Raw genomic sequence first — 111,259 nt, forward strand, 5'->3', positions numbered from 1 at the left:
GACACCGGCGGTGCTGGTCGAGTCGCCGATGATCGGCGACACCGTGCGCGGCCCGGTCAGGGTGTGGGGCACCGCCAACACCTTCGAGGCGTCCTTCGGCCTGCGGATCACCGACGCGGACGGGCACACGGCGGCGCACACCCCCGTCATGGCGACCTCGGGGAACGGCGTGCGCGGGACCTTCGACCTGACGGTCCGCCTCCAGGGCTTCCGCGAGGGCCCGGGCACCCTGACGGCCCTGTGGGACGACCCCGAGCAGGAGCGCCTCGTCTCCGAGGCCACGGTCCCGCTGACCCTGCGGCGCTGACGCACCGTCCGGGGGCGGCGGGCGTACCGACGCCGTCGCGTCCGGCCGGGAGGGCCTACCGGATGTCGTGGCCGGGGTGGGCCAGGTCGTACGCGTGCCGGGCCTCGGCGATGGCGGCGCGGTGGGCGAGGGACCAGTCGGCGAGCGCCTTGACCAGGTGGGTGATGCCCGCCCCGGTGTCGGTCAGGCGGTAGTCGACCTGGGCCGGGACGGTCGGGTACACGGTGCGCAGGACCAGCCCGTCGCGTTCCAGCCTGCGCACGGTGAGGGTGAGCATGCGCTGGGAGATGCCGTCGACGGCGCGCTGCAGCTCCCGGAAGCGGCGCGGCCCGCGGGCGAGTTCGACGATCACAAGGACCGACCACTTGTCCCCGATGCGGTCCAGGACGTCGCGGATCCCGCAGTCGGGGTGCTCCTCGCGCCCGCACGGGTCGAGGTCCGCGGGCGGGGTGGTTACCCGGGTGTGCGTGGGTGACATCGAACTGCCTCCTTGTGGCCGGTGCGCGGTCGGATCAGGATCAACCGTAGTTACCGAAGAGAACCACTACGGAGGACGTACGACATGATCCTGGTGACCGGAGCCAACGGGAACCTCGCCTCGGCCGCTCTCGCCGCGCTGCGCGCCCGCGGTGCGGCGGCGACCGGCGGCAGCCGCACCCCGGGCGCGGGGACGCGGCGCCTCGACTTCGACGACCCGGCCGGCATTGACTTCGCCGGGGTGTCGACCCTGCTGCTGGTCTCCGCCGGATACGCCGAGGACGACCAGGTCGTACGGAGGCACGCGGCCGCCCTGGACGCCGCCGTCCGCGACGGCGTCCGGCACGTCGTCTACACGAGCCTGACCGCCGCCGGCGACCACCTCGGTTTCGCACTGGCGCACCGGGCGACCGAGCGGCTCCTGCGCGCCTGCGGCCTGCCGTGGACGATCCTGCGCAACGGCCTGTACGCCGAACTCTTCGGCGGTCTGCTGATGTGGGCCGGCGAGGGGGTGGAGTCCCCGTTCGGCGACGGCGCGCTGGCCGCGGTCGTCCGCGCGGACCTCGCCGAGGCCGCCGCGGTCGTCGCGGCGGAGGCGGAGCGGCACACCGGGCGCACCTACGAGCTGACCGGCACGCCGGTCACGGCGGCGTCCGTGGCCGACCGGCTCGGCGTCCCGCACCGGACCATCGGCCTGGCCGAGTACCGGCGCAGGCTCGCCGGGATGCCGGAGCTGCTGCCGTTCCAGCCGCCCATGCTCGCCTCGATCGCGACCGGCGTCCGGCACGGCTTCCTGGACGGGATCGGCGCGGACCTCGCCGGCCTCCTCGGACGACCCGCGCGCGACCCCCTGGCCGCGGCCGTCGCGTCCGCGTCCGCCGCGAGGCCGGTCGCGGCCCGGTGACGGCGAGCGGCACGCGCCCCGCCCCGGCGGCCCTCCCGCGCCCCGCCCCGGCCCGCCTCCCGTGTGGTGTGCCCGGCCGGCCGGCCGCCCCGGCCTGAGCCGTGCCCGCCCTCCCGCGGCGGCGCCCTTCCCGCGCGGCGGGCCCGCGCCCTTCGGATGACCCGTACGACGTCCCGGTGGCACCCGCATGACGGCCTCTCACGTGCCGGGTGCGCCCCCCTGTGCCAGGGTCGTGCCCGGTGGGAAGGAGGGCGCGCGGGATGACCGAGACGCCCCACGGCGGCCACGGCAGGCCGCCCACACGCGGCGAGCGCTGGGCCCGGCTGCGCGGATCGCCCCTGTTCCCGGCCGCCGTCCTGGTGCTGATCATCGCGGCGGCGGCCGGGCTGTTCGCGGGCTCGTACACGTACTCCATGGCCGACCCGACCCCGCGCGCCATCCCGGCGGCGGTGGTCGGCGCGTACGAGGGGGAGCGCGGCCAGGCGTTCCTGGACGGCATGGACGAGGCCCTCAACGCGTCGGTGCGGGTCCGTGCCTACGACAGCCTCGCGGAGGCCCGGCTGGCCGTCGAGGAGCAGGAGGTCTTCGCCGTCTTCGAGGTGCGCGACGGCGGGCGCGCCGTGGTCGTGGACGTCTCGGGCGCGTCGGGCGCCTCGGTGGCCCAGGTGCTCGCCGAGGCCGCGCCCGCCGCAGGCCGGGAGGCGGGCGTCGCGGTGACCGTACGGGACGTCAAGCCCCTGCAGCCCGGCGACCCGCGGGGGCTCGCCGTCTTCTACGTCTCCCTGGCCGCCGTGATCATCGGTTTCGTCGGGGCGATCCAGCTGAGCGTGCACGCGCGGGAGCTCGACCCGCTGGAGCGCATCGCCGTCACCGTCGCGTACGCGCTGCTCGGCGGCTTCGCCATCGCCGCCGCCGTGGACTGGCTGCTGGGCGCGCTCGCTCTGCCGTTCGTCGAGTCCTGGCTGATCCTGGCGCTGACGATGTTCGCCAGCGGCATGGTGTTCACCATGTTCAACACCCTGATCGGGCGCTGGGCGATGCTGCCGACCTGGGGCCTGATGGTGCTGCTCGGCAACCCCTCGTCCGGCGGCGCGGTCTCCTGGCCGCTGCTGCCGTCCCCGCTGGGCACGATCGGCAAGTGGCTGCCGCCCGGCGCCTCGGTCAGCGCCCAGCACACGGCCGTGTACTTCCCCGGGCACCAGCACGCCTTCCCGTTCCTGGTCCTGGGGGGATGGGCGCTGGTGTCCTGCGCGGTGTTCTGGACCTGGCGCCACCGGCACCCCGGCGGACGCGGCCACCACGCCGCACACGCCGCCGACTGACCTGCGGGGCGGCGGGCGCGGGCCCCGGTGGGCGTGCGAGCCCGTCGACGCGCACGCCCACCGGACCCCGGACCGCCGGACCCCGGACCGCCGGACCCCGGACCGCCGGTGGTCCGGGACCGGCGGCGGTCCGGACCCGAGGGGCGGGCTCCGGCTGGGGCCGTTCAGTGGCCCCGCTTGACCCACTCGTCGAGCGCGGGCGCCTCTGCCCCGATCGTGGTGCTCTCGCCGTGCCCCGTGCGGACCACCGTCTCCGGCGGCAGGGAGAGCAGCCGGTCGCGGATCGAGTCGATGATGGTGGGGAAGTGGGAGAAGGACCGCCCGGTGGCCCCGGGCCCGCCGGCGAAGAGCGTGTCGCCGGTGAAGACCGTCCCCAGGGCGGGGGCGTACAGGCTCACCGCGCCGGGGGCGTGACCCGGCGTGTGCAGGACGGTCAGCTCGGTCCCGGCGACCGACAGGGTCTGACCGTCGGCGAGTTCGCCGTCCGGCAGCCGGTCGGGGTGGGTCAGCTTCCACAGCGGCAGGTCGTCGGGGTGGAGCAGCACCGGGGCGCCGGTCGCCGCGGCCAGCGCGGGCGCGGCGTTGACGTGGTCGTCGTGCGCGTGGGTGCAGACGACGGCCCGCAGCGCCCGCCCGCCGAGGGCGGCCACGATGGCGTCGGCGTCGTGAGCGGCGTCGACGACGATCGCCTCCGAGTCGTCGCCGACGATCCACACGTTGTTGTCGACGTCCCAGGTGCCGCCGTCCAGCGAGAACGTGCCGGAGGTGACCAGTTGCTCGACGCGGGCGGCCATCAGAGGACCACCACCGAGCGCAGCACGTCGCCCTCGTGCATCCGGGCGAACGCCTTCTCGACGTCGTCGAGGCCGATCGTCTCGGTGACGAACGCCCCGAGGTCGATGCGGCCCTGCTGGTGCAGGTCGACGAGCATCGGGAAGTCACGGGACGGCAGGCAGTCGCCGTACCAGGACGACTTGAGCGCGCCGCCGCGGCCGAAGACGTCGAGGAGCGGCAGCTCCAGCTTCATCTCCGGGGTGGGGACACCGACGAGGACGACGGTGCCGGCGAGGTCGCGGGCGTAGAACGCCTGGTGGTACGTCTCCGGCCGGCCGACCGCCTCGATGACGACGTCGGCGCCGAACCCGCCGGTCAGCTCGCGGACGGCCGCCACGGGGTCGGTGTCGCGGCTGTTGACGGTGTGGGTGGCGCCCATGGCCCGGGCGGTCTCCAGCTTCCGGTCGTCGATGTCGACGGCGATGATCCGGGCCGCGCCGGCGAGGCGGGAGCCGACGACCGCCGCGTCCCCGACGCCGCCGCAGCCGATGACGGCGACCGTGTCGCCCCGGCCGACCTCCCCGGTGTTGAGGGCCGCGCCGATGCCGGCCATCACCCCGCAGCCGAGCAGCCCCGCGACGGCCGGGGACACGGACGGGTCCACCTTGGTGCACTGGCCGGCGGCGACGAGGGTCTTCTCGGCGAACGCGCCGATCCCGAGCGCGGCGGACAGTTCGGTGCCGTCCGCCAGCGTCATCTTCTGCGTGGCGTTGTGGGTGTCGAAGCAGTACCAGGGCCGGCCGCGCCGGCAGGCCCGGCACTTCCCGCACACGGCACGCCAGTTGAGGATCACGAAGTCGCCGGGTGCGACGTCGGTGACGTCCGGGCCGACCGACTCCACCACGCCCGCGGCCTCGTGGCCGAGGAGGAAGGGGAAGTCGTCGTTGATGCCGCCCTGCTTGTAGTGCAGGTCGGTGTGGCAGACCCCGCACGCCTGCACCTTGACCACCGCCTCGCCGGGGCCGGGGTCCGGGACGACGATCGTCTCCACCCGCACGGGCTCGTTCTTCCCCGGGGCCACGACCCCTCGGACCTGCTGTGCCATCGCGGCATGTCCTTTCCTCGGTACCGGTGTGCCGGTACAGGTGTACGGCACCACTATCGCGGTCGGGCCGGTGCGGGCGCGAGCGCGTCGGCGCGCGCCCGCACGACCGGCGGTCCGGGCCCCACATGCCCCTCGGCCGGGCCGTACGGGCCCCGGGCCGGGGCCGTACACGCCCCGCGTGCACGGCCGGGTGGGCGCCGCGTACGGCCCCGGGCTCCGGGATCAGCCCAGCGCGTCCTCGACGAGGTCGGCGGCGCGCGAGGTACCGCCCTCGGCCCGCGCCGCGGCCCGCAGGCGCGCCGAGCGGCGGGCGACCTCCGGGTCGCCGACCAGGTCGTGCAGCGCCGCCCGCAGCGCCCCGGCGGAGGCGTCCGGGGTGTCGATGCGGCGGGCCACGCCCAGCTCCACGAGCCGGTCGGCGTTCATGAACTGGTCGGCGGCCTGCGGCACGGCGATCATCGGCACGCCCGCCAGCAGTCCTTCGCCGCAGCCGCCCATCCCGGCGTGGGTGACGAAGGCGTCCGCCTGCGCCAGGATCTCCCGCTGCGGCACCCAGTCGTGCACCTCGACGTTGGACGGCACGGTGCCGAGCTCCCGCGGGTCGGTGTACTTGCCGATCTGGAGGACGACATGCCATCCGGGCAGGTCGCCGTAGGCCGCCAGGCACCGGCGGTAGAACTCCGGACGGCGGGTGAACGCCGAGCCGAGGGAGATCAGCAGGACGTTCTCCGCGTGCGCCGGCCGGGTCCAGCCGCCGGCGCCCGCCCCCGCGGCCCCGCCGGTGTCCGCGCCGATGTCGAAGCAGGGGCCGACGAAGGTGACCGTACCGGTGTCGACCCGGTCGGCGTACGGCTGCATCGCCCGGGTGATCAGGGCGAGGGTCCGCGCGGGCCGGCCGGCGAAGAGGTCCATGTCGGTGGTGGTCGCGCCGCACTCCGCGAGCCACCGCGCGAACCTCGCCCGGTAGGCGTCGGCCCCCGGCAGCCGCCACAGTCCGGCCGCCACCTCGTCCCCGTAGCCCTCCCAGGCCACGAACGTCGGGGACAGCTGCACCACCGGCCGGCCCTGCGCCTCGGCGAGGGCGCGCGCCGCGTACGCGCCGATGTCGTACAGGTACACGTCCGCAGGATCGCGGTCGTAGACGGCGCGCAGCCGGGGGAGTGCCTGCACGGCGTCGTCGAGGAAGAGGCCCATCGCGGCGACGGGGTCCTCGGGCCAGTCGTTGTCGGCGACCGGCAGCACGGAGCGGCAGGCAACCGGTTCGGCGCCGGTCGGCGCGATCAGGTCGGCCACCGCCGGGTCGTTGGCGTACGTCACGCGGTGGCCGCGGGCCACCAGTTCCCGGATGACCTCCAGGCTGGGCAGGACGTGGCTGACGGCCGGGATGCCGACCATCGCGATGTGGGCGCGGCGACGGGACGGGCGGGACGGGCGAGGGGACATGGGGGATCACTCGATTCCAGGTCTACGGCGGAGGCGGACACGGCGGTCCGGCGCGGCGGCCTCCGACGGGCGACCCGGGATCGCCCCGGTCGGCCGGGGGAGCCCTGGCCGAGGAGCCCTGGGGGCGAGCGGACACCCTGGTCGGGGTCGGCCCGGGTGGCGGAGGGAGCGCGCACGCGGATGTGCCGGACGGGACGCGGGGCGGTGCCCCGGCCGTGTCAGCCGTAGATCTGGAAGAGGTGCATGCCGGCGACTCTACCGTCGGTCGGGCGTTCGGTCACCGGATTTCCGGTCGGCCTCTCCGCCCGCCCGGCCCCCGCGGGCAACGGCCCGCGAACGGAGCGGTTTCACCGGCTCGCCGGCGGATATCCGGGTGTCGGCCGAACCACCCACCGCGCCGCTCCCGCAGCGGCGGCGGTCCGCAGCAGGAAGGACCACCCCATGGCGAATCCCGGCATCCCCGTGCTCAAGAAGATCAGCGAGTCCGGCCAGTCGGTCGGCAGCCCCGAGGAGGACGTGCGGGGCCGCACCGTCGTCAACGCGGCCGGCGAGAAGCTGGGCACCGTCGAGGACCTGCTCATCGACGAGGCGGAGGGCAAGGTCCGCTTCCTGCTCGTCGAACACGGGGGCTTCCTCGGCATCGGCCAGAAGAAGACGTTCATCCCGGTCGACGCGGTCTCGGCCGTCGCTGACGACGAGGTCCGGGTCGACCGGTCGCGGGAGCAGGTCTCCGGCGCGCCCGCGTACGATCCCGACCTGGTGGAGCAGGACCGGTACGCGCACGACGTCTACCAGCACTTCGACGTGGCCCCCTTCTGGGGGCCCGGGTACGTCTATCCGACCTTCCCCCGGACCCACTGAGCCGGCGCCGGGCGGTGGCGGGCCCCGCGCGGCACCGCTCCGCGGGGCCGTTTGGGGCAGCGGCGCCCCGGACCGCGCCCTCCGCTCGCGGGAGGCGCCGGCCGGGGCGCCGCTGCCGTACCGGAACTCAGGCGACCGCCCGCGCCAGGAGTTCCGTGAGGAACCGCTCCTCGGTTTCGGTCAGCTCCCTCAGGGCGTAGGCGACCGGCCACACGGCGCCGTCGTCGAGCGCCGCCTGGTCGCTGAAGCCGAGTGTGGCGTACCGCGTCCTGAACTTCCCGGCACCCTGGAAGTGGCAGACGACCTTGCCGTCCCTGGCGTAGGCGGGCATTCCGTACCAGAGCCTGGGCGCGAGCTCCGGGGCCGCCCGCCGGACCAGGGCGTGGACCCGCTCGGCGAGCACCCGGTCGGCCTCCGGCATCTCGGCGATCTTCGCCAGGACCTCCTGCTCCGCCGCGGCCGCCTTCTCCGCCCGCGTGGCCCGCGAACCGCGCCGCGCCGCAGCCCGCCTGACCTCCTGGGCGTGCTCCTTCATGGCGGCGCGCTCCTCGGCGGTGAACCCGCCGTGTCCCTCCCCGGCCGTGTCGGGGCTTCCGGCGGACGGCTTCCGGTGCTGCATGGCGGCTTCCTCTCGCAGGGCTTGCGCTGGTGTGCCCCTCACGCTACGGACCCGGCGGCCCGCGGGGCTTCTCGATTCCTGACCGGTATCGCCGCCCGCCTCGCCACGGCCGCCGGCCCACCGCCCGGCGCGTGCCCCGGGTCCGCCGCCGTGCCCGCCGTCCCGCCCTCCGCCGTGTCCGCCGCGTTGAGCCGGAAGAGTGCGGGGGACACCCCCACGAGTCCGGTGAAGCGGGCGGTGAACGCGGGGAGCGACGTGCAGCCCACCGCGAGGGCCACCTCGGCGACGCCGAGGTCGCCACGCCGGAGCAGCGCGGTCGCCCGCTCGATCCGGCGCGTCAGCAGGTACCCGTGGGGCGAACGGCCGTACGCGGCCCGGAACAGCCGGCCGAGGTGCCCGGCGGGCACGCCCGCGTCACGGGCGAGCGCCACCACGTCCAGCGGCCTCGCGTACTCCCTGTCGATCCGGTCGCGGACGCGGCGCAACCGCGCCAGCTCCGCCAGGTACTGCGCCTGGACGCGCGCCCTGCGCCACCCGGGCCTGCACATGCGCGTACTCCTCTCTCACGAACGGCGGTCACGTCGGCGGGCGTCCGCCGAGCTGCCGGGAGGACCGCCCGCCGGACACCGGCCCGACCGCGAGCCGGGGACGGGCCGACCGGTCAGCGCAGCTCCTGAATGCGGATCATGTTGCCCGCAGGGTCGCGGAACGCGCAGTCCCGGACGCCGTACGGCTGCTCGGTGGGCTCCTGGACCACCTCGGCGTCGCCCGCCTCGACCCGCGCGAACGTGGCGTCGAGGTCCGGGGTGGCCAGCAGGATCCAGCCGTAGGTGCCCTTGGCCATCATCTCCGCGATGGTGCGGCGCTCGTCCTCGGTGACGCCCGGATCGGCCGCGGGGGGTGCCAGGAGGAGGGACGTGCCCGGCTGACCGGGCGGGCCGACGGTGATCCAGCGCATCCTGCCCTGGCCGACGTCGCCGCGGACCTCGAAGCCGAGGACGTCGCGGTAGAAGGCGAGCGAGGCGTCCGGATCGTCGTGCGGCAGGGCGGCGGTGTGAATGGTGAGGTTCATGAGGGCCACGCTAGGGCCGGTACGGCGCTCCGCGCTTCTCCGATCGTGACCGTCTCGGTGGGGGCCGTGGGCGATCCCGCCACCGGGGCCTTACCTCCCGGGTAATCGACCCCTCCACCCGGCCGCGGCAGGATCGGCCGTGTCACCGGGACCCGCCGGAACCCGCCGCAGCCCAGCGAGGAGAGCACCATGTCCGCAGCCCCCACCGCCCCCACCGCCCCCACCGCCCCCACCGCCCCCACGGCGACCCCGGCGCCCCCGATGACCGGCGCGGAGGCCGCCGCGGAGGCCACCCGCGCCGTCGTCCGGGAGTTCCTCGCGGCCCGGCTCGCCGGGGACACCGAGCGGCTCGTCGCGCTCTTCGCCGACGAGGTCGACTGGCAGCTCGCCGAGAACCCCGCCGTACCGTGGATCCGGCCGCGCAGGACCGGCGCGGAGTGCGCCGCGCAGGGGGCGGAGCTGATGGAGCACACCGTGCCCGAGGAGGCGCGCGCCACGGTCGACGCCGTCCTGGTGGACGGCGCCGACGCCGTTCTGACGGGGCGCCTGTCGGGGACCGTACGGGCGACGGGGAAGTCCTTCGAGGGCCCGTTCGCCCTGCGCCTCACCGTCGAGGACGGCCGGATCACCCGGCACCACCTGTACGAGGACGGCCTGTCCATCGCCGAGGCGTGCACCCCCTGAGGCGGCGCCGCCCCCATGTCCGCGCGGGGACGAGGGGGGAGGGAGCGGCGCGTTCCGGCGCCCGTCGTACGAGGTCGCGGATCGGGTCCGCGCACGGCAGAGCCGGGGCTCGGCCGCGACCCGCGCCGCGGACGGCGGCGGGCGCACCGGCCCGGGACCGGACCCGCGAGCCCGCCGGGCGGCCGGCCGGAACCCGGCATGGGACCGCGCGAGCCCGCGGATCGGACCGCGCGAGCCCGCGGACCGGCACGAGCCGTCGGCGGCGCCGGCCGGGCCCGCACGGCGCGCGGGGCTCAGGGCGCGACGCGCGCCAGCGCGCCCAGGACCGCTGCGGCCACCTCGCCGGGGGAGCGGCCGTCGGTGGGCACGACGGCGGTCGCGACCTCCTCGTACAGGTCCCGGCGTGCCTCCATCAGTTCGCTCCACCGCCGGAGCGGGTCGGCCGCCAGCAGCGGGCGCGCGGCGCCGCCCCCGACCCGGCCGGCCGCCTCGCCGGCGCCCATCGTCAGGTACACGACCCGGTGCGCGGCCAGCAGCGCGCGCGTGCCGGCGTCCACGACCGCGCCGCCGCCGAGGGCGAGGACACCGCCGTGCCCGGCGAGCGCACGGCGCACGGCCCGCCGCTCCAGGTCCCGGAACACCGCCTCGCCCTCCTCGGCGAAGATCTCCGGGATGCTCCGGCCCCGTCCGGCGGCGACGTCGTCGTCCGTGTCGCGGTAGCCGGCCCCCAGCCGCTCGGCCAGGAGCCGCCCGACCGTGGACTTGCCGACGCCCGCCGGCCCGACGAGGACGACCAGCGGCGGCCCGGTCACCGGACCGGCAGGTGGTCGAGGTACGAGCGGACGTTGCGGCGGGTCTCCGGCACGCTGTCGCCGCCGAACTTCTCCGCCACCGCGTCCGCGAGGACCAGCGCGACCATGGCCTCCGCCACGATCCCCGCCGCGGGCACCGCGCACACGTCCGAGCGCTGGTGGTGGGCGGCCGCCGCCTCACCGGTGGCCACGTCCACCGTCCGAAGGGCCCTCGGCACCGTCGCGATCGGCTTCATCGCCGCCCGCACCCGCAGCGGTTCACCGGTGGAGAGCCCGCCCTCCGTGCCGCCCGCACGGCCCGAGGCGCGCCCGATCCGCCCGTCGGCGGCGACGATCTCGTCGTGCGCCCGGGAGCCCGGCACCCGCGCCAGGTCGAAGCCGTCGCCGACCTCGACCCCCTTGATCGCCTGAATGCCCATCAGGGCCGCGGCCAGCCGGGCGTCCAGCCGCCGGTCCCAGTGCACGTGCGACCCCAGACCCGGGGGCACGCCGTGGGCCAGCACCTCCACGACCCCGCCGAGCGTGTCGCCGTCCCGGTGCGCCCGGTCGATCTGCGCGACCATCGCCTTCGACGCCTCCGGGTCCAGGCAGCGGACCGGGTCGGCGTCGAGCGCGGCCACGTCCGCGGGCCGCGGGATCAGCCCGCTCGGCGCCTTCGCCGACGCCAGCTCCACCACATGGCTGACGACCTCGATCCCGGCCGTCTCCCGCAGGTAGGAGCGCGCCACCGCGCCCAGTGCCACCCGGGCCGCCGTCTCCCGGGCGGAGGCCCGCTCCAGGACCGGACGCGCCTCCGGGAACCCGTACTTCTGCATCCCGGCCAGATCCGCGTGACCGGGCCGGGGCCGGGTCAGCGGCGCGTTGCGCGCGAGGCCCGCCAGGACCTCCGGGTCGACCGGGTCGGCCGCCATCACCTGCTCCCACTTGGGCCATTCGGTGTTGCCCACCGTGATCGCCACCGGGGAGCCGAGGGTGAGCCCGTGCCGGACCCCGCCCAGGAAGGCGACCTCGTCCTGCTCGAACGCCATCCGCGCGCCCCGGCCGTGGCCGAGCCGCCGCCTCGCCAGATGCTCCGCCACCGCCTCCGTGGTGACGGGAACACCCGCCGGCAGCCCCTCCAGGACCGCCACCAGGGCCGGGCCGTGGGACTCCCCCGCGGTCAGCCAGCGCAGCCTGCTCACTCGCCCTCCTCCACACTCGTCCGGACACCGGGGGCACCGAGGACGCCGGGGCCACCGGGCGCACCGGGACCACCAGGGCCTCCGGGCAGCAGATCGGGGAACAACCGGCCCAGCTCCGCGTGGAACCCGGGGAACGTCTTGCCCACGCAGGCGGGGTCGTCCAGCACCAGCGGGACACCGGAGGCGAGCGAGAGCACCGAGAACGACATGGCGATCCGGTGGTCGCGGCGGCAGGCGATCCGCGCCGGGGCCGGGGTGCCGGGGTGCACGGTGATCCGGTCGGGGCCCTCGTCCACCCGCACCCCGCAGGCCCGCAGGTTCGCGGTGACGGCCGCGACGCGGTCCGACTCCTTCAGCCGGGCGTGCGCGATGCCGTGGATCGTCACGGGCGCGTCGGCGAGGGGCGCGATCGCGGCGAACGTCATGAAGGTGTCCGAGATGTCGCCCATGTCGACGTCGAACCCGCCGCGCAGCCGCCCGGTACCGGCGACGGTGGTGCCCTCGGCGGTCACCGACACCCGGGCGCCGGCCTTGGCGAGCACGTCCACGAACCGCAGGTCGCCCTGGAGGCTGCCCGTGCCCAGGCCCGGCACGCTCACGGCGCGTCCGCAGGCCGCGGCGGCGGCGAGGAAGTAGGAGGCCGTGGACGCGTCGGGCTCGATGTCCAGGGCGTGGGGACGGTAGCCGCCCGGCCGGATGGTGACGCGGTCGGCGTACGCGTCGACGCCGGCGCCGAAGCGGCGCATCAGCGCCAGGGTCATGTCCACGTACGGGCGGCTCACCAGTCCCTCGGGACGCAGGGTGAGCGGGGTGCGCAGCAGGGGCGCCGCCATCAGCAGACCGCTCAGGTACTGGCTGCTGAGGCTGGAGTCGAGGTCCAGTTCGCCGCCGTCCAGGCCGGTCGCGGTGATCTCCAGCGGCAGCCCGCCGCCGTCGGCCCGGACCCTCGCCCCGAGCCGGTCGAGGGCGTCCACCAGGGGCCGCAGGGGCCGGGCGCGCAGTTGCGCGGAGCCGTCGAACCGGTAGGTGCCGCGGCCGGCGGCCGTGAACGGGGGCAGGAAGCGGGCGGCGGTCCCGGCGTCGGCGCACCAGACCGGGCCGCCGCCGCGCGGGGCGCCGCCCAGCCCGGTGACGGTCCACCGGGACTCGTCGGACGCGGCGCGCACGGTGGCGCCGAGGTCGGTGAGGGCCTTGCGGAAGGCCAGGGTGTCCTCGCTGACCAGGGGCGCCCGCAGGGTGGAGGTGCCGTCTGCGGCCGCCGCGAGGAGCAGCGCGCGGTTGGTGATGCTCTTCGAGCCGGGGATCCGGGCGGTGCGGGGAAGCGGGTCGGCATGCATGGAAGTGGGTCGTCCTCTTCAGGCGGAGGGGTGCGCGGGGCGGCCGGCGGGTGTCCGGCCGCCCCGCGCGCGGTTCACAGCCGGGCGCCCAGGACGTCCGTCATGAGGGTGCCGACGAGGCGTACGCCGTCCTCGGTGAGCACCGACTCGGCGTGGAACTGCATGGAGGCGAAGTGCGGGCCGCGCAGCGCGTGCACCTCGCCGGTGTGCGGGTCGCGGCTGACCTCGACCGGGCCGACGCCCTGGCAGTCGGCCTTGTCCTCGGCGCTGCGCGCGGCGAAGGTGTTGTAGAAGCCCACGCGGGTGCGCACGCCGAAGAGGTCGATCTCCTGCTGCACGCCCTGGTTGGGCACCTCCCGGCGCACCAGCGGGAAGCCCAGCCGCATGCTGAGCACCTGGTGGCTCAGGCAGACCGCGAGGAACGGCCGCCGCTCGGCGAGCAGGGTGCCGATCGCCGTCCGCAGATGGGCGATCTTGGGATGGGCGGCGTCGCGCGGGTCGCCGGGGCCGGGGCCCATGACGACGAGGTCGTGCCCGTCGAAGGAGTACGGCTCGTCGAAACGCCGCACCGTCACCTCCAGCCCCAGGGAGCGCAGCTGGTGGTCGATCATCGAGGTGAAGGTGTCCTCCGCGTCCACGACCAGCACGCGGCTGCCCGCGAGGTGCGGCACGGGCCTCGCGCGCCCCGGGTCCTCGGCCAGCCAGAACCCGGCGAGCGTGGTGTTGCGCCGCTCCAGCGAGGCCCGCACGGACGGGTGCTCGCCGAGGCGCACGGCGCGGGCCGCTGAGGTCTCCGGGTCCGCCGGGCCGTCCGGCCGGAGCGCCGCGAGCAGCCCCGCCGCCTTGGCGCGGGTCTCGGCGACCTCGGAATCCGGGTCGGAGTGGCGGACGAGCGTGGCGCCGACGCCGATCCGGACGCGGCCGGTGCGGTCGATGTCGGCGGTGCGGATGAGGATCGAGGAGTCCATCGCCCGCCCGCCCTGCGCGTCGCGGCCGATGAGCGCGACGACGCCGCTGTAGTAGCCGCGGCCCCGCGGCTCGTACCGGCCGATCACCCGGCAGGCGCTCTCCAGGGGGGAGCCGGTGACGGTCGGCGCGAACATCGACTCGCGCAGGATCTCGCGCGGGTCCCGGTCGGTCTCGCCCTCGATGAAGTACTCGGTGTGCGCGAGGCGGGTCATCTGCTTCAGGTACGGGCCCACGACCCGGCCGCCGGTGTCGCAGATCCGGGCCATCATCTTCAGCTCTTCGTCGACGACCATGTACAGCTCGTCGGCCTCCTTGCGGTCCGCGAGGAAGTCCAGGACCTCGGGGAGGGTGGGGCCGGTCGGCGGATAGCGGTAGGTGCCGCTGATCGGGTTCATCACGGCGGTGCCGCCGGCGAGGCTGAGGTGGCGTTCGGGGGTCGCCCCGACGAAGGTGCGGTCGCCGGTGTGCACGACGAACGTCCAGTAGGCCCCGGACTCGCCGCGCAGCAGCCGGCGGAAGAACGACAGGGCGCTGCGCGGGGTGTAGCCGGTGATGTCGGCGACGAAGGAGCGCTTGATGACGAAGTTGGCGCCCTCGCCGGTGCCGATCTCGTCGGCGACGACCCTGCGGACCGTGTCGGCGTACTCCTCGTCGGGCACGTCGAAGTGGCCGCCGGCCAGCTCGGTCGGCACGTCCGGGAGCCGGTCCAGGACCTCGTCGAGCGGGAGCGCCGCCTGGTCGGAGACGGCCATCGCGATCAGCGGTGCACCGTCGTCCGGCGCGGTGAACCCCCGCTCGGCGATCTGCCGGTAGGGGATGAGCGTCAGCAGCTCGTGGCGGGGGCCGCCGGACGGCGCGGAGGGCTCGGGCAGCGGCAGCTCGGCGAGCGTCCGCGGGGTGGAGACCGTGCCGAGCAGCACGTCCACGCGGTCCGCGGCGCCCGACTCGGGGCGGTGCAGCAGGGCGAACGCCGGGGGGTTCGGCGCCAGCACCCGCTCCAGGAGCTCGGCGGGCGGGGTCATGCGGCGGCTCCGGCCGGTGCGGCGCCCAGCTGGGCGAGGACGGTGCCGGTGGTGGTGACGACGGCGCAGCGCTGGGCGGCGTACTCGACGGCCAGGCGGTGGTACGCCGCGGAGAAGTCCCCGACCGCGTCGGCCACCAGGAACGGCCGGATGTCGTGGGTGAAGGCGTCCACGGCCGTCATCAGCACGCCGACGTGCGCGTACACCCCGCACACCACGAGCTGGTCGCGGCCGAGTCCACGCATCCACTCCAGCAGCCCGGAGCGGAAGAAGGCGCTGTAGCGCCACTTGGTGAACACCCGGTCGTCCGGGCCGGGCGTCAGCGGTTCGACCACCTCCCGGTCGGCCGGGTCGACGCGCATGCCCGGCCCCCAGAAGTCCTTGAGCAGGCCGCGCTGCTCGTCGGTCATGCCGCCGGGCTGCGCCGTGTACGCCACCGGCATGCCCGTGGCGACGGCGCGCTCGCGCAGCAGCGCCGCGTTGCCCACCAGCTCCTCGCGCAGGGGCGCGGGGAAGGGGCGCAGGAAGTAGCGCTGCATGTCGTGGACGAGCAGCACCGCGCGGTCCGGGTCGGCGGTCCACTGGGCGGTGCCGCCGGGCAGGTCGTCCGCGGACGGCAGGGGGTAGGGCTCGATGGGGGGTATGCCCGCCATGACTGTGCTCTCCTCTGGCGAAGGTCGGGGGTGCGGCCGCGCGGGGGCGGCCTCGCGGTCCCGGCGCGCGGCCGGGCCGGGGCGCCGGCCGTGCTCCGGGCACGGCTCCGGGAGGCCGGGGCGCGGCCGCGCTCCGGGCTGGGTGTCCGCCTCGCTTCCGGCCGTGCTCCGGGCCGTGTTCCCGGCCGTGCTGCGTGCCGGTCACCGGCCGTGGTCCCGGGCGGTGGGCTGGACGGCGGCCGGCTCGGACGGCCGGGCCGGGCGGTGGGCTGGACGGCGGCCGGCTCGGACGGCCGGGCCGGGCGGTGGGCTGGACGGCGGCCGGCTCGGACGGCCGGGCCGGGCGGTGGGCTAGACGGCGGCCGGTTCGGCCGAACGGGCGGACACCCACCAGGCGGAGACCGCGGCGAGGGCCTGCACGGGGTTGAGCCGCGGATCGCAGAAGCTGGTGTAGCGGGTGCCGACCAGGTGCGCCTCGGAGCCGTCGCGGACGCACTCGGTGACATCGTCCGGGGTGGTCTCCAGGTGGAGGCCGCCGGCGACGCCGCCCGCCTCGGTGACCGCGTGCTGGAACTCGTCGATCTCGCGGGTGACCGCTTCCAGGAAGCGGGACTTCAGACCGTCCGGGGTGCTCACGGTGTTGCCGTGCATCGGGTCGGTCAGCCAGATCACCGGGTGCCCGGCGGCGCGGACGGCCGCCACCAGCGACGGCAGCCGCTCGGCGGCCGTGCCGGCGCCCATCCGGGCGATGAGGGTGAGCCGGCCGGCCTCCCGGCCCGGGTCGAGCCGCTCGCACAGGGCGAGCAGGTCACCGGCGGTCATACCGGGGCCGACCTTGCAGGCGACCGGGTTCACGACCTCGGACAGCAGGGCGACGTGGGCGCCGTCGAGCTGCCGGGTCCGCTCGCCGATCCACGGCCAGTGGGTGGAGGCCAGCAGCAGCCCGCCGTCCGCCTGCCGGCGCAGCATCGGCACCTCGTAGTCGAGCAGCAGGGCCTCGTGGCTGGTCCAGACGGGGGTGCCCATCCGGTCGGCCCCGCCGGGCGCCCCCAGCCAGCCCAGGTGGCCCATGATGTCGCGGGCGGCCTCGTAGCCGCCGAGCAGCCGGTCCGGGTCCGGGCGGCGCGCCTCGGGGCTGGGCTCCGGGCTGTTGACCATGTGGCCCCGGTAGACGGGCAGTTCGAGGTCGCCGACCCGCTCGGTGGGACGGGAGCGGGGCTTGGTGAACTGGCCGGCCATCCGGCCTACCCGCACCACCGGCCGGCAGGTGTCCATCTCCAGCGAGCCGGCGAGCATGCTCAGCAGCCCCGCCTTGCGGGCGACGTGGTCCCGGGTGCGCTCGGCGGGGTCCTCGGCGCAGTCGCCGGCCTGGACGACGTGCGCCTCTCCGGCGGCGACCCGGGCCAGCGCGGACCGCAGGGCGCGCACGTCCTCGGCGGTCACGAGGGGGGCGCGGGCGGCCAGTTCCTTGCGTACCCGCAGCACATGGGCCTCGTCCTCCCACGGAGGCTGCTGCAACGCCTGTTCACAGCGGATGTCGAGCAGGGCGTCGTCCACCGGATTCTCCAATCGGCACGCCATACGAGGCGGTACGGGACGCGAAACGGGGAAAGTGGGGGAGGGCTGATCCGCCGGGAACCGGCGGCCCTCCGTACCCGCTGATCGTCCGCCGAATTCCCCGGCGCCACCAACAAGGCGGGGCGCAGTCCGTCAGGTGCCGCGAGATCCGTCAAGTGGCCGGGAATGTGTCAAGTCGACGGAGAAAGGGCTGCGTTGCTTTCAGGCCGGACCCCCGGCGAATTCGCTCCGCGGCGCGGCGCATGTGTACGGGGTCCCGGCCGGCGGTCCGCCCGGTGCCCGGGGCCCCGTCCGCCGCCTGCCCGGCGCGCTGCCCGGCGGCGCCTCCCCGCCCGGTGCCCCGCGGGAGTTCCCGTACGCCGCCCACCCGGCGCCCCGGCCGGGCGCCACCGCACGAAGAAGGGACCGGCGGGCGGCGGTCGCGTACGACCGTCCGCCCGCCGGTCCCGGCGGAGCGCGTATCCCGGGCTCAGCGGCGGATCACCGCGAGCTCCTGGCCCGGGCGACCACCGCGTGGGCGGCCGAGGCCAGCGTCACATGGCGGTGCCAGCCGCCGAAGGAGCGCCCGGAGAAGTCCCGGATGCCCACCCGGTCGGCGATGTCGACGAAGTCCCGGTCGACCCGGTCGGCCAGTCCGCTCAGCCGCACCAGCGAGGCCGGCGGCGTGTGGGCGAGGTTGGTCAGCCACAGCTTCGCCGGCCAGCGCCCGCCCTCCTCGCCCACCCCCAGCAGCAGCGCCTCGCTCCGCTCCCCGGCCGGAGCGGGGCCGGGGGCGGCAGGGGGAGCCACGACCCGCACGGCGGCGACCCAGCGGGTGGACGGCGCCGCACCGGCCTCGTGGGGCGGGGCGGCCACGGGGCGGCGCAGGCCCCTGGCCATGATCATGATCTGTTCGGCGGTCAGCCGCCCCCGGCCGGGGACGGGCAGGGCCGGGTCGGCGACGGTGAGCGGCTGCTCCTCGCACACGCTCACCAGCAGCGGCATGCCGGCGGCGTGCAGCTTCTCGTAGATGGGTACGGCGTGCACCTCGCAGGAGTCGAGCACCATCGGGCGCACCGGCAGCCGCCACCGTCGCGTGGTCTCCAGGCACGCGTCGACCACGCACTCGCTCAGCGTCTGCGTCGCCACCCCGTCCGGGATGCCGACCTGGCTGCGCCGCAGGTCGTCCTGGAGCCAGGTCCGCGGCAGGTGCAGGCGCCAGTTGACCGGGACGCTGACACCGTCCGACGCGGCCCACACGCCGATGGCCCGCTGGGCGTTGAGCACCTGGCCCAGGGTGGGGAAGAAGTGCCTGTCCACGCCGACGGAGTGCCGGCCGGTCTTCGGGATGATGACCGGCTGCACCACCCACGCCAGGGGCGGGACGGAGCTGGTCCAGTGGGCGACGAGCGCCCGGCGGACGGGCACCCAGTCCCAGGTGGACGCGGAGATGAAGTGGTGCAGGTTCTGCTCCGACACCTGCTCGCCGAGGAGGGCCGCGATGTTCCGGACCGACTTGCGCCCCGGCGCCTCCAGCAGTCCGCGCAGGTACTGCATGGCCTTGCGGCTCTGGTCGCTGCGGGGCAGCGAGGTGAAGAGTATCGAGGAGATCTCGGACAGGGCGGCGTCGTGGGCGCCGGACGGGAACGACGTGGGGAGCGTCGCCCGCGCGGCGGTCGTGGGACGCGGATCGAGGCTGAGCATGGATCTCCTAACTGCAGGTCAACCCGTCGTGGTGGGGACGTCCGCTGTGATCGAGCCAGAACACCGGGCGAGTGCGCGGTCGAGGGTAGGGCGCACGGGGTGGGGTGAGTCACCACCCGGTGACCGAAAGTGTCAAATTACCGGACGGTAGTCCCGTTCTTGCGCGGGCGACCGGTCGCGCGCCACCGCTCCCCGGTGCCCGCGGGCCGAGACCGCCATCAGATGGGCCACGGAGGCCAGCGTGATGTGCCGGTGCCAGCCGGGGAACGAGCGCCCTCCGAAGTCCCGCACGCCGACCCGGTCGGAGACCTCCACGAGGTCGCGCTCCACCACGGCGGTCAGCCGGGTGAGCCGCAGCGCGGCGGCGACGCCGGAGGGGTCCCGTCCGGTCAGCCACAGCCGGGGGAAGGCGCGCCGCTCGGGGCACCACTCGCCGAGCAGCGTCATCGGCTCCCGGCGCCTCGGGGACGCCACCACGGGGACCGCCGCCACCGTCGTCGAGCCGTCGCCGGGGTTCACCTGCTGCCGCAGGTGCGGCAGCGACTCGGCCAGGTCGCCGGCGGTGCGCAGCAGGTCCCCGTAGGCGGGGAGCTCCCAGCGGTCGATCCGGACCGGGAGGGACGGGCTCACCCGCACCGCGAACGGCCGCCCCGCCGCCGCCAGGATCCGTACGAGCGGCATGCCGCCCGCCTCCGGGACGTCCACGACCACGGGCAGTCGCGGCACCCCCCGGATCTCCGCGAGGCCGGCCACGGCCCGCCGTACACAGGTCTCGACCGTGTCGGCCGCGGCGTCCTCCGGGACGCTCGCCCGGCTTCGCAGCGGGTCGGCCGTCCAGCGGGCCGACAGCCGCAGCTGCCAGTCCACCGGGACCGCCGCCCGCTCCGACGCCAGCCAGGCCCCCACCGTGCACTGGCCGTTCACGGTGCCGAGCGGGGTCTGCTGGGGGTCCGCGCCGACCGAGTGCGGGCCCGTCTTGGGGATCAGGGTGGTGCCGATCACCCACGCCTGCGCGGCCAGCGCGCGCTGCGCGTGCCGGGCCAGGTCGTGCCGGACGGGCGTCCAGTCCCAGGGCGAGGCGCTGATGAAGTGGTGCACGCTCTGCTGCGCCGAGGCCCCGTCGAACTGCGCCGCGACGCTCCGCAGCGTCTTGCGCCCGCGTACGGACAGCAGCCCGCGCACATAGCGCTCCGCCTTCAGCCGCTGCCCGTTGAGGGGGAGGGATGCGAGCAGTCCGCGCAGGACCGCGGCCTCCGCCGCCGTCAGCGGCCCCCCGTCGCCGGTGCCGCTCTCGTGTCTTCGGTCGTCGCCCAGATCCCGCATCGCCGCCCCCTGCCGCAAAAAAGGACTCCCGTCCTGTTTTTATACGCGGCAGGGGCGCTGTGACCGCGCATTCGCGCCAACGCCCGGCCGGAGAGGGGGTCGTGGACGCCCTGGGTGATCCGTGTCCTCGCCGGTCCGTGCGCGCGCGGGCCACCGCGATCCCTCTCGCGCCGCGGCACGGACGTCCGGTGGGGCGGGGCGGAGCGCAGGGCGGGGCGCGGGGAGTGGGCGGCGGGCTGCCGGGAGGGCGGCGAGACCGGACGAGCGGCCCGGAAGCGGCCCGGAGCGCCCGGGAGCCAGGGGCCCCGCCCCCGGACGGCCTGGAGGTGCCTCCTCCGGCGCAGGGGCCTGTGGCCCAGGCGTCCTGACGCCGTCTCACATAGCGCTCGTTGCCGTGCCCTTCAGACGGCTGTTCCCTACTCTTACCTGGGCCCACACATACGTTTGGCTGAAACCGAACGGCTATCCGGTATTTTGGCATCGCACTGAGCCCGGCCCAACCGACGACTCAGGGGGGAATGTTGTACGACACCACGCTCGACCCGCGCCCATCCGCTCCACCGGGCCTCGGGGCCTACGCCCACATCCGGCGCGAGGAGCACCTGCTCGTCACGGGCTGGGAGCGCGCGGCCCGCCACGAGTTCGACCTGGACCTCGTGTGGCCCGCCGTCCAGGGCGACTTACCGTACGACCCGCGCGTCCTCGCGCAGACGATCCGGCAGACGGGTCTGGTCGTCGCGCACGGCGCCTACGACGTGCCGCTGACCCACCAGACCGTGCTCAGCGCCCTGAGCTTCGCCCTGCCCGCCTGCCCGCCGCTGCCCCGCGGCCGGACGACGTCCGCGCGCGTGCGGGTCGCGGTGGACGAGGGCGAGGCCGGCCGGCGCACCCGGCGCACGCTCCGCATGACCTTCCACGTCCAGGTGGACGGCGCCACGCTGGCCCGAGCCGAGAGCGAGTTCGGCTGGATCCCCGAGCGGGTGTACGAGCGCCTGCGCGGCGTCCGCCGGCACGTCGAGTGGGGCGCCTGGCCGGTCCCCGACCCCGTCGACGCGCGGACGGTGGGGCGCACCCGGCCCGCGGAGGTGGTCCTGGCGGCCGCCGACCGCCCCGGCCGCTGGCTGCTGCGCAACGACGTCGGCGACCACCAGCTCTTCGACCACCCGGTCGACCACGTGCCGGGGCTCGCCCTGCTGGAGGCCGCCGACCAGGCGGCGCGCGCCCTGTGCTTCCCGCGGTCGCCGGCGGCGGGGCGCGTCGACGCCCTCTACCGGCGCTACGTCGAGTTCGACCTGCCGTGCCTGATCGAGGCCGAGCCGCTCGCCGACCCGGGCGCCGTGCGCGTGACCGGTACGCAGGACGGGGAGGAGGCGTTCCGGGTCGACTTCCGCCCCTGAGAGCGGGGCGGGGCCCCGGACGGTGAGCCGTCCGGGGCACACGGCGGCCCCGCCGTACGGTCCGTCCCGGGTGAGGGGGCGGTCCGTGCGCCGGGGCTGCCGTGGGCGCCGGGTCAGTGGGCGACGGCCTCGGCCTCCTCCTGCGGGGCGCCCGTCTCCTTCGGCACCCAGCGCAGGGCGAGGACGCCCAGGGCCAGGCAGAGCAGGCTCGCCACCCCGATCGCCAGGTGCATCCCGCCGAGGAAGGCGTCCTTGGCCTCGGCGACGGCGCCCGCGGAGATGCCCGGGCTGTCGAGCGTCTCGTCGAGCGTGCCCGCCACACCGGGGCCGGTGAGCCGGAAGAACACCGCCGCCAGCGAGCCGAGCAGGGAGATGCCGAGCGCGTTGCCCAGCTCGTTGCTCATCTCCGCGAGCGACGCGGCCGACCCGGCCCGCTCGGGCGGCACCGCGGCGACCGCCGTGTCCGCCACGAGGCTGAAGGAGAAGCCGTAGCCGACACCGGTGATGACGGAGGACGCGATGAACGCGGCCACGCCGTACTCGGTGGTCGTCAGCAGCAGGAGCAGCAGCCCGAGGCCCATGAAGAAGTGCGAGGCGATCAGCGCGGACCGCATGCCGATCCGCTCCACCACCCCGCTGGCGCCGACGCAGGAGACGGTGAGCACGGCCGCCCCCGGGAGCACCAGCACGGCCGCCATGAGGACGCTGTAGCCGAGGACGGACTGGAGGTAGACGCCGGTGAGGTAGCCGGCGGCCGCCCACGCGACCAGCGACAGCAGGCCGGTGAGGATCGCGACGGTGAAGACGTGGTCCTTGAACAGGCGCAGGTCCAGGAGCGGGTACTCCAGTGTCAGCTGCCGGCGCACGAACCACACCAGGATCGCGACGCCGGCGAGCCCGGTGACGACCGGCGTGGGGGAGAAGCCCTCCGCCGCCAGCGTCTTGACCGCGTAGACCGCCAGCAGGATGCCGACGGCGGACAGGACGACGCTGAGGGCGTCCACACGACCGGGGTTGCTCGTGCGCACCTCCTTCAGCAGCACCGGCGCGAAGGCCAGGAACAGCACGACGACCGGGATGTTGATCAGGAAGACCGAGCCCCAGTCGAACCTGCTGAGCAGCAGGCCGCCGATGACCGGGCCGACGGCGAACCCGGCGGCGAAGGTGGCCGCGAAGATGCCGATGGCCTGGGAGCGCTGCCTCGGGTTGTGGAAGAGGCTGCTGATGATGGCCAGGCTGGCCGGCAGCAGCGTCGCGCCGCCGAGTCCCATGAGCGCGCGGCAGGCGATGAGGATCTCGGGGTTGGGCGAGAAGGCGGCGCCCACCGAGCCGATGCCGAAGACGACCGCGCCGGACAGCAGGAACTTCAGCCGGCCGTACCGGTCACCGAGGTTGCCGAAGGCGATGAGCAGGGACGAGACCACGAAGCCGTAGATGTCGAGGATCCACAGGGCCTGGTCGGTGGTGGGGGTGATGGCGGAGGTGATGCTCGGCATCGCGAGGTAGAGGACGGAGCCGTCCATCGCGACGAGTGCGACCGGGCCGAGGACGAGGACGAGGCCGAGCCAGGCCCGTCGGTCGGCCCGCTCCGCGACTAATTCCTGGGAAGTCACGGGGGCAACCTTTCAGGAGAGGGTGCGAGAGGGTTCGGGTACGAGTGGATGCCGCATACGGTGTACGCGAAACGCGTGCGTACGCCGTATGCGATCTCGATGCGTACAAAGTACGCGAAATCGATGCGTACGTCGTACGCAAGCTGCTGGGTATAGTACTCCATGGCCATCAACACGCAAGGACGGCAAATGAGTTCACCAACCTTGTCGCGCAGGGTGATCGTGGCGGCCGCCGTTCGCATCGCCGACGCGGAGGGCGTGGCGGCCCTCTCGATGCGTCGCCTCGCGGCCGAGCTGGGGTCGGGCGTCATGTCGCTCTACCGCCACGTGGCGAACAAGGACGCCCTGCTCACCGAGATCACCCGGGCGGCGTGCGAGGAGCACCCCTACCCGGAGCCGGCGCCCCCGGACTGGCGGGACGCGATGCGGCTCGCCGCGCGGCTCGACTGGGAGGTGTACTGCACCCACCCGTGGGCGCTGGTCACCTCCAGCTCCGCCCGGCACTTCTCGGACACCTCGTGCCTGGACTGGATGGTCGACGCGCTCGCCGACCTCACCGACGACCCCGACCTGGCACGGTCCTTCTCGATCGCCGTGTGGTCGTACGTGCAGGGCGTGTGCATCCAGCACGTGGCCCAGCAGCTCCTCTCCGCCGGGGAGTCACCCGAGCAGTCGCCGCTCCGGGCCACCGAGGAGGACTTCGAGACGGGCCTCGAGACCCTGCTGGACGGCATGGAGCTGCGGGCGGCGCGCGCCGCGTCGGAGGGCGGCCCGGAGAAGCTCTCCCCCCGCGCCTTCCCGCCCCTCGCCGTACGCTGACCGAAACCCCGGTCCCCGGACGGCGCGTGCGGTGTCCGTCCGGGAGCCGGGTCGTTGGGCACGGCATGACGACTCCCCTGACGCCCTCCTCCGCACCTGGCTCGGCGCCTGCCCCGACGTCCTCCCCGACATCCGCCCCGCCCTCTTCACCGGCCCCTCCGCCGGCCCTCCTCCCGGCCGTCGCCCGGCTCGACGGCCGCGAGGCCACCGCCGCCGACCTGGCCCCGCTCGCCTTCGCCGGCTACGCCCACTTCACCGCCATGCAGGTCCGCGGCGGCCGCGTGCGCGGACTCGACCTCCACCTCGACCGGCTGCGGCACGGGTCGATGGAACTGTTCGGCCGCGCCCTGCCGGACGAGCGGGTACGGGACCTCCTGCGCGACGCCCTGCGGGACGCCCCGGCCGACCTCTCGCTGACGGCGACGGCCTACTCGCCGGCCGGCGAGTTCAGCGCGGCGGGGCCCGGCGACGAACCGGGGCTCCTCGTCCGCACCGCCCCGCCCGCCTCCGGCCCCCGGGGTCCGCTGGCGCTGACGGTGGTGGAGCACGAGCGGTTCCTGCCGGAGGTCAAGCACGTGGGCGAACCCGCCAAGACCTACTTCCTGCGCCGCGCCGCCGACCTGGGCGCCGACGAGGTCGCCTTCACCGACCGCCGCGGGCGGCTGAGCGAGGCGTCCATCTGGAACCTCGCCTTCTGGGACGGGTCCGCCGTGGTGTGGCCACGGGCCGGCATGCTGACCGGGGTCACCATGGGCGTCGTGCGGCGGCGGCTCGACGGGCTCGGCATCGCCCAGCGGGAGCGGGAGATCACCCCCGGCGACCTGCCGGAGCTTGCGGGGGCGGCCGTGCTGAACTCCTGGACGCCGGGCGTCGCGGTGCACCGGATCGGAGCGGTTGCGCTGCCCGAGGCCCCGGACTTCGTGGCGCTGCTCCATCGCGCCTACGAGGCCGAACCGCCCGTTCGGCCGTAGGGGCGGGGCCAGGGGCGGCCCGCCGCACAGGCCCGGCCTCCGGTCGGATACCGCCTCGGACCGCGCAGTGGCTCGGACGCGTTCTGCGTCAGGGGCGTTCCGCCTCGGGGCGCGCCCCGTCCACCGCCGTCCTGTCGGGCGCGGTCGCCGCGCACCGTATCGTCTCGCCGTCCGCGCCGGGCCGCCCTCCCCGCCGGGCCGCCCCTCATCCGGGCCGCCCTCCCCGCCGGGCCGCCCCTCATCCGGGCCGCCCTCCGTGCCGGGCCGCCCTCCGTGCCGCGCCGCCCTCCGTGCCGCGCCGCCCGCGCCGGGCCGTCGTGCCGAAGCCGCCCCGCCGTCAGCCCACGCCGCAGCCTCGCCTCGGACGGCGCGGCGCGCCCTCCGAGGCTCCCGGCGCGTCCGAGCCCCGCTCGTCCCGCGACCGCCTCTCGTCGCCGGAGGGCGGGCCGCCCTCCGGGGCCAGCCGGTCCCGTATCCCCTCGGCGGCCAGCTGGGGCAGTACCAGACGCCAGAAGGGCGTCACCGTCTGCTCCGAGGGCCGGACCGGGCGCCGCCGCAGCTCCTCCAGTCCCGCCATCACCGCGGTGATCGCCAGGGCCGCGTCGTCCAGGTCCACGCCGGGAGCCAGCTGGTCCTCCCGCCCGGCCAGGTCGAGCAGCCCGCGCACCCACTCCCGCCAGTGCTGCCACAGGCACTCCCCGTTCGACCACGCCGGATCGCGCGCGAGGCCGAAGCCGGCCCGCAGCACCGGATCGTCGGAGAGCCGCCGGGCCAGCGCGTGCGAGACGTCCACCAGCAGCTGCAGCGGCGCGGGGTGCCGGTCGGGCACGGGTCCGGTGACTCCCCGCAGGATCTCGGCGGCGCACGACTCGACCGCCTCGCCGAGCGCCTGCTTGCTCCGGAAGTGGAAGTGCATCGCGCCATGGCTGACCTGGGCCACGGCGCAGATCCGCCCGACGGAGGAGCCCGTGAACCCGTTCCGGTCGAAGACCTCGGCGGCGGATCGGATCAGGCGTCGACAGGTCTTCGCGGCACGGTCCTGCATGGCGATGCGCACTCCAGGCTGGGGAGGGGAAACCGTGAGGGGAAGGCGACCGGCACGTGACGTGCCGGGGCGATCCCGGGTTCACGGAGACGGCGGGGTCGCGGGTGAGAGTCCCCGCGCGGCGCTCCACTCTTACCACGCGGACAACACCCCACGTATCGCCCGCCGTTGCGAGTGGCGGGATATCGTGCCTGGCCACCGGCCACGTCGGGGCGGCGGCGCCGCGCAGTACGGCCTCCGCCCCGCATCCCGTCGCGGCCCGTGGACGCGGGGGGCCGCCCACGGCCCGCGCGCCCGACCGGCCCCGGCCCGCGCGGTCGGCGGGCGCACGGAGCCGCGCCCCGGCAGGGCACCCGCGAGGCGCACCGCGCGACGCACGGAGGCCGCACCGCGGAACACGCCGCGGACCACACCGTGGGAGGGGCCGCGACGGGCGGCGAGGGTATGGCGCAGAGTACGCGGCGCCGCGCGGCCACGGCGAGACGCCCCCACCCGTGCTCAGCCCGGCATCCCGGCCGCCGGCGTCCCGGCATCCCAGCCGCCGGCGCCCCAGCCGCCGGCGTCCCGGCCCCCGGCGACTCGGCGTCCCGGCGGTACGGCGTCCGGCGCCACGGTGCCGGGCAGTCCGGCGGCGCCCGGCCCGCCTCCGCACCCGACTTGACAGATCGTCCGCCCGACCTGACGGATCGTCGCCCTTCCGCTCAAGGCGAGCCGTGGCCTGTGCCTAGCATCGGGTGACGAGCGGGAAGCGGCACCGGGCCGATCCGTACGTGCGGCCCGGCGCACCCGCCGAACAGCCCACCCGGCACCGGCGCGGCCCCCGGCCGCCCGGCCCCCTTCCCTGAAGTCGGCCAATCCTGCGACGCGGAGACCCAGAATGCGACTTGCGCACGTGGTGGCATCTGTCATGGAGCGCCACGCCGACCGGCCCGTGATCGGCGAGCGCGTGAAGGAGTTCGCGCGTGACGACGAGACGGGCCGGACCGTGATCCGGCTGCTGCCCCGCTACGAGACGACCAGCTACCAGGAGCTGTGGGCGCGGGTGAGGAGCGTGGCGAGCGACTGGCACCACCACCCCTCCCACGCGCTGACCGCCGGTGAGCGCGTCGCCCTGCTCGGCTTCACCAGCCGCGACTACACGACCGTCGACCTCGCCTGCATCCATCTCGGCGCGGTCGCCGTCCCGTTGCAGACCAGCGCCGCGCCCGCACAGCTGCGCTCCATCGTCGCGGAGACCGAGCCGGCCGTCGTCGCGGCGAGCCTGGAGCGGATGGACGCCGCGGTCGACCTGGTACGCGACAGCCCGTCGGTGCGGCGGCTCGTCGTCTTCGACCACCACCCCGAGGCGGACGACCACCGCGAGGCGTACGACGCCGCACGCGCGCGCCTGGCCGAGGCCCGGCCCGACGTGCTCGTGGAACCGCTCACGGAGATCGTGCGGCGGGGCGCCGGCCTGCCCGAGGCCCCGCTGTTCGCCGCGCCCGAGGGCGAGGACCCGCTCGCCATGCTCATCTACACCTCCGGGAGCACCGGCACCCCCAAGGGCGCCATGTACACCGAGCGGCTGGCCGCCGCGATGTGGGGCGGCGCCTGGGCGAAGCTGTTCGACGAGACGTACGCCGTCACCTTCCACTACATGCCCATGAGTCACGTGGCCGGGCACTCCTCGCTGAAGGCCACCATGGTCCGCGGCGGCGCCAGCTACTTCACCGCGAGCAGCGACCTGTCGACCTTCTTCGAGGACATCGCCCTGGCCCGGCCCACCGAGCTGTCCCTGGTGCCCCGCGTCTGCGAGATGATCCACCAGCGCTTCCGCAGCGAGGTGGACCGGCGCACCGCGGCCGGCGCCGACCCGGCGGCCGCCGAGGCGGAGGTCCGCGCCGACATCCGGGACAACGTCCTCGGCGGGCGCGTCACCTGGGCCAGCTGCGCCTCCGCCCCGCTGTCCGCCGAACTGACCGCGTTCACCGAGTCGCTGCTCGGCCTCGAACTGCACAACGTCTACGGCTCCACGGAGGCGGCCGGCGTCTCGGTCGACGGCGTGCTGCTGCGCCCTCCGGTGACCGACTACAAGCTCGCCGACGTCCCCGAGCTGGGCTACTTCCGCACCGACTCGCCCCACCCGCGCGGCGAACTGCTCCTGAAGACCGACGTCATCATCCCCGGCTACTACAAGCAGCCCGAGCTGACGGCGGAACTGTTCGACGAGGACGGCTACTACCGCACCGGCGACATCGTCGCCGAGCTGGAACCCGACCGGATCGCCATCGTGGACCGCCGCAAGAACGTCCTGAAGCTGTCGCAGGGCGAGTTCGTCGCCACCTCCCGGCTGGAGGCCGTCTTCGCCGCGAGCCCCCTGGTCCGGCAGATCTTCGTCTACGGCAACAGCGAGCGCTCCTACCTCCTCGCCGTGGTCGTCCCCACCCCCGACGCGCTGCGCGCGGCGGACGGCGACGAGCGGGCGCTGCGGCGCGCCCTGGGCACCTCGCTCCAGGAGCTGGCGCGGGAGAGCGGCCTCAACTCGTACGAGATACCGCGCGACCTCCTCGTCGAGACCGAACCGTTCAGCCAGGCCAACGGCCTGCTCTCGGACCATCGCAAGCTGCTGTGGCCGCGCCTGGTGGAGCGCTACGGCGAGCGGCTGGAGCAGCTGTACGCCGACACCGCCGCCCGCGAGGACGAGGAGCTGCGGGAGATCCGCCGCACCGGCGCGGACCGGCCGGTGCTGGAGACCGTCCAGCGGGCCGCGAGAGCCCTGCTCGGCGGCTCCGCGGCCGCCATCGGGCCCGACGCCCGCTTCCGCGACCTGGGCGGCGACTCGCTGTCCGCGGTGTCCTTCTCCGCCCTGCTCCAGGAGACCTTCGGCGTCCGCGTCCCGGTCGACGTGGTCATCAGCCCCGCCTCCGACCTGCGGCACCTCGCCGAGTACATCGAGGGCCGGCGCGGCGCCGCCGACCGGCCGACCTTCGCCTCGGTGCACGGCGAGGGCGCGACCGAGGTCCACGCCAAGGACCTCACCCTGGACGCGTTCGTCGACGCGTCCACCCTCGCCGCCGCACGGACGCTGCCCCGCGCGCACGACGAGCCGCGGACCGTGCTGCTGACCGGCGCGAGCGGCTGGCTGGGCCGCTTCCTCGTCCTCCAGTGGCTGGAGCGGCTGGCCCCGTCCGGCGGGCGCGTGGTCGCCCTGGTGCGCGGCAGGGACGCCGAGGCGGCCCGGCGGCGGCTGGACGCCGCCTTCGACAGCGGCGACCCCGAGCTGCGGCGGGCCTACGAGACGCTGGCCGAGGGCCGGCTGGAGGTCGTCGCCGGCGACATGGCCGCGCCGGGCCTGGGCCTGGACGAGGCCGTCTGGGAGCGGCTCGCCGACGAGGTGGACCTCGTCGTCCACGCCGGCGCGCTCGTCAACCACGTCCTGCCCTACCCGGAGCTGTTCGAGGCGAACGTCGTCGGCACCGCCGAGCTGATCCGGCTCGCGCTCACCCGCCGCCTGAAGCCCTTCACCTACATCTCCAGCGTGGCGGTCGCCACCTCCCTGCCCGGAGGGGCCGCGCTCGACGAGGACAGCGACGTCCGCGACGCCCTGCCGGTCCAGCCGGTCGACGGCGGCTACGCCGGCGGGTACGCGGCCAGCAAGTGGGCCGGCGAGGTGCTGCTGCGGGAGGCGCACGACCTGTGCGGGCTGCCGGTGACCACCTTCCGCTCCAACATGATCCTCGCGCACAGCAGGTACGGCGGACAGCTCAACGTCCCCGACATGTTCAGCCGCCTGCTGTTCAGCGTGCTCGCCACCGGCATCGCGCCGCGCACCTTCTACCGGGGCGACGCGGCGCGGGCCCACTACGACGGACTGCCCGTCGACTTCACCGCGGCGGCCGTCGTCGCCCTGGGCGGCGAGACCGGGCGGGCCGACACGTACCGCACCTTCAGCCTGGTCAACCCCAACGACGACGGCGTGGGCCTCGACACCTTCGTCGACTGGCTGACCGAAGCCGGCCACCGCGTCGAGCGGTTGGACGACTACGCGGACTGGTACGCGCGGTTCGAGGCGGCGATGCGCGCCCTGCCCGAGGCGCAGCGGCGGCACTCGGCCCTGCCGATCCTGCACGGCTTCCGCGAGCCCGAGGAGCCGGTGCCCGGATCGGTCATCCCCTCCGACCGGTTCCGCGCCGCCGTGCGGGCGGGCGGGGTCGGAGGGTACCGGGACATCCCCGGTCTCGACCGTCCCCTCCTCGCCAAGTACGCGCAGGACCTGACGAGTCTGGCGTCCTCCGCGGGGGTAGTCACCCGGGCATGAACAGTGATCTTCTCAACGGCAAGGTCGTCCTGGTCACCGGAGCGAGCAGCGGCATAGGCGCCGCCGCCGCCAGGGTGTTCGCCCGGGAGGGTGCCGCGGTCGTCCTCGCCGCCCGCCGCGAGGAGCGGCTGGCCGCCCTGGTGGAGGAGCTGACGGCGAAGGGCGCCGAGGCCCGTTACGCCGTCTGCGACGTGACCGATCCCGGGGACGCCGCCCGCGCGGTCCGGACGGCCGTCACCGCGTACGGCCGGCTCGACGGGGCGTTCAACAACGCCGGAGTCGGGGGCGACCGCACCCCGCTGCACCTGATGTCCGACGACGTCTACGACACCGTCATGGACGTCAACGTCCGGGGCGTCTGGAACTGCCTGCGCCACGAGATCGCCGCCATGCTCCCGCATGGCGGCGGAGCGATCGTCAACAACAGCAGTGTGGCCGGGCTCGTGGCGATCCCCGCCGCCGCCCCGTACGTCGCCGCCAAGCACGCGGTGATCGGCCTGACCCGGGCGGCGGCCGACGAGTACGCCCGCCAGGGCGTCCGGGTCAACGCCGTCGCCCCCGGCACCACCCGCAGCGAGATCACCGAGGGCTGGTTCCGGCGCAACCCGGGCCTGGAGCGGACCGTGAACGCGATGACGCCCCAGAACCGCACGGCCGAACCGGAGGAGATCGCCGCGGCGGCCGCCTGGCTGCTGAGCGACCGCTGCCCGTTCCTGACCGGGACGGTGCTGCCCGTGGACGGCGGTTTCGTCAACCAGTGACGGACACCGCCCGAGGCGCGGAGCCGGGGAGATCCCCCGTTCCCGGCTCCGCGCCCGCCCCTTGGTAGCATTCCGCACCTGGCGATAGGCGACGGACGGCGGACCGGCGTCCGCGCGGTGCGGCGCCGGGGCGCGGGGGAAGGGCGGGGGCGGCCGAGTGGCGTGTCAACAGCGTGCGATCCGCACGCGCGATTCCATCCTGGAGACCGTGGCGGGCCTCTTCAACGAAGTCGGCTACGAGGCCGCCACCATCGCCTCGCTCGTCGAGCGCACCGGACTGACCAGGGGCGCCCTCTACTTCCACTTCCCGACCAAGGAGGCCATGGCGCGCGGGGTCCTCGCCCACGCCGTGACCCGAGAGGGCATCAGCCCGCAGGAGTACAAGCTCCAGGAGTGGGTCGACCTCGGACTCGTCCTCGCCTACCGGCTGCCGCGGGAGCCGCTGCTGCGCGCCGCCGTCCAGCTCTCCGTCGACCCGAAGGCGCGCAGCCTCTTCGGCACCCGCTGGCCCGACTGGATCGACGTCGGCCAGGACCTGCTCGGCGAGGCCAAGAAGCGCGGCGAGCTGCTGCCGCACGCCGTGCCCGAGGAGATAGCGCGGCTGGTCGTCGGCGCCTGGACCGGGGTGCAGCTGGTGACCGAGACGCTGCCGGACAGCCCCGGACTGGCCGAGGAGATCGCCCGGCTCTACCAGCTGATCCTGCCGAACGTCGCCAGCCCCGGCGTCCTCGCCAAGCTCGACACCTCCCCGCACCGGCCCGAACGCCTCCTGCGCCCCTCGGAAGGGCCCGACGCCCCCGGCGCGTGAGCGCGCCCCTCGCGGCACCCCGGCCCGGCCCCCGTCCCGCCCCTCCGCGAGGCCGCGGGCGCCGCCCCGTGCGTCCACCGGGCGTCTCGCGCCTCGGCACGCCGCCTCACGCACCGGCCCTCCGGCGTTAAGCTCCACGAGACCCTCTCACTGGCGCGAGCGGTCCAGGCCCGCGCGCCTCCGCCCCCGCCCGTCCCGGCGCCCGGCGCCGCGAGCCGCACGGGGCGTCCGGACGGCCGTCGGACCCCCGTCACCAGCAGTGGCGCAGGGTCGGGAAAGTGAGGCACAGCATGAACGTGAGCGCACAGATCGAGGCCGTCTACGCGGAGGTCCGCCGGCGGAACCCGGGAGAGGCGGAGTTCCACCAGGCGGCGGCCGAGGTGCTGGACTCCCTCGCGCCCGCGCTCGACCGGCACCCCGAGTACGCCGGGAGCGGGATACTGGAGCGGCTGTGCGAGCCCGAGCGCCAGCTGATCTTCCGGGTGCCGTGGGTGGACGACCAGGGTGCCGTGCGCGTCAACCGGGGCTTCCGGGTCGAGTTCAACAGCGCCCTCGGCCCGTACAAGGGCGGGCTGCGCTTCCACCCGAGCGTCGACCTCGGCATCGTGAAGTTCCTCGGCTTCGAGCAGATCTTCAAGAACGCGCTCACCGGCATGGCGATCGGCGGCGGCAAGGGCGGAGCGGACTTCGACCCCAAGGGCCGCTCGGACGGCGAGGTCATGCGCTTCTGCCAGTCCTTCATGACCGAGCTCTACCGCCACCTCGGCGAGCACACGGACGTCCCCGCCGGGGACATCGGTGTGGGCGCGCGGGAGATCGGCTACCTCTTCGGCCAGTACAAGCGGATCACCAACCGCTACGAGTCCGGCGTCCTCACCGGCAAGCCCGTCGGCTGGGGCGGCTCCCACGTCCGCACCGAGGCGACCGGCTACGGCGCCGTGTTCTTCGCCGAGGAGATGCTCGCCACACGCGGCACCGGCTTCGACGGGCGCCGGGTGGTGGTCTCCGGGTCGGGGAACGTCGCCGTGTACGCCGCCGAGAAGGCGCAGGCCCTGGGCGGCCGGGTCATCGCGTGCAGCGACTCCTCCGGGTACCTCGTCGACGAGGACGGCCTCGACCTCGACCTGCTCAAGGACGTCAAGGAGGTGCGCCGCGCCCGCCTCTCCGCCTACGCGGAGGCGAAGCCGGCCGCGCGCTTCTCGGCCCGGGGCACGGTCTACGACGTCCCGTGCGACATCGCCCTGCCCTGCGCGACCCAGAACGAGCTGGGCCGCGACGACGCCGTGGCACTGGTCAAGCACGGTGTGGTCGCGGTCGCCGAGGGCGCCAACATGCCCTGCACCCCCGAGGCCGTGAAGGTCTTCCGGGAGGCGGGCGTCCTCTTCGGCCCCGGCAAGGCCGCCAACGCGGGCGGCGTGGCCACCTCGGGGCTGGAGATGCAGCAGAACGCGGCCCGCGACAGCTGGTCCTTCGAGACGGCCGAGACACGGCTCGCCGCCGTCATGCGGGACGTCCACCGCCAGTGCCGCGAGACCGCGGAGGCGTACGGCGGAGACGCCGAGGACTACGTCACCGGCGCCAACGTGGCCGGCTTCCTGCGGGTGGCGCGGGCGATGGCGGACCAGGGCGTCATCTAGTCCGCACCCCCGCGCGCGGCCCGGCGGCCGGGCCCGGGCGCTGCGGGAAGCCGGCGCCACGGCCGGCGGCCCGCAGCGCCGGGCCGACGGCCACGGCACGCCTCCGTGCTAGCGTTGGCCCTTTGCGCGTCCCCGTCCCGGCACTCCGCTCGGAGTGCGGTCGGGGCCGTCTCCCCGCCGCGCCTTCCTCGGTACGGTCCCCTCGGAGGAAGGCTTGTCTGTGAGCGAACCGGTACGCGACGACGCCCCGGCGCCCGGCCGTGCGCCCGAGGCGCCGGGGGACGCCCCGGCGCCGACCGCGGTCGCGTCCTTCGCGCGGCTGGGGCTCCCGGCCGAGCTCGTGCGGGTGCTCGGGGAGCACGGTGTGACCGTGCCCTTCCCCGTCCAGGCGGCGACCCTGCCGGACGCGCTCGCGGGACGCGACGTGCTGGGCCGGGGCCGTACCGGGTCCGGCAAGACCCTCGCCTTCGGCCTGGCGGTGCTCACGCGCACGGCCGGGCTGCGCGCCCGGCCCAAGGAGCCCCTGGCGCTCGTCCTGGTGCCCACCAGGGAGCTGGCGCAGCAGGTCGCCGACGTGCTCACCCCGTACGCCGAGGCGCTGCGCCTGCGCGTCGCGACCGTGGTGGGCGGGGTGTCCATCGGACGCCAGGCCGCCGCGCTGCGGGACGGCGCCGAGGTCGTCGTCGCCACGCCGGGCCGGCTGCACGACCTCGTCGAGCGGGGCGGCTGCCGGCTCGCGCGGGTGCGCGTCGCGGTCCTCGACGAAGCCGACCAGATGTGCGACATGGGGTTCCTGCCGCAGGTCACCGGACTCCTGGACCAGGTGCGGCCCGACGGGCAGCGGCTGCTGTTCTCCGCCACCCTCGACCGCGGTGCCGACGAGCTGGTACGGCGCTACCTGCGCGACCCCGCCGTCCACTCCGTGGACCCCGTGGCCGGCGCGGTTCACACGATCGGGCACCACGTCCTCGTGGTGCACGGCCCGGACCGGTACGCCGTGACCACCGAGATCGCCGCCAGGGACGGCCGCGTCCTGCTGTTCCTGGACACCAGGCACGGAGTCGACCAGCTCACCCGCCACCTGCGGGCCAACGGCGTCGCGGCCGCCGCCCTGCACAGCGGCAAGTCCCAGCCGCAGCGCACCCGGACCCTGGCCCAGTTCAGAGACGGCCAGGTCACCGCGCTGGTGGCGACGAACGTCGCCGCCCGCGGCCTGCACGTCGACGACCTCGACCTCGTGGTCAACGTCGACCCGGCCACCGACCCCAAGGACTACCTGCACCGCGCGGGCCGCACGGCCCGGGCCGGCCGCTCCGGGACCGTCGTGACACTCGCCCTGCCGGCACAGCGCCGCGAGACGGGCCAGGTCATGGCGGACGCGGGCGTCGCCCCGCGGGTCGCCAAGGTGCGCTCCGGGGAGGCGGAGCTGAGCCGGATCACCGGTGCCAGGACCCCCTCAGGAAAGCCCCTCGACGGCGTGCCGGCCGCGGCGCGCCCCAAGAACCACAACACCCCGTTCCGCGGTCTGGGCAGCGCCAAGGACACCAAGGGCGGCTCCGGCGGCAGACCGTCCCGCAGGAGCGGCGAGGCCCGCCGGCTCGCCGAGGCCCGCAAGGCGGCCCGCGTCCGCCGCACCGGCTGATCAGAAGAAGCCGAGCTTCTTCGGCGAGTAGGACACCAGCAGGTTCTTCGTCTGCTGGTAGTGCTCCAGCATCATCTTGTGCGTCTCCCGGCCGATGCCCGACTGCTTGTAGCCGCCGAAGGCCGCGTGGGCGGGGTAGGTGTGGTACGAGTTCGTCCAGACGCGGCCCGCCTGGAGGGCTCGGCCCGCGCGGTAGGCCGTGGCCATGTCCCTGGTCCAGACACCCGCGCCCAGGCCGTACGGGGTGTCGTTGGCCGTGGCCATCGCGTCGTCGAAGTCCGTGAACGACGTGACGGCCAGGACCGGGCCGAAGATCTCCTCCTGGAAGATCCGCATCCGGTTGTCGCCCTCGAAGACCGTCGGCCGCATGTAGTACCCGCCCGCCATCTCCCCGGTGTACTCGGCGCGCTCCCCGCCCGTGACGAGCCTCGCGCCCTCCTTCCGGCCGATCTCCACGTACGAGAGGACCCTCTCCAGCTGTTCGCGGGAGACCTGCGCGCCGATCATGGTGGCCGTGTCCAGCGGATGGCCCTGCACGATGGCCTCCGTGCGGACCACCGCCGCGTCCAGGAGGTCCGCGTAGCAGCCGCGCTGGACGAGCGCCCGGGAGGGGGCCGTGCACACCTCGCCCTGGTTGAGCGCGAACATCGCGAACCCCTCCAGCGCCTTGTCGCGGAAGTCGTCGTCCGCCGCCCAGACGTCGTCGAAGAAGATGTTCGGCGACTTCCCGCCCAGCTCCAGCGTCACCGGCTTGATCGTCTCAGCGGCGTACTCCAGGATCAGCCGCCCGGTCGCCGTCTCGCCCGTGAACGCCACCTTCGCCACCCGCGCGCTCGACGCCAGCGGCTTGCCGGCCTCCTCGCCGAACCCGTTCACGATGTTCACCACGCCGGGCGGCAGCAGGTCCGCGACCGTGCTCATCCACAGGTGGATCGACGCGGGCGTCTGCTCCGCGGGCTTCAGCACCACCGCGTTGCCCGCGGCCAGCGCGGGCGCCAGCTTCCACGCCGCCATCAGCAGCGGGAAGTTCCACGGGATGATCTGCGCGACCACCCCCAGCGGTTCGCGGAAGTGGTACGTGACGGTGTCCTCGTCCAGCTCGGCCAGGGAACCCTCCTGCGCCCGCAGCGCTCCCGCGAAGTAGCGGAAGTGGTCGACGGCGAGCGGCAGGTCGGCCGCCAGGGTCTCCCGGACCGGTTTGCCGTTCTCCCAGCTCTCCGCGACGGCCAGTTCCTCCAGCCGCGCCTCCATCCGGTCGGCGATCCGCAGCAGCACACCCGCCCGCTCCGCCGCCGGTGTCCGGCCCCAGGCGGGGGCCGCCGCGTGCGCCGCGTCGAGCGCCCGCTCCACGTCCTCGGCCGTGCCCCGCGCGACCTCCGTGAAGGGGCGCCCGTCGACGGGGCTCGGGTTCTCGAAGTACCGCCCCCGGGCGGGCGGCACGAAGGCGCCGCCGATCCAGTGGTCGTAGCGGGACTCGTACGAGACGATCGCGCCCTGTGTGCCGGGCGCCGCGTACCGGGTCATCTCCGTGGCCTCCTCGCCGCCTGCGCGGTCCGCGGGGGAGCGCCGGCCGCCGACCGGCCGGCCCCGCCCGGTGAGGCTACGGGCCGGGACGTTGCGCCCACGTTGCGGCGCCGCGGCCGGACTGACGGGCCGTCCGCGCCGGGGCCCGCCCGGTCCCGCGCGGCGCCCTACCCCTGCGGCGCCAGCTCCGCGTCCAGCGCCCGCAGGCGGGCCCGCACCGAAGCCCGCCGCCCCTCCGGCACGGCGGCCGCCAGCGCCCGCCACACCTCCACGTCGTCCTCGCCCCAGGGGCTGCCCGCCCAGTCCGCCAGCAGCCGCGCGTCCCCGTGCGCGAGGAGCGCCGCCCGCAGCTCGTCCGCCAGCCGCCGGCGCGCCCGCACCACCCACGGCGCCGTCGAACGCGGCAGCAGCGGACCCGCGTACCCGCCCACCGCCGCCGTCACCGCCCCCGACGCCAGCCGCCGCGCCACCGCCTCGAAGTCCGCGTCCACCGCGACCCCCAGGCGGTACGGGCGCGACCGCAGCAGCTCGGGCCCGAGCACGGCCCGCAGCCGCGACAACTCGGCGCGCAGGGTCACCGGCGTGACCGACCCCTCCTCGTACAGCGCCGCCAGCAGCCCGTCGCCCGACAGGCCCCGCGGATGCCCCGCCAGCACCACCACCAGCTCGCTGTGGCGCGGCCCGAGCCGCACCGTGCGTCCGCCCACCGACAGCAGCGCCTCGTCGCGGCCCAGCGCGGTCAGCCGAGCCTGGCCGGCCGACGGCGCCGCCGCGCCCGGCAGCAGGGCCAGGTGGCCCTCCACCGACCGCGCCACGGCCTGCACGAACGCCAGGCTGTGCGGGTGGGCCAGCCGGTCCCCGCCCGTGATGTCCACCGCGCCCAGCAGCCGTCCCGTGCGCGGGTCGTGCACCGGTGCCGCCGCACACGTCCACGCCTGCACCGGCCGCCGGAAGTGCTCCGCCGCGAAGACGTGCACCGGCCGGTCCAGCGCGAGGGCCGTGCCCGGGGCGTTCGTCCCCATCGCCGCCTCCGACCAGCGGGCGCCCGGCACGAAGTTCATATCCCGGGCGCGCCGCAGCGGACGCGGATGCCCCTCCACCCACAGCAGCCGCCCGGCCGCGTCGCACACCGCCACCAGGTGCTCCCCGTCGGCCGCGTAGGCCCCCGTCAGCTCCCGCACCACCCCCATCGCCGCCGCCAGCGGATGCGCCTCCCGGTACGCCGCCACCGCCTCGTCGTCCAGCTCCACGCGGGCGGAGCCCTCGGGGCTCAGCCGCGCCCGCGCGCACCGCTGCCACGAATCGGCCACCACCGGCCGCACCGGCCGGCCGCCGCGCGCGCCTCCCGACGTGATGAACGCCTCGTGGGCCCGGTGCAGTTCCCCGGCCCGCCGCCCCGGATCGGCTCCCGCCTCCACAGCCACCCGTACCTCGTCCACTCGGCCTCCTCACGGTGGCGCCCCCGCGCCACTGCCCACGTCGATGCCCCACCGGGCCCCGGGACAACCGGGTTCGCGCCCCCGTGCGCCCCCGGTTCCCGTACAGTGGGGGCGGGCCGTGACTGGCGCTTGGGTGGAGTACCACCGGGGAGCGGCCCGGCGGTCACCGCCACCTGCCGCGCGCCTGGGCGATCACCATCACCAGCCTGTCGACGCCCAGGAGGACCCGTGTCCACGACCGCGAACGCCCGTCTCATGGACGGCAGCGGCATCGCCCGCCGTCTCGTCGAGGAGACCGCCGCCCGCGCCGCCGACCTCACCCGCCGCACCGGGAAGCAGCCGTGCCTGGCCACCGTCCTCGTCGGCGAGGACCCCGCGTCCGTCACGTACGTGCGGATGAAGCGCGCCCGCTGCGAGAAGGCGGGCATCCGCTCGCACCACGTCGAGCTGCCCGCCGCGACCACCACGGAGGAGCTGGTCGCCACCCTGCGGGGCCTGTCGGACGACCCCGACGTGCACGGCATCCTCCTCCAGCACCCGGTCGGCCGGCACATCGACGAGCGCGCCGCGTTCGAGGCGATCGTCCCCGGGAAGGACGTCGACGGCGTCACGACCAGCTCCTTCGCCGCGATGAGCTTCGGTCTGCCCGGCTTCGTCTCCTGCACGCCCGGGGGCATCATGCGGCTGCTCGACGCGTACGGGGTCGACCCCGCGGGCAAGCGCGCGGTCGTCGTGGGCCGCAGCGCGATCCTCGGCAAGCCCGCCGGGATGCTGCTGCTCGCCCGCAACGCCACGGTGACGTACTGCCACTCGTACACGCCCGCCGCCGACCTGTCGGCCGCCGTGCGCGAGGCGGACATCGTGGTCGCCGCCGTCGGCCGCGCCCGCTTCATCAAGGGCGAGGACATCAAGCCCGGCGCCGTCGTCGTCGACGCCGGCTACAACGAGGGCAACGTCGGCGACGTCGACTTCGAGGCAGCCGCCGAGCGCGCCGGGCTGATCACCCCGGTGCCGGGCGGCGTCGGCCCGATGACGATCGCGACCCTGCTGTCACAGACGGTCGACGCGGCCGAGCGGCAGCTCGGCGCCGCGCCGGCCTGACCGCCACCGCCTGACCGCCACCGCCTGGGCGCCTGCGAACGGCCGCCGTCTGACCGGCGCCCGGGTGGCCACCATGGGGTGATCGCCACCGCCTGACCGGCGCGGGGCGCGGGCCAGGCCGCGGCGGCCCCGGCCTGCCCGGGCCGCCCTGCGCCTGCCGGGGCGGCGCCGGGCGTCTGCCGGGTCGCCCGGCGGAGGAGGCCGGCGTCGGCCCACAGGCGCCGGGGGAGGCCGTCGGGCCCGCCCGGCGGGCCTGCCCCCGCCGCGGGAGCCTCCGTCCGCCGGGCCGCCTCCCTCCGCCGGGGCCGCAGGGGTGGGCCGCCCCGGCCCCGCTCGACGCGGGCCGCCCGCCCGCCGGGCGGCCCGGGGCGGAAGCGGGACCGGCGGGAGCCGCCATCACCAGGCGCCGTCGCCCTCCAGCAGGGCGGCCAGCACCATGCCCGGGTCGCGCCCCGCGGGACCGGCGGGCGCCCAGCGGCCGTCCTCGCGCCGGTACGGCCACCAGCGGCCGTCCGGGCCCAGTCGCACCTGCACGTCGCCTCCCGCCCCGGCCCAGCGCCCGCCGCCGAGCGGCACCAGCGCGGGATGCCCGCCCTCCTCCGCCGCAGCCGCGACGAGGGCCTGCGCGCGGGCCGCCGCCGTCGGCTCCGGCTCCCACTCCTCCTCCAGCACCTCCAGGGCCGCCGCGCCGCCCAGCCGCCAGGCCCGCACGGCGAGGTCCATGCCGACGCCGTCCCGGCCCGTGCCGGCCGCCAGCCGGGCCACCACGGACGGCGGCGGCGCCCCGGCCGCGAGCCGCACGGCGTCCTGCGCCACCGTCAGCTCCCCGTCACCTCCCCGCCCGGCGGGAAGAGAGGGCCCGGCCAGGACCTCGGCGAGCAGCAGCCGCGCCCGCCGCGCCGCGTCGGCGGCCAGCACCTCCAGTGCCGACGCGTCCACGCGAGACCCCGCAGCCGTCTCCACGGCCGGCGACGGCGGCGCACCCGCCTGCTGCGGGACGGGTGGCGGGGACGGCAGCGCGGGCAGGATGTCCCCCATCGCGAACGCCTCGTCAGCTCGTACGCCCTCCGGCTCCCCGGTCGCGTCCCCCGCGCCGGCGTCCGCCGCGCCGAGCGCCGTCAGCCGCTTCAGCAGCCACCGCTCGCCCCGTCCGCGCAGCAGCAGCAGGACCAGCGGGTCCCTGTCGAGCAGCCGCGCCACCTGATAGCAGAGCGCCGACGTGTGCGGGCAGTGGTCCCACGCCCCGCACGCGCACTGCGCCTCCAGATCCCCCACGCCCGGCAGCAGTTCGACCCCGGCCGCGGCGGCGTCCTCCACCAGGTGCGGCGGCACGTCCCGGTCGAGCAGCGCGGCGGCATGCCCGGCCCGCTCCAGCACCGTGCCCACGAAGCGCTCCCACTCCGCGTCCGACAGCCGCTGCACCAGTACGTCCGCCCGGTGCGCGGCACCGTCCCGGTCCGCGACGACGGCGGTGATCCGCCCCGGCCGCACCGTCACGGCGCCCACCGCGCCCGCGCGCGCCCGGGCCCGGCCCCGCTTCAGCTGCTCCCCGTCGAGAGCCGTGTCCTCCAGGGCCTTCAGCCAGGCCCGCCCGCACCACGTCTCCGCGAAGCCCCTACCCCGCGCCGGGGGCAGCGCCCCGAAGGTCGCCTCGTCCTCATGGGCACCGCTCATCGTCCCCGCCCTCCGCTCGTCCCGTTCTCGCCGCCCTCCGGCGCCGCACCGCCGTCGCGGGGCTCCCCGCGGGCGCCGTCCTCGTCGTAGCCGCCGTCCGGCGCGCGCAGCCGTACCAGCTCGGCCAGTTCGGCGTCCGTCAGCTCCGTGAGCGCCGCCTCGCCCGCCCCGCCCAGGACCGCGTCGGCCAGCCGCCGCTTGCGGGCCAGCATCTCCGCGATGCGGTCCTCCACCGTCCCCTCGGCGATCAGCCGGTGCACCTGCACCGGCCGCGTCTGCCCGATCCGGTACGCCCGGTCCGTCGCCTGCGCTTCCACGGCCGGATTCCACCAGCGGTCGTAGTGGACGACGTGCTCGGCGCGCGTCAGGTTCAGCCCCGTCCCCGCCGCCTTCAGCGACAGCAGGAACACCGGCACCTCCCCGTCCTGGAAACGGCGCACCATCGCCTCGCGTTCCCCGACCGGCGTGCCCCCGTGCAGCAGTTGCGCCCGCACGCCACGCGCGGCCAGATGCCCCGCCAGCAGCCGCGCCATGCGCACGTACTGGGTGAAGACCAGCACGCCCGCGCCCTCGGACAGGATCGTCTCGAGGAGTTCGTCCAGCAGCTCCAGCTTCCCCGAGCGGCCGGCGAGCCGGGGCGCGCCCTCCTCCTTCAGGTACTGGGCGGGGTGGTTGCAGATCTGCTTCAGCGCCGTGAGCAGGGTGACGACCAGCCCGCGCCGCTCCATGCCGTCCGCCTCGGCGATGGCGGCGAGCGTCTCGCGCACCACCGCCTCGTACAGTCCCGCCTGCTCCTTCGTCAGCGCCACCGCCCGGTCCGTCTCCGTCTTCGGCGGCAGCTCCGGCGCGATGCCGGGGTCGGACTTGCGTCGGCGCAGCAGGAAGGGGCGGACCAGACGCGACAGCCGTTCGGCGGCGGCCGGGTCGGCGCCGCCCTCGACCGCCTGGGCGTAGCGGCCGCGGAAGGTGCCGAGGCGGCCCAGGAGGCCCGGCGTCGTCCAGTCGAGGATCGCCCACAGCTCGGTGAGGTTGTTCTCCACGGGCGTTCCGGTCAGGGCCACGCGCGCCCGGCCGCCGATGGTGCGCAGCCGGCGGGCCGTCGCCGAGTAGGGGTTCTTCACGTGCTGGGCCTCGTCCGCGACGACCATCCCCCAGTCCACGCGCGCGAGGCGCCCGGCGTCGAGCCGCATCGTCCCGTACGTGGTGAGTACGAACCCGTCGGTGACGCCGTCCAGGGCGCGGTGCGGCCCGTGGAAGCGGCGTACCGGTGTGCCGGGCGCGAACCTCTCGATCTCGCGCTGCCAGTTGCCCATCAGCGAGGTCGGGCAGACGACGAGCGTCGGACCGGCGGACGCCGGGTCGCTCCGCCGGCGCAGATGGAGGGCGATGAGGGTGACGGTCTTGCCGAGCCCCATGTCGTCGGCGAGGCAGGCGCCGAGACCGAGGGAGGTCATGCGGTGCAGCCAGTCCAGGCCCCGCAGCTGGTAGTCGCGCAGGGTCGCGGCGAGCGCGGCGGGCTGACCGGCCTCCCGCGGGCCGCCCTCCGGGTCCGCCAGCACGTCACGCAGCTCCCGCAGCCGCCCCGACGCCTCGACCTCGACCGGCCGGCCGTCCACCTCGGTCGTGCCCGCCAGGACCGCCCCGAGCGCCTCCACGGGCGGGATCAGGCGGTCCCGCCGCTCGCGGGCGCGGCGCACCTCCTCGGGGTCGACCAGCACCCACCGGTCGCGGAGCCTCACCAGCGGGCGGCCCGCCTCGGCGATCCGGTCCAGTTCGGCGCGGTCCACGGGCACGCCGCCCAGGGCGAAGCGCCAGTCGAAGGAGAGCAGCGCGTCCGCGGACAGCAGCGACGGCGCCCGGGAGGCCCGACCGTCCGGGGTGCCCCGGTCCGCGGGGTGCCCGGCGACGGCCCTCGTGGTCAGGGTGCGCGCCAGGCTCCTGGGCCAGTGCACCTCCACGCCGGACTGGGCGAGGGCCCGCCCGGCGTCGCCCAGCAGCTCGGCGATCTCCTCGTCGTCGAGTTCCAGGGCGTCCGGGACGGCGGCCGACAGCAGGGGTGACAGGGCGGGCCACACGCGCGCTGCGCGGCGCAGCGTGAGCAGCGCGTCCCTGCGGGCCCACGCGCCGAACGCCGCGCCGGCGGCGCCGGACCAGACCTGTCCGGCGTCCGCGACGAGCGCGGCGTCGCCCACGTGGTGGAGCTGGGGGACGGCGCGGAAGGAAGCGGCTTCGGCGGCGCCGTCCAGGCCCGCCACCTCGATCCGCAGCGAGAGCCGCACACCCGCGTCGTGCCCGGCCGCCACGTCGGCCGCCCAGTCCCGCAGTTCCGGCACCCGCTGCGGCGCGTCCTGCGCGAACGGCGCGAAGCCGGCCGCGAGGGGGGCGGCCGGGGTGCGGGGCAGCACGTCGGCCACCGCGTCCAGGAACGCCCGCAGCAGGGACTCCGGTTCGGGCAGCAGTGCCGTCCCGTCGGCGGCCGTGCCGACGGGCACGGCGTGGGCGCTGGGCGGCATGGACGCGGCGAGCGTCCGCAACCGGTCGGTGTCCTGCGCGGACAGCGGGCCGGCCCGCCAGGCGTCGTAGCCGCCCGGCGTCACGCCCGGCAGCAGTCGTCCGCGGGCGACGACATGGAGGGCGAGGAGTGCGGCCGCTCCCCAGAAGGCGCAGGACCGCGACGGTCCGGCGACCCTTCCCGCGCCGACGCGCGCGAGCAGCGGGAGGGCGTCCCGTACGGGGAGGCAGAGCGCTGCCGCGCGCCGCGGGAGGGCGTCGTCGGCGACGACGTCCAGCTCCTCGGCGGCGCCCGGTGCCGCGGGCAGCGGTCCGTCGCCGGGCGCCCGGAAGGCGATGCGCCCGGAGCGTGAGGGGTCGGCCGGCAGGAAGACGGCGGAGCAGTGGGCGAGAGCGGAGAGAGCGGGATCCCAGTGCACAGTACGGTCGTATTCCTCAAATTTGACTAGTTGAGCGCGGAAGCGCCGACAGTACAGCAGTCATCGGGCGGAGGGATCCGCTCCGCACGTGAGCCGGCTCACATCCGGCCGTGCGGGGTGGGGCCTGCACCACCGCGCACGGCGGGGCCGCCCCCCGGCCGGGACGGCGGGGCGGCCCCCGGCCCGGTCCGGGTGCTGCCGCCATGGCCGCGGGAGCACCCGGCTCCGTAGGTTCACGACACGACGCCTCCAGGGCGCCGCAGCCACGCCGCCGCCCGTACGACGGCGCGACGGCATTCCCGCCCGACCCCTCGGCCCACAGACGGAGACACCATGCCCCAGGCCACCGCCGCTCCGCCGGAGCGCCTCCAGGCGCCCGCCCGCGCGAGCGGCAGCGAGTTCACCCCCCTTCTGCGCGCGGTCCGGCGGCAGGGGCTCCTGGAGCGGCGCCCCGCCTGGTACGCCGCCGAGATCACCGTCAATCTGCTGGCGCTCGCCGCCGTCGCCACGGCGCTCGTACGGTTCGGCGGCTCCTCGTGGTCCCTGCTGCTCGCCGTTCCGCTGGCGGTCCTCTCCGCGCGCACGGGATTCATCGCCCACGACGCCGGGCACGCCCAGACGGCCACCCGGCGCCGCACCAACCACCTGATCCAGATCCTGCACGCCAACCTGCTGCTCGGCATGAGCCAGGAGTGGTGGAACGCCAAGCACAACCGCCACCACGCCAACCCCAACCACGTCGACAAGGACCCCGACGTGGCCCCCGACGTCCTCGTCTTCGCCCCGCACCAGGCGGACGGCCGCACCGGACCGCGCGGCTGGCTCACCCGCCACCAGGCGTGGCTGTTCTTCCCGCTCACCACCCTGGAGGGGATCGCGCTCAAGGCGTACGGCCTCCGGGCGGTGTTCTCCACGCGGGAGCGGCGCGTCACCCGCCGGGCGCGCGCCGTCGAGGGCGGCCTCCTCGTGACCCATCTCGTCGGGTACGCCGTGCTGCTGCTCACCGCCATGCCCCTGGGCCGGGCCCTGCTCTTCGCGGCGATCCACCAGATGCTCCTCGGGCTCCACCTCGGCCTGGCGTTCGCCCCGAACCACAAGGGCATGGCGATGCCCGGCGGCCACGTCGACGAGACCTGGGGCCACCTGCGCCGGCAGGTCCTCACCTCGCGCAACATCCGGGGCGGGCCCCTCACCGACTGGCTGCTCGGCGGTCTCAACTACCAGATCGAGCACCACCTCTTCCCGAGCATGCCGAGGCCCCACCTGCGCCTTGCCCGGCCACTGGTCCGCGCCCACTGCCGGACGCTGGGTGTCCCGTACACCGAGACCGGTGCGCTCGACTCCTACCGCCAGGTGCTCGACCATCTGCACGCGGTCGGCGAGCCGCTGCGCACCGCCGGCTGAACCGCTCCGAGCGGCGGCGGGAACCCGGGCCCGCGGCCGGACGTTCCACCCGAAGGCGACCGAGAAGGAGGCGTCCGTGCCGACGAGAACCAAGATCATGGTCGGGGGAGTGGCCGTCGGGCTGCTGCTGATGCCCCTGATCGGCTTCTGGATGTCCCTGCTGGTCGTGGTGGGTGTGCCCGCCATCGCTTATCTGGCCCTGGACCCCGGCCAGCGCCGTCGCCTGCGGCGGGCCGCCGCCCGCCGCGAGATCGGCCGCTGAGGCGGGACGCCCGTGCCCGTGCCGGCCGCGGGCACCCCCGGACGCCGGGAGCGCCGGCCCGTGACGACCGCCCCCCGCCGTACCCCCGTCTCAGCCTGGGCGGACCGCCATGGCGTCCAGCCCCTCCAGCAAGGCCGGCAGCCGTGCGCCGCGCCCGACCGGCAGTACCTCGCCGGGCCGCTCGTCGACCAGGACGAACGCGATGTCGTCGGTCCGCGCCACGAGCGACCAGCCCGGCCCGTCCACGCGGAGCGTGCGCGCCCCGCCGGGCGCGAACATCGAGCGCACCCGCCCGGGCGGCGGTGGGTCCTCGAGATAGGTCCCCACCTCACGCAGCACACGCCGTACGGCGGCCTGCGGGCCCAGGGCGGCCCCGGCGCCGCCGCCGGGGCGCTGCCCCGAGCCGCCCGGCGGCGCGGACTCTCCCTCGGTGACGCGCGCGGCGAAGCCCCCGCCCGCCCCGCGGTCCCGGGCTTGAGGGCCGGCCGCCGCGTCCACCGGACCCGATGACCCGGACGGGGCGAAGTCGCCGGCGTCCAGCTGCCCGCGCCACACCTCCCACCGCAGGGCTATCTCGTCGGCGCCCAGCCGCCGCTGGGCGGGCCCCCACCCGGTGGCGTCCGGCGGCGACAGCGCAGGCGGATCGCCCTCCGCGGGCTCCGGATCGTGCGGCGCCGGGACGCCCGGCGCCGCCACCGCCAGCGCGAGCGGCCAGCCGGGCAGCGCGGCGACGACACTGCGCTCGTCCGGGGAGAGGTCGTACTCCATACCGCAGTCCCAGGCGGCGACGGCGACCGCGACCAGCGAGACGTCGTCCACGGCCACCGTCCAGCGCGCACCCTCGCCGTCCTGGCCCAGCACCAGTCCGTACCCCTCGGCGTACGGCTCGAGGCCGAGCGTCCGGCAGGCCTGCGGGTAGTCGTCCCCCAGGACGCTCGGGAACCGCGCGGGGGTGAGCAGCAGGGCGGTCAGCACGTAGAGCCGGTCGTCGTCCTCGCCGCCATCGGCCGACGCCCGCCCGGGGAGCCCGCCAGGGCCCGCGCGCCCCTCGTCCGTCCCGGTCACGGCGGCCTCCCGTCGTCGCAGTCGAGGCGGCCCCGCGCATCTCGGCAGGACGCCGTGCGGGGCCGGTCGGCGCACCTTAACCAGCGGGTAACCCGGCCGTCGAGAGTCCGGACGGCACTGGGGACCGGCGGCGCCCCGGGCAGCCGCGCCACCGCCTCCGGGTGGCTCGCCCCGCCGCCGCGCGAGGTCCGCGACCGCACGGCGGACCGGCACCCGGCCTGCCGCCGTCCCGCGCGGGACGGACGTCCAGAACCGCGGCGCGAGGCGCGCCGCGTGCCGAGCGGGCGGCGGTATCAGGCCACGCGCCCGGCCGAGGCGGGGGAGCGACCGCGTCCGCGTACGGCGCCGGACGCCGGCGCGAACCGGCGTGCGGGGGCCGCGGGGTCCGCTCGGCGCGCGGGTCGTCGCCGGTGAGCGGCCGCCGGTGGCGGGCGGCGAGCGCGGCCCGCCGGGCCGGAGGGAACAGCGTCGGCCACCCGCCGGGGCGCACCCCGCGCGCGAACTCCCCGGCCCTGCAGCGAGAGCCGGGCCGGGGGCGGGACCGGGGCGCGAACCGGTTCGCGGCGTGCGCGCGCACGGTCGACGGCACCCCGCACGCCCCCTTTGCGCCCCCGACCGCTCCCCCCTTCCCGGTGACCGGGAGGGCGCTTGCCGCGTCCTCGCCGGTGGGTAAGGCTTACGCGGACACGGGGAAAACGGGGACACTCGCGAACGGGGAGGACCGAGCATGGCGCTCGACAAGGAACTCGACTGGCTCCTGGACGACCTGACCAAGCGCGTCGCACGCATACGCCACGCCCTGGTGCTGTCGAACGACGGGCTCGTGACCGCCACGAGCAGCGAACTGGGCCGGGGGGAGGCCGAGCACCTCGCCGCCGTCGCGTCGGGCCTCCACAGTCTCGCCCGCGGCGCCGGGCACCATTTCGGCGTGGGTGAGGCACGCCAGACCATGGTGGAGCTGGACGACGCACTGCTCTTCGTGACCGCCGCGGGCGAGGGCAGCTGCCTCTGCGTGCTCACCGCTTCCGAGGCCGACGTCGGGCATGTCGCCTACGAGATGACGCTGCTCGTCAACCGGGTGGGGGAGCACCTGGCCGTGGCCGCTCGCCGGGCGAGCGCCTCCGGCTCCGCCTGACCGGCGGCGCTCACACGGAGTTATCCACAGGGTCGGGCAGAGTCGCGTCGATCGCGCTACCTTCGTCACACAGAGTAGTCGTGATCGATGGACGGGGGAGCCCGGCATGACGGACGAAGAGACGCGTGACACGGTCGCCTACGGCAGGGCGGCGCGGGAACTGGCCCTGCGCCGAAGCGAGTTCGACCTCGCGGTGCATCTGGGGCACGTGCGGATGGTGCCCGGGCCGGCGGGCGGCCGCCCGCGGGTGCCCGGAGAGGAGATCGCCCGGCTCCGCGCCGAGCCGGGCTTCCCGGACGGCCTGCGCGACCGGGTCGGTACCGTGGGCACGGCCCGGGCGGCCGAACTGGCCGGGATCGCGGCCGACCGCTTCACCAGACTGGCGAGAACCGGCCACTTCACCCCGGTCGCCTACCACCTGAACCGCTATCGCGCCGTCGTCTGGCTCTACCTCGCCCGCGAGGTCGAGGCCGCGGCCACGCGCCACCAGGCCCTGCTGACCGGCCGCACCCCGGCCGACCTGCTCCGGCGGCTGCGGGCGGGTGAGGACGACCGGCCGCGCACATGGCGCGCCCGCCGTCGTCGCATGCTGCTGGCCCAGGCAGGGGACGCCTGGGAGGAGGCGGCCGTGATCGCCTCGTTCCTCGATCCGCTCCAGGTGGCGGAGACGGTGCCGGACGGCAGCGAACGGGTCCGTCTGGACCGGCTCCGCCCCGCGCCGCCCTACGGGCACCCCGTGTCCCCGGCGGGCCGCGCGGTCGCGGACCGGCTGCTCGTCGCGGGCGACCCGGCGGAGCGGGCGGAGCTGCGCACGGCCCTGGCCAAGGCCCTGCGCACCGCCCGTTCCCGGTGGCCGGCACCGGGCCCCGCCGACGGCCTCACCACAGGGGGGAGGACCGGCTTCCCGGCGGTCTGCGCACCACCACCCGGCCCCGGCGCACCTTCCGCGTCGCCGGTTGTCCACCATCCCCCGTCTGATCGGGCCTCGGACGTGTCACCGGCGGAGGCCCGGCCACCCGCACCGGCCGCGACGGCACGGCGCCGCACACCGGGCCGGCGGGGCGCGCCCCCCGCGGGGGCGGCGACCGGCGACGCCAGGGCGGCCGAGCTCGTGGCCGCCGGCCCGGGGCCCACCGCCGAGGAGACCGTGCGGGCGGCCATCGCCCGGCGCTCGCACCGCCGGGCAGGGCAGCGGGCCGCGGCAGGGACGCGCCTTCCCGCCCCGCCCGGAGCGGACGCCGGACCGGGTCACCGCACACCGGCCGGCCCCGCCACGGCCGGCCGGGAGGGGGGACGCCGCCCCGACCGGTCGCGGGCAGGTCTGCTGGCACGCCTCGGCCTCCGGCGCCCCCGAGTGGGATGACACGCCGCCCAAGCCACCGCTCGCGTGCGCGGAGCGGACGGACGCCCGCGAGCGCGGCGAAGGCACGGCCGTCCGCGCGGCCCCGAGGACCGCGACCCCCGCCCATCCGCGCTCCGGCCGTGCCGTGCGCTGCCCTGACGGTCTCTTGGTGGGATGCCCCTGGCCGGGCGGCACACCGTCCCTTCGCCCCCGGGTCGTCGCCCTGATCGTGTGCCGATCGCCCTCGGCGGCCAGGCGGTCGTCGGCCGCCCCGCCCACCCCGGAGCCCCCGTAGTGGTCCTCGGCTGCCCGGGAGCCCCGGCCGGGCGTGTCTCGTCCCCCGCTCCGCCCAGCCCGCGGAGCACGTGTTCGCTGCCCCCCCGCCGGCTACCCGCCCGCGCGCGGGACGACCGTCGATAGGACGGACGGCAGCGGGTACCAGTCGGCGGAGACGACGCTGGCGTGCCGGCCCGCGAGGAGGGCCAGGCGGTCGCGGGCCTGCGCCTCGGTCGGATGGGTCCCGTCGATGGCGGGAGCGACGCTGTGGGCGTCCGTCATGACGAGCAGGTAGTCGTGGCGCGCATACCAGGAGGTGTCCACGGAGCCGCCCGCGTACACCGACGCGTCGCCGTCGAACACCACGAACCACGGCCGCAGACCGGCGTCCGCGTACCGCAGTCGGGGGTCGCCGCCCTGCGCCCGGTGCACGGCCGGAAACGCCCCGGCCTCCCGCAGCCGCCCGGCGGCCGCCAGACCCCGCAGATGGGCGGCGTACTCGCGATCGGTCCACAGCGAGTCGGCCGGGTTGCCCTCCTCGACCGTGCCGGGGATCAGCTCGACGACGAACTTCCCCGCCAGCCGGTCACGGGTGGGCCAGCCGTCCGCGCGGACGGCGGTGTCCAGGTCCGGGTGCGCCCCGGCCAGATCCGCCGGGCGGAACAAGGCGTCCCCCAGACGCGCCGTCAACAGCGCGTCCAGATCGGCCGGCCCCCGCCCGTGACGGGCCTGGAAGCCGTCCTTCATCTCGATCTTCAGCAGCACCGGCCGGTGCCCCGGGTGGGCGTCGTGCCAGGCGCGGATGTCGGCGAGGCAGCCGCCGAGGTCCTGGTTGCGGGGCCTGGTGCGCAGCTCGCCCGCGTGCGCGGCGTTCTCGCAGTTGTTGTCGTTGCCGAGGGGATTGCCGTGCGACACCCGCCAGGACCGGCCGAACGCGTTCGTCCACACGTCGAGCTCCAGCATCGCCGCGCCCGAGTCCAAGGCGTCGGCGAAGTAGCGGTACTTGGCCTTCTCGTACGCGTTGTGGACGCCCACCCCCGTCGACGCGCCGTACGGCGACCGGACCGGGTCGGCGGCCACCGCCGCGCCCGGACCGGCACCCAGCACCAGGGCCGCCGCCACCGCGACGGCCCCCGCACCACGTGCCCACACGCTCATGATGTCCCCTGCCTTCCGCTCGACGCAGTCGAAGTCGGCGGCAGAGTAGGGGAGTCGGGTGAAGGAGGGGAGACATGCCGCTTGACCGGCGGCCACGGGCCGACGTCCCGCCGGCGTCGCTCCGGCGCCGCGCCCGCCCAGGTTGGTCCCCCCGGCGCCCTGCCCGGGTTCGTCCCCGACACCGCGTCCCGTCCGCCCCGGCATCCCGCTTGGTCCGTCCCGCCTCGCCCATCCGGTCCGTCCACGACACTGGCCCACTTCGTCGCCCCACCCCGGCCTCCGTCCGCGCCGCCCGGCCGCTCCGGTGTCCGTTGCCGGAGCGCCGTCCCCGCCCCGTCCGCCCCGGCGCGACCCCGGCGCCCCCGTATCGGTCCGTTCGCGGCGTGGCGCCATGGCCTCTCGCTCCCGCCCTCCGCCCCCGCCCCCGGGCACACGACCCCGTCGCTCATCGCCCCGCACCGCCCCCGCCCGGGCATCCGCCGCGCACCGCTCCGGCGCTCGCCCCTGGCCCCGCCCGGACATCCGCCCGGACATCCGCCCGGACATCCGCCCGGGCATCCGTCCGCGCCGCCCGGTGCCCAGCCGCTCGGTACCGTGTCGCGGCCGCTCCGGTGTGCCGCCCCGCGTGCGGGCGGCTCGCGCGGCGGGCACCATGGGCCGCATGCTGCTGGCCCGACTCGCCGACGTCTCCGAGCAGGTCGCCGCCACCTCGGCGCGCTCCCGCAAGATCGCCGTGCTGGCCGACCTGTTCGCCGCGACCCCGCCCGCCGAGGTCCCCCTCGTCATCGCCTACCTCGCGGGCCGTCTTCCGCAAGGGCGCATCGGCATCGGCTGGTCCACCCTCAAGGACCCCGTCGCGCCCGCCGGACACGCGACCCTCACCGTCGCCGGCACGGACGCCGCGCTCACCGCGCTCGCCGGTGTCGCGGGCGCGGGCTCCCGTACGGAGCGCCGCCGGCTCGTCCGCGACCTGATGGCCGCCGCCACCGCCCCCGAGCAGCGGTTCCTGGTCCGGCTGCTCGCGGGGGAGGTGCGGCAGGGCGCCCTCGACGCCATCGCCCTGGAAGGTGTCGCCCAGGCGGCCGGGGCACCGCCCGCCGACGTGCGCCGCGCGGTCATGCTCGACGGATCGCTGCCCAGGGTCGCCACCGCGCTGCTCGCCGAGGGCCCGGCCGTACTGGAGAGGTTCCGCCTCGCCGTCGGCACCCCCGTCCAGCCGATGCTGGCCCACACCGCGAAGAGCGTCGCGGACGCGCTCGCCGCGCTCGGGCCGTGCGCCGTGGAGGAGAAGCTCGACGGCATCCGCATCCAGGTCCACCGCTCGGGCGACGACGTGCGGATCTACACCCGGTCCCTGGACGAGATCACCGACCGGCTCCCCGAGGTCCGCGGCGTCGCGCGGGACGTGGCGGGCGACGCGTTCATCCTCGACGGCGAGGTGATCGCCCTGGACGGGGCCGGCCGCCCCGTACCCTTCCAGGAGACCGCCTCCCGCGTGGGCTCACGCGTCGATGTGGCCACCGCCGCGGCGGCCCGCCCGGTGTCCCCCGTCTTCTTCGACCTCCTCGCCCTGGACGGGAGAGCCCTGCTCGACCTGCCCGGACACGAGCGGCACGCGGAACTCGCGCGCCTCGTGCCCGACCCCCTGCGGGTGAGGCGGACCGTCGTCACCGACCCCGCCGACCCCGGGCAGCGCCGGGCGGCCGAGGCGTTCTTCGCCGGCACTCTCGACCGGGGGCACGAGGGTGTGCTCGTCAAGGCGCTCGACGCGCCCTACAGCGCCGGGCGGCGCGGCCGCTCGTGGCTGAAGGTGAAGCCGGTCCACACCCTCGACCTCGTGGTCCTGGCGGCCGAGTGGGGCCACGGGCGGCGCACCGGACTGCTGTCCAACCTGCACCTGGGCGCCCGCGCCGCCGACGGGACGTTCGTGATGCTGGGCAAGACGTTCAAGGGCCTGACGGACGAGATGCTGCGCTGGCAGACCGACCGGCTGCGCGAGCTCGCCGTCTCGGACGACGGCTCCACCGTCACCGTACGACCCGAACTGCTCGTCGAGATCGCGTACGACGGACTGCAGCGCTCCCCGCGCTACCCGGCCGGGGTGACGCTGCGCTTCGCCCGCGTCGTACGGCACCGCCCGGACAAGCCCGCCGCCCAGGCCGACACCGTCGAGCGGGTCGTGGCCGGCCCTCAGTCACGCGTGGTGTAGCGATGGCGCGCCCACATCGGCAGCACGAACCAGCACAGCAGGTACCAGAGCGCCACCCCGCTCACGAGCCACGGTACGAAGCCGTCGTCCGTCGCCACCCGCAGCACGAGGAAGAGCGCCGACACCATCGTCGCGAGCAGCAGCACCAGTCCGGTGAACGTCAGCCGTGCCGCCCAGACCACCGTCTGCGGCTTGATCCTGCGCCCCGACACGATCCGGTGGAACGACACGGGGCCGATCAGCGCGCCCGTCGCCGCCGCACCGAGCACGACCGTGACGATGTAGATGGTCCGGTTCACGTCCGACAGGTCCGCGAACCTGGGTGCGAAGACCACCGTCAGCAGGAAGCCGAACAGGATCTGCACACCCGTCTGCGCGACCCTGATCTCCTGCACCAGCTCGGTCCACCGCCGGTCCGCCCGCTCCTCCGGCGTCTCCCGCCGCCCCCGCCACAGCCCATGCTCCTGCCGCCCCCCGGCCTCCCGCGAGCCGGTCGCCCCGCCCGCCTCCCTGCCGTCGTCCCGCCGCTGCACAGGCATGGCGTCCTCCCGATGTCGCCAGACCTGTTCCCGGTACCCCCTGCGAAGCGGTACAGCCCCCCGCCCCACGGACCCGCCGCACCGACCCGCTCCACAACCCCGCCCCGCCCCCGCCCCGCATCGCATCCCCGCGCTCCGTCGCCGGCCCCTCCGCGCCCGCCGCCCCGGCCGGGCGCGGCGTACGGCCGGCCCCACCGTCGTGGCCGCCCACCGTCGCGGTGCTCCCGCCCGCACCGGCTACGGCACCGGGAGGAAGGCACCAGGGTGTCGCGGGGCCGTGACGTGACCAGCGGCGCCCGCGCCCCCATGCTCATGAGCCACGCCCCACCGATCACGCGGCGAGGCCGGCCGGTGAAAGGAGACGAGCCCCGTGAGCCCATCCTCCGCGAGCCGGCCCTCTCCCGGCACGCACTCCCCGGGGGCGCCCCCGGCGCACCGGACCCCGCGCGCCCCTTCCCCACGAGCCGCACCACCGCGAGCCGGGTCTCCCCATGCCGTGCCACCCGGAGCCGCGTCCCCGGTCAGCGCTCCCGCGCCCCCGTGCCCGGTCAGCGCCCGCCGCCCCGCCGGGGCCACCGCGGTGGCCCTCGCGGCGGCCGCCGCCGCATGGGCCGGAGGCTGCACCACGCCGGCGGCCGAGCGCGACGCCGTCACCGCGGCGGCCCTCGACTTCGCCCGCCACGCCGAGAGCGCCGCCCAGGCCGAGAGCGCCGCCGCAGCCTGCCGCCTGCTCGCCCCCGCCACCCGCGAGGCGCTCGCGCGGGACCCCGGCCCCTCATGCGAGGCGGGACTCACCGACGCGGCCCTCCCCGCGCCCGGGAGGGTGCGCACCACCGACGTGTACGGCCACCAGGGCCGCGTCGTCCTGGAGCACGACACGTACTTCGCCACCTGGTTCCCCGACGGCTGGAGGATCCGGGCGGCCGGCTGCGTGCCGCGCCCCGAGCGCCCCTACGACTGCCGAGTGACGGGGGACTGACCCGCCGTGCGCACCATGTTCACGCTGTACGCCCTCACCCTGCTCGGCGGCCTCGTGTACTTCAGCGTGCTCGGAGCGGCCCACCGATGAACCGTGCCGCCCGCTTCGCCAGGGACAACGGCCTCTCCCTCGTCTTCGGGGCCGGCTTCCTCGTCACCCTCTTCTGCCAGGCCCTCGCGGGCCGGGCGGAGTACAACGGGGAGATGCGCGCGATCGGCGCCGAGCCGATCACCCTCGGCCGCTATCTGACGTCCGCCGACTTCGCCGTCGCCGTCACGGAGAACTGGCAGTCCGAGTACCTGCAGTTCTTCCTCTACCTCTTCGGCACGGTGTGGCTGCTCCAGCGCGGCTCGCCGGAGTCCAAGGAGCTGCACCGAGCGGGCACGGAGTCCGACGAGGACCAGCGCGTCGGCGCCCACGCCACCCCCGACTCGCCGCGCTGGGCGGCGGCCGGCGGACTGCGGCGGACCCTGTACTCACGCTCCCTCGGCATGTGGATGTGCGCGGTCTTCCTCGGCTCCTGGTACGCGCAGTCCGTGAGCGGCGCCGCCGCGTACGGCGAGGCGAGGCTGCGCGACCTGGAGAGCCCGCTGCCCTGGTCCGCGTACCTGCTGGAACCGGACTTCTGGAGCCGCACCCTGCAGAACTGGCAGTCGGAGCTGCTGGCCATCGGCTCCATGGCGATCTTCTCCGTGTACCTGCGGCAGCGCGGGTCACCCGAGTCGAAACCGGTCGGGGCCTCCCACGAATCCACCGGTGTGGCGGGCTGAGGACCGCCGCGGGGGGAAGCCGGTGCCCTGGTGCCCCGCGCACCGGGGCACCGGGGCACCAGGGCACCGGCCGGAAGGCCCGTGCCACCGGGCCCGCCGGACCACCGGTGGGCCCATGGCCCCAAGACCCGAGCAGGACCCGTAGCGAAGAGAGGACCCGCACATGACCCGCGCCGCCGTGTTCGACGTGGACGGCACCCTCGCCGACACCAACCACCTCCACGTCGTCGCCTGGTGGGAGGCCTTCCGGCAGGCCGGCCACCACGTACCGACGCACGCCGTCCACCGGGCCGTCGGGCTGGGGGCCGAGGACCTCGTCGAGCACCTCCTCGGCCCGGATCGCGACCGGAGCGGCGACGCCGCGCTCAGCGCCGCGCACAAGACGCTCTACGGCACGTACTCCGACCGGCTGCCCGCCCTGCCGGACGCCGGCCGGTTGCTCAGGACGCTCGCCGCGCGCGGCTGGACCGTGGTCCTCGCCACCTCCGCGGGAGGCTCCGAACTCGCCGCGCTGCGCCGGGCCGTCGACGCCGACGAGGTCATCACCGCGATCGCCGGAGCGGAGGACACCGAGGAGGGCAAGCCCGCCCCCGATCCGGTGCGCCACGCGCTCGACCTGGCCGGAGCGCCCGCGGACCGGTCGGTGTTCGTCGGCGACACCGTCTGGGACATGAAGGCGGGCACGCGCGCGGGGGTGACGTGCGTGGGGCTGCTGTGCGGCGGCATCCCCCGCGCCGACCTCACCGGCGCGGGAGCGTCCGCCGTCTACGCCGACCCCGCCGATCTGCTGGCCCGCCTCGACGGCAGTCCGCTCGGCGGGGACGGCACGTGACACCCCGGGGCCCCGTCCGGCCGGGGCACCCCTCATCCGGCGGCCCCGGCCGGGTCAACCGCCGAGCCGGCGCTGCAACTCCGCCTTGTTCATGGAGGACCGGCCGGGGATGTCCCGCTTCCTCGCCTCGGCGTACAGCTCGTCGTACGTCGCCTGCGAGCCGCCGCCCGAGCGCTGCCCGCCCCCCTTCGGCGCCGACGAGGCGCCGCGGGACGACGACCTGCCGGAGCCGCCGCCCGACGACTTCGCCTCGCCGCTGCGCGCCCGCTCCTTGTTGACCGTGCGGGCGGCGATCTCCTTGGCGCGCTTCTCGCCCTCGCCGCGCCCGCGGGCGCTGTCCTTGATGTGCTCGTACTGGCGCTCGCGCTTGGAGCTGGATCCTGCGGGCATGGCCGTTCCTCTCGTGGGTAGCTGCGATGGCCCCCGTTGGTCCCACCCCGGTACCAGGCATGCCTCCCCGCAAACACGTACCGTGCCCGTCCGCCAGCGGAGTGGCACGGAGGTGCCATCCGTGGCGGTGCGGGGAAGGCGGGTACTCGTTCCGCAGGATCCGACGGAAGGACGTGGAGACGCCATGGCAAGCGACCAGGGGACGGGCACGGCGAACCGGCGCACGGGGGAGCACCCGGCCGAATGCGATGTCACGGTCCAGCTCAGCGACTGCGGGCGTGACGACGCGGTGGCGGTCTTCGGGGCCCTGGACCAGGTCTTCGCCGGCTGCGAGGACGTGGCGCCGCACTCCGCCGCCGGGCGCGAGCCGACCGTGTGGATGGCCACCTTCGACAGTTCCGCCCACTCGGGCGAGGCCGACCCGGCACCCCGGCTGAGCAAGGAGGTGGAGGCGCTGCTGACGGGCGACCACCAGGCGGTGGAGAAGGTCGAGAAGGCGCTCGGCCGCCTCTTCGAGCTGCGGTCCGCCCAGCACGTCCCCGGCGAGCACGAGACGGAAAGCCGCCTGCTGCTCGCCTCCCGCTAGGCTCGCCGGCCCCCGGTGGCCGACGGCGGACGGGTTCGGCCATCGCGCGGGCCGCGGTGCGCGGGCGCCCTGCCGCCCGGGCGCCGCCGCGGGCATGCTGGGGGCGGAGGGGGCCGGGTGCGGACCGGACCCCGGAGCGGAGGTGAGGGCCCATGCCCGGCGGGGAGAAGGTCCTCCTGGTCGACGACCACGAGGACAACCTGTTCGCCCTGTACAGCGCGCTCTCGCCGCTCGGCTACCCCCTGGCGACCGCGACGGGCGGTGACGCGGCGCTCAAGGCGGTGCTGCGGGGCGGGGTGGCGGTGGTGGTCCTGGACGTGGTCATGCCGGGGGTGAGCGGCCTCGACGTGCTGCGGTACATGCAGCGGCTGGAGCTGACCCGGCACATCCCGGTCATCCTCGTCACCGGACTGGGCGTCGACGCGCGGCTCTCCCGCGCGGCCATGCGGCTGGGCGCGGCGGACCTGCTGGTCAAGCCCATCGACCCGTGGGCGCTGTGCATCAAGGTCCGGTACCTGTACGACTTCACGCGCCGCTCCCCGCGCCCCGCGCCGGCGGCGGTCCCGCGCGCCGCCCTGCCGGCCCCGGCCGCGCCGCCCGCGCCCACGGCACCGGCGCCCGGCCCGTAGGGCCCGCGGCCCCGAGCCGGTCGCGCCGGTCACGGTGCGCCGCGCGGTCGCGTCCCGGGAGCCGCCGCGCTCCGCTCAGGGGGCGTACGGGATGCTGTACGACGCATCCCGGCGCCCTGCGGGACCCGTCGCGCCGGGGCCGGCAGCGGGATCTCACCGCCCCCGCCGGGCCGCCGGGCGGCCCTCCAGCCGGGTCACGGCCTCACGGGCCCGCCGCGCCGCACCCCTGGCGGCGCGCTGAGCCTCGCGGACCCGCAGCCGGGCCTGCTGTACGGCGAGGCGGGCGGCCTCCCCGCGGGCCTGCGCCTCCCTCAGCCGGGCCGTCAGCTCCGCCACCCGCACGTCCGCCTCGTGGGCCCGCTGCTCGGCGCCCTCCAGCGCGTCGGCGGCGTGACGGACCTCGTCCTCCCGTGCCGCGGCCTCCCTCCGCGCGGCGGCGGCCTCCGTGCGGCGCTCCTCCTCGAGCCGCATGCGCGCGCGCCGCTCCTCCTCCCGCCGGCGCTCGGCGGCGCCCGGCCGCTCCGCTTCCGGCCGCTCTCGCGCGCCCGGGTGGGCCGGCTTCGTCCCCGCCCCGGCCGCACCGTCGCTCCGCCGCCCTCCGTGCTCCGGCCGGTCGCCCTCCTCCGCCCCGCCGGAACCAGGTGCGGTGCGCACCACCGACAGGTGCCGCGCGGCGCTCCCCCCGCCGTCGCCGAGGGCCGCGAAGCCCACCGGGACGTCCAGCGCCCTGCTCAGACGGCCCGCCAGCCACTCCCCGGCCGCTTCCGGGTCGGCGAGCGCCGCGTGCAGGGTCGCCTCCACCTGCCCGCGCGCACTGTCGCGGATTCTCTCCCCGGCCTCGGCGGTCAGCCGCTGGGCCTCCCGCGCCAGCGCGGCCACCAGGACGTGCTGCTGCCGCCCCAGCTCCCGCAGCCGGGCGCCGTCGAGGTCCCGGTGTGCCCGCCTCAGCGCTTCGCCGAGGGCGACCAGGGACCGGGCGTCGTCGGGCCGCGCCCGGACGAGGAGGTTGCTCGCCCACGCGGCCGCCGTCGGTCGGCGCAGCGCCTTGACGCGGTCGGCGAGCGCGCGGTCCCCGGCCGTACGGGCCTCGGCGGCGCGCCGCTCGCGGAGCGCGGTGAACTCGGAGGGCCGCAGCCCGTACAACTCGTCGGCGACGCTCTCGACATCCATGGCCATGGCTCTCGTTCCGCGGTTCGCACCTCACGGCCGCCGGCCGCCCGGCGCCGGGCCGCCGGTCCGAGGCGGCACCGGCGGCCGCTCTCTCTCCAGGTACCCACTTGCCCGCCGCCAGTCCCGGCCGTCCGGGCCGCCGCGCGCACGGCGGCGGCCCGCGCCTTCTCCGGTGGCAGGGGAGGTGCCGTGGAGAGGGCGCGGGCCGCGGGGAGGCCGGGCGGTGTCGCTCAGAAGGAGAAGACGGGGCCGGCTTCGGTCTGGAGGGTGCAGGAGTTGCCGAACGTGCGCTCGTACCGGACGCGCTGCCCCTCCCAGACGCCCTCGGCGGTCACGACGAGCGGGTCGTAGATCTTGATGCAGGCACGGTCCTGGTCCCCGCGCAGGGCGGAGAACCGGCCGTCCACGGCCCGGAGCTCGGCGCAGGCCGCCTCCGGCGCGGGATGCGTTCCGCCCGGCGTGGGGGCGCAGGTCAGCGTCACCGCGCGAAGCGGCGTCGCCGTCCTGGCCGTCTCGCCCTTCGCCACGGTGAGAACCAGCGCGTTCGGCGCGTGGAGCCTCGACTCGCCGGTGCTCGCCCGCTCAGGGGCGGCGACGGCGGTCGGCGCCAGGGCGGTCATCGCCGCGGCGGCGGCCATCGCGAGAATGGCGGTGCGCCGTATGGATGTCCGCAGGTGCGTCATGGTCATCACTTTCCTTCGAGTCCTGTTCGGTCGGTTCGTGAACAGCCTGCCGACCGAGGGCGATTGACGCACGTTCAGTGGAGGTTTTCAGGTTCTGTCACCGTTTGAAGCAATGACCTGAAATCGGCAGACCGTGGGGGCGGGAGTGCCGGTGACCGGGTGTCACCGCAGGTTGACAGCCCGTCCAAGATCCGGTTCAAGTGTGGACGATGCGTGGATCGGATCGGTGTGTGATGTGTAACACGGCCGAAACGTGGTGGTAACAACTCCGTTCGTCCCCTTGCCGGACATTCCGGAGCCGCCCGGGCGTCCTTCTCAGTCCCCCGTTCCGAGGAGGAAGTCCGTCAGGGACCAGGGCGTCACCTCGTCCTTCTTCACCAGGGCCACCCCGTCGCCGGACGAGGCGGGGGTCTGAGGTGAAGGCGGGGCGGTCTGTGCGGCCTGGGCGGGGCCGGCGGCGCCGAGCAGCAGTGCCCCGGCGGCCGTGGCGAGGGCGGTGGTGGCGGTGCGGAGGTTCATGCTCTCCCTCTCCGGTGTGGGTGTGGGTGTGGGTGTGGGTGCGGGTGCGGAGGGGCGGGTGTGGCCGTGTCCGGCCGCCGGGCCCGGCCCGTCGTCGTGGGGCGCCCGTCGCGGATGCCCTCGCTGCTCAACGACGCCGCCCGGCAGAGGTGTCGCCGGCCCCTGCCCCGCCTGCCCTGTCCCGTCCTGCCGCCCGGCCCTGCGCTCCGGGCCCCGGATCCGTACGCCGCTCGACGGGGGAGGGCCCTGCCGTCGCAAGGCCAGGAACACCTGAAAAGTTCCTGTTGCCCGAATGGCCTAAGAGGCGTTAGATGGTGATAAAGGGCAGATAAGGGCTTCTACAGGAGGCGGCCCGACATGACCACCCACCCCACCATCGAGCATCACCCCGACGTAGCCGAGATGCGCGCCAGGTTCGAGCAGGCCACCAGCACCCCCCGGGGGCAGGCGGTCGAGGCGCTGGCGTTCCTCACCGGTGTCTACCTGGCGGCATCACCGTGGATCGCGGGATTCAGCGGACTCACGGCGCTCGCCGTGACCAACCTGATCCTCGGCATCGCGTACGCCCTGTGCATGGGCGGTCTCCTCGGCACCGCGTACGAGCGGACCCACGCGATGGCCTGGTGCGCCGTGGCCATCGGCGCGTTCACCATCGTCTCGCCGTGGCTCGTCGCCGGCAGCGTCGACACCACCCGCAGCATCTGGAACAACGTGATCGTCGGTGCCGTCGCCCTGCTGCTGGGCGTCGCCATGGCCGCCACGGGCGAGCGCCGCGCGAGCGCGGCCCGCGCACGTGGACGCAGGAGGATGCCCACCGCATGACGTACCCGAGGCAGGTCCCGGTGCCCTCGTGCCTGGCCGGCCCGGGCGGCGGTCCGGACGCGGCGGCCCGGTGACGGGCACGGCACGACGCGGAAGGCGCGGCGCGCGACGACGGCGCACGGGGACGACCACCCGACGACAGCGAGAGAAGAAGGAAAGGCCCGGGGCCGCCTTGCGAAGAGGCGGCCCCGGGCCTTTCGACGTACGTCCCGCGCCCCGCGGCGGTCGGTGCCGCTCTCAGCCGGCGCGGCGGCGGAGAAGGCGTGTCAGGGGCCGGGCGGCGGCGACGCGTCGTGCCGCATCGGCGTCAGCTGCTCGATGTCGTACCGGGCCCGCAGCGCGGCGATGGCCGCGTGGTCCGGCGGCCCGCCCCCGTCGAGGATCTCCAGCAGTTCCTCGAAGTAGCGCTCGTGGTCCGGCGGCGGCGACGCCTGGAAGAACATCTTCGCGGGCTCCCCCGAGCGGTTCGCGAACGCGTGCGGACAGCCGGGCGGCACCACGATCACCGTGCCGGGCGTCGCCCGCACCGTGCGCCGCCCACTGCTCGACTCCCAGTTCCGCCAGTCGTCACGCGTCCGGACGCGCGGCTCGAAGGCCAGCACCTCCAGCTCGCCCTCCAGCAGGTAGAACAGCTCCTCGCTGTGCGCGTGCACATGGGCGCCCACGTCGAAACCGGGCGGTACGACCACCTCGAAACTCGACGCGGCCCTCGCGTGCTCACCCGTGACCTTGAAGGTGACCTGATGGGCGGGGACGGCGAGGGTGCGGCCGTGCCCGGTCGGCACCAGCAGCCCGTCCGGCGTCGCGTGCGCGCTCATCCCCAGGTCACCGGCATCGACTCGGGGCCCCGGATCAGCGCGCCGCGCCGGAAGGGCACGTCCTCGGCCGGCATCGCGAGCCGCAGCCCGGGGAAGCGGTCCGCCATCGCGTCGACCAGCAGCTCCGACTCCAGCCGCGCCAGCATCGCGCCGACGCAGAAGTGCGGTCCGTGCCCGAACGCCACATGCGGGTTCGGCGCCCGCCCGAAGTCGATGCGCTCCGGGTCGGGGAACACGTCCGGGTCCCGGTTGGCGGCCAGGTACGACACGTACACCGCCTCACCGGCGCGGATGCGCGTCCCGGCGACCGTCACGTCCTCCAGCGCGATCCGCGAGAGCCCCACCGCGCTGCGGTGCGGGATGTACCGCAGCAGTTCCTCGATCGCCCGGGGCCGCCCGGCGGGGTCGGCGCGCAGCCGGTCCATCAGGTCCGGCCGGGTCAGCAGGATGAACAGCATGTTGCCGGTGTTGTTGGTGACGGCCTCGCCGCCGATCTGGATGAGCAGGGCGAGCCCCACCGACTCCGACTCGGTGATCTCACCGGCCGCCACGGCCGCCGACAGCAGCCCGATGACGTCCTCGCCGCCCGTGCCGCGCCGCCGCCGCATCGTCTCGGCGAAGTAGGCGCACATCTCCTCCTTGGCGCGCTGGCTGCGCTCCGCGCCCTGCGCCGACGACAGGATCAGGTTGGTCCACTCGTGCATGCGCGGCCGGTCCTGCGCCGGCACGCCCATCAGCTCGCACACGACGGCCAGCGGGAACGGCGCGAGCAGCCGCTGCGTGAAGTCGGCCGGCGGCCCGTCGCGCAGCACGCCGTCGACGAGTTCGTCGAGCATCTCGCGGGCCCGGCCGCGCAGCCGCTCGACGCCGCGCGTGGTGAACGCGGGGGCCACCGAGCGGCGCAGCCTCGTGTGATCCGGCGGGTCCTCGAACCCGACCGCCCCGTCGACGGGGATGAAGTGCGGCGCCAGCCGGGTGACGTCGTTCTCCACGACCAGCTTCCGGCTGAACCGGGGGTCGTTGGTCACGCTGCGCACGTCGTCGTACCGGGTCAGCAGCCAGGCCCAGCCCGACCCGTTCGGCAGCTTGATCCGGGTGACCGGACCCTCCTCCATCAGTCCGGCCAGCACCGGGTCGAAGTCGACGCCCGACAGGTCGAGCGCGGGCCACTCCCGCACGGGTGGCGGCGCGGCGCCCGCCGAGCCGGAACCCTCCCGCGCCGCCTCGGCGGTCGTCGTGGTCTCATCCAGCACGATCGGGCTCCTCGCTGTCCGTGTACGCGTCGATGAACGCCTTCGGCGTGATGGTCGTGGTCGCACCGCGCGTCGCGGCACGGGCGGCGGGGCGGGACGACTCCGAGGTCGTCCAGCGGCCCAGCGACATCTCCGCCGTGATGCCCGGCCCGAAGCCGGCGAGCAGGCCGCGCGCCGCGTCGGGCGTGCCGCCCTCGTCGAACAGCCGGCGCAGCGCGTCGAGCACGACGGCGCTGGCGATGTTCCCGTACTCGGTGAGCGTGGCCCGGCTGAAGCGGAACGCCTCCGGGGCCACCCCGAGGAACTTGCTGAGGTCGTCCAGGATGCGCGGACCGCCGGCGTGGATGATGTAGAAGTCCAGGTCGGAGGCGTCCCACCCGTGCTGCCCCGCCAGTTGCTGGAGCGCCGGGGCGAGCGGCTCCATCGTGCCGGGGACCCGCTTGTCCAGCTTGAAGTGGAATCCGGTCGCCCGGATGTCGTAGGCGATCCAGTCGACCGTCTCCGGCACCAGGTACGAGCCGTTGCGCTCCAGCGCGACGCCCGTGCCGCCCTTGCCGCGCATCACGGCCGCGGCGATCCCGTCGCCGAACAGGCCGTTCGACAGCAGGTTCCCGACGCCGAGGTCGGTCGGCTGGTAGCAGAGCGAGCAGAACTCGCACGCCACGATCAGGGCGTTGGCGTCCGGGTAGGCGTTGCAGAAGTCGTGCGCCCGGTTGATGGCGGCACCGCCCGCCGCACAGCCCAGCTGGGCGATGGGCACCTGGCGGGTGTCGCTGCGGAAGTCCATGGTGTTGATCAGCCACGCCGTGAGCGACGGCATCATGAAGCCCGTGCACGACACGTAGATGATCACGTCGATGTCCGAGGCGCGCAGTTCCGCGTCCTCCAGTGCCCGCCGTATGACGGCGGGCACCCGCGCCTTCGCCTCCGCCTCGTACACGGCGTTGCGCTGCTCGAAACCGGGGTGCCGCAGCGTCTCCTCGATGGGCCGCAGGATGTGCCGCTTGCGGACGCCGGTGTTCTCCATCAGACGCAGGGCCAGCGGGAGCTGCGGGTGGTCGGCGTGGATGGTGCGCGCCAGGTCGAGCGTCTCCTCCATGGTGATCACATGCTCGGGGACGGACACCGCGGGTCTGCACAACGTGGCCATGATGTCGAGCCCTTTCGTCGCGTGTTGCTCACGTTCACTCAAAGAATGTGCGAGCACCGGCCACCGCGCGCGGCGAGGCGACCGCACGGGGTGACCGCGCCCCGGCTCCGCGCCCCCCGCACCGGGCGCGGGCAGGGCGGAAGCCCCCGGAGCGGTGCCGGCCGCTCACCCGTCCGGTCGGCACTCCGACGCACGAACGCCGGTCCCGGCGCGAGGTCCGGCCCGGCGAACGGGGCAGCGGATGCGCGACGGCCGCCGCCGTCGCACGATGGACCAATGCGCCATCACCTGCGGATAGTTCACGGTTCACCGACGAGCGTGGAGCTCGCCGCCGTCACCGCCGTCCTGAGCGCCCTCGCGCTGGGCGGCCATGCTCCGGGCCACTCCCACCGCCGCGACCACCGCCCGCGCCGCGCCTACTGGGATCTGCACTGGAACCCGCACCCGGTTCCGCACTCCTGGTGCGCCCGCGGGGCCCGTGCCCCGTTCCCCGGCCGGTAGGTGAGGCGGTCGGGCCGCTCTCGTGCCCGGCCCGGCCGACGGGCCGCGTCGCGTACGGCGCGCGCGGCGCGTGCCGGCCGGCGGCCACGCCCGCGGCGGTACGAGAGCACGGCCCCCGCCGGGTGCGCCCCGACCGGGCGCGCTGCCCGCCCCGGCGGCGCACGGCGGTGCACGGCGGCGCAGGCAGGGCAGCCCGCAGGCCGGGTGGCCGGGTCGGCCCCGGCAGCCCGGGCCCGGCCACCGCCGCCGCACGCCCCACCCCGCGCCGCCGGGCCGCACGGCCGTCGGGCGCTACTCCGACCGGCCCACCCCGTGGTCGGCCAGACGGCCCACCGCCAGCCCCCGCGCCCGGCACTCGGCGACGAGGCCCGGCAGCGCGCCCAGCGCCGCCCGCCAGGAGCCGGGCGCGCACATCGCGTCGGAGTCGTGCAGCAGCACCGTCGCTCCGCCGCACAGGCCGCGCGCCACCTCGGCCCGCACGCTCAGCGGGGACGCGTCCGCCGTCCAGTCGCGCCCCCACGCCGACCACAGCACGGGCCGCAGCCCCGCCGCCCGCGCCGCCGCCCAGCGGCCGCCGGTCAGCACACCGTACGGCGGGCGGTACCAGAGCGGCCGGCGCCCCGCCACGGCCTCCACCAGCGCCGCCGCCCGCGCCACCTCGCGGACGTCCCGGACCGGCCGCGGCAGCCACGGCGGGTCGTGCCGCCAGCCGTGCACGGCCAGTTCGTGGCCCTCCGCCGCGATGCGCCGCCCCAGTCCCGGCGCCCGCTCCAGCCGCTCGCCGAGCACGAAGAAGGTCGCGCGCACCGACAGCCGGTCCAGGGCGCGCAGGAACAGCGGGGTCGTGTCCGGATCGGGTCCGTCGTCGAAGGTCAGCGCCACCCGCCCCGGATCGCCCCGGCCGTCGAGCGCGGGCCACAGCGCCGCACGCACGCCCGGCAGCCACAACCCGGCGGGGACGACGTGCCACCCCACCACCCCCGCCGCCGCGGCCACGCCCGCGACCCGCCCCGCCCGCCCCGCGCCCCGTGCGCCCCGTCCCGCCGCCCGCGAAGCCCCCGCCCGGGCTTCCGCCGGTCTTCCCCCGGCCCCCGCGCCCGAGGCCCGCCGCCCCGCCCCCGCGAGCCCCGCCTCCGCGAGCCCCGCCACCGCGGCCCGTGCACCCCGTGCACCCCGGGCACCCCGCGCACCCCGTGCGCCCCGCCCCGCGCTCCCGCCCCCCGCGCTCACCACGTGCCCTCCCCCTCCTCGCCCCCCGTGACCAGGGGCGACCGCGCCAGCCGCACGCAGGCCACCACCAAGACCGCCAGGGCCACCGCCTCGAAGACGCCCCGCACGCCCACCACCACCCGCTCGTCGAACAGCGTCACCCCCAGCACCACGCTCAGCAGCGCGTCCCCCAGCGTCAGCGCCGGCTGCGACGCGGCCAGCGTCCCCGCCCGGAACGTCACCTGGAGCAGCAGGAAACTCGTCAGCCCCACCGCCACCGCCGCGTAGAGCTGCCACGTCCCGAACACCGCCCCCAGCCCGTCCGGCAGCCTGCCCAGCGCGTCCTTCAGCAGCGCCGCCGTGGCGGAGAAGCCCATCGCCGTCGCCGTCCCGAGCACCGCGGCGCGCGGCGCCGACGGGAGCCGCGACGCCACCACCACGAGCACCGCCGCGACCATCCCGATCGCCAGTCCCGCCCACAGCCAGTCCGCCGCCGGCACCGTCGCCCGCCCGCCCGACGGCTCGGCCAGCGCCAGGAACGCGGCCAGGCCCGCCGCCATCGCCCCGAACGCCCACCAGGTGCGCCGGTCCGGGCTCCGCCGGAACACCACCCCGCCCAGCACCAGCGTGAACAGCAGCTCCGTGCTCATCACCGGCTGCACCACCGCAAGCGGCCCCGTCGCCAGGGCGAGCGCCTGGAACACCCCCGACAAGCCGAGCATCACCGCGCCCCACACCCACACCCGCCGTCGCACGAGCCCCGGCCACCACCCGCGCACCGCCGTACCGGCGGGTCCCGCGTCGGCGGCGGCCCGCCGCTGGAGCACCGAGGCAGCGGCGTTGCCCACCGCCGCCAGCAGGGCGAGGCAGATCGAGAGAGCGAGCATCGTGCCGTGCCGCGCTCAGCCGAACCGCTTGGCCATCGCGCGAAAGGGCCCCGGCGCCCCGCCCCGCAGCCGCGCCGGCCACGCCAGCCACGCCGGCGCGAACACCTCGTCCCGCCGGTACACCACCGACCGCCACACGAGGTCCGCCAGCCGCCCCGCGGGGACCGGCTTCGGCCGGGCACGGTGGTACGGGACGCCCCGGCGGGCGAAGAACGGCGTGTCCACCGCGCCCGGCAGGACCGCCGTCACCCCGACCCGCGTGCCGGCCAGTTCGTACCGCAGGCTCTCCGCGAAGGCCAGCAGCCCGCCCTTCGTCGCCGCGTACGCGGCCTCGTTCGCCACCCCCGCCCAGCCCGCCATCGAACTGACCAGGACCACCCGCCCCACCCCCCGCTCCACCATCCCCGGCAGCACCGCCCGCACCAGGTGCATCACACCGGTCAGATTGACCGCCACCATGCGCTCCACGACCTCGGGCGGCGTCCCGGTGAACGGCCCCGCCCAGCCGATCCCGGCCGCGGCCACCAGCACGTCGACCCGCCCCTCGGCCTCCAGCGCCCGCGCGGCGAGCCGTTCCACGCCCGCCCGGTCGGCGAGGTCGCCCCGCAGCCCCCGCCCGCCCGTGCGCCGTGCCACCTCGCCGAGCCGGACCTCGTCCCGCCCGGCCAGCAGGAGCCGCCACCGGCGCTCCGCGTCCCCGGAGAACCGTTCGGCCACGGCCTCCCCGATCCCCGAGGACGCACCCGTGATGAGCACGACCGGCCGTGCCGTCCCCGCCATGCCAGACCTCCGGATCCGCGCGCCTCGATCCCTCCAGACTCCCGGCTCCTCCCCGGCGCGGCCCACCACGGCCCTGCGCCGGGCCCGCGAACCACCCGAACAGGCCCGCCCGGACCGCCCCGCGCGCCCGCCGCCCCCACGATGGGCACATGACGCGGCGCTGCCTGGTCCTCAGCGCGAGCATGGGCGCCGGCCACGACGCCGTGGCCGGCGAACTCGCCCGCAGGCTCCGCGCGCACGGCCACGAGGCGCACGTCCACGACGTGCTGACGCTGCTGCCGGCCGGCACCGGACCGGCCCTGCGCGTCTTCTACCGCACGGCCGTACGCCGCCTCCCCGCGCTCTACACGGCGATCTACCGCGTCTTCCTCGCCTCGCCCCCACACGGCGCCCAGGCACTCGGCCCGCAAGCACACGGCCCCCAGGCACTCGGCCCGCAAGCACACGGCCCCCAGGCACACGGCCCGCAGGCACGCGACGCCCAGGCACTCGGCCCGCAGGAACCGCGCTCCGAAGCACTCGATCCGGAAGCGCCGCCCCACCCCGACGCGCTCCGTTCCGGAGCCCAGGCCGGGCCCGGTCGCGCGGCGGCCGCGCGCGCGGACACCTCGCCGCTCGCCGCGCTGGCCGAGGGCCCGCTGCGGGCCCTGGCGGCCCGCTATCGCCCCGACGTCGTCGTCTCCACCTTCCACCTGGCCGCGCAGATCACCGGGCGCATGCGCGAGCGCGGCACCCTGGGCGTGCCCAGCGCCGTGTACGTCACCGACTTCGCCGTCCACCGGGGCTGGCTCCATCCGGGCAACGACCTGTACCTGTGCGTCAGCCCCGGCGCGGCCGCGGCGGCCCGCGCGGGCACCGGCCGCCGTACCGCCGCACCCGGCCCCGTCGTGCCCCCCGCCTTCCACGCCGTGGCCGACGCGCCGCCCGCCGAGCCGCCGGACCCGCGCCGGCCCACCGTGCTGCTGTCGGCGGGCGCCTGGGGCGTCGGCTCCGACCTGCCGCGCACGGCCCGCGCCCTGGTACGGCACGGGATGCGCCCCGTCGTGCTGTGCGGGCGCGACGAGGGGCTGCGCCGCCGCACCGCCCGGGTGCCCGGCGCCGTCGCCCTCGGCTGGACCCACGACCTGCCCGCGCTGATGGCCTCCGCCCGGCTCCTGGTCGACAACGCGGCGGGGCAGACCGCCGTCCAGGCCCTGGCGGCCGGCCTCCCCGTCGTCGCCTACCGGCCCATTCCCGGCCACGGCGCGGACGGCGTCCGCCACATGGCGGCGGAGGGCCTGTCGACGACCGCGGCGGACCTGCCGTCCCTGCTGGCGGCCGTCTCCCGCCTCGTGCCCGACGGCCCGGCGCGCGGCGCGGCCGCCGCCCGCGGCCGCGCCCTCTTCCGGGACGACGCCTCGGTCCTCCTCGCCGCCCTGGCCTGAGGCCCGGCGCCGGACCGGTGCGCGCGGCGCGCCGTACGCCCGCCGCCGAACGCCGCCGTCGCGCCGTACGCACCCGCCCCCGCCGCCACCCCACGCGGCGGCGGCGTCCATCATTCGTCCAAGCCGCGGCCAACGGATGGCCAAGAGGCGAGGTCCGGCGGGGGCGCGGTCCTAGCCTGCCGGACGTGACCTCCACACCCGACTCCACGGCGCCCGCCCGCGAGCGCCGCCCCCAGCGCCGGGCACTGCTGCGCGCCGCGCTCGCGGGCGGGGCCGTACTCGGCGCGGGAGCCGCCGTACCGGCTTCCGCCCCGGCCGCCCCGCTTCCCGTCCCGCTCCTCCGCCCGGACGCCCCAGGTCCCCTCCACGCCCCGCCCGCCGTGCCCGGGCGCCCCGGTACACCGGGGGCGGCGCTGCGGGCCCTGCGGCACGGCAACCGGCGCTGGGCCACCCGCCACCAGACGCATCCGCACGAGGCGGCGGGCGACCGGCTCCTCGCCGTCTCGGAGCAGCACCCCTTCGCCCTCGTCCTCGGCTGCGTCGACTCGCGCGTCCCGCCCGAGCTCGTCTTCGACCAGGGCCTCGGCGACCTGATGACCGTCCGCTCGGCGGGCTGCGTCCTCGACGAGGCGGTCCTCGGCAGCGTCGCGTACGGCGTGCTGGAACTCGGCATCCCGCTCGTGATGGTGCTGGGCCACCAGTCGTGCGGCGCGGTCACGGCGGCCGTCCGCGCCGACGGGACCGGAGAGGCCCAGCCCGCCCACATCGCCTACGTCACGGAGCAGATCCGCCCCGCCATCGACCGCACCCGGACGGGGCCGGCCCGTGTCGACGCGACGATCACGGCCCAGACCCGGCTGGTCACCGGCCGTCTCGCCGCGGAACCGGATCTGGCGGCCCGCGTCGGCACGGGACGGCTGGCCGTCGTCGGTGCCCGCTACGAGCTGTCCAGCCAGCGCGTCCGCACCGTCGCCTGACACGGCCCCGCCCCGCCGCGACCGTCCCGCCGACCGCCGACCGCCGACCGCCGACCGCCGACCGAGGGCCGGGCCCGCCGAAGGGCCGGGCCCCACGGCGGCGGGATCACCGCATCAGGGCGTGCGGGGTGGTGTCGGCGACCGGGTCGTGGTGGACGCGGTCGGCGGGGACGCCGATGCCGGTCAGGTGCCAGGCCGTCGCCGTGACCATCGCGGGCGGGCCGCTGACGAAGGCGGTGTGGCCGCTGAAGTCCCCGTACGCGGCCACCGCCTCCACGACCGACCGGTGCTCGCCCGGGCCGTCGTCCAGCACGGGGACCACCCGCAGCCAGGGGCAGCGGTTCTCCAGGCGGGCCAGCGCCTGCGCGTCGTACAGGTCCCCGGAGGTGCGGGCGCCCAGGAACAGATGGGCGGAGCGGCCCGGCGGTCGCCGCGCGGCCAGGTCCTCCAGCAGCGCCTTCGCGGTCGCCCAGCCGGTGCCGCCCGCCACGATCAGCACGTCCCGCCCCAGGTCGTCGCCCAGGACGGTGGTGCCCTGGGCGGGGCCCAGCCGCAGGGTGTCGCCGACCCCGGTGTCGTTGACCAGCGCGTCGCTCACCCCGTCCGGCCCGGTGCGCCGGACGTGGAACTCCAGCTCCCCGTCCGGCCCCGGCGCGCCCGCCATGGAGTAGTGCCGCCAGGTCAGCGGCAGCAGCGGGGTCTGGAGCGTCGCGTACTGGCCGGCGCGGTACGGGTACGTGCCCGAGGGGCGTACGCGCAGCACGGCCAGGTCGGGGCGGCGCCGCTGGTGGTGGGTGACCGCGGCGCTCCAGTACGCCGGTTCGGCGATGGCCTCCTCGGCGCCGCGCACCATGCCCGCGGTCGCGAGCCGGATCATGCGCAGCCACGCGTCCGTGACGTCGTCGCCCAGCCTGCCCCCGGTGAACCGCTGGAGCGCCTCCAGCAGGGCGGCCTCGAAGACCTGGTAGTGGACGGGGAGCACCCCGAGCTTGCGGTGGTCGCGGCCGAGGCGGGTGCAGAAGGAGTCGACCTCGTCCGGGCGGTCCAGGTTCTCGATCAGGAACCAGAACGCCCGGCCCAGGTGGGCCCGCTGGAACTCCATCGACTCGGGGAACAGCTTCCGCAGGTACGGATGGCGCTCGAACATCGCGTCGTAGAGGTGGGCGATGAGCTGCTCGAAGGGGGTGACCTCCGTCAGATGGCGGATGATCAGTTCCCGGTCGGCGGCCCCGTCGTACGCCCCTGGGGCGGGCGCCGCGGTACGGCCGGAGGCGCGGGGCGGCGCCGCGGCCGGGGCGGGGCGCGCGGTGGGGGAGAGGAGCTGGTCGCGCAGGCGCATGGCCTCGCGGCGGGCGAGCAGGGCGTGGTAGTCGTTCACGGCCGCACCTCGTGCGCGCAGCCGCCGCACGTCCCGTGGACCGCGCACGCCGCGGCCCGCGCGGTGGACGCCCACGCCGTGGAGGGGTGTCTCCCGGCCCCGGCCCGCGCCCGGTGGTGCGGGAGCAGGGCCGGGTGGGAGGTGAGGGCGGCCGGCAGGAGCCGGACGGCACCCGTCCAGGGGCGGACCTGGACGAAGGAGGCCGCGGTTGCGGCCGCGGCCAGGGTGCAGACGGCTGGGGCGAGGAGGGCGGTGCGGGGCATCGTTGCTTCCTGTCGGCGGCTCGTGCGGGTCGTGCGTCGCGCCCGGTCCGCCGCGTGGTGCGCGTGCCGGAGGGCCGCTCGTGGCGGCGACGGCGGCCGATCGGACCGGAGGGCGCATCCGCATCACATCACCTCACGTCCCGGGGAAGGCACCGCCGAGCGGCCCCGGCAATGGGCCGAAAGGCCCTTCCCGAGGGCCCTGTCAGACCCTGGCGCGACCGGCGGCGGTGTGCGGCGCCCCCGAACGGGGTCCGCGTTCAGGGGCCTTCGGGCGCGGCGCCCCGCCACCCGGGCCGGTGCGCTGCCCATGGACAGAGCACCGCTACGAGCCCTTCGGCCGCAGCTCCCGCAGCCGCGCGTCCAGTTCGCGGCGGTGGAAGTCGATGAACCCGTCCGGGTCGGGGCCGGCGTTCTGCATGACCAGCCGGTCGAACCCGGCGTCGACGTACCGCTGCGCCATCTCCAGGTACCGCTTCGGGTCGTCGCCGCAGGCGAACGCGTCGAGGATGTCCTCCTCGCGGACGGTCGCCGTGGCGGCGTCGAAGTTCACCGGGTTCGGCAGCTCGCTCATCACCTTCCACCCCGTCACCGCCCACCGGGAGGTCTCCAGGGCCGCCCGCGCCGCCGTCCGCTCGTCGGGTGCCCACGCCATCGGCACCTCCGCGTAGCAGGCGCCGGCCCCGCCCGCCTCGCGGTAGCCCCGCACGATCTCCGGCTTCGGCTCCGTCGCGAACAGCGCGTCGCCCAGCTCGGCCGCCACCTTCGTCGAGGCCGGCCCGCTCGCCGCCACGGCGATCGGCGGCGGCTCCGGGGGCAGGTCGAAGACCCGGGCGTCCTCCAGCCGCAGGTGCTTCCCCTCGTACGAGCGGTACCCGCCGCTCCACAGCAGCCGGATGATCTCCAGGGCCTCGCGGAGCATCCCGTGCCGGGCGCCGACGGCCGGGTACCCCTCGCCCGTCACGTGCTCGTTGAGCCGCTCGCCCGAGCCGACGCCCAGCACGAACCGCCCCTCGGACAGCAGCGCCAGCGTCGCCGCGGCCTGCGCGATGATCGCCGGGTGGTAGCGCATCGTCGGGCATGTGACCCCGGTGGCCAGCCCGATCCGGCTGGTCCTCGCCGCGATCGTGCCGAGCACCGTCCAGGCGAAGGGGGAGTGGCCCTGGTTGTCCAGCCACGGGTGGAAGTGGTCGCTGATCTCGACGAAGTCGAACCCGGCCTCCTCGGCCAGGACCGCCTGCCGCACCAGCTCACCCGGCGCGTACGCCTCCGCCGCGAGTTTGTACCCGATCTCCATGCGTCACCCCTGAGCGTGAGAGCTGCATCCGGTCCGCGCAGAGGTACCCCGCACACCGGGCGCCTAACAGACCGGCCCCGCCGAACGGCGTACCGGGGGGCGCTCCGCCCCGGCGGGCCCTCAGATGGCGTACGGCCACGCCGTCACCATGTACGCGCCGTACCAGCAGCCGAAGAGCACCGCCCCCGCGAGCACGCCCGCGGCCGTACGGGGACGGGCCCCCGCCAGGGCGCGGGCGGCCGGCACCAGGAAGACGACGGCGGGCGCCAGCAGCCGCAGCTTGCAGTGGTAGTAGTTGGACTGCCCCACCGCCAGCACCACCATCGCCGTCCCGTACACGAGCAGCGGCGGCCACGCGCCCCGCCCCCAGGCCGCGGCGGTGGCACCCAGCACGGCGAGGACCAGCACGGCGGTGCTCACCGGCACCCAGCCCTCACCCCGCCGCAGCGTCTCGCCCAGGAACCGCGCGAACGCCGCCCCGTGATCCCACCGGGTGCCCCACCCGGCCTGCTGGATCCGGAACCAGGCGTCCACGCGGCCCAGCCGCGCCCCCACCCATGCCAGGTACGCGGGGGTCCCGGCGCAGGCCAGCACCACGGCGGCCACCGGACGGGCCGTCAGGCGACGGCTCCGCCACAGGTGCTGCGCGGCGGCGACCGCGACCGCCAGCGCCACGGCCAGCGCCGCCGGCCGGGTCAGCCCGCACAGCAGCGCCAGCCACCCGGCGGTCAGCCACGCCCGGCGGTGCAGCGCCAGCAGCGTGCCCGCGGCCAGCGCGAGGAAGAGGGACTCGCTGTACCCCATGAGGAAGGTCAGCGCCATCGGCTGCGCCCCCGCGAGCAGCGCGATCCCCGCCAGGGCCACCCGGTCCCCGTACAGCCGCGCCAGCAGGGCGTGGACGGCGAACAGCGCCGCCGCCAGCGCCAGATGGGCGGTGGCGATGGCCGCCGTCCCCGCGTCGAGCCCGGTCAGGGCGGCCAGGGCGCGGACGAGGAGCGGGTAGAGCGGGAAGAACGCCAGTTCGTTGCCGGTGAGTTCGCCGTCCGGGCCGTGGGTGAACCCCGCCGGGTAACCGTCCCGGGCTATGTCCACGAAGTGGCGCGCGTCCCACGCCAGCAGCCGCTCGCGCACCCCCGCTCCGTCCGGCGGGACCATCAGGGCGAGCACCACCAGGTGCAGCAGCGCGCTTCCCGCGTGGACGGCGCCCACCACCAGCACGGAGCGGGCGCGGCCGGCCGGACCGCGCCCGCCGGCGGCGCGGTGCGCTCCGGAGCCGGGCGCGGGGACCCGCCGCTGCCCCGGCGCCCGGCGGGAGCCCGGCGGGAGGGAGCCCTCCGGAGGGGCACAGGCCCCCGGTTCGGGGCCTTCGCCGGGGCGGGCGTCGCGGGGTGTGGCGAGGGTCGGCGGTGTGGTCGGCACCGGCATCGGCTCCTTCGGCGGGCCCTGCGCGGGCCCGGTGGGGAATGTGGTCGATGCCGGGGATACGCCCGGGCGGACGGCCCGGTTGACCGGTGAGACGCAGGTCACTCAGCCCGGAGCGGGGTACGAGGTGGACGCGGCGGGGGGCGGTCCCCCACCCGGCACGGAACCAGCGCCGTTCCCCCCGCTGCCGCTTCCGCTGCCGCTCCCGGCTCCGCTTACGTCCCCGGTACCGGTGGTCGCCGGGGCGGCGTCCGGCACCGTCCGCGACGGCGACGGCGCGGACACCGTGCCGGGCGGCCGGCTCGACACGAGGCCGGTCCGTGCCGGTTCGGTCCGTACCGGCTCGGTCGGCACGGCCCCCGGACGTGTCGCGGTGGGCGACGCGGCGGGTCCCGGCGACGCGGGCGGGGCGGGGCTCGGCGTACCCGCCCACACGGCGAGCGCCACGGCCGCGCCGCCGCACACCACCCCCGCCCCCGCGGCCAGCGCGCGGCGGCGCCGCAGTGCCCGGCCGCGGGCCCGGACGTCCTCCACCCCGGCGGGCCGGGAGGACTCGGCGGCGTGCCCGGCGGCGAGCCGCAGCGCCGCCGCCAGCCGGTCGTCGTGCTCAGACATCGCGCTCCTCCCCGGCGGGGACGTGGTCGTCCAGGTACCGGGCGAGTTTGGCCCGCGCCCGTGACAGGTGCGTCTTGACCGAGCCCGCCGACAGCCCCGTCTCGGCGGCGATCCGGTCGACGGTCAGGTCGCACACGTAGTACAGCGCCGCGCACTGCCGCTGCCGGGCGGGCATGCGCCGCAGGGCCGCGCCCAGGTCGACGGCGGCGGCATCCGGCGCGCCCGCGGTGGCCGGGTCGCCGCGCCGCCGCCACGCCCGCTGCCCGCGCACCACCCGCCGCCACCGGCTCACGGCCAGCCGCCAGGCCACCGTGCGCACCCACGCCTCCGGCCCGAGGTCCCGGTCGATCCGGTGCCGCCCGGCCCACGCGCGGGCGAACGCCTCCTGCACGACGTCCTGCGCCTCGTGGAAGTCGCCCGTCATCACGTAGAGCTGGCCGGTGAGCCGCCGTACCGCCTGCGCGTAGAACACGGCGAACTCCTCGTCGGTCACAGCGCCTCTCCTGCGGGTCCACGGCCGGGGCGCACGGGTGGGGCCCCCGCGCCAGGCTATCCAGCCCGCGGCGGCCGGCCGCACCGGCCTGCCCACCCGCCTCGACACCGGCCGCGCGCCGGCGCCCGCCCACCCGCCGCCGGGACGCCCCCGCGACACGGCCGCATCCGGGATGCATGACTCGGCGCGGGCGGGTTACCCGCAGTCGCGTGCCGAAGCGCGGCGAAAGCCCGCCGCACCGCCGTCACAGGAACCGAGGAGTGGATGATGAGCAAGGTGAAGGAGACCGTCGAGGTCGAGGTGCCGGTCCGCGCCGCCTACAACCAGTGGACCCAGTTCGAGGAGTTCCCGAACTTCATGGAGGGCGTCGAGGAGGTCCGTCAGGTCGACGACCGGCACAACCACTGGACGACGAAGATCGGCGGGGTCCGGCGCGAGTTCGACACCGAGATCATCGACCAGCTTCCCGACGAGCGCATCGCCTGGCGGACGGTGGGCGGCGAGACCCGGCAGAAGGGCGTGGTCAGCTTCCAGCGCCTGGACGAGACCCACACGCGGGTCGAGCTGGTGATGGACGTGGAGCCGAGCGGTGCCGCCGAGAAGGCCGCCGACATGACCGGCACCATCGACCGCCGCGTCAAGGGCGACATGCGCCGGTTCAAGGAGTACATCGAGTCGCGGGGCGCCGAGTCCGGCGCCTGGCGCGGCCGGATCCGGCCGGGCGACTGACCGGGGCGACCCGCCCCGGCGGCGCACCGCGCGTGAGCGCCGACCCGGGTTCGTGAGAGGGCGGAAGGGACCGCACGCCTGCGGTCCCTTCCGCCTTCGCGTACCCCGGCGCCTTCCCGCACCCCGGCGCCGCCGTTCGGCGTGGTCGGCCGGCTCGCCGGCTCCCGCCGTCCCTGCCGGCGGGAGCCGCACCTCGCCCCTCCCCGCTCCCGGCTCCCGGGCGCCCTCATCTGATGGTCCGTCAGGTGCCCGGCCGCTCGGTGAGAGGATGCGAGCCCGAGCGCCGCCGCGGAGGGGAAGAGGAGCCGCACGTGTACGCGATGCCCCTGGGTGACGACGGAGCGGAGATGTGCCCGCTCGAACCGGGCCACGCCGAGGAGTTCGCCGCCCACATCGACCGGGGCCGCGCCTTCATCGGGCGGTTCAACGCCCTGCCCGACCTGGTCGCCGACACCGAGGCGGCCCGCGCGTTCCTGCGCGCCTACGCGGAGAGGAGCGCGACCGGCACGGGGCGGATCGCCGGCATCCGCCTCGGTGGCACGCTCGTCGGCGCCGTCGTCCTGCGCCGGCTGGACGCCGCGCTGCGCACCGCCGAGGCGGGCTGCTGGCTGGAGCCCGCGGCGGTCGGCAGGGGACTGGTGACCCGAGCCGCGCGCGTACTGATCGACTGGGCGATCGAGGAGCACGGCGTCCACCGCGTCGAGTGGGTCGTCTCGTCGGGCAACGCCCCGAGCATCGCCGTCGCACGGCGCCTCGGCATGACCCGCGAGGCCGTGCTCCGGGGAAGCCACCTGCACCGGGGCGAGCGCCACGACGAGGAGGTCTGGGCCGTCCTCGCCCCCGAGTGGCGCGCCGCCCGCCCGGCCTCCTGAGCGCCCGGCCGCGCCGAGTGGCGCACATCACACGGCATGGTGGGATGGAAGCCGGTGACTTTCCCTCGACGCGGGGGTCTGCCCTCCCGTGGACCGCAATCGTGTGAACGTGAGGAGTGGGACGGCGATGCGCATCGCGATCAGTGAGTTCATCAGCCTCGACGGTGTGGTGCAGGCACCGGGCGGCCCCGAGGAGGACGTGGAAGGGGGCTTCGCCCACGGCGGCTGGACCCACCCGTTCTTCGACCCCGAGGTCGTCGGCGGCGCGTTCGACGAGGCCGTCGGCAAGGCCGACGCGCTGCTGTTCGGGCGCCGCACGTGGCAGACGATGGCCGGGGCGTGGCCGGAGCGGGCGGGCGATCCGTTCGCCGACCGGCTGAACGCACTGCCCAAGTACGTCGTCACCCGCACCCTCGGCGACTCGGACCTGACCTGGGCCAACACCACGCGCATCGCCGGTGACGACGCCGTCGCCCGGATCCGCGAGCTGCGCGCGGCCGAGGGCGGCGACCTCCTCGTCATGGGCAGCGCCGAACTGGCCCGCACCCTGCTGGCCGAGGACCTGGTGGACGAGCTGCGCCTGATGGTCATGCCGGTGATCCTCGGCGGCGGCAAGACCCTCTTCCCCGGCAACGGCCGCAAGCTCACGCTGGAACTGGCGTCCACGGCCACCAGTGGGACCGGTGCGCAGGTGTGCGTGTACCGACGCGCCGCCGAGGCGTAGCCGCCGCGCCGCGCCCGCGCCGCCCCGACCCGGGACCCGTGTCCCCGACCGGGACCCGTGCCGTGCCCGAGCCGGTGCCCGCCCTCGCGAGCGGCCCGGCCCGGGATGCGCCACGCCGGGCCGCCCCCGGCCGGGGAGCCACCCCCCGCCGCGGTGCGGCGCCCCCGGTCAGTCCGTGGCCGCGCCGCCCCCCGGCACGGCCGGCGCCGACCGGGCCACCCGGAACCCCACGTCGTCCACCCGGAAGGCCGGGTGGCTGCGGCGCCGCACCGACGCGCGGCAGCTCCAGTGCTCGTCGAACCAGCCGCCCCCGCGCAGCACCCGGTACGCGCCGTACACCTCGGCGTCGTACACGTCCCAGCACCACTCCCAGACGTTGCCGAGCATGTCGCGCAGCCCCCACGGATTGGCCGCCCGTCCGCCGACCGGGTGCGGCCGCCCGCCGGAGTTGCCCCGGTACCAGGCGACCTCGTCGAGCGGCCCGTACCGGGGCCCGGCCGTCCCGGCACGGCAGGCGTGCTCCCACTCGGCCTCGGTCGGCAGCCGGTACCCGTCGGCGCGCACGTCCCACTCGGCCCCGTCGCCCTCGTGCCGGCGGTACGCGGGCGTCAGCCCCTCGCGGACCGACAGGGCGTCGCAGAACCGCACCGCGTCCCCCCACGACACGCTCGCCACGGGCAGTCGCCCCTCCCCGCCGCCCGCGGGCCGCTCGCCGGTCACCCGCGCGTACCACTCCCGCGTGACGGGGACGCTCCCCAGCAGGTACGGGGCCACCTCGACCTCCCACGCGGTGCGCGTGCGACGGTCGGTCAGCGTCACCCGGCCTCCGGGTACGGCGGTCATCTCCTCGTCCGCGTAGTTCCTCACGATCACGAGCCTACCGTCGTCCCCGGCGTGGCCCGGACCGGCAACCGGCTTGCGGGGAAGGGGCGTTGCACGGCATCGTCACCCCCCGAAGCCGCGGCGGCGACCGCCGGCCGGCCGTCCGGCACCGCACGGCGGCCCGCGGGGGACCGCCGCGCCAACCAGCGCACCCCGAGGAGGGCCCGTGCCCGTCGCCGCCCCACCGCACCGCATCGCCCTGATCGGAGGGGGTTTCTCCCTCGACGACGACCGCGTGCTGGACGACTGGGCCCTCGGCCACGCCCGCTCGCCCCGTCCCGCCGTGTGCTTCCTGCCGACGGCGAGCGGCGACGCCGCCGTGTACGTCGACCGGTTCCTCGCCGCGTTCGGCGACCGCGCCGACTGCGTGCCGTCCGTGCTGCCGCTGTTCCGCAGGGAGCTGGACGACGACGCGCTGCGCGCCCACCTCCTGGCCCAGGACGTCGTCTACGTGGGCGGCGGCAACACCGCGAACCTGCTCGCCGTGTGGCGCGTCCACGGCGTCGACCGCCTGCTGCGCGAGGCGTACGGCCGCGGGACGCTGCTGTGCGGGATCAGCGCGGGAGCCAACTGCTGGGCGGAGGGCTCCCACACCGACTCCTTCGGGCCGCTGACCCACCTCGCGGACGGCCTCGGACTGCTCCCCGGCTCCGTGTGCCCGCACTACGACACCGAGCCGGGCCGCCGCCCCTCGTACCGCGCGGCGGTGGCGGCCGGGCACCTGCCGGGCGGCTGGGCGCTGGAGGACGGCGCGGCGGCCCTCTTCACGGACGGGGAGCTGACGGAGGCGGTGACCCGGGACCCCGGCACGGGCCTGTACCGCGTCGACCCGGACGGGCGGGGCGGCTGCACCGAGCGCCGGCTGCCGTGCCGCCTCCTGGAGGCACCCCCGCGGTGAGCGCCCGGGCGCCGGGCGGGGGCCGCGCGGGCGGTGGCCGCACCGGGCCGGGCGCGCGAGGGCCCATGGGGGCGAGACGGCGCCGGCGGGCCGCGGCGCGGCCGGGGGCGGGTCAGCGCGCCGGGGTGCCGCCCTCGAAGGCGGCGAAGTACGCCGCCGCCATGTCCTCGTGGCCGTGGCCGAGCGCGGAGGCGCGGGCCATGCGCTCCGCGACGGCGACCGCCCCGTCCAGGCGCACCCCCGCCTCCTGCGCGGCCTGCACGACCAGCCGGGCGTCCTTCGCGGCCGTGTCCACCGTGAAACCGGGCGGCAGCAGCCGGTCCTCCAGCAGCAGCGCCGCCTTCGTCCGCAGATAGCCCATGTCCAGCGGGCCGCCCCCGATCGCGTCGAAGAACCCGGCCGGATCCACGCCCAGCCCCTCGGCGAGGGCCAGGGTCTCGCCGGTCGCGTTGGTGACGGCGAGGACCCAGCTGTTCGCCACCAGCTTCAGGCGGGTGGCGCTGCCCTCCGCCCCGTCCTCGCCGGTCCAGATCGTGCGGGCGCCGACCGCGTCGAACACCGGTGCCACCGCGTCCCGGCCCTGAACCGGCCCGGCCGCCAGGACGACCAGCGTCCCCGCCTCGGCGGGCCCGCGCGTCCCCAGCACCGGCGCGTCGTAGAACACCAGTCCGTGCGCGCGGGCGAGCCCGGCCAGTTCGCCCACCGCGGCGAGCCCGGCGGTCGCCGACTGCGCCCACACGGCGCCGGACCGCAGGCCGGGCGCCGCCTGCCGCATCGCCTCCAGCACCGCCGCCCCGTCGTGCAGCACGGTCAGCACCGCGTCGGCGCCCCGCACCGCGTCGGCGGGGGAGTCCGCGACGTACGCGCCGGCCTCGGCGAGGGGCTCCGCCTTGGCGCGGGTGCGGTTCCAGACCCGGACGCGGTGCCCGGCCCGGGCGAGGTTGCGGGCCATCGCGGCCCCCATGATCCCGGTGCCGAGGACGCCCACGGTGACGGTGCCGGTCATGGCATCGGCCTTCCGCTCGTACGGACGGCGACACGGTGTCGCCCCCCGCTCACCGTACGTGAGTCCGCGAGTCCTCCGAGTCGTGGCCGTGCCGCCGTCCGGCGATCGGGGGACGGCGCCCACGCCGGGCCCGGGGGCGGCAGCCGCCGGTCGCGAGAGCGCGAAGGCCGGCGGCGCCCTCCGGACCCGGCGACGCGACGGCCCGGCGGCGCCGTCGGGACAGGCCGGCGCGCGGCCGGCGGAGAGGCCCGCCCCTCTGCCGCGCGGGGAGCCGCACCCATGAGTGTCACCGCCCCGACCTGCGGCGATACACCGAGAGTCATCCCGCGCCAGAGGGGTACGCGCCGCTTTGACCCGGTACGCACAGGAGGGTGATCCATGGACGAGACCGCGGCGGAACCGGCCCGTACGGCGGCGCCCGACGGCGTCACGGAGCTGCCGACCCTCGGCAGCCTCGCGGAGCTGGCCGATCTCGTGGAGCGGCACGGCCGCCTCTTCGTCCGCTGGTCGCGCAGCCCTGCCGAGGACCTGGAGACCGCCCGCAGCGCCGACCACCTGACCGGCATCCCCCTGCCCGGTGTGTCGGCGAACCCGCTGCAGATCGAGGGCTGGTGGGAGGACCGCCCGGTACGCCTCTGGGTGGCGCGCCGTCTGTACGACTACTGCCACCTGCGCCAGGAGCGCGACGGCGACGTCCGGCCCTGGGCGCTGCGCGGCCGCGAGGTGGCCCGCGGCCCGGACAACGAGCCGCTCCTGCGCGACGTGGAGCCGGTCTGCTGGATCGACCTGGCGGTGATCGAGGAGGCCGAGGAGGAGGTGGCGCGCCAGCGCCGCCCCTGGGGGCCCATGCGCCGCCATCCCTGACCGCGCCGGACTCCTGGGCGCCTCCACACCGGAGGGGCGCGGCCGCCTTCGCGCCCGCGCCCCTCCGGGCGTCAGGATGCCCGGCGCGTCCACCGCGCCGCGACCCCGCCGGACGCGCCGGACCTGACCGGCCCCCGGCCGGCGCCGACCGGACGCACCGGGACGGCCCCTCCCGGCCGTGCGCGGCGGTGTGCCTCAGCCGCCGAAGCGCGCCGGGTCCGGGCCGAGCCGCCGCCCCTCGTCGAGCGCCGCGAACGCCGCCATGTCCTCGGCGTCCAGCTCGAAGTCGAAGACGTCGATGTTCTCCCGGATCCGCGACGGCGTCACCGACTTCGGGATGACCACGTTGCCCAGCTGGAGGTGCCAGCGCAGCACCACCTGGGCCGGGGTGCGGCCGTGCTTGCGGGCGACGGCCGCGACGGCCGGCACCTCCAGCAGGCCGCGGCCCTGGCCGAGCGGCGACCACGCCTCGGTCGCGATGCCGTGCCGCGCGTGGAAGGCGCGCGCCTCGCCCTGCGCGAGCTGCGGGTGCAGCTCGATCTGGTTCACCGCCGGCACGGTGGACGTGGCGTCCGTCAGCCGCTCCAGGTGCTCCGGCAGGAAGTTGGACACGCCGATCGCGCGGGCTCGGCCGTCCGCCAGGATCTTCTCGAACGCCTTGTACGTGTCCACGTAGGTGTCCTGCGCCGGAACGGGCCAGTGGATCAGGTACAGGTCGACGTAGTCGAGGCCCAGGCGCTCCAGGGAGGCGTCGAAGGCGCGGAGGGTCGAGTCGTACCCCTGCTCGGTGTTCCACAGCTTGGTGGTGACGAACAGCTCCTCGCGGGGGAGTGCGGACGCCTTGAGGGCCTGCCCGGTGCCGCGCTCGTTCTCGTACACGGCGGCCGTGTCGATGCTGCGGTACCCGGCCTCCAGGGCGGTGCCCACCGCGTCCGCCGCCTCGGAGTCCGGCACCTGCCAGACACCGAAGCCGAGCTGCGGCATGGCGACGCCATTGTTCAGGGTCAGAGTGGGGACCTTGCTCACAGGCGGTCGATCCTTACGTCGTCGATGCGTATGCGTACTCCCGAAGTGAACGATCAAGCCGCCGCCGGCATTCCCGCCCGACCGCCCGATCCTCCGCGCCCGGCTTGCCCGCCCCGGTCCGTCCGCGCCCCGCGCCCCGCGCCGGGTGCCCGCTCGGCGTCTCCGCCCCCACCCCGCCGGGCCGGTACCCCCTGCGGCGCACCGCCCGCCCCGCCCCCACGGGACCCCGCCCCGCCCGGCACCGGCGCCGCCGCCGCTCAGGCGAGGACCACGCACGCGGCGGCGGGCACCTCCACGGCTCCGCGCCGCCGCGGCGCCCCGTCCAGCGGGTCCGCGTCGAACCACGTGACGTCCCCGGACCACTCGTTCGCCACGTACAGCCCGCGGCCCGCCCGGTCCACCACGAGGTCGCGCGGCCAGACGCCCCCGCACCCCGTGCTCCCCGCGACCCGCGGCTTCTCCGGCCCGTCCGCCAGGGACAGCGTCACCAGCGCGTCGGCGCCCCGTACCGCCACCCACAGGAACCGGCCGTCCGGCGAGACCGCGGGCACCGATGGGCACGGCCGCGCCCCCTCGGGCGCCTCGCCGTCGGCCACGGCGACCTCCGACAGCGGCTCCAGCCGGCCACGCCCGGCGTCCCAGCGGCAGACCGTCACCAGCGGCTCCAGCTCGTGCAGCACGTACACCACCGTGCCGTCCGGATGGAACGCCAGGTGCCTCGGCCCCGAACCGGCGCGCAGCCCCGCCTCCCCGTGCACACGCACCGCCCCGCTCCGCGCGTCGAGCGCGCAGACCCGCACCGAGTCGGTGCCCAGGTCCGTGGTGAGCACCCAGCGGCCGCTCGGGTCCGGCAGCACCTGGTGGGCGTGCGGCGCCCCCTGGCGCTCCGGGTCCGGGCCGCGGCCCTCGTGGGGGAGGACGGCGGGCGGCCCGGCGATGCCGCCGTCGTCGCCGAGGGGCAGGCTGCTGACGCTCCCCGAGCCGTAGTTGGCGGTGAGGAGCCGGCGCCCGGCGACGCTCAGGTGCGTCGGGCCCGAGCCTCCCACCGCCACCGGCCGGCCCAGCGGGGTCAGCTCCGGGCCCCGCGCCCGGAACGCCGCGACCTCGCCGAACTCCGCCTCGCCCACCGCGTACAGCACCCCGGCGGCCCGGTCGAGGGCGAGCCACGAGGGATTGACGAGACCGCCGACCGCCGAGACGGGCGCGAGCGCCCCGCTCCCGGGATCGACGGAGGCGACCGTGATGCCCTGCCCGCCGCCCGAGGTGAACGAGCCGATGTACGCCCAGGACCCGCCCTTGCAGACCATGAATGTTCCCTTTCCTCGCATGCGTTCCCGGCTGGTAACGACCACCTCCCGCCCCGGTCACCACGGCCCGCCCCGCCTCGCCCCGGCACCACACGCCGCTCACCGCCCCGGCCACCTCGCCCGCTCACCGCCCCGGCCCCTCGCCGCCCGGCACCACTCACCCCGGCCGCCACCTCCGTCCCGGCCCCCTCGCCCCGCCCCCGTCGCCCCCACCGCCCGCCTCCCGGCGCCCGAGCACTCGCCCCCCCCGTGACGGCCGGGGCGGTGCGCTGTCCGCGAACCGGTCTGGGCGCCGCGGACGCCGGATGCTTGGGTGGCGGGATGGAGATTCTGGTACTGGGGGGAACGGCCTGGCTGGGCCGGGAGCTGTCCCGGCAGGCGCTCGCCCGCGGGCACCGCGTGACGTGCCTCGCGCGCGGCGAGAGCGGGCGCGTGGCGGACGGCGCGGTACTCGTCCCCGCCGACCGGCGCGACCCGCGCGCCTACGACCCGACGGCCGGCCGCGAGTGGGACGCGGTCGTCGAGGTGTCCTGGCAGCCCGGATTCGTCCGGGGGGCGCTCGCCGCGCTCGCCCACCGGGCCCGGCACTGGACGTACGTGTCCTCCATCAGCGCGTACGCCTCGCACGCCCTTCCGGGTGCCGACGAGTCCGCGCCGCTGCTGGACCCGCTCGACGCGGACGAGGCGGACCGCCGGGTGTACGGCGAGGCGAAGGCGGCCTGCGAGCGCGCGTCGGCGGCGGCCGTCGGCGACCGCCTCCTCATCACCCGCGCCGGGCTGATCGGCGGCCCCGGAGACGGCAGCGGACGGTCCGGCTACTGGGCGGCCCGCGCCGCGCGCGACCCCGGGGGCCCGATGCTCGTCCCGGACACCCCGGACCTGCCGACGCAGGTCGTGGACGTACGGGACCTCGCGGCCTGGCTGCTCGACGCGGCCGGGGCCGGCACCACCGGCACGTACGACGCGGTCGGCCCGGTCGTCCCGTTCCGGGAGTGGCTCGCCCTGTCCCGCGCCGCCGCCGGGCACACCGGCCCGCTCGTCGCGGCCGACTCGGCCTGGCTCCTCGGCAACGGCGTCGGCGAGTACATGGGACCCGAGTCGCTTCCCCTGTGGCTGGTCGACCCGGCCTGGCGGGGCTGGTCCGCCCGCGACGGCTCCGCGGCGCGCGCGGCGGGACTGCGCCACCGCCCCCCGGCGCGGCTGCTGGCCGACGTCCTGCGCTGGGAGCGCGAGCAGGGTCTGGACCGGCCGCGCCGCGCCGGCCTCGGGGCGCGGCGCGAGGCCGAGCTGCTCGCCGCCCTCGCCGCCCGGCCCTGACGGGGGGTCCGGCGCCGGGCGGTCAGCCCCGCCACGGGTCCGCGGCGGCACCTCCGGGCCGCCCTCCGCCGACCCAACCGGCCCAGCCGTACCGGCCGTACCGGACGCACGCCGTCGACCGGCCGGGCAGCTCGGCACCGCGCCCGCAGCCGGCCCGCCGGCTCGTCGCGGCCGTACGCGGCGTGCGGCGGCTGCGCCCGGTTCCCGGTGCCCGCCCGGCGCGCCGCGGGGCGGGTGCCGGGACCGTCCCGGCGACGGCGACGGCGTCCGCGCCCCACCCGGCCCGGGTGGGCGCCGAACCGGTTCGGCGAGCCCCGGTCTCGCGTGCGGGGGACCGGTCGGCGGGTCCGGCCCCACGGCGGCGGCGGGCCGCCCGGCGCCCGTGCCGGGCCGGCCGGCGCCCACGTCGAGCCGGCCGCGGCGAACCGCCCCGGGACGCCCGCCGCACACCTCGCGGACGCGCCACCGCAACCCGCCGGCCACACGCGACACGCGGAATCGGCCAACGGTGAGGAGTCTCACAAAATGCCGATTCCGTTCGAAGATCCCTCCCCTCATGGGTCAAGATCCCTGACGACGACAAGCCCTCGCCGCCGTGGCGGGGCGGTCCGGGTGGACGCCGAGTCCTGCCGCCGTCCGGATCTGGTCGACACGAGGTAATCGGCAGGAGTGGAGGACCCAGCAGTACCGGGACGTGCGCACCACGGCCGTCCCTTGGGGTGAAGCCGCGTCAGCGGCCGGGCAACTTCGCCTGCCCGAACCCGACAGGTCATCCTTCGCAGGCGGATGACGAAGGGTTGCGCATGACCGCGCAGAATCACGTCCAGTCCGTGCTGTCCCGGACCGGTGCCGTCTCGGCCCTGACCATCGCCGCCCTCGCGGGCTCCCTGGTCGCGCCGGGCGCCGCCCCCGAGGCACAGGCCGCGGGCCCCGCCCACGCGACGAAGGCCCTCAACGTGGCCGCGTCGAAGAAGGGCTCCCCGTACAAGTACGGGGCGGTGGGCCCCAACCGGTTCGACTGCTCGGGCCTGACGCTGTACGCGTACAAGAAGGCCGGGAAGAACCTGCCGCGCACCGCGCAGCAGCAGTACAACAAGACCCGCCACATCTCGGCGTCCACCGCCCAGAAGGGCGACCTGGTCTTCTTCCACTCCGGCGGCCGCGTCTACCACGTGGGCGTCTACGCGGGGAACAACCGCGTCTGGCACGCCCCGAAGGCCGGGTCGGTGGTGAAGCTGGAGCGGATCTGGACCAAGAAGGTCCTGTACGGCCGGGTGCGCTGACCCGCACCCCCGGTCCCTCCGGGACGCTTCCGCCCCGGACGCGCCGGGCCGTCGGTGCCGGTGCCCGCTGGGCGCCGGCACCCGGACGCACCGGTGCCCCGGACCTCCCAGGTCCGGGGCACCGGCGTACACCGGCTCAGATGCCGGGCACCAGCCCCAGCACGGGTGCCACCGGGGCCACCACCTGCCGCAGCTGGCCGAGCTGCTGCACGCCGCTCAGCCCGCCGAACTGCTCGGTCACCCGGGGCACCTGGGAGCGGTACTCCTCGTCGACGCCGCTCGTGGCGAGGTCGTCCACCTGGCTGAGGAGGGAGGGGCCCTGCGCGCCGGGACCGACCGGCAGGACGGACGCGTTCGCGGCGGGCGCGGCGAGAGCGGAGGCCCCGGCGGCGAAGGCGAGGGCGGCGAGCACACGGTGAGTCTTGGTCATACCGCTACCAACGCCGCACCCGCGCACAGGTCACGCCCCGGCTCCCGCGATCGGCCCCACGGGCCCCGCCGGCTGCGAGGACCAGCGCCTCGGGCCCACACCAGCCCCATAAGCCCACCCCAGCCGCACAGGCTCGCACCAGCCCCACAGGCCACACCAGCCCCGTGGGGCCCGCGGCACGCGCACGGGCCCCGCGGCACGCCCCCGAAGAACCCCACCGGTCACACGGACCGCACCGGTCGGCGGACCCCGCGGGCGGCACGCGCCCCCCCCCCGGCGCCCGGGCAGCGCGGTCCGGGCTCCGACGGCCGGGCCCGGCCGCCGCCCGCCCCGCACGGCGTTAGGCTCGTCGGATGGCGAAGTACTTCGATGTGCACCCCGACGACCCGCAGCGCCGCACCATCGGCACTCTTGCCGAGATGATCCGCAACGGCGCCCTCGTCGCGTACCCCACGGACTCCTGCTACGCGCTGGGCTGCAGACTGGGCAACCGGGAGGGCCTGGAGCGGATCCGGGCCATCCGGCGGCTCGACGACCGCCACCACTTCACGCTCGTCTGCCGGGACTTCGCCCAGCTCGGCCAGTTCGTGCAGATCGACAACGACGTCTTCCGGACGCTGAAGGCCGCGACGCCCGGCCGCTACACCTTCATCCTCCCCGCGACGAAGGAGGTGCCGCGCCAGCTCCAGCACCCGAAGAAGAAGACGGTCGGCGTCCGCATCCCCGACCACACCGTCACCCAGGCCCTCGTCGCCGAACTCGGCGAGCCGCTCGTCTCCAGCACCCTGCTGCTGCCGGACGAGGAGGAGCCGCTGACGCAGGGCTGGGAGATCAAGGACCGGCTCGACCACGTCCTCGACGCGGTCCTCGACTCGGGCGAGTGCGGCACGTCCCCGACGACGGTCGTCGACTTCTCCGGCGGAGCCCCGGAGATCGTCCGCCGCGGCGCGGGAGACCCGTCCCGCTTCGAGTAGCCGCCGCCCGCCGGGTCGGACGCGCGGGGGCGTCAGATCCGCTCGTGCGCGACCTCGTCGTCCCCCGGCCGGCCGCCGCCGCGCCTGCGCCGCGCCCTGACCACCCGCATGCGGTCGAGACGCGAGATGACGGGCGCGGCACTCACCCCGTGCACCAGGACGGACGCGACGACGGTGAACGCCACGACGGCCCACAGCTCTTCGGCCGGCACGTGGAACCCCTCCGAGCCGAGGGCGTACGCCAGGTAGAACAGCGAACCGACGCCGCGGATGCCGAAGAACGCGGTCACCACCCGCTCCCGGGGGCCGGCGACCGTACCGAGCTGCGCCACCCACCCCGTCAGCGGGCGCACGGCCAGAAGCAGCAGCAGCCCGACGGCGGCGCCCCGCCAGGACAACGCGGCCAGACCGCCCCGCGCCACGAACGCGCCCAGCAGGAACAGCAGCCCCGCCGTGAGCAGCCGCTCGACCTGCTCCACGAAGTCGTGCAGCACCGTGTGGTAGCCGTGGTCGCGCTCGGCCGCCCGTATCCGGCACGCGGTGACGAACACGGCGAGGAAGCCGTACCCGTGGGCCAGCTCCGTCACCCCGTATGCCAGGAAGGTGGCGCCCAGGGCGACGAAACCGTCGCGGTGCTCCGACAACCGCACCGCCCGCCGCTCCGCCCGGAAGAACAGCCACCCGAGCAGCCGGCCCACCGCGAGCCCGCCCAGGACGCCGACCGCGCACCTGTAGACCACGTCGACCAGCAGCCACTCGCCGACCCACTCCCCGGACAGCCCCGCCCCCGCGGACCCGGCCAGCGCCACGGCCGCCATGACGACCGGGAAGGCCAGTCCGTCGTTGAGCCCCGCCTCACCGGTCAGGGCGAACCGCACCTCGTCCTCGTCGTGCTCCGACTCGGTGGGCGCGCCGACCCGCACCTCGCTGGCGAGCACCGGATCGGTGGGCGCGAGCGCGGCGGCGAGCAGCAGCGCGGCGGCGGGCGGCCAGTCCAGCAGCCACCAGGCGAGCAGACCGGTGGCGGCGATCGTCAGCGGCATCGCCACCCCGAGCAGCCGCCACGGCGCCTGCCACGTGCGACGGCCCACCGGCCGGTTCAGCGCGAGCCCGGCGCCCATCAGCGACACGATCACGCAGATCTCCGTGAGGTGCTCCACCCACACCCGGTCCGCCACCGGGTCGACCGCGGGCAGCGGCACCGGCAACGCCTGGAAGGCCATCCCGCACAGCAGGAAGACCAGCGGCACGGACAGCGGCCGGCCCGCCACGAGGCGGGGCAGCACCGCGGCGGCCAGCGCACCGGCCCCGAACAACGCGAACAGCACATCACCTGGCATCACCGCGGTCGTGTGCCCCGGGCGCCCCGGGCGTACGCCCCCTCCCGAGAGGCACACCGCACACCGCGCACCGAACGCCCCGCCGCCCCGGCGACGACCACCCGGCGCGGCAGTGTGATCATCGGGTAGGAGCACCCGCCCGGCATGAGTACGGATGCTCAGGCCCCGCCGCCGCCCGGACGCGGACGATGACCACCGACAGCCGCCGCACCCCGGGGAGAACCCGCATGCCCAGCCGCCTCGCCCACGCCCTGCTCCCCGCCTTCGGCCGTCTGACGGTCACCGCAGACCGGGACGCGGACCTCGCGCCTGGCAGCATCGTCGCCGCGAACCACACCTCCCTGGCCGACCCCGCCGTCGTGCTCGCCGCGCTGCACCGCCTCGGCGCTCGCCCCGTGGTCATGGCCGCCGCCGGACTGTGGCGGGTCCCCCTGCTCGGCCGCCTCCTGCGCGCCGGCCACCACATACCGGTGCACCGCGGAGGGCCCCGCGCCGCCGACGCCCTCGACCTGGCCGAGACCGCGCTGAAGCGCGGCCACCTCGTCCTCATCTACGCCGAAGGAGGCATCCCCACCCGCAAGGACGCCGCCGAGGCCCCTCCCGGCCCGTTCCGCAGCGGGCTCGCCCGGCTGGTGGAACGCACCGGCGCGCCGGTCGTCCCCGTCGGCCAGGCGGGCGCCCGCAGGATCACCTCGGGCGGCCCCGTCAAGCAGCTGGCGGGCGCCCTCACCGCGCCGCTGCGGCGCCCCGGCCTCCACGTCCACGTGGGCGCGGCGCTGGACCCGGCGGGCGATCGGGCGGCGACGACCGCCCTGGCGCACGCCGCCGTGACCGAGGCGTGGCGCACCGCGGCCGCCCGCCTCGGCGAGGCGCCGGCCCCGGCCGGAAGGTGACCCCGCGGCGAGCGGCCGGGCCGCCGGCAGGCCCGCCTCACCCGGCCGACGGCGGCCGGACCAGGGTGTAGCGCAGCCCGCCGTCCGTGGCGCCGGCCGGGGTGAACCCGGCCCGCTCGAGCACCGCCCGGGAAGCGGCGTTGCCCGGCTCCACGGTCGCCCGCAGCACGCGCAGGCCCGGACGGGTGAACGCCCGGCCGGCCAGCGCGCGCAGCGCCTCCGACGCGTAGCCCCGGCCGCGCTCCGAGCGCACGATGTCGTAGCCGACCTCCGCCTCGCCCCCGGCGTCCGGGGCGGCGTGGAAGCCGATGCCGCCCACGGCCCGCCCGTCGGAGCGGCGGACCACGGCGTACGTGCCCCACCCCGGCCGGTACGCGCCCGCCTCGGCCGCCTCCACCACCATGCCCGCGGCGAATCGCGTGCCCTCCTCCGGACCGTCCCCCGCCCACGCGAAGCCGCCGCTCCCGGCGTCCCGCAGATCGGCCGCCGTCCCCGGTCCGACCTCGCACAGCGCGAGCCGCTCCGAGCGGACCGGGTCGGCGTGCCAGCGCCACGCGCCCAGGCGCGCCAGACCGGGGAGCTCCCCGCGGCCGGTGGCCCACAGCAGGCTGCGCCACGGGTCGCCGCCGGGCGGCACGTGCGGGAACAGCCGGTCCAGGGCCAGGGCGCACAGCCGCCGGGGCGGCTCCCAGCCGTGCTCGCCGAGGCCGGTGAGGATGTCGTGGGTGTGCACGAGCGCCTCCACGACGCCCATGGCGGCGAAGCCGTCCCCGCCCGCCGCACCGTACGGGTGCCAGGCCCGTACATCGGCCGGGGTCCGGTGCACGGCGGCCGCCAGCAGCCCGCCGGTGGCCTCCAGGACGCGGACGAGGCCGCCGGGCACCGCCACGACGTCGAAGGGGGCGTACCCGTCCGTCGCGCGGCCCGTCAGCTGTGTCGCGTACCCCGTGTAGTCGCTCGCGATGTGGACGGCCGTGTCGTGGCAGCTCCACTCCAGCCCGGCCGCCGGAACGGACCAGTCCCTGTCCGCCACCTCGCGCAGCGCGGAGGCGGTGGCGGTGACCGCCTCGTCGATGTCCGCCTCGTCGATGTCCTGTGGACCTGTGATCGCCATGGAGGGGACCCTAGGCGTGGAGCGACCCGCCGCGCACGCGGGTTTGCGGGACGGAGCCCGGCCGGCGACGTACCGCCGGCCGGCCGGGCCTCCCGGGCGTCCGCGTACCGACCGGCCGCACGGGACCCGCCGTCATCGGCGTACCGCCACCGGCCGGCTCCGGCCGGTCACCGGCGTACCGTCAGCTCCCGCAGCGGATCGCCCCCGTCGACGAAGACCCGCCCTGCGGGGGCGAGCGCCGCGGCGACGCGGGCCAGGGCCAGGCGGCCCGCCTCCGGATGGCGGCCGTCGAGCGCGCCGACCCGGAAGGCGAAGACCAGGTCGAACGGGCCCTCGCCCGGTTCCGGAACGAAGTCCTCGGCGGCGCACCGCCGCACCGTGAGGCGGCCGGACGCGATCTCCTCGGCGCAGGCGGCGCGCGCCCGGGCGACGGCCGCGGCGGACCGGTCGATCGCCAGGACGCGGCCGGTGTCCAGCCGCGCGGCGACCGCCCGCGCGGCGGCGCCCGGCCCGCAGCCGATCTCCAGGACCCGCAGGTGGGGCGCGAGCGGAAGCGCGGCGACGGCTTCGGCGAGCCGCGGCGAGAGCTGTGGCATGGGCCCACCGTACGCGCCGGGGCCCCGGCCGCCGGGATCGGCGCGGAGCCGCCGTCGTCCACGATCAGCCAGGTCACGTGCGAAAGGCCGGACCCGGCCGGTGGTCTCCGGCCGGGCACGGCCTGCGGGCGGTGCCGCGCCGTGCGGCGGGCACCGCCGCCGGGGACGGGCCCCGGCGGTCGCGCGTTCAGCGGGAGCAGCAGCACGCCTCGTCGACCCGCACGTCGTCGACGACCGGGCCGTAGGCGCCCCCGACCGTGCTGGCGAAGCCCAGCGTCGTGGTCGGCCCGTTGGCGACGAAGGTGAACTGACGCGTCACGTACCCCATCGCGGCCCGGGTCCGGCCCGTGGAGTCGAAGGAGAAGTCCTGGAAGTTCTGCCCGTCGACCAGGACGCGGCCCGTCTTCACGGCGGGGCCGCCCTCCGGGTTGGCGGCGAGCGCGTAGGAGACGGTGTACTGCCGGCCCGCCGTCGTGGTGAAGGTCTGCGCCACGGCCCCGGCCTGGCCGGCGTTGAGGTCGACGGACTGCTCCCCCTCCGCGGCCTGCCAGAAGCCGGCCCCGATGAGGTCCACCGCCCCGGCGGTGACCTTCCACGGCCCGATGGACTGGCCGGCGCCGACGGTCGTGAACGCGTTCGCGGGCGCCGCCGGGTATTCGAAGCTGCCGTCGTCGAAGCGGCTGACGGCCGAGGCCGGCGTGGCGAGCGCCACGACCGTGCCCGCGGCGAGCAGCGCGGCGGTGGCGGCTGCGGTGAGGGAGCGTGAGACCACCATGAGCACCTCCTGTGAGTGGGTGACGATCCGGTGGAGCACGCTCCAGGCTGCTGGCCGCGCGCGCGTCCTGAGAAGGGGACCCGCGGGGCGCGCGGGGGTGGCCGCCCCGCCGCGTGGTGCGCGGGCGCCGCCGCGCCCCGCCGTGAGCGGTCAGGCCGCGGCGGGCCCCGGCGCCCGCGCCCGCGCCGGCGGCCCACCGGGCGGCCCCCGTACGCCCGCTCCCGCCCTTCCTGCCCCGCCCCCGTCCGCCCGCCCCCGTCCGCCCCCACGCCGCCCCGCCCCCGTCCGCCCGCCCCTGCGCCGCCCCGGCCGGCGCCGGCCACGGGAGGGCGTGCGCGTGCCGGGGCGAGCCGTCCCCGCGTCGCGACGGGAGGGCGTGCGCGCCGGGTCGCCCCCCACGCGCATGCGCGGTCGACGGTCGAACGGCGTCCCGCAGTCCTCCGGGAGGCCGATAGGCTGCCGGTGCACAGCGGGCGATCGATGGAGGAGTGCCGGTGGGCGTGGAGGATCCCTTGTCGCGGATGCCCCGGATGCGGCTCGACGAGCTGCTGGAGGAGCTGCAGGCGCGCATCAACGCCGCCCGCGGCACCCGCGACCGGGTGCACAGCCTGCTGGAGGCGGTCGTCTCCGTGGGCCGCGAGCTGGACCTCTCCCAGGTGCTCCGCCGCATCGTGGAGGCCGCCGCGCTGCTGGTCGACGCGCAGTACGCGGCGCTCGGCGTGATCGGCCCCGACGGGCGCACCCTCTCGCAGTTCCTGACCGTCGGCCTGGCCGACGAGGAGATCGCCAGGATCGGCCCCCTGCCCGCCGGCCACGGCATCCTGGGCGAGCTCATCCGCAAGCCGGAGCCACTGCGCCTCACCGACCTGAGCGCCCACGAGGCGTCGTACGGCTTCCCCGCCCACCATCCGCCGATGCGGACCTTCCTGGGCGTCCCCATCCGCGTGCGCGACGAGGTGTTCGGCAACCTCTACCTCACCGACAAGCGCGGCGGCCACGACTTCGACGCCGAGGACGAGTCGGTGATCGCCACCCTCTCCGTCGCCGCCGGCGTCGCCATCGACAACGCCCGGCTGTACGAGGCGTCCCAGCGCCAGCAGCGCTGGCTCCAGGCGAACGCCGAGATCACCAGCAACCTGCTCTCCGGCAGCCCCCGGCTGCGGGTCCTGGAGCTGATCGCCCAGCGTGCGCGGGAGATCACCGGGGCGGCCCTCGCCGACGTGGCCGTGCCCGTGCCCGGCACCGGGGACCTCGTCGTCGAACTGGCCCTCGGCGAGGGCGGGGACCACCGCCGCGGCCTGGTCGTCCCCGTCGACGGCACCCTCTCGGGCGCCGCCTACGAGGCCGGGGCGCCGGTCACCACGGCCGGCCTCGCCGACGACGACCGCTACGACACGGGCGGCGGCCGCTTCGAGGGCTTCGGGCCCGCCGTCGCCGTACCCCTGGGCACCGAGGCGCACGACACGCGCGGCGTCCTGCTGCTCGCCCGCCCCCAGGGAGAACCCCTCTTCACGGAGGGCGAGTTGCAGCCGCTCCTGGCGTTCGCCGGACAGGCCGCGCTCGCCCTGGAGCTGGCCCAGCGCCGTACCGACGCCGAGCAGCTCGCCCTGCTGGAGGACCGCGACCGGATCGCCCGCGACCTGCACGACCTCGCCATCCAGCGGCTGTTCGCCACCGGCATGACCCTGCAGAGCGCCGCGCGGCTGGTCGCGCACGAGGGCGCCGCCGAGCGCGTCACCCGCGCGGTCGCCGACCTGGACGAGACCATCAAGATCATCCGCTCGACCATCTTCGGCCTGCGCGCCCGCGACGAGGACACCGGACCGAGTCTGCGCGCCCGCGTCGCCCGCGCGGTCGGGGAGACGGCGCACACCCTGGGCTTCCCGCCCCGCCTCAGCATGGAGGGCCTGCTCGACACGGACGTGCCGCCCGGCGTGGCCGACCACGTGATGGCGGCCCTGACGGAGACCCTCAGCAACGCCGCCCGCCACGCCCACGCGACGCGCGTCGAGGTCTCCCTGCAGGCCACCGCCGACGAGGTCGTGCTGACGGTGACCGACAACGGCCGGGGCATACCGGAGGGCGGCCGGCGCAGCGGCCTGCGGAACCTGGAGGAGCGCGCCCGCGGGGTGGGCGGCACCCTGGAGGTCGGCAGCCCCGCCGGGGGCGGCAGCCGGCTCGTGTGGCGGGCCCCGCTCGCCCCCGTTGACGCCGCCTGAAGCCCGCCGGGCCCCGTTCCCGTCCCGGCCCCGTTCCCGCCCCGGCCCCGGGCCCTCGCCCGGCCGGAGGGCGCCCGGAGCGTCCCGCTGGGGACCGGGCACGGGCGGAGGCACGGGCGTGCCCGGATACGGGCGGAGGCACGGGCTGCCCGGGTACGGGCGGGGGCGCCGCTACTCCGTGAGCCGCAGCCCCGTCACCAGGTCCGGGCGGATGCGCAGCGCGGCGTCGCCCAGCGGGGCGTCCGCCCACGGGCGCAGCCGGTTCGAGAAGCGGGCCAGCTCCGCGGCGTCGGTGACACGGCGGGCGTAGCCGGTCACCACCACGCTCCAGCCGAGGTGCGTCCGGGCGTCGATCACGTCGGCCTCGTACGCCACCACGACCCCGCGCGTGTCGGCGGGGGCCACGACGGAGGCGAGGGTCGCGCCGTCGTGGAGCCGCACGATGATGTCCTCGCCGTCCATGAGGTGGTTGACGGGGCGGATCGCGGGCAGCGCCTGCTGGGTGAAGACGATCCGGCCCAGCGACACGGAGCCCAGCAGGCGCAGCGCCTCGGCCCGGTCGAGGTGGGCCATGCGCCGGGGTGCCACCGTCTCCCGGTGGCCGGCCACCGGTCGATGCGTGGCTGCGTCGTTCATCGTGCCCACCTTCTGCTCCGCCCTGCGCCGTCGGCCCGCGGGCCGCCTTTTCGGCCAGGGTGCCGCGACGCCCCCCGCCGTACCAGGGCCGAACGGGCCCCTTTCCGCGCCCGTTGCCCCGGCCGGACGCCCGCCAGGTGGCGGGATCGGTGCCGATCAGGGCCGAAAGGCCCTGGCCGGACGTCCCGGCGCCGGGCAGGATACGGAAGGATCCGCCCGCGGCGGAGTACACGGAGACAACGGAGAGTGCGATGACGGACAGCAGCGGCGGCCCCGGCGAGAAGGAGCCGGTGAGGGTCTTCCTCCTCGACGACCACGAGGTGGTACGCCGTGGCGTGCACGACCTGCTGGACGCCGAACCGGACCTGACCGTCGTGGGCGAGGCCGCCACGGCCGAGCAGGCGCTCGTCCGCGTGCCCGCGCTGCGGCCGCAGGTCGCCGTGCTCGACGTGCGCCTCCCCGACGGCGACGGCGTGACCGTCTGCCGCGAACTGCGCTCCCGCATGCCGGAGCTGGCCTGCCTGATGCTCACCTCCTTCGACGACGAGGAGGCCCTGCTGGACGCGATCATGGCGGGGGCCTCCGGGTACGTGCTCAAGCAGATCACCGGTACGGACCTGGTCCAGGCCGTCCGCACGGTCGCCTCGGGCCAGTCGATGCTCGACCCGGGAGCCACCGCGCGCGTGATGGCCCGGCTGCGCGGCGGCGCCGAACCGGCGCAGGAACCGGCCGCGTCGAGCCTGTCCGGGCTGACCGACCGGGAGCGGGAGATCCTCGCCCTGGTGGGGGAGGGGCTGACGAACCGGGAGATCGGCAAGCGGCTGTACCTCGCGGAGAAGACAGTCAAGAACAACATCTCCCGCCTGCTCGCCAAACTGGGCGTGGAGCGCCGGGTGCAGGCCGCCGTCATCGCCACCCAGGCCCTGGCCGCCCAGGAGGACCGGGGCGGCACGGCGCCGGGCCGCGAAGGCCGCCCCCGCCACTGACCCCGTCCGTCCGCGCGCCCGGCCTCGCCCGCGCCCGGACGGGATGCCCCGGTCACGTCCACCCGCGCGTTCGCGGGTCCGGCCCCGCCGATCCCGGCGGGGCCGTTCCCTGCCGCCGCCCCGGCCCTGGCGCGGTGCCGCGGGCGCGGCGGGGCGCACGCCCCGCACCGCGGCGGCACACACGCCGACGCCTGACGCCCGGCTCCTCCTGGGAGCCGGGCGTCAGGCACGGGGCCGGGGCGCCGGGGTGAGGGCCCGGCACCACGGCCGGCCGCGGCGGCCCCTCCCGGCGGCGGAGAGCCGAGGCGGGGGCCGAAGCAGGGGGCCGGGGCCGAGGGGCGTGGATCTCAGGCCGTCGCGTCGGCCAGCCACAGGTCGGGGCCGAACACCTCGTACCGGATGTTGCGCGCCGGGACGCCGTCCCGCAGCAGCCGGCTCCTGACCTCCCGCATGAAGGCCAGCGGGCCGCACAGGTACACGCTCGCGTCGGCCGGCACGTCCAGCCCGTCGACGTCCATCAGGCCCGTCCGGGCCCCCGGCTGCTCGTGGGCGTCGACCTCGTACCAGAACGCGGCGCGTGCGTCGGGCAGTTCGCGCACCAGCCGGTCGGTGTCGGCCCGCAGCGCGTGCGAGCCGGGGGAGCGGTCGGCGTGCAGCACCGTGACGGGGCGGGTGGAGCCGGAGGCCGCCAGGTGCTCCAGCATGCCCACCATGGGGGTGCAGCCGATGCCCGCCGAGACGAGCACCAGCGGCGCGTCCGACTCGTCCAGCACCACGTCGCCGAACGGCGCCGACAGGGTCAGCGTGTCACCGGCCCGGACCGTGCGGTGCAGCAGGTTCGACACCTCCCCGTCGGGCGCCCCGTCGCCCGTCACGCGCTTGACGGTGATGCGGCGCACCTCCTCGCCCGGCGCCGACGACAGGCTGTACTGGCGCAGCTGGTGCACCCCGTCCGGCATCCGCACCCGGACGCTGACGTACTGTCCGGCGCGGGCGAGCGGCGCGGGAGCGCCGTCGGCGGGGCGCACCAGGAACGACACGGTGTCGCCGGTCTCCACCCGGCGCTCCACGACCGTCCACTCCCGCCACGGGTGCCCGGGCTTCACCTGGGCCTCCAGGTAGAGCCGCGCCTCCTGGGCGATCAGCGCACCCGCCATCAGCCAGTACACCTCGTCCCAGGCCGCGGCGACCTCGGGTGTGACGGCGTCGCCGAGCACCTCCGCGATGGCGCGGAACAGGTACTTGTGGACGATCGTGTACTGGTCGTCCGTGACACCGACGGCCACGTGCTTGTGGGCGATGCGGGCGAGCAGCGTGTCCGGACGGGTGCCCGGCTCGGTGATCAGCGCCCCGGCGAAGGCGGCGATGGACCCGGCCAGCGCCCGGCGCTGCGCCCCGCTCGCCTGGTTGCCCCGGTTGAACATCCCGTCCAGCAGCTCGGGGCGTTCCGCGAACATCGTCGTGTAGAACCGGGTGGTTATCTCGTCCAGCGCACCGCCGACGGCAGGCAGGGTGGCCCGGATCATCGCGGCCGACTCGGCAGACAGCATGAACGCTCCTGAGAGGGAAGGGGGAGAGCTGGGGCGCTGCACGGTGGCAGGCACCCACTGGTCTAGCAGCCGCACGGCCGCCTGACCCCCGTTCCGGTGGGATGCGGGACCAACGGCCCGCGGGTCGGGGACGTCCGGTCCGGCACGGGCCCGGCCCGGCCGGGACGCCCGGCCCGTCCGCGACGGCCGGCGCGGGCACCTCGGCCCTCACCCGCGCCCGTGGCGCGAATCGTCGGCACGCGCCCGCGGGCCCGCCCCCCGCCCGGTCGCGCAGGCCGGGTCCGCGGCCGGGCCCATGACGGGTGGTCGTCTGACGCCCGCCGCCCGGCCGGCGCGACCGCCTGGGGGACGACGCCGGGACGCGAGCGCCACGCCGGCCGCGGCTGACGCTGCGTCGGCCCTCGGCGGCGGCTGCCCGGGGGCGGGAGGCCCGCGTGCCGCGGGCGGACGCGCTCCCCCCCCCGCCGGCCCGCGGGACCAACGTCCCCGCCGGGGAGGCCGCCCGGCCCGTCCCGTGCGCGGCCCGGTCACCGCATGCTGGGAGCGACCGGGCCGCCCGTGCGCACGACCGCGCACGGCGTCTCCGGGCCACGGCCCCCGCCCGGCCCGGAGGCGGCACGGTCACCGCCGGGCCGCCCTCCCTCTCCCCCGACAGGAGGGCGGCCCGCCGCGACCCCGCCACCCGCCCGGGCCCCGCGCACCGGCCCGGAGGCTTCGTCCCCCGAGCCGGTGCCGGCCCCGAGCAGCCCGGCACCGGACGCCGCCCACCCCGGGACGCGCGACGGGGTACGCCGCCGCGGGGAGCCGCCGCCCGGTCCCGGCCGCGCCCGCCCGGCCCGCCGCGGCCCCGCTACAGCTGCTCGCCGGCCATGACGGCGGCCATCCGCAGGTGCGGGGCGGCCTCGTCGGGGCGGCCCTGCCGCTCCAGGGTGCGGCCGAGCATGAGCCGGGCGTAGTGCTCGACGGGGTCGCGCTCCAGCAGCGCCCGCAGCTCCGTCTCGGCGCGCGTGAGCTGGGCGGAGTGGTAGTACGCGCGGGCCAGCAGCAGCCGCTGGGCGGTCTGGCCGGGGTACTCCTCGACCAGACCGCGCAGGATGCGCGCGGCCGTCTGGTACTGCTTCGCCTCGAAGAACATCCGGGCGCGCTCCCACCGCTCACCGGCCGTGCCGAACTCGAAGTACGTGTCGCCCACTGCTCTGCCTCTCGGTGCGTCCGACGCCTGTGCACCCGTAAGCGGCGGCGGACCGCTCCCTATTCCGCCGGCCGCCTCACCGGTCCTGTCAGCAGCGGAGCCCTGCCGTCACCCGTCACGGTGGTGCCCGGCGCGTCCCGCCCCGCGACCGCCCGGCGGCCGGGCACCGTGGCCGTATGCGTACGACCCGGCTCGCCCTCACCGCCCTGGCCGCAGCGCTCGCCCTCGCCGGCTGCACCTCCGTACGAGGCGAAGCGCCCGCCCCGCCACCCGCGCTCGGCGGGTCCCCGGGCGGGAGCCGCCCGCCCGCGGCCGCGCCGACCGCGCCACCGGCACCGGCCGCCGCGCGCGAGGAGCCGGCCGGGACGGGCCCCGTCCCGTCGCCGGCCGCGTCGGGCGGCACCGGCGCACCCGCCGGGGCGTCCGTGCCGCACCGCACCGAGGGCCGGCCGGTGCCCCACCGTCCGGAGCCGCCCCGCACCGCCCCGCCGCCCTCACCGGACCGCGACGGCGGGGCTCCGCGACCGGCGCCCGCCGACCGGCCCGGACCGGGGGAGACGGTGCGGATGCGCGAGCTGTGCCAGGCGGCGCGCGGCACGGTGGACCCCCAGATCGCCGACCTCTGCCGGCGCGCCTACGGCTGACGCCGGACTGTGCCCGCGGAGGTACCGCCGTGCTCCGGTCGCCCGGCGGCCCGCCGCGTCCCGGCGGCGTCCCGGCGGGCGCTACGGCTTGGGCAGGGCGCAGCCCGGGCGCCCGAGGTCGATCCTGTTGCCCGCTGCGACGCACGGAGCGATCGTGTGCGTCTGCTGGGCGTAGTTGATGCCCGGACGCACCGTCACCGTGCCGTTCGCGTCGACCTCGCACGGGTTGTTGACGGTGCACCGGCCGCCGTCCTCGTTGCCGGTGTTGTTGACGGCGACGACCTTGCCCGTCGCGGTGTCGATCACGGGGGAGCCGGAGGTGCCGCCGATCGTGTCGCAGGCGGAGGTGTACCGGATGGAGTCCTTCCAGGTCCAGTCGCCCTCCTTCAGCCGGTAGGCGAAGCCGTCGACGGAGCAGCTGTAGATCCGCTTCCAGTACCCGGAGACCACCTTGATGGCGGTGCCCTGTGCGGGTCGGGCCGTGTCCAGCTCGAGCGCCCTGATGCGGTGGCGGTCCTCGATCTGCCGGTAGGTGCTGGTGAGTTCGTACAGCGAGACGTCGGTGTCCGTCATCGTCGCGTAGGCGATCTTCCCGGCCCGCAGGGTGGCGACGCCCCGGCCCGAGGAGTCCAGGAGGGTGAAGCCGCGGGTCGAGGGCCGGTTCACCACGACCACGCCGGGGCCGGGCATGCCGCCCTCCAGGCAGTGGCCGTTGGACAGCACCAGGGCCCGGTCGTCGGGCTGCGACTGCGGCAGGCGCACGACGGAGCCGGAGCAGTTGCTGAGCGCCACCGTTCCGGCGAAGTCGACGGTGGCCGCGGCGGACGCGGCCGGGGCGGCGGAGGGCGGAGCGGATGCCGGTGCCGGTGCCGGTGCCGTGGCGGGGACGGCGGTGGCGGCCGCGGGAGCGGCGCCGAGGCCGAGGAGCGCCAGCGTGAGCAGGGCGCCGGCGAGGGGCTTCTTCATGTGGGGGGTCCTTGTCCGAGGGGGCGGAGGGTCATGCGCATTCTCGATAATGGGCATGTCCCCGACAAGAAGGCGTTTCGGCCGACGACCGCGCGAGGCCGTGCCGTTCCCGCCGCCGAGCATCACCGGGCGTGACGAGCGGCGGCGGGGGCAGGGGACAATGCAGGCCGAACAGAAGGGGAGGGGTGCGTGACCTCGTCAAAGGCGCGGGCCCGGCTGCGGGCCGTGGAGCAGCGGTTGTCCGACCCGGCCCCGGCGCGGCTCGCCGGACAGACCGCGATACCCCTTGTATGGCGGCAGGCCGCGCTGTGGCCCGAAGACGCCCCGCGACAGGAGCCTGCCCCGCGGCAGGCCCCTGTCCCGCGGCAGGCGTCGGCCGCGGGCCCTGCCCCCGGACCGGCGGCACCGGATCCGGCCCGCACCCCCGCGACCTCCGCGCCGGACGCCGCGGCCGAGCCGCCGTGCCGCGCTCCGCTGGGGCCGCGCCCCGCACCGGCCCCTCCCCGGCCCGCCCCCGAGCCGGGGGCCGCACCTGACGCCCCCGGCCCGCGGGGCCGAACCCCCGGCCCCGTACCGGGTCTCGGAGCCGAGCCCGCGCCCGCGCGCAGGCGGGGGCGGGGGCGCCGGTCCGGCCGGTACGCGTTCGACGACCCGGCGCGACCGGCCACCCGGCCCCGCCGCAGCTACGTGCACGGGCGCCGTATCGCCCTCCTGGCCCTGGTCGGCGACTACTTGTGACCGGGACGGCCGCCACGAAGGCCCCTCCGGATCCCGCCGCCGTACGCGAGGACCGGGCGAGCCGCCACCCGGCGGGCCGCCACCGGACGGTGCGGCGCCCCGCCGGGCCCGCTCGCCGCCCGCGCGTCCGTCAGCGGGGCCGTGGCGGCGGCCGGTCGGCGGCGGGGCCGCACGGGCCCGGCGCCAACCGGTGGACCGGCAGGTGCCGGGCCCGCCGGGCCGGCCGGGCGTGAGCGTCCCAGGCCGTGCCCCGCCGGCGTCCCGGCGCCGCACGGCTCGCGCACGCGCCGACCGGCGCGGCACCGCACGCCCCGCTAGTCTGCGAAGCGGTCCGGTGGGACGGCCGGACCCGGCCCCACGAGGAGGTACCGCCATGTCCAAGCCGCCGCTGCCCGACGCGGCCGTCGCCATGCTCCGCAAGCCCAACCCGGCCGTGCTGTCCACGCTCCGCTCCGACGGCCAGCCGGTCTCGACGGCGACCTGGTACCTGTGGGAGGACGACGGCAGGGTGCTGGTCAACATGGACGAGGGCCGCAAGCGCCTCGGCCACATCCGCCGCGACCCGCGTGTCACGCTCACCGTGCTGGACGAGTCGTCCTGGTACACCCATGTGAGCCTGATCGGGCGGGTGGTGGAGCTGCGCGACGACGAGGGCCTCACCGACATCGACCGGCTCTCGCGGCACTACCTCGGCCAGGCGTACGGCAAGCGCGACCGGGGCCGCGTCAGCGGCTGGATCGAGGTGGAGCGCTGGCACGGCTGGGGCGCGCTGAAGGACAACGACCAGAGCTGACCGGCCGCCGGGCGGCCACCGGCCACGGTGGCCCGTCGGGCCAACACCCCGCCAGGACCCCGGCAGGCGAAGCCCCGCCGGGCCGGTCCACGGCGCACATCCGCAGGACGCGCACCGTCCGGCGTCCACCGCCACCGCCTGCCGCCATCGGTGCGGGCGACCGGTGGGGCCCGCGCCCCCGTGGCACGCGCCTACCGGGGCGCCGCCACCGCGGCGGCGCGGACCGCCCCGTGGACGGCCCGCGCCAGACGGGCGCCCCACAGGGAGCGCGGCCCGGCGAACGCGTACGCCTCCTCACCGGGCCGCTGTGCGCGCGCGGCGACGCACACGGCGTCGGTGGGCGTACCGGAGCAGTCGTAGCCGGCGTCGAGCAGCGCCTGCACCTTCGCCTCGGTGGCCGTCGCCACGGCGTTGACCAGTGCGGCGTCGGTCAGCGCCACCGGCAGCGCGGCGACGATGTTGACCGTGCCGGGCCCGGCCGGCACCACCGGCCCCTCGACCGGCGACGCGGCCCACCCGCGCACCCCGAGACCGGCGGTCGCCACGGCCCGGACCCCGGCGTCCTCGCACCGGCCGTGGGCGCGGACGTCGGCGGCCGTCATCAGTCCCACGCCGGGGCCGTGCGCCCCCGCGTCCCGCGCCAGTCGCGCCAGATGGCGGTCCGGGTCGGTGCGGCGGTAGCCGTGCGACACCTGCGCGTTGAGGACCCAGGCGCGCTCCCCGACGCCGCCGCCCAGCACCGCGCTGCTGATCATCCGCCAGCCGGGGCCGGCCCGCCACAGCAGGGCGTGCAGTCTCTCGCCGTCCTCGACGCGGGTGAGCTCGCGCACGGACAGCGGACCGGCGCCGCTGCGGGGCCGGGGGAGGGCGGCGGTCACCGGGCACTCCTCGTCGACGGGGAACCAGCCGTCTCGACGGCGGGGGAACCGCCCGATCCTACGCCCCGCCCCGCCGCCCCCGGCGCCGGACGCCCCGCCCCCCGCCGCCCCCCCCCGTCGACCGTGCCCGCACCGGCCCGGCGTCCGTCACCGTCCGAGCCGGCGCGGGCGCCGGTGCCGTGCCGGCCCGGCGCGGCATGTCAGGGACGCGGCCCGACCGTCCTCTCCCCGTCGCGTACGACGATGGCCAGAGCCGGACAGGAGTCCGCCGCGTCGAGCGCCCGCTCGTCCTCGGCGGTCTCCTGCCGTACCGCCTCCGCGTGGTTCCCCTCCAGCCGGAACAGGTCCGGAGCCAGGGCCGCGCACATCCCGGAGCCCATGCACAGCCCCGGATCGACCGCCACACGCCACGTCACGGCCGTCACCACCCGACCGGCATCTCGCGCGGCCCGCGCACCAGCATCTGGTTCTTCCACACCACGTCACCGGCGAGCCGCAGGGTGGGGAACCGGGTCAGCAGCGCCAGCAGCGCCTCCTGCAGCTCGAGCCGCGCCAGCGGAGCGCCGAGGCAGTGGTGGACCCCGTGCCCGAACCCCAGGTGCTGCACCTGCGTACGCGTGATGTCGAGCCGGCCCGGCTCGGTGAACTTCAGCGCGTCCCGGTTCGCCGCCCCGACCGCCACCAGGACCGGCTCCCCGGCGCGCACGAGGGTGCCGCCGACCTCGATGTCCTCCGTGGCGTAGCGGGGGAAGGCCGCCCCGCTGCCGAGCGGCACGAACCGCAGCAGCTCCTCCACCGCGCCGCCGATCAGCTCCGGCCGCTCCCGCAGGAGCGCGAGCTGGTCGGGGTGGTCCAGCAGCGCGTAGACGAAGTTCGGGATCTGGCTCGCCGTGGTCTCGTGGCCCGCGACCAGCAGGCCCACGCACAGGTCGACCAGCTCCAGCTCGCTGAGCCGGTCGCCGGTGTCGCGGGCGTCGATGAGCGCGGTCATCAGGTCCGGGCGGGGGCTCTCCCGGTGGTCCCGCACCAGGTCCGCCATGTAGGCGCGCAGCTCCTCGCGGTTGCGGTGGAACTCCTCCGCCGTCAGCGAGCTCGTCGACAGGACGGCGTCGCTCCACACCCGGAACCTCGGCCGGTCCTCCTCGGGGACACCGAGCATGCGGCAGATCACCGCCACGGGGATGGGCAGCGCGTAGTGCTCGACCAGGTCGACGGGCGGCCCGGCCGCCTCCATCGCGTCCAGGAAGCCGTGCGTCAGCTCCCGCACCTGCGGGCGCAACTTCTCCACCTGGTGCATGGTGAACGCCTTCGCCACGAGGGTCCGCAGCCGGGTGTGCTCGGGCGGGTCCATCGAGAGGATGCCCGAGTCCTGCCGCGCCTCGGACTGGCGCGGTTCGTCGTGGTGGGCCCCCTCGGCCCGGCTGAAGCGCCGGTCGCCGAGGACGAGCCGGGCGTCGGCGTAGCGCGTGGCGAGCCAGGCGGGCTCGCCGTAGGCCATGCGGACGCGTAACAGACCGGGCCGCTCCAGCGCCCGCGTGTACGCGTCGGCGAGGTCCAGGCCCTCGGGTTCGTTGAAGGGATAGGTCAGCGGTGTCCGCTCGCGTGCGGTCGTCACGGGGCAACCTCCCAGGTGTAAGCAGCTGCTTACCAACCTAGAGTTGGGCCTGTCGGCGGTCAACGGCGCCTCGGGCGAGCCGCCTTCGGTCACACGGCGGCGAAAGAGGGGGCGGTTCGGTGGAGTCCGGCGGTACGGAGACCGGGGCCGCGGCCCCGGCGCACAGCGGAACCGGCAGGACCAGGGGGGCCGGCGGCGCCGACCGGACCGGCGGGGCGGCCGCAGGATCCGGCCGGGCCGCAGGATCCGGCAGGACGGAACCATCCGGCGGGACCGCCGGGTCGCACGGGCCCGGCGAGCCCGACAGGGCGAGGGAACCCGGGGGAGCCGCCGCGGCCCCGCCCCGCCGGGACGGTGGCGGCGCCACGCGGGAGCGGCTGCTCACCGCCGCCCGCGAGCTGTTCGCCGAGCGCGGCTACGAACGGGCGACCGTACGGGACATCGCCGCCCGCGCCGGAGTCAACCAGGCGCTTCTCTTCCGCCACTTCGGCTCCAAGCGGGCCCTCTTCGGGGAGGCCGTCGCCCACAGCGGCCTCGAACAGCTGCGCACGACTCCGCCGGACCGCCTCGTGGAAGCGGTGCTGGCGGGCCTGCTCGCACCCCAGCCGGACCCCGAGGGCCACGGGGACGGCGCGGGCCGGTCCCTGGAGACCCTGCTGCGCTCGGTCGGAGCGCAGGACGAGGTGTCCGCCGCGATCACCGCGCTCGGCGCCGACTACGCCCGCGTACTCGCCACGCTCAGCGACACCGAGGACCGCGCGCTCCGCGCCGACCTCGCGCTGGCGTGGCTGCTGGGCATCGGGCTGATGCGGGTGGTCATCCGCAAGCGGCCGCTGGCCGAGGCGGACCCCGCCGAGGTCGAGCGCCTGGTCACGGCCACCCTCGCCCACCTCCTGGAAGGCCCGCACACCTGACGGGCCGCCACCGGGTATCCCGCTGGACGGGCACCGCGCCGCCACGTATCGTCCTCGGGCGGCCACGCGGCGCGTCCCTGGGGGAGGGGACCGTTCCGCCTTCGGCGGCTTCCACCGATGTCACCCGTGGGGGGTCCCTCGACCATGCTCTGCTCCCGATGCGCCGCGCACGCGGCCACCACCCCGTCCGGTCTCTGCGCGGGGTGCGCGTCCGCGGCCCCCGCGCCCGGACCGCTCCAGCCGATCCGCTCGCTCGCCGGCCTCTCGAACGCCCTGACCGTGCTCCTCGCCCTCGTCGCCGTCCTCGACGCCGTGGCCGTGTACGCCGCGCTCAACAGCCGCGCCGTGATCGGCGCCCTCGCCGACGACACCGGCGACCACGCCGACGCCGTCGAGAAGGCGCAGCGGGCCGACACGCTGATGACCGTCTCGTCCTCGCTGTCGCTGACGGCCCTGCTGGCGACGGCCGTCGTCTTCGTCGTCTGGTTCCACCGCGCCCGCGTCAACGCCGACGTCCTCGGCCCGGCCGAGCAGCGGCGCGGGCGCGGCTGGGCGATCGGCTCCTGGTTCATCCCCATCGCCAACCTGTGGATCCCCCGGCAGGTCGCCGGCGACATCTGGGACGCCAGCGAGCCCGGCGGGCACCGCACCTCCCGGGCGGTGCTCAACACCTGGTGGGCGCTCTGGGTCTCGGCGGCCCTGCTCGGCCGGGTCGCCGCCCGGATGTGGGACCGCGCCGAGGAGATCGAGTCCATCCGCCAGGGCGCCGCGGCCCTGGCCGCGACCGGCGTCGTCGACCTCGCGTCCGCCGTGGCCGCCCTCGTCTTCGTCCGCCGCCTGACCGCCATGCAGCACGCCAAGGCGGCCGCGGGGCCCCCGGCCCAGCCCGTCCCCGCGGCCGGCTGACCGGGGCCGAGGACCTCACGCGAGGGCCGGCACCTCGTACGTGTCGCAGTAGGAGAGCCCGTCGAGCGGCTCGTCGCGCAGGAACCGCAGGACCAGGTCGGCGTACTCGGCGTCGCACTCCAGGTGCGCCATGTGGTCGGCCTCCCTGATCAGGACCAGCCGCGAACCGGCGACCGTGGCGGCGACGGCGCCGTTCTGCTCGGGGGTCGTCGTCAGGTCGTACTCCCCGGTGAACACCAGCGCCGGCACGCCCTCGACGCCGCCCGGCGGGATGAGCCGCGGCGCCAGCACCCGCCGGTGGCACGCCGCGTGCCGCCGCGCCTGCCGCCACGTGGTGCGCAGCGCCTGCCGCCGCAGCAGGCGCTGCACGGCCGCCGACTGCCGCACCCGCTCCTGCGCCCGCGTGTTGACCAGGTACCGCACCAGCCGGTCGGCGTACCTCCCGTCGTCCGCGCACCCGTCCAGGGCCTCCCCGGCCGTGGGCCCGGACCGCTCCAGGTGGTCGGCGGCCTCCCGCAGGAACACCCGCATCGGCCCCGACACCCGGTGCGTCGCACCGGCCAGCAGCAGCCGCGCCACGCGGCCCGGCCGCCGCTGCGCCATCCGGTACGCGATCGGCGCCCCGTAGGAGGCACCGAGGACGTTGACCCGCGGCAGGCCGAGCACGTCCAGCAGGTGCAGCGCCGCGTCCGCCAGGACGTCGAACCCCTCGTGCGCGGGCAGGTCGTCGGCGTCGCCGCTGCCGGGCAGGTCCACCAGCACGAGCGGGGCGTACGGGGCGACGTACCGCTCCAGGCGGGGCCAGGCGTACATGTCCTGCAGCGCACCGCCGAGCAGCAGCAGCGGTTCCGGGCCGCCGCGCCCGGCGCCGGTTCCCCCGTGCCGGGCGCCCGCCCCGCCGCGTACGATCCGGCAGGCGTAGCGCATCCCCCGCCACGTCATCTCGCGCCGCTCCTCGGTCAGTTCCCACGCGGCGGCGGGGAGCAGGCCCGTCGCGCCCTGCGTCATGCGGGGCACTCCGCGTGCCGGCGGATCAGCTCGGCCAGGTCGCCGACGCTCGCGGCGGTGGACAGCTCGTCCTCGCTGATCTCCAGCCCGAGCCGGTCCTCGACCTGCAGGGAGAGCACGACCAGCGCCATGGAGTCGACGCCGGCGCGGGCGAGGGGGGCGTCGGGGGTGATGGGACCGGGCGGCAGCCCCCCGTTGGCCGTCAGGATCGCTTTGACCTCTTCGAACGTCATACACACTCTCTTCGGGATCGGAGCCGGAGCCGGAGCCGGACTCCGGGCGGGAGCCGGAGCCCGGCCGGGGCACGGCGGGGACGGGGGCACGGCGGGGCGCGGGCGCGAAGGCCGCCGGGGGGCCTACAGGCGGGCAGCGAGCCCGGCCGGCCAGGTCAGCGTGGTCGCCGCCCACGCCAGCCCGCTGCCGAACGCCGTGAGGAGCACCTTGTGGCCGGGCTTGAGCTCTCCCCGGTCGGCGGCGTGCGCCAGCAGCAGCGGCAGGGAGGCGGCGGCGGTGTTCCCCACCTCCCGGATGTTGGACGGGCACCTCTCACCGGGGATGCCCAGGGCGTCGGCCACCGCCGCCGTGATGCGCGCGTTCGCCTGGTGGGCGACGAGCCGGTCGACGTCCGCCATCGCCCACCCGGCGGCCTGCGCCGCCTCCCGCGCGGCGGCGGTCATCCTGCGCACGGCGTGCCGGAACACCTCGCCGCCCCGCATGCGGACGAAGAAGGCGCCGGGTTCCGCCCTCTCCCGCAGATGCCGGTCGCGGGCCCCTCCGGCGGGTACGACGATGGCGTCCGCGAGGGAGCCGTCGCTGCCCCAGGAGACCGGACCCAGGGCCCCCTCCTCGGACGGCGACCCCGCCTCGAACACGGCGGCGCCCGCCCCCTCGCCGAAGATCGGGGCGGTGGCCCGGTCACCGGGGTCCACGAGGGACGTCATCGCCTCGGCGCCCACCACCAGCACCCGGCGCGCCGTCCCGGAGGCGATCAGGCCGTCCGCGACGGCGGCGGCGTACAGGAACCCGGAACAGCCGGCCGCGACGTCGAACGCGGCGGTGGACGCCAGCCCCAGCCGGTCCGCGACCCACGGGGCGGTGGCCGGGCAGGGATGGTCGGGGGTGCTGGTCGCCAGCAGCAGCGCGTCGACACGGTCCGCACCCGCGGAGGCCAGCGCGCGGGCCGCCGCCTCCACCGCCATGTCCCCGGTGGAGACCTCCGGCGCGGCGAACCGCCGCTCGGCGATGCCGATGCGCTCGCGGATCCACCGGTCCGACGTGTCGAGCCGGGCGGACAGCTCGCTGTTGGGCACCCGCCGGGGCGGCAGCCAGGCGCCCAGCCCGGTGAGGACGGCGGCGGGACCACGACCGCGACCCGCCGAAGTGGCAGTGCGGCTCACGATCGCTCCCTTGCGCGGGGGGACTTGTCGCTCATCCGGTCATGGAAACAGCCGCCTCACCCCGATCCCGGCAGGCATACCGAAGCCGCCGCCCCCACGCCCCGAACGGGTGGCGCCCCGCCCTCCGTTGACGGACGCCGGCCGGGGCTACGCCGGAGCGCCGGGGTGCAGGACGGCGAGCACCCCGCGGGCACGGGCACCGTCAGCGGTCCGCCAGCAGCCGGTGACCTGGCCGACCGCTCCCCGCGGCAGCGCGGGCCGGGCGTCCGGGACGGGCCGCAGGACCCGGTGCACGCGCAGGGTCGTCCCCCGCGGCGCCGACAGGCGGGTGCCCTCCCGGTCGTCGTGCGCGGTCAGTTCGGCCGCAGGGGGCACCGCGCCGGCGCACACGGCGGCGACCTCCCGGTCGGGCATGTCGCTGACGTCCTGGTCCTGGGCCTGCGCCCGCCCCGCGATCAGCTCCGTCAGCTGCGCGGCCAGCACGGGGTCGTGGCAGCCGTCGTACGCCCAGCGGCGCCCGAGCACGCCGTGCTCCATGGTGCCGACGAGGGCGTGTCCGGCCCCGTCGAGCGGCGCGCCGCGGTAGGTGAGCGGCACCAGGTAGGTGACCGGGGCGGGCCCGGAGGCGTCGGCGACTACCATGAACTCGATCCCGACCTCGCCACGCGGGTCGTCCAGACGGAACCCGCCGGCCTTGGAGAGCTCCGGTCCGCCCGCGCCGCCCCGGTACCACGGGCGGGAGGGCAGCCAGGAGGCGAGCAGTTCGAGCTTGGTCGGCCTGACGGTGGTCCGGTGGATGACGGCCATGCCGCGGTTCCCCTTCCGATGCGTCGGTGCGTACCCCTCACCTTCCCACCGTCCCCGGCGCGCCGGAGCACACGGCGCCCGCCCGCAGGACCGGGCGGCGGGCGGCGCGACCGCCGTCGCGCTTCGTCAGCCGGCGAGGCCCCCGGCGAACGGCGCCGCCAGCCACCGCTCGACGGCCGGGCGGACGTACTCCGCCAGTACCGGCTGCTGCGGCGCGAGCGCGAGGACGCCGACCGCGCGCAGCATCCCCACGGCGTTCACGCAGGCCAGCACGTCACCGCGCAGGGTCCGCAGGCCGTTGCGCTCCGCGCCGCGGTTGTAGGCGGCCTCGTGCTCGGGCCCGAAGAAGGCGAGGTCCCACTCGACCGGCCCCAGCGTGACCAGCTCGAAGTCCGCGTGGAGGTCTCCGTCCACCCCGGCGATCATGTTGGCCGGCGGCGCGTCACCGTGGACGGGCTGCGACTCCGTGCCCGGGAACGCCGCCTCGAACGCCGCGCGCGAGCGCACCAGGGGCTCCAGGAGCCGCCACTCCCGGCGCGCCCGGTCCAGCTCGGCCGGGCCGAGGAGGTCCGGGCGCTCCCCGAGCAGGGCCAGGGCGTCGGTGACGAACCGGGGCTCGGCGGCGGAGAGGAACGGCAGCGGCCCCGGATAGGCGCGGAGCGCGGCGTGCAGGTCGGCGGTGCGCTCGGCGTTCGCCACGTAGTCGGGTTCCCGGTCCCGGTCCTCCTCGACGTACTGCCAGAACGTCATCGAGAACCCGTCGCGCCGCACGGGCTCCGGCGGTACGAGCGGGCTCGGCGGGACCACGGGCGTGCCCCGCCGCGCCAGCCACCCCGTCACGTCCAGCTCCGTCCGCTGGCGGCGCGCGAGCTCGTCGGGGCCCATGTGGGGCGCGAGGACGACGGGGACGCGGACCACGACGGGGGCGGGCGCCAGGTGGACGACAACGGAGAACACGTCGTGGAGCACCGCCGCCTCCGTCACGGTCAGCCCGAGGGAGCGCCCGGCTCCGACCGCCGCGTCGACGGCGGCGGCGGTGCGGCGGGCGATCCGCCGCGGGGACGGGGAATCGGCCATGTACCCGATCGTGTCACGCGGCACCGCCCGTGTCGTCCGCTTCCGCCCGCCCGCCGCGCCGCGTCGCCCGCCGCCCCGGTCGGCACCCGAGCCGTCCGGGTCGGCACCCGAGCCGTCCGGGGCGGCGCGGGCGCCGGCGCCGGGCGTCAGTGGGCGGGGCCGTGGAGGTACGTCGTACGGCGCGAGATCCGTCCTCCCTCCAGCAGGTACGTGTCCGCGAAACGCGCCGCGACGGCCCGCCCGTCCCGGTCCGTCCCCGAGAAGGTGCCCCAGCAGGCGGCGGCCTCCGCGTCGGCGAGGAGCCGTTCGACCGTGTGCCGGCCGGCGGCCACGGGGCGCTCGTGCCGGTAGAACCGCTCGATCCGGGCCAGGCCCACGAGCGGCTCGGCACCCGGGCGTTCGATGACGCACTGCGGCGCCAGGACGGACGGCAGGTCGTCCCAGCGGCCGTCGTCGATGATGTCCAGCAGCGCCGTCACGGGGGAGGTGTCCATCGGCTTCTCCTTGTGCCTCGTCGTCGTCCAGCCGTGTGCCACGCCGGCCTCGGCCGGTCGGCCCGTCATCCGGTCATCCCGCCGGTCTTCCCGTCACCCGGTCACCCGGTCATCGGTCATCTCGGCGTCACGTCATCCCGAGCGTCCGCGTCCCGGCGTCCCGCCGGCGCGTCGTACGGCGGTCGCGCCGCCCCGTCCTGCCACGCGCCGCAGTCCGCGGCCGCCACGGTCCGCGGGCCGTCGGCGAAGCCGAACTCGTAGCTCAGCTCCCCGAGGGCGCCGCGGATGAGCCGCACCATCGCGTCGTGGTCGTCGGCGATCCCCCACACGACGTCCAGCTCACGTGTCATCACCCCGCCGGGCAGCCGCTGCCCGACGCGGGCGAAGACCC

Annotated in this window: 106 protein-coding genes and 2 riboswitches (2 of these 108 only partly in view); of the genes, 43 read left to right on the forward strand and 63 right to left on the reverse strand. The window is 76.5% G+C overall.

Annotated elements, in window-relative coordinates:
- On the forward strand, positions 1-307 hold the 3' portion of the coding sequence (locus CP974_RS28660) for a GerMN domain-containing protein (protein WP_031134199.1). 713 nt of this gene lie to the left of the window's left edge; the window shows 307 of its 1,020 coding nt (coding positions 714-1,020); the start codon falls outside the window, past its left edge; its stop codon occupies positions 305-307.
- Between the two features lie 55 nt (positions 308-362).
- On the opposite strand, the gene CP974_RS28665 is transcribed toward CP974_RS28660, so the two are convergent.
- On the reverse strand, positions 363-785 hold the full coding sequence (locus CP974_RS28665) for a winged helix-turn-helix transcriptional regulator (RefSeq protein ID WP_031134197.1): 423 nt from the start codon (positions 783-785) through the stop codon (positions 363-365).
- Between the two features lie 84 nt (positions 786-869).
- Here CP974_RS28665 and CP974_RS28670 point away from each other — a divergent pair, with 84 nt between their 5' ends.
- Together CP974_RS28670 and CP974_RS28675 are read left to right on the forward strand one after the other, a co-directional pair.
- On the forward strand, positions 870-1,688 hold the full coding sequence (locus CP974_RS28670; RefSeq protein ID WP_031134195.1) for a Rossmann-fold NAD(P)-binding domain-containing protein: 819 nt from the start codon (positions 870-872) through the stop codon (positions 1,686-1,688).
- Positions 1,689-1,948: 260 nt separating this feature from the next.
- Complete coding sequence (locus CP974_RS28675; RefSeq protein ID WP_031134193.1) at positions 1,949-3,010, forward strand: ABC-2 transporter permease; 1,062 nt, start codon at positions 1,949-1,951, stop codon at positions 3,008-3,010.
- 164 nt (positions 3,011-3,174) lie between these two features.
- On the opposite strand, the gene CP974_RS28680 is transcribed toward CP974_RS28675, so the two are convergent.
- The 3 genes from CP974_RS28680 to CP974_RS28690 all read right to left on the reverse strand — a co-directional run bounded on the left by CP974_RS28680 (position 3,175) and on the right by CP974_RS28690 (position 6,332).
- A complete protein-coding gene (locus tag CP974_RS28680; protein ID WP_031134191.1) occupies positions 3,175-3,804 on the reverse strand; it encodes an MBL fold metallo-hydrolase in 630 nt (209 codons plus the stop codon).
- Positions 3,804-4,889, reverse strand: coding sequence for an S-(hydroxymethyl)mycothiol dehydrogenase (locus CP974_RS28685; RefSeq protein WP_031134189.1), 1,086 nt, complete (start codon positions 4,887-4,889; stop codon positions 3,804-3,806). Before CP974_RS28685 ends, CP974_RS28680 begins: the two co-directional genes overlap by 1 nt.
- 222 nt (positions 4,890-5,111) lie before the next feature.
- On the reverse strand, positions 5,112-6,332 hold the full coding sequence (locus CP974_RS28690; RefSeq protein ID WP_223844583.1) for a macrolide family glycosyltransferase: 1,221 nt from the start codon (positions 6,330-6,332) through the stop codon (positions 5,112-5,114).
- 441 nt (positions 6,333-6,773) lie between these two features.
- Between CP974_RS28690 and CP974_RS28695 the strand changes: the two genes are divergently transcribed.
- On the forward strand, positions 6,774-7,193 hold the full coding sequence (locus CP974_RS28695; RefSeq protein ID WP_031134185.1) for a PRC-barrel domain-containing protein: 420 nt from the start codon (positions 6,774-6,776) through the stop codon (positions 7,191-7,193).
- Positions 7,194-7,320: 127 nt separating this feature from the next.
- Here the strand turns inward: CP974_RS28695 and CP974_RS28700 are convergent, their stop codons facing one another.
- The 3 genes from CP974_RS28700 to CP974_RS28710 form a co-directional block, all read right to left on the reverse strand.
- Complete coding sequence (locus tag CP974_RS28700; protein WP_031134183.1) at positions 7,321-7,812, reverse strand: iron chaperone; 492 nt, start codon at positions 7,810-7,812, stop codon at positions 7,321-7,323.
- Between the two features lie 38 nt (positions 7,813-7,850).
- Entirely contained in the window at positions 7,851-8,360 is a 510-nt protein-coding gene (locus CP974_RS28705; protein WP_031134181.1) for a helix-turn-helix transcriptional regulator, read from the reverse strand.
- Positions 8,361-8,473: 113 nt separating this feature from the next.
- Entirely contained in the window at positions 8,474-8,884 is a 411-nt protein-coding gene (locus CP974_RS28710; RefSeq protein WP_031134179.1) for a VOC family protein, read from the reverse strand.
- 261 nt (positions 8,885-9,145) lie between these two features.
- On the opposite strand from CP974_RS28710, the gene CP974_RS28715 reads away from it, so the two are divergent.
- Entirely contained in the window at positions 9,146-9,568 is a 423-nt protein-coding gene (locus CP974_RS28715) for a nuclear transport factor 2 family protein (RefSeq protein ID WP_031128625.1), read from the forward strand.
- A gap of 293 nt (positions 9,569-9,861) precedes the next feature.
- On the opposite strand, the gene CP974_RS28720 is transcribed toward CP974_RS28715, so the two are convergent.
- From CP974_RS28720 to CP974_RS28755, 8 genes are all read right to left on the reverse strand, one after another.
- A complete protein-coding gene (locus tag CP974_RS28720) occupies positions 9,862-10,380 on the reverse strand; it encodes a shikimate kinase (protein ID WP_031128624.1) in 519 nt (172 codons plus the stop codon).
- Positions 10,377-11,561 carry a chorismate synthase gene (gene aroC / locus CP974_RS28725; protein WP_031128622.1) on the reverse strand — a complete coding sequence of 395 codons (1,185 nt, stop codon included), beginning with the start codon at positions 11,559-11,561 and terminating at the stop codon, positions 10,377-10,379. The genes CP974_RS28720 and aroC overlap by 4 nt, the downstream gene beginning before the upstream one ends.
- Positions 11,558-12,898, reverse strand: coding sequence for a 3-phosphoshikimate 1-carboxyvinyltransferase (gene aroA / locus CP974_RS28730; protein ID WP_078915327.1), 1,341 nt, complete (start codon positions 12,896-12,898; stop codon positions 11,558-11,560). The genes aroC and aroA overlap by 4 nt, the downstream gene beginning before the upstream one ends.
- 74 nt (positions 12,899-12,972) lie before the next feature.
- The gene (locus CP974_RS28735) at positions 12,973-14,889 is read right to left on the reverse strand and encodes an anthranilate synthase family protein (protein ID WP_031128620.1); all 1,917 of its coding nucleotides are present in this window, start codon (positions 14,887-14,889) and stop codon (positions 12,973-12,975) included.
- Entirely contained in the window at positions 14,886-15,542 is a 657-nt protein-coding gene (locus CP974_RS28740; protein ID WP_031128619.1) for an isochorismatase family protein, read from the reverse strand. The genes CP974_RS28735 and CP974_RS28740 overlap by 4 nt, the downstream gene beginning before the upstream one ends.
- Before the next feature lie 351 nt (positions 15,543-15,893).
- The gene (locus tag CP974_RS28745) at positions 15,894-17,099 is read right to left on the reverse strand and encodes a 3-deoxy-7-phosphoheptulonate synthase (protein WP_031128618.1); all 1,206 of its coding nucleotides are present in this window, start codon (positions 17,097-17,099) and stop codon (positions 15,894-15,896) included.
- Positions 17,100-17,600: 501 nt separating this feature from the next.
- A complete protein-coding gene (locus CP974_RS28750) occupies positions 17,601-18,803 on the reverse strand; it encodes an IS701 family transposase (protein WP_031128617.1) in 1,203 nt (400 codons plus the stop codon).
- Between the two features lie 132 nt (positions 18,804-18,935).
- A complete protein-coding gene (locus CP974_RS28755; protein WP_078915325.1) occupies positions 18,936-20,126 on the reverse strand; it encodes an IS701 family transposase in 1,191 nt (396 codons plus the stop codon).
- 518 nt (positions 20,127-20,644) lie between these two features.
- Here CP974_RS28755 and CP974_RS28760 point away from each other — a divergent pair.
- The gene (locus CP974_RS28760) at positions 20,645-21,523 is read left to right on the forward strand and encodes a ScbA/BarX family gamma-butyrolactone biosynthesis protein (protein WP_031128615.1); all 879 of its coding nucleotides are present in this window, start codon (positions 20,645-20,647) and stop codon (positions 21,521-21,523) included.
- A 113-nt stretch (positions 21,524-21,636) separates the two neighbouring features.
- On the opposite strand, the gene CP974_RS28765 is transcribed toward CP974_RS28760, so the two are convergent.
- A complete protein-coding gene (locus tag CP974_RS28765) occupies positions 21,637-23,046 on the reverse strand; it encodes an MFS transporter (RefSeq protein ID WP_174887801.1) in 1,410 nt (469 codons plus the stop codon).
- A gap of 279 nt (positions 23,047-23,325) precedes the next feature.
- Between CP974_RS28765 and CP974_RS28770 the strand changes: the two genes are divergently transcribed.
- Both CP974_RS28770 and CP974_RS28775 read left to right on the forward strand, forming a co-directional pair.
- Positions 23,326-23,955 carry a TetR/AcrR family transcriptional regulator gene (locus CP974_RS28770; RefSeq protein ID WP_158935939.1) on the forward strand — a complete coding sequence of 210 codons (630 nt, stop codon included), beginning with the start codon at positions 23,326-23,328 and terminating at the stop codon, positions 23,953-23,955.
- Positions 23,956-24,020: 65 nt separating this feature from the next.
- On the forward strand, positions 24,021-24,926 hold the full coding sequence (locus CP974_RS28775; protein ID WP_078915323.1) for an aminotransferase class IV family protein: 906 nt from the start codon (positions 24,021-24,023) through the stop codon (positions 24,924-24,926).
- 337 nt (positions 24,927-25,263) lie between these two features.
- Here CP974_RS28775 and CP974_RS28780 read toward each other — a convergent pair whose 3' ends face one another.
- Entirely contained in the window at positions 25,264-25,971 is a 708-nt protein-coding gene (locus CP974_RS28780; RefSeq protein WP_174887798.1) for a ScbR family autoregulator-binding transcription factor, read from the reverse strand.
- Between the two features lie 892 nt (positions 25,972-26,863).
- Here CP974_RS28780 and car point away from each other — a divergent pair.
- The 5 genes from car to CP974_RS28805 all read left to right on the forward strand — a co-directional run bounded on the left by car (position 26,864) and on the right by CP974_RS28805 (position 35,116).
- Positions 26,864-30,268: a carboxylic acid reductase gene (gene car, locus CP974_RS28785; protein ID WP_196786106.1), complete on the forward strand. Its 3,405-nt coding sequence runs from the start codon at positions 26,864-26,866 to the stop codon at positions 30,266-30,268.
- Positions 30,265-31,029 carry an SDR family NAD(P)-dependent oxidoreductase gene (locus CP974_RS28790; RefSeq protein ID WP_031128607.1) on the forward strand — a complete coding sequence of 255 codons (765 nt, stop codon included), beginning with the start codon at positions 30,265-30,267 and terminating at the stop codon, positions 31,027-31,029. Before car ends, CP974_RS28790 begins: the two co-directional genes overlap by 4 nt.
- 157 nt (positions 31,030-31,186) lie before the next feature.
- On the forward strand, positions 31,187-31,837 hold the full coding sequence (locus CP974_RS28795) for a ScbR family autoregulator-binding transcription factor (protein WP_051838917.1): 651 nt from the start codon (positions 31,187-31,189) through the stop codon (positions 31,835-31,837).
- A gap of 290 nt (positions 31,838-32,127) precedes the next feature.
- Entirely contained in the window at positions 32,128-33,474 is a 1,347-nt protein-coding gene (gdhA, locus tag CP974_RS28800; RefSeq protein ID WP_031128605.1) for an NADP-specific glutamate dehydrogenase, read from the forward strand.
- 220 nt (positions 33,475-33,694) lie between these two features.
- The gene (locus CP974_RS28805) at positions 33,695-35,116 is read left to right on the forward strand and encodes a DEAD/DEAH box helicase (protein WP_031128604.1); all 1,422 of its coding nucleotides are present in this window, start codon (positions 33,695-33,697) and stop codon (positions 35,114-35,116) included.
- Here CP974_RS28805 and exaC read toward each other — a convergent pair whose 3' ends face one another.
- Both exaC and CP974_RS28815 read right to left on the reverse strand, forming a co-directional pair.
- Positions 35,117-36,640, reverse strand: coding sequence for an acetaldehyde dehydrogenase ExaC (exaC, locus tag CP974_RS28810; protein ID WP_031128603.1), 1,524 nt, complete (start codon positions 36,638-36,640; stop codon positions 35,117-35,119). It abuts the gene before it with no gap.
- Positions 36,641-36,807: 167 nt separating this feature from the next.
- Positions 36,808-38,079 carry a GAF domain-containing protein gene (locus tag CP974_RS28815; protein WP_031128601.1) on the reverse strand — a complete coding sequence of 424 codons (1,272 nt, stop codon included), beginning with the start codon at positions 38,077-38,079 and terminating at the stop codon, positions 36,808-36,810.
- A 108-nt stretch (positions 38,080-38,187) separates the two neighbouring features.
- Positions 38,188-38,276, forward strand: a riboswitch (ZMP/ZTP riboswitch).
- Positions 38,277-38,334: 58 nt separating this feature from the next.
- Between CP974_RS28815 and CP974_RS28820 the strand changes: the two genes are divergently transcribed.
- Positions 38,335-39,180, forward strand: a complete 846-nt coding sequence (locus tag CP974_RS28820) for a bifunctional 5,10-methylenetetrahydrofolate dehydrogenase/5,10-methenyltetrahydrofolate cyclohydrolase (protein WP_031128600.1) — start codon at positions 38,335-38,337, stop codon at positions 39,178-39,180.
- Between the two features lie 396 nt (positions 39,181-39,576).
- On the opposite strand, the gene CP974_RS28825 is transcribed toward CP974_RS28820, so the two are convergent.
- Positions 39,577-40,854, reverse strand: coding sequence for an SWIM zinc finger family protein (locus CP974_RS28825; protein WP_031128599.1), 1,278 nt, complete (start codon positions 40,852-40,854; stop codon positions 39,577-39,579).
- Positions 40,851-43,784: an SCO1167/SCO6262 family helicase gene (locus tag CP974_RS28830; RefSeq protein ID WP_223844582.1), complete on the reverse strand. Its 2,934-nt coding sequence runs from the start codon at positions 43,782-43,784 to the stop codon at positions 40,851-40,853. The genes CP974_RS28825 and CP974_RS28830 overlap by 4 nt, the downstream gene beginning before the upstream one ends.
- 333 nt (positions 43,785-44,117) lie before the next feature.
- Here CP974_RS28830 and CP974_RS28835 point away from each other — a divergent pair, with 333 nt between their 5' ends.
- A complete protein-coding gene (locus CP974_RS28835; protein ID WP_031128597.1) occupies positions 44,118-45,188 on the forward strand; it encodes an acyl-CoA desaturase in 1,071 nt (356 codons plus the stop codon).
- 76 nt (positions 45,189-45,264) lie between these two features.
- Positions 45,265-45,450, forward strand: coding sequence for a tail-anchor membrane protein (locus CP974_RS28840; RefSeq protein WP_078915321.1), 186 nt, complete (start codon positions 45,265-45,267; stop codon positions 45,448-45,450).
- 90 nt (positions 45,451-45,540) lie between these two features.
- Here the strand turns inward: CP974_RS28840 and CP974_RS28845 are convergent, their stop codons facing one another.
- The gene (locus CP974_RS28845) at positions 45,541-46,515 is read right to left on the reverse strand and encodes a hypothetical protein (protein ID WP_373276767.1); all 975 of its coding nucleotides are present in this window, start codon (positions 46,513-46,515) and stop codon (positions 45,541-45,543) included.
- Positions 46,516-47,242: 727 nt separating this feature from the next.
- Here CP974_RS28845 and CP974_RS28855 point away from each other — a divergent pair.
- Positions 47,243-47,650 (forward strand): roadblock/LC7 domain-containing protein, encoded by a 408-nt coding sequence (locus CP974_RS28855; protein WP_031128595.1) that lies wholly within the window; start codon positions 47,243-47,245, stop codon positions 47,648-47,650.
- 106 nt (positions 47,651-47,756) lie between these two features.
- Positions 47,757-49,013, forward strand: coding sequence for a DUF6397 family protein (locus CP974_RS28860; RefSeq protein WP_051838916.1), 1,257 nt, complete (start codon positions 47,757-47,759; stop codon positions 49,011-49,013).
- Positions 49,014-49,379: 366 nt separating this feature from the next.
- Here CP974_RS28860 and CP974_RS28865 read toward each other — a convergent pair whose 3' ends face one another.
- Positions 49,380-50,426, reverse strand: coding sequence for a phosphatidylinositol-specific phospholipase C domain-containing protein (locus tag CP974_RS28865; protein WP_031128593.1), 1,047 nt, complete (start codon positions 50,424-50,426; stop codon positions 49,380-49,382).
- Positions 50,427-51,087: 661 nt separating this feature from the next.
- Here CP974_RS28865 and CP974_RS28870 point away from each other — a divergent pair.
- On the forward strand, positions 51,088-52,635 hold the full coding sequence (locus tag CP974_RS28870) for an ATP-dependent DNA ligase (protein ID WP_085921179.1): 1,548 nt from the start codon (positions 51,088-51,090) through the stop codon (positions 52,633-52,635).
- Here the strand turns inward: CP974_RS28870 and CP974_RS28875 are convergent.
- The gene (locus tag CP974_RS28875; RefSeq protein ID WP_078915867.1) at positions 52,617-53,174 is read right to left on the reverse strand and encodes a DUF6328 family protein; all 558 of its coding nucleotides are present in this window, start codon (positions 53,172-53,174) and stop codon (positions 52,617-52,619) included. The two genes, CP974_RS28870 and CP974_RS28875, sit on opposite strands and share 19 nt — an antisense overlap.
- Positions 53,175-53,670: 496 nt before the next feature.
- Here CP974_RS28875 and CP974_RS28880 point away from each other — a divergent pair, with 496 nt between their 5' ends.
- The 3 genes from CP974_RS28880 to CP974_RS28890 all read left to right on the forward strand — a co-directional run bounded on the left by CP974_RS28880 (position 53,671) and on the right by CP974_RS28890 (position 55,755).
- The gene (locus CP974_RS28880) at positions 53,671-54,153 is read left to right on the forward strand and encodes a hypothetical protein (RefSeq protein ID WP_223844581.1); all 483 of its coding nucleotides are present in this window, start codon (positions 53,671-53,673) and stop codon (positions 54,151-54,153) included.
- 86 nt (positions 54,154-54,239) lie between these two features.
- Positions 54,240-54,923: a DUF6766 family protein gene (locus CP974_RS28885; protein ID WP_031135931.1), complete on the forward strand. Its 684-nt coding sequence runs from the start codon at positions 54,240-54,242 to the stop codon at positions 54,921-54,923.
- Positions 54,924-55,086: 163 nt separating this feature from the next.
- Entirely contained in the window at positions 55,087-55,755 is a 669-nt protein-coding gene (locus CP974_RS28890) for an HAD family hydrolase (RefSeq protein ID WP_031135933.1), read from the forward strand.
- A gap of 54 nt (positions 55,756-55,809) precedes the next feature.
- On the opposite strand, the gene CP974_RS28895 is transcribed toward CP974_RS28890, so the two are convergent.
- The gene (locus tag CP974_RS28895) at positions 55,810-56,145 is read right to left on the reverse strand and encodes a hypothetical protein (protein WP_031135935.1); all 336 of its coding nucleotides are present in this window, start codon (positions 56,143-56,145) and stop codon (positions 55,810-55,812) included.
- 184 nt (positions 56,146-56,329) lie between these two features.
- Between CP974_RS28895 and CP974_RS28900 the strand changes: the two genes are divergently transcribed.
- Together CP974_RS28900 and CP974_RS28905 are read left to right on the forward strand one after the other, a co-directional pair.
- Positions 56,330-56,731: a hypothetical protein gene (locus tag CP974_RS28900; protein ID WP_037939442.1), complete on the forward strand. Its 402-nt coding sequence runs from the start codon at positions 56,330-56,332 to the stop codon at positions 56,729-56,731.
- Positions 56,732-56,883: 152 nt separating this feature from the next.
- The gene (locus CP974_RS28905; RefSeq protein ID WP_085921186.1) at positions 56,884-57,360 is read left to right on the forward strand and encodes a response regulator; all 477 of its coding nucleotides are present in this window, start codon (positions 56,884-56,886) and stop codon (positions 57,358-57,360) included.
- Between the two features lie 153 nt (positions 57,361-57,513).
- On the opposite strand, the gene CP974_RS28910 is transcribed toward CP974_RS28905, so the two are convergent.
- From CP974_RS28910 to CP974_RS28920, 3 genes are all read right to left on the reverse strand, one after another.
- Positions 57,514-58,536, reverse strand: a complete 1,023-nt coding sequence (locus tag CP974_RS28910; RefSeq protein ID WP_051839894.1) for a hypothetical protein — start codon at positions 58,534-58,536, stop codon at positions 57,514-57,516.
- A gap of 224 nt (positions 58,537-58,760) precedes the next feature.
- Entirely contained in the window at positions 58,761-59,213 is a 453-nt protein-coding gene (locus CP974_RS28915; protein WP_174887800.1) for a subtilase-type protease inhibitor, read from the reverse strand.
- A gap of 315 nt (positions 59,214-59,528) precedes the next feature.
- Complete coding sequence (locus CP974_RS28920) at positions 59,529-59,732, reverse strand: hypothetical protein (RefSeq protein ID WP_031135314.1); 204 nt, start codon at positions 59,730-59,732, stop codon at positions 59,529-59,531.
- A 357-nt stretch (positions 59,733-60,089) separates the two neighbouring features.
- Between CP974_RS28920 and CP974_RS28925 the strand changes: the two genes are divergently transcribed.
- Entirely contained in the window at positions 60,090-60,554 is a 465-nt protein-coding gene (locus CP974_RS28925) for an SPW repeat protein (protein ID WP_031135316.1), read from the forward strand.
- Between the two features lie 266 nt (positions 60,555-60,820).
- Here CP974_RS28925 and CP974_RS28930 read toward each other — a convergent pair whose 3' ends face one another.
- The 3 genes from CP974_RS28930 to CP974_RS28940 form a co-directional block, all read right to left on the reverse strand.
- Positions 60,821-61,372 (reverse strand): cupin domain-containing protein, encoded by a 552-nt coding sequence (locus CP974_RS28930; protein WP_031135318.1) that lies wholly within the window; start codon positions 61,370-61,372, stop codon positions 60,821-60,823.
- Positions 61,369-62,550: a cytochrome P450 gene (locus CP974_RS28935; protein ID WP_051839900.1), complete on the reverse strand. Its 1,182-nt coding sequence runs from the start codon at positions 62,548-62,550 to the stop codon at positions 61,369-61,371. The genes CP974_RS28930 and CP974_RS28935 overlap by 4 nt, the downstream gene beginning before the upstream one ends.
- A 64-nt stretch (positions 62,551-62,614) precedes the next feature.
- Entirely contained in the window at positions 62,615-63,775 is a 1,161-nt protein-coding gene (locus CP974_RS28940; RefSeq protein WP_051839896.1) for a type III polyketide synthase, read from the reverse strand.
- Between the two features lie 276 nt (positions 63,776-64,051).
- On the opposite strand from CP974_RS28940, the gene CP974_RS29890 reads away from it, so the two are divergent.
- Positions 64,052-64,276, forward strand: a complete 225-nt coding sequence (locus CP974_RS29890; RefSeq protein ID WP_158100715.1) for an acyl-CoA carboxylase subunit epsilon — start codon at positions 64,052-64,054, stop codon at positions 64,274-64,276.
- Between the two features lie 291 nt (positions 64,277-64,567).
- Here CP974_RS29890 and CP974_RS28950 read toward each other — a convergent pair whose 3' ends face one another.
- The 3 genes from CP974_RS28950 to CP974_RS28960 all read right to left on the reverse strand — a co-directional run bounded on the left by CP974_RS28950 (position 64,568) and on the right by CP974_RS28960 (position 67,152).
- On the reverse strand, positions 64,568-65,272 hold the full coding sequence (locus CP974_RS28950; protein ID WP_150485875.1) for a polysaccharide deacetylase family protein: 705 nt from the start codon (positions 65,270-65,272) through the stop codon (positions 64,568-64,570).
- A gap of 230 nt (positions 65,273-65,502) precedes the next feature.
- Entirely contained in the window at positions 65,503-66,372 is an 870-nt protein-coding gene (locus CP974_RS28955) for a DMT family transporter (protein WP_150485876.1), read from the reverse strand.
- A 15-nt stretch (positions 66,373-66,387) separates the two neighbouring features.
- Positions 66,388-67,152 (reverse strand): SDR family NAD(P)-dependent oxidoreductase, encoded by a 765-nt coding sequence (locus tag CP974_RS28960; RefSeq protein WP_069979332.1) that lies wholly within the window; start codon positions 67,150-67,152, stop codon positions 66,388-66,390.
- Between the two features lie 149 nt (positions 67,153-67,301).
- On the opposite strand from CP974_RS28960, the gene CP974_RS30600 reads away from it, so the two are divergent.
- Positions 67,302-68,576 (forward strand): MGDG synthase family glycosyltransferase, encoded by a 1,275-nt coding sequence (locus CP974_RS30600; protein ID WP_031132451.1) that lies wholly within the window; start codon positions 67,302-67,304, stop codon positions 68,574-68,576.
- A gap of 185 nt (positions 68,577-68,761) precedes the next feature.
- Positions 68,762-69,553 (forward strand): carbonic anhydrase, encoded by a 792-nt coding sequence (locus tag CP974_RS28975; RefSeq protein WP_031132453.1) that lies wholly within the window; start codon positions 68,762-68,764, stop codon positions 69,551-69,553.
- Between the two features lie 106 nt (positions 69,554-69,659).
- Here the strand turns inward: CP974_RS28975 and CP974_RS28980 are convergent, their stop codons facing one another.
- From CP974_RS28980 to CP974_RS29005, 6 genes are all read right to left on the reverse strand, one after another.
- Positions 69,660-70,931 (reverse strand): globin domain-containing protein, encoded by a 1,272-nt coding sequence (locus CP974_RS28980; RefSeq protein ID WP_223844580.1) that lies wholly within the window; start codon positions 70,929-70,931, stop codon positions 69,660-69,662.
- Positions 70,928-71,194 (reverse strand): hypothetical protein, encoded by a 267-nt coding sequence (locus CP974_RS28985; protein ID WP_031132455.1) that lies wholly within the window; start codon positions 71,192-71,194, stop codon positions 70,928-70,930. The genes CP974_RS28980 and CP974_RS28985 overlap by 4 nt, the downstream gene beginning before the upstream one ends.
- A 322-nt stretch (positions 71,195-71,516) precedes the next feature.
- On the reverse strand, positions 71,517-72,488 hold the full coding sequence (locus CP974_RS28990) for a TIGR03557 family F420-dependent LLM class oxidoreductase (protein ID WP_031132456.1): 972 nt from the start codon (positions 72,486-72,488) through the stop codon (positions 71,517-71,519).
- A 120-nt stretch (positions 72,489-72,608) separates the two neighbouring features.
- Entirely contained in the window at positions 72,609-73,907 is a 1,299-nt protein-coding gene (locus CP974_RS28995) for a hypothetical protein (protein WP_223844579.1), read from the reverse strand.
- A gap of 108 nt (positions 73,908-74,015) precedes the next feature.
- Positions 74,016-74,525 (reverse strand): hypothetical protein, encoded by a 510-nt coding sequence (locus CP974_RS29000; RefSeq protein WP_051839519.1) that lies wholly within the window; start codon positions 74,523-74,525, stop codon positions 74,016-74,018.
- Positions 74,518-75,018: a SigE family RNA polymerase sigma factor gene (locus tag CP974_RS29005; RefSeq protein WP_031132462.1), complete on the reverse strand. Its 501-nt coding sequence runs from the start codon at positions 75,016-75,018 to the stop codon at positions 74,518-74,520. Before CP974_RS29005 ends, CP974_RS29000 begins: the two co-directional genes overlap by 8 nt.
- 267 nt (positions 75,019-75,285) lie before the next feature.
- Here CP974_RS29005 and CP974_RS29010 point away from each other — a divergent pair, with 267 nt between their 5' ends.
- The 3 genes from CP974_RS29010 to CP974_RS29020 all read left to right on the forward strand — a co-directional run bounded on the left by CP974_RS29010 (position 75,286) and on the right by CP974_RS29020 (position 77,343).
- Complete coding sequence (locus CP974_RS29010; RefSeq protein WP_031132464.1) at positions 75,286-75,747, forward strand: SRPBCC family protein; 462 nt, start codon at positions 75,286-75,288, stop codon at positions 75,745-75,747.
- 311 nt (positions 75,748-76,058) lie between these two features.
- A complete protein-coding gene (locus tag CP974_RS29015; RefSeq protein ID WP_031132466.1) occupies positions 76,059-76,619 on the forward strand; it encodes a GNAT family N-acetyltransferase in 561 nt (186 codons plus the stop codon).
- A gap of 127 nt (positions 76,620-76,746) precedes the next feature.
- Positions 76,747-77,343, forward strand: a complete 597-nt coding sequence (locus CP974_RS29020; protein ID WP_031132467.1) for a dihydrofolate reductase family protein — start codon at positions 76,747-76,749, stop codon at positions 77,341-77,343.
- A 168-nt stretch (positions 77,344-77,511) separates the two neighbouring features.
- Here the strand turns inward: CP974_RS29020 and CP974_RS29025 are convergent, their stop codons facing one another.
- Positions 77,512-78,186 (reverse strand): formylglycine-generating enzyme family protein, encoded by a 675-nt coding sequence (locus CP974_RS29025; RefSeq protein WP_031132469.1) that lies wholly within the window; start codon positions 78,184-78,186, stop codon positions 77,512-77,514.
- 205 nt (positions 78,187-78,391) lie between these two features.
- On the opposite strand from CP974_RS29025, the gene CP974_RS29030 reads away from it, so the two are divergent.
- The gene (locus tag CP974_RS29030; protein ID WP_051839521.1) at positions 78,392-79,123 is read left to right on the forward strand and encodes a Type 1 glutamine amidotransferase-like domain-containing protein; all 732 of its coding nucleotides are present in this window, start codon (positions 78,392-78,394) and stop codon (positions 79,121-79,123) included.
- A 112-nt stretch (positions 79,124-79,235) separates the two neighbouring features.
- Here CP974_RS29030 and CP974_RS29035 read toward each other — a convergent pair whose 3' ends face one another.
- Entirely contained in the window at positions 79,236-80,129 is an 894-nt protein-coding gene (locus CP974_RS29035; RefSeq protein WP_031132473.1) for an NAD(P)-dependent oxidoreductase, read from the reverse strand.
- A 378-nt stretch (positions 80,130-80,507) separates the two neighbouring features.
- On the opposite strand from CP974_RS29035, the gene CP974_RS29040 reads away from it, so the two are divergent.
- Positions 80,508-80,993, forward strand: coding sequence for a DUF6098 family protein (locus tag CP974_RS29040; protein ID WP_051839523.1), 486 nt, complete (start codon positions 80,508-80,510; stop codon positions 80,991-80,993).
- Positions 80,994-81,188: 195 nt separating this feature from the next.
- Here the strand turns inward: CP974_RS29040 and CP974_RS29045 are convergent, their stop codons facing one another.
- Both CP974_RS29045 and CP974_RS29050 read right to left on the reverse strand, forming a co-directional pair.
- The gene (locus tag CP974_RS29045) at positions 81,189-82,019 is read right to left on the reverse strand and encodes an aldo/keto reductase (RefSeq protein WP_031132476.1); all 831 of its coding nucleotides are present in this window, start codon (positions 82,017-82,019) and stop codon (positions 81,189-81,191) included.
- Between the two features lie 257 nt (positions 82,020-82,276).
- Complete coding sequence (locus CP974_RS29050; protein WP_031137330.1) at positions 82,277-83,326, reverse strand: lactonase family protein; 1,050 nt, start codon at positions 83,324-83,326, stop codon at positions 82,277-82,279.
- A 321-nt stretch (positions 83,327-83,647) separates the two neighbouring features.
- Here CP974_RS29050 and CP974_RS29055 point away from each other — a divergent pair, with 321 nt between their 5' ends.
- Both CP974_RS29055 and CP974_RS29065 read left to right on the forward strand, forming a co-directional pair.
- Positions 83,648-84,643, forward strand: a complete 996-nt coding sequence (locus CP974_RS29055) for a Rossmann-fold NAD(P)-binding domain-containing protein (protein ID WP_031134931.1) — start codon at positions 83,648-83,650, stop codon at positions 84,641-84,643.
- Between the two features lie 634 nt (positions 84,644-85,277).
- A riboswitch (cyclic di-AMP (ydaO/yuaA leader) is annotated at positions 85,278-85,443 on the forward strand.
- A gap of 3 nt (positions 85,444-85,446) precedes the next feature.
- Positions 85,447-85,926 (forward strand): C40 family peptidase, encoded by a 480-nt coding sequence (locus CP974_RS29065; protein WP_031134933.1) that lies wholly within the window; start codon positions 85,447-85,449, stop codon positions 85,924-85,926.
- Between the two features lie 136 nt (positions 85,927-86,062).
- On the opposite strand, the gene CP974_RS29070 is transcribed toward CP974_RS29065, so the two are convergent.
- Positions 86,063-86,356, reverse strand: coding sequence for a hypothetical protein (locus CP974_RS29070; protein WP_031134935.1), 294 nt, complete (start codon positions 86,354-86,356; stop codon positions 86,063-86,065).
- A gap of 353 nt (positions 86,357-86,709) precedes the next feature.
- Here CP974_RS29070 and CP974_RS29075 point away from each other — a divergent pair, with 353 nt between their 5' ends.
- Complete coding sequence (locus CP974_RS29075) at positions 86,710-87,330, forward strand: L-threonylcarbamoyladenylate synthase (RefSeq protein ID WP_031134937.1); 621 nt, start codon at positions 86,710-86,712, stop codon at positions 87,328-87,330.
- 32 nt (positions 87,331-87,362) lie between these two features.
- Here CP974_RS29075 and CP974_RS29080 read toward each other — a convergent pair whose 3' ends face one another.
- Positions 87,363-88,670, reverse strand: a complete 1,308-nt coding sequence (locus tag CP974_RS29080) for a cation:proton antiporter (protein ID WP_031134939.1) — start codon at positions 88,668-88,670, stop codon at positions 87,363-87,365.
- Between the two features lie 227 nt (positions 88,671-88,897).
- On the opposite strand from CP974_RS29080, the gene CP974_RS29085 reads away from it, so the two are divergent.
- Positions 88,898-89,563 carry a lysophospholipid acyltransferase family protein gene (locus tag CP974_RS29085; RefSeq protein ID WP_031134941.1) on the forward strand — a complete coding sequence of 222 codons (666 nt, stop codon included), beginning with the start codon at positions 88,898-88,900 and terminating at the stop codon, positions 89,561-89,563.
- Positions 89,564-89,600: 37 nt separating this feature from the next.
- Here CP974_RS29085 and CP974_RS29090 read toward each other — a convergent pair whose 3' ends face one another.
- The 3 genes from CP974_RS29090 to CP974_RS29100 form a co-directional block, all read right to left on the reverse strand.
- Positions 89,601-90,677 (reverse strand): GNAT family N-acetyltransferase, encoded by a 1,077-nt coding sequence (locus tag CP974_RS29090; protein WP_085921167.1) that lies wholly within the window; start codon positions 90,675-90,677, stop codon positions 89,601-89,603.
- Between the two features lie 167 nt (positions 90,678-90,844).
- The gene (locus CP974_RS29095) at positions 90,845-91,273 is read right to left on the reverse strand and encodes a methyltransferase domain-containing protein (protein WP_031134945.1); all 429 of its coding nucleotides are present in this window, start codon (positions 91,271-91,273) and stop codon (positions 90,845-90,847) included.
- Positions 91,274-91,460: 187 nt separating this feature from the next.
- Positions 91,461-92,048, reverse strand: coding sequence for a choice-of-anchor C family protein (locus tag CP974_RS29100; protein WP_031134946.1), 588 nt, complete (start codon positions 92,046-92,048; stop codon positions 91,461-91,463).
- A 521-nt stretch (positions 92,049-92,569) separates the two neighbouring features.
- Here CP974_RS29100 and CP974_RS29110 point away from each other — a divergent pair.
- Entirely contained in the window at positions 92,570-94,267 is a 1,698-nt protein-coding gene (locus CP974_RS29110; protein WP_376788282.1) for a sensor histidine kinase, read from the forward strand.
- Positions 94,268-94,438: 171 nt separating this feature from the next.
- Here CP974_RS29110 and CP974_RS29115 read toward each other — a convergent pair whose 3' ends face one another.
- A complete protein-coding gene (locus CP974_RS29115) occupies positions 94,439-94,903 on the reverse strand; it encodes a pyridoxamine 5'-phosphate oxidase family protein (protein ID WP_031134898.1) in 465 nt (154 codons plus the stop codon).
- A gap of 251 nt (positions 94,904-95,154) precedes the next feature.
- Between CP974_RS29115 and CP974_RS29120 the strand changes: the two genes are divergently transcribed.
- Positions 95,155-95,889: a response regulator gene (locus CP974_RS29120; protein ID WP_031134896.1), complete on the forward strand. Its 735-nt coding sequence runs from the start codon at positions 95,155-95,157 to the stop codon at positions 95,887-95,889.
- A 347-nt stretch (positions 95,890-96,236) separates the two neighbouring features.
- On the opposite strand, the gene CP974_RS29125 is transcribed toward CP974_RS29120, so the two are convergent.
- Positions 96,237-97,439, reverse strand: coding sequence for a globin domain-containing protein (locus CP974_RS29125; protein ID WP_031134894.1), 1,203 nt, complete (start codon positions 97,437-97,439; stop codon positions 96,237-96,239).
- A gap of 850 nt (positions 97,440-98,289) precedes the next feature.
- Complete coding sequence (locus tag CP974_RS29130) at positions 98,290-98,631, reverse strand: tetratricopeptide repeat protein (protein ID WP_031134892.1); 342 nt, start codon at positions 98,629-98,631, stop codon at positions 98,290-98,292.
- Between the two features lie 176 nt (positions 98,632-98,807).
- Between CP974_RS29130 and CP974_RS29135 the strand changes: the two genes are divergently transcribed.
- Positions 98,808-99,275, forward strand: coding sequence for a hypothetical protein (locus CP974_RS29135; protein ID WP_031134890.1), 468 nt, complete (start codon positions 98,808-98,810; stop codon positions 99,273-99,275).
- A gap of 81 nt (positions 99,276-99,356) precedes the next feature.
- Here CP974_RS29135 and CP974_RS29140 read toward each other — a convergent pair whose 3' ends face one another.
- The gene (locus CP974_RS29140; RefSeq protein ID WP_031134888.1) at positions 99,357-100,241 is read right to left on the reverse strand and encodes a S1 family peptidase; all 885 of its coding nucleotides are present in this window, start codon (positions 100,239-100,241) and stop codon (positions 99,357-99,359) included.
- A gap of 1,111 nt (positions 100,242-101,352) precedes the next feature.
- On the opposite strand from CP974_RS29140, the gene CP974_RS29145 reads away from it, so the two are divergent.
- On the forward strand, positions 101,353-101,772 hold the full coding sequence (locus tag CP974_RS29145) for a PPOX class F420-dependent oxidoreductase (protein ID WP_031137257.1): 420 nt from the start codon (positions 101,353-101,355) through the stop codon (positions 101,770-101,772).
- Between the two features lie 191 nt (positions 101,773-101,963).
- Here the strand turns inward: CP974_RS29145 and CP974_RS29150 are convergent, their stop codons facing one another.
- The 3 genes from CP974_RS29150 to CP974_RS29160 form a co-directional block, all read right to left on the reverse strand.
- Entirely contained in the window at positions 101,964-102,650 is a 687-nt protein-coding gene (locus tag CP974_RS29150) for an adenosylcobinamide amidohydrolase (RefSeq protein ID WP_031137255.1), read from the reverse strand.
- 200 nt (positions 102,651-102,850) lie between these two features.
- On the reverse strand, positions 102,851-103,075 hold the full coding sequence (locus CP974_RS29155; RefSeq protein ID WP_031127913.1) for a ferredoxin: 225 nt from the start codon (positions 103,073-103,075) through the stop codon (positions 102,851-102,853).
- On the reverse strand, positions 103,072-104,265 hold the full coding sequence (locus CP974_RS29160; RefSeq protein WP_031127914.1) for a cytochrome P450: 1,194 nt from the start codon (positions 104,263-104,265) through the stop codon (positions 103,072-103,074). Before CP974_RS29160 ends, CP974_RS29155 begins: the two co-directional genes overlap by 4 nt.
- Positions 104,266-104,384: 119 nt before the next feature.
- On the opposite strand from CP974_RS29160, the gene CP974_RS29165 reads away from it, so the two are divergent.
- Positions 104,385-105,179: a TetR/AcrR family transcriptional regulator gene (locus CP974_RS29165; protein WP_373276766.1), complete on the forward strand. Its 795-nt coding sequence runs from the start codon at positions 104,385-104,387 to the stop codon at positions 105,177-105,179.
- Positions 105,180-105,323: 144 nt separating this feature from the next.
- Complete coding sequence (locus CP974_RS29170) at positions 105,324-106,085, forward strand: DUF4328 domain-containing protein (RefSeq protein WP_031127917.1); 762 nt, start codon at positions 105,324-105,326, stop codon at positions 106,083-106,085.
- Between the two features lie 15 nt (positions 106,086-106,100).
- Here CP974_RS29170 and CP974_RS29175 read toward each other — a convergent pair whose 3' ends face one another.
- The 7 genes from CP974_RS29175 to CP974_RS29205 form a co-directional block, all read right to left on the reverse strand.
- Positions 106,101-107,093 carry an alpha/beta fold hydrolase gene (locus CP974_RS29175; RefSeq protein WP_031127918.1) on the reverse strand — a complete coding sequence of 331 codons (993 nt, stop codon included), beginning with the start codon at positions 107,091-107,093 and terminating at the stop codon, positions 106,101-106,103.
- Positions 107,090-107,326, reverse strand: a complete 237-nt coding sequence (locus CP974_RS29180; RefSeq protein WP_031127920.1) for an acyl carrier protein — start codon at positions 107,324-107,326, stop codon at positions 107,090-107,092. The genes CP974_RS29175 and CP974_RS29180 overlap by 4 nt, the downstream gene beginning before the upstream one ends.
- A 123-nt stretch (positions 107,327-107,449) precedes the next feature.
- Positions 107,450-108,490 carry a beta-ketoacyl-ACP synthase 3 gene (locus CP974_RS29185; RefSeq protein ID WP_037936149.1) on the reverse strand — a complete coding sequence of 347 codons (1,041 nt, stop codon included), beginning with the start codon at positions 108,488-108,490 and terminating at the stop codon, positions 107,450-107,452.
- Between the two features lie 147 nt (positions 108,491-108,637).
- Entirely contained in the window at positions 108,638-109,297 is a 660-nt protein-coding gene (locus CP974_RS29190; protein WP_031127922.1) for a maltokinase N-terminal cap-like domain-containing protein, read from the reverse strand.
- Positions 109,298-109,423: 126 nt separating this feature from the next.
- On the reverse strand, positions 109,424-110,374 hold the full coding sequence (locus CP974_RS29195; protein ID WP_031127923.1) for a phosphotransferase: 951 nt from the start codon (positions 110,372-110,374) through the stop codon (positions 109,424-109,426).
- A 146-nt stretch (positions 110,375-110,520) separates the two neighbouring features.
- Positions 110,521-110,868, reverse strand: coding sequence for a nuclear transport factor 2 family protein (locus CP974_RS29200; protein ID WP_031127924.1), 348 nt, complete (start codon positions 110,866-110,868; stop codon positions 110,521-110,523).
- Between the two features lie 116 nt (positions 110,869-110,984).
- Positions 110,985-111,259, reverse strand: the 3' end of a protein-coding gene (locus CP974_RS29205; protein WP_051838816.1) for an ATP-grasp domain-containing protein. The gene runs 1,090 nt beyond the window's last position; 275 of the gene's 1,365 nt are visible here — the last part of the coding sequence; its start codon lies beyond the right edge, outside the window; it ends in the stop codon at positions 110,985-110,987.

It is taken from the genome of Streptomyces fradiae ATCC 10745 = DSM 40063, assembly GCF_008704425.1.
Taxonomy (GTDB): Bacteria; Actinomycetota; Actinomycetes; order Streptomycetales; family Streptomycetaceae; genus Streptomyces; species Streptomyces fradiae.

Coding starts and splice junctions, on each gene's coding strand:
- CP974_RS28665 (WP_031134197.1), bottom strand. CDS start 785: ATGTCACCCACGCACACCCGGGTAACCACCCCGCCCGCGGACCTCGAC.
- CP974_RS28670 (WP_031134195.1), top strand. CDS start 870: ATGATCCTGGTGACCGGAGCCAACGGGAACCTCGCCTCGGCCGCTCTC.
- CP974_RS28675 (WP_031134193.1), top strand. CDS start 1,949: ATGACCGAGACGCCCCACGGCGGCCACGGCAGGCCGCCCACACGCGGC.
- CP974_RS28680 (WP_031134191.1), bottom strand. CDS start 3,804: ATGGCCGCCCGCGTCGAGCAACTGGTCACCTCCGGCACGTTCTCGCTG.
- CP974_RS28685 (WP_031134189.1), bottom strand. CDS start 4,889: ATGGCACAGCAGGTCCGAGGGGTCGTGGCCCCGGGGAAGAACGAGCCC.
- CP974_RS28690 (WP_223844583.1), bottom strand. CDS start 6,332: ATGTCCCCTCGCCCGTCCCGCCCGTCCCGTCGCCGCGCCCACATCGCG.
- CP974_RS28695 (WP_031134185.1), top strand. CDS start 6,774: ATGGCGAATCCCGGCATCCCCGTGCTCAAGAAGATCAGCGAGTCCGGC.
- CP974_RS28700 (WP_031134183.1), bottom strand. CDS start 7,812: ATGCAGCACCGGAAGCCGTCCGCCGGAAGCCCCGACACGGCCGGGGAG.
- CP974_RS28705 (WP_031134181.1), bottom strand. CDS start 8,360: ATGTGCAGGCCCGGGTGGCGCAGGGCGCGCGTCCAGGCGCAGTACCTG.
- CP974_RS28710 (WP_031134179.1), bottom strand. CDS start 8,884: ATGAACCTCACCATTCACACCGCCGCCCTGCCGCACGACGATCCGGAC.
- CP974_RS28715 (WP_031128625.1), top strand. CDS start 9,146: ATGACCGGCGCGGAGGCCGCCGCGGAGGCCACCCGCGCCGTCGTCCGG.
- aroA (WP_078915327.1), bottom strand. CDS start 12,898: ATGCATGCCGACCCGCTTCCCCGCACCGCCCGGATCCCCGGCTCGAAG.
- CP974_RS28735 (WP_031128620.1), bottom strand. CDS start 14,889: ATGACCCCGCCCGCCGAGCTCCTGGAGCGGGTGCTGGCGCCGAACCCC.
- CP974_RS28740 (WP_031128619.1), bottom strand. CDS start 15,542: ATGGCGGGCATACCCCCCATCGAGCCCTACCCCCTGCCGTCCGCGGAC.
- CP974_RS28750 (WP_031128617.1), bottom strand. CDS start 18,803: ATGCTCAGCCTCGATCCGCGTCCCACGACCGCCGCGCGGGCGACGCTC.
- CP974_RS28755 (WP_078915325.1), bottom strand. CDS start 20,126: ATGCGGGATCTGGGCGACGACCGAAGACACGAGAGCGGCACCGGCGAC.
- CP974_RS28760 (WP_031128615.1), top strand. CDS start 20,645: ATGTTGTACGACACCACGCTCGACCCGCGCCCATCCGCTCCACCGGGC.
- CP974_RS28765 (WP_174887801.1), bottom strand. CDS start 23,046: ATGGACGGCTCCGTCCTCTACCTCGCGATGCCGAGCATCACCTCCGCC.
- CP974_RS28770 (WP_158935939.1), top strand. CDS start 23,326: ATGAGTTCACCAACCTTGTCGCGCAGGGTGATCGTGGCGGCCGCCGTT.
- CP974_RS28775 (WP_078915323.1), top strand. CDS start 24,021: ATGACGACTCCCCTGACGCCCTCCTCCGCACCTGGCTCGGCGCCTGCC.
- CP974_RS28780 (WP_174887798.1), bottom strand. CDS start 25,971: ATGCAGGACCGTGCCGCGAAGACCTGTCGACGCCTGATCCGATCCGCC.
- CP974_RS28790 (WP_031128607.1), top strand. CDS start 30,265: ATGAACAGTGATCTTCTCAACGGCAAGGTCGTCCTGGTCACCGGAGCG.
- gdhA (WP_031128605.1), top strand. CDS start 32,128: ATGAACGTGAGCGCACAGATCGAGGCCGTCTACGCGGAGGTCCGCCGG.
- exaC (WP_031128603.1), bottom strand. CDS start 36,640: ATGACCCGGTACGCGGCGCCCGGCACACAGGGCGCGATCGTCTCGTAC.
- CP974_RS28820 (WP_031128600.1), top strand. CDS start 38,335: ATGGACGGCAGCGGCATCGCCCGCCGTCTCGTCGAGGAGACCGCCGCC.
- CP974_RS28825 (WP_031128599.1), bottom strand. CDS start 40,854: ATGAGCGGTGCCCATGAGGACGAGGCGACCTTCGGGGCGCTGCCCCCG.
- CP974_RS28835 (WP_031128597.1), top strand. CDS start 44,118: ATGCCCCAGGCCACCGCCGCTCCGCCGGAGCGCCTCCAGGCGCCCGCC.
- CP974_RS28855 (WP_031128595.1), top strand. CDS start 47,243: ATGGCGCTCGACAAGGAACTCGACTGGCTCCTGGACGACCTGACCAAG.
- CP974_RS28860 (WP_051838916.1), top strand. CDS start 47,757: ATGACGGACGAAGAGACGCGTGACACGGTCGCCTACGGCAGGGCGGCG.
- CP974_RS28865 (WP_031128593.1), bottom strand. CDS start 50,426: ATGAGCGTGTGGGCACGTGGTGCGGGGGCCGTCGCGGTGGCGGCGGCC.
- CP974_RS28870 (WP_085921179.1), top strand. CDS start 51,088: ATGCTGCTGGCCCGACTCGCCGACGTCTCCGAGCAGGTCGCCGCCACC.
- CP974_RS28875 (WP_078915867.1), bottom strand. CDS start 53,174: ATGCCTGTGCAGCGGCGGGACGACGGCAGGGAGGCGGGCGGGGCGACC.
- CP974_RS28885 (WP_031135931.1), top strand. CDS start 54,240: ATGAACCGTGCCGCCCGCTTCGCCAGGGACAACGGCCTCTCCCTCGTC.
- CP974_RS28890 (WP_031135933.1), top strand. CDS start 55,087: ATGACCCGCGCCGCCGTGTTCGACGTGGACGGCACCCTCGCCGACACC.
- CP974_RS28895 (WP_031135935.1), bottom strand. CDS start 56,145: ATGCCCGCAGGATCCAGCTCCAAGCGCGAGCGCCAGTACGAGCACATC.
- CP974_RS28900 (WP_037939442.1), top strand. CDS start 56,330: ATGGCAAGCGACCAGGGGACGGGCACGGCGAACCGGCGCACGGGGGAG.
- CP974_RS28905 (WP_085921186.1), top strand. CDS start 56,884: ATGCCCGGCGGGGAGAAGGTCCTCCTGGTCGACGACCACGAGGACAAC.
- CP974_RS28910 (WP_051839894.1), bottom strand. CDS start 58,536: ATGGCCATGGATGTCGAGAGCGTCGCCGACGAGTTGTACGGGCTGCGG.
- CP974_RS28915 (WP_174887800.1), bottom strand. CDS start 59,213: ATGACGCACCTGCGGACATCCATACGGCGCACCGCCATTCTCGCGATG.
- CP974_RS28920 (WP_031135314.1), bottom strand. CDS start 59,732: ATGAACCTCCGCACCGCCACCACCGCCCTCGCCACGGCCGCCGGGGCA.
- CP974_RS28925 (WP_031135316.1), top strand. CDS start 60,090: ATGACCACCCACCCCACCATCGAGCATCACCCCGACGTAGCCGAGATG.
- CP974_RS28930 (WP_031135318.1), bottom strand. CDS start 61,372: ATGAGCGCGCACGCGACGCCGGACGGGCTGCTGGTGCCGACCGGGCAC.
- CP974_RS28940 (WP_051839896.1), bottom strand. CDS start 63,775: ATGGCCACGTTGTGCAGACCCGCGGTGTCCGTCCCCGAGCATGTGATC.
- CP974_RS29890 (WP_158100715.1), top strand. CDS start 64,052: ATGCGCCATCACCTGCGGATAGTTCACGGTTCACCGACGAGCGTGGAG.
- CP974_RS28955 (WP_150485876.1), bottom strand. CDS start 66,372: ATGCTCGCTCTCTCGATCTGCCTCGCCCTGCTGGCGGCGGTGGGCAAC.
- CP974_RS28960 (WP_069979332.1), bottom strand. CDS start 67,152: ATGGCGGGGACGGCACGGCCGGTCGTGCTCATCACGGGTGCGTCCTCG.
- CP974_RS30600 (WP_031132451.1), top strand. CDS start 67,302: ATGACGCGGCGCTGCCTGGTCCTCAGCGCGAGCATGGGCGCCGGCCAC.
- CP974_RS28985 (WP_031132455.1), bottom strand. CDS start 71,194: ATGCCCCGCACCGCCCTCCTCGCCCCAGCCGTCTGCACCCTGGCCGCG.
- CP974_RS28990 (WP_031132456.1), bottom strand. CDS start 72,488: ATGGAGATCGGGTACAAACTCGCGGCGGAGGCGTACGCGCCGGGTGAG.
- CP974_RS29000 (WP_051839519.1), bottom strand. CDS start 74,525: ATGTCTGAGCACGACGACCGGCTGGCGGCGGCGCTGCGGCTCGCCGCC.
- CP974_RS29010 (WP_031132464.1), top strand. CDS start 75,286: ATGAGCAAGGTGAAGGAGACCGTCGAGGTCGAGGTGCCGGTCCGCGCC.
- CP974_RS29020 (WP_031132467.1), top strand. CDS start 76,747: ATGCGCATCGCGATCAGTGAGTTCATCAGCCTCGACGGTGTGGTGCAG.
- CP974_RS29025 (WP_031132469.1), bottom strand. CDS start 78,186: ATGACCGCCGTACCCGGAGGCCGGGTGACGCTGACCGACCGTCGCACG.
- CP974_RS29035 (WP_031132473.1), bottom strand. CDS start 80,129: ATGACCGGCACCGTCACCGTGGGCGTCCTCGGCACCGGGATCATGGGG.
- CP974_RS29040 (WP_051839523.1), top strand. CDS start 80,508: ATGGACGAGACCGCGGCGGAACCGGCCCGTACGGCGGCGCCCGACGGC.
- CP974_RS29050 (WP_031137330.1), bottom strand. CDS start 83,326: ATGGTCTGCAAGGGCGGGTCCTGGGCGTACATCGGCTCGTTCACCTCG.
- CP974_RS29055 (WP_031134931.1), top strand. CDS start 83,648: ATGGAGATTCTGGTACTGGGGGGAACGGCCTGGCTGGGCCGGGAGCTG.
- CP974_RS29065 (WP_031134933.1), top strand. CDS start 85,447: ATGACCGCGCAGAATCACGTCCAGTCCGTGCTGTCCCGGACCGGTGCC.
- CP974_RS29070 (WP_031134935.1), bottom strand. CDS start 86,356: ATGACCAAGACTCACCGTGTGCTCGCCGCCCTCGCCTTCGCCGCCGGG.
- CP974_RS29075 (WP_031134937.1), top strand. CDS start 86,710: ATGGCGAAGTACTTCGATGTGCACCCCGACGACCCGCAGCGCCGCACC.
- CP974_RS29080 (WP_031134939.1), bottom strand. CDS start 88,670: ATGCCAGGTGATGTGCTGTTCGCGTTGTTCGGGGCCGGTGCGCTGGCC.
- CP974_RS29085 (WP_031134941.1), top strand. CDS start 88,898: ATGCCCAGCCGCCTCGCCCACGCCCTGCTCCCCGCCTTCGGCCGTCTG.
- CP974_RS29090 (WP_085921167.1), bottom strand. CDS start 90,677: ATGGCGATCACAGGTCCACAGGACATCGACGAGGCGGACATCGACGAG.
- CP974_RS29095 (WP_031134945.1), bottom strand. CDS start 91,273: ATGCCACAGCTCTCGCCGCGGCTCGCCGAAGCCGTCGCCGCGCTTCCG.
- CP974_RS29100 (WP_031134946.1), bottom strand. CDS start 92,048: ATGGTGGTCTCACGCTCCCTCACCGCAGCCGCCACCGCCGCGCTGCTC.
- CP974_RS29110 (WP_376788282.1), top strand. CDS start 92,570: ATGCCCCGGATGCGGCTCGACGAGCTGCTGGAGGAGCTGCAGGCGCGC.
- CP974_RS29115 (WP_031134898.1), bottom strand. CDS start 94,903: ATGAACGACGCAGCCACGCATCGACCGGTGGCCGGCCACCGGGAGACG.
- CP974_RS29120 (WP_031134896.1), top strand. CDS start 95,155: ATGACGGACAGCAGCGGCGGCCCCGGCGAGAAGGAGCCGGTGAGGGTC.
- CP974_RS29125 (WP_031134894.1), bottom strand. CDS start 97,439: ATGCTGTCTGCCGAGTCGGCCGCGATGATCCGGGCCACCCTGCCTGCC.
- CP974_RS29135 (WP_031134890.1), top strand. CDS start 98,808: ATGCGTACGACCCGGCTCGCCCTCACCGCCCTGGCCGCAGCGCTCGCC.
- CP974_RS29140 (WP_031134888.1), bottom strand. CDS start 100,241: ATGAAGAAGCCCCTCGCCGGCGCCCTGCTCACGCTGGCGCTCCTCGGC.
- CP974_RS29145 (WP_031137257.1), top strand. CDS start 101,353: ATGTCCAAGCCGCCGCTGCCCGACGCGGCCGTCGCCATGCTCCGCAAG.
- CP974_RS29170 (WP_031127917.1), top strand. CDS start 105,324: ATGCTCTGCTCCCGATGCGCCGCGCACGCGGCCACCACCCCGTCCGGT.
- CP974_RS29175 (WP_031127918.1), bottom strand. CDS start 107,093: ATGACGCAGGGCGCGACGGGCCTGCTCCCCGCCGCCGCGTGGGAACTG.
- CP974_RS29180 (WP_031127920.1), bottom strand. CDS start 107,326: ATGACGTTCGAAGAGGTCAAAGCGATCCTGACGGCCAACGGGGGGCTG.
- CP974_RS29190 (WP_031127922.1), bottom strand. CDS start 109,297: ATGGCCGTCATCCACCGGACCACCGTCAGGCCGACCAAGCTCGAACTG.
- CP974_RS29195 (WP_031127923.1), bottom strand. CDS start 110,374: ATGGCCGATTCCCCGTCCCCGCGGCGGATCGCCCGCCGCACCGCCGCC.
- CP974_RS29200 (WP_031127924.1), bottom strand. CDS start 110,868: ATGGACACCTCCCCCGTGACGGCGCTGCTGGACATCATCGACGACGGC.